The following is a 113826-nucleotide window of genomic DNA, read 5'->3' on the forward strand; positions in this document are numbered from 1 at the left end:
TGCAAACTCAGACCATACGGCTCCACCCCGATCTCCCGTTTGAAAATCCGGACGAAAGCCGTACAGTACTCGGCAAACTCCTCGTAATTCTCTTTTTTCAGCTGATTGGAACCGGCATTCGGGTTGGGGTTGTAGGCCGGGGCGGAGTTATCTTTGGTACCGTTGTCCAGCCGGTTATTCCATTTCATCCACTCGGGCGGGCTCCAGACGGAAATGATGAATTTCTCCACCCCGGCGGCTTTCATGGCCTTCAGGTGCGGAATTCGGCGGCCGAAATGCGCGTGGTGATTCGGGAGGTCGCGGGTCAGGTTATACTTCGACAGGTCGGTGACGTTGGGGTCGGTATTGTCGTTTTCCGGCTCGAAGCTGGTCGGAATTTCGTCCCGCAGGATCGTCAGCCCGAGGTCGTTCACCACCGCATCCACGAAGGCCTCGCTCGTGAGTGGCCCGTTCGACCAGTAGACATCCTGCGCTCCGAAGCCGCCGAACCCTTCGATGGTCTGGTTCTTTTTGCTCAGGTCGACGGTCACCTGCCCCACGGCGGTCTGCACGATGACGGTTTCGGAAACGGGTTCGGACTTGCCGTCCGTTACACTGACCCTGACGGTATAGGGCCGGTTGATCTCCCTGAAAACGAAAGTTTCCTTATCGGCTCCGGCCCGGACGGTCCCTTCTCCGAATTCCCACCGGTAGGTCAGCGGGTCAAAATCCGCATCGACGGCTGCGGCCTCAAACCGGTAGGTGTACGGATCGACGGAGGTCAGGACGGCCTTCAGCGTCAGCGATGCGGGAGGTCGGTTGGGGACGCCCCCGGTATCTTTACAGGCAAAAGCAAGCAGCAGCAGGGTCAGGCAGGATTTCGCTTTCATAACGAAAAAGGATCGGAGACGGGAATGCGACGGTTGGTGGAAATCCGTGGGAGCCAGGGGTTCCCACGGATTGGCTTACTAACCTATAAATGAAAGCTATGCTCTGAAACAAACATGGCACGAATGCCGAACTTTACTGTCCTGCCTTGTAGGGTATCGCCCGGTAAAATGTGTAGATTTAGCCCCCCCTAAACGTTTTTCGATGAAATCACTGTACGGCCTGCTCCTGTTCGTATTAGGTACCAGCCTGACCTCCTATTCACAAACCGTTCTTACCCAGACCCTTCGGGGCCGGGTGGTCGACAAGGATTCCAGGTACCCGCTCATCGGGGCCACCATTCAGGTCGTCGACCTCTCCGCTTCCCAACCGGCCGGCACGATCTCCGATACGCTGGGCCGTTACCGAATCCCCGGCGTGCCGGTCGGCCGCCGGACCGTCCGAATTTCACTGGTGGGGTTTAAAGAGGTCCTGCTGAACAACATTATCGTCGATGCCGGCCGGGAAACGATCCTGGATGCCGAACTGGAAGAATCCGTCACCGAACTGGCCACCATCGTCGTCAAGGCCCAGCGAACCGGCGAGGCCCGCAATGAAATGGCCGTGGTATCGGCCCGCCAGTTTTCCGTCGATGAAGCCGACCGCTACGCCGGAAGCCGGGGAGAACCCGCCCGCATGGCCTCCAACTTCGCCGGGGTCCAGGGGGCCGACGACTCCCGCAACGACATCGTCATCCGCGGCAACTCGCCCAGCGGGGTGTTGTGGCGTGTGGAGGGCGTATCGATCCCGAACCCGAACCACTTCGCCATTCCCGGCACCTCCGGCGGGCCGGTCAGCATCATCAGCAACAAGATGCTGGCCAACTCGGATTTCTTCACCGGCGCCTTCCCGGGCGAATTCGCCAATGGCATCGCCGGGGTGTTCGACCTGCGGCTGCGCAACGGAAACAACGAAAAGCACCAGCGTTCCTTCCAGTTCGGCTTTCTCGGCACCGAGGGGCAGGTGGAAGGGCCGCTGTCCCGGAAAACCGGCTCGTCCTATTTTGCCTCCTTCCGGTATGCCAACCTCTGGCTGTTCAATCAGATCGGGATCGACATCGGTACGCAGGCCGTTCCCTCCTATCAGGACGCGTCGTTCCGGTTCAGTTTTCCGCTCCGCAACAACGCCCGGCTTTCGCTCTGGGGCTTCGGCGGCACCAGCACAATCGACCTGCTCATCAGCAAACAGACCGTGGCCGATCGGAATATCTACGGCCAGAACGACCGCGATCAGTATTACACCTCCCGCATGGGCGTGGCCGGTCTGACGTACGAAAAACCGCTGACCCGGCAGACCTTTTTTAAAGCCACTCTGGCCGTTTCAGGCAACGTGCAGGACGCCAACCACGACTATCTGTTCATTCGAAAAGGAACCGACGGGAACCCATTGATTCAGAATAATCGCTACGTGATCGACTCGCTCCGGCCCATTCTGGATTACCGGTTTGCGGAAACCAAAACGGCGCTGGCGGCAACGGTCAACCATAAGTTCTCGGCCCGGAGCACGCTGAAGGCCGGCCTGAATGCCGACGTCTATTTCTTCCATTTCATCGACAGCGTCCGGGCCGTGACGAGTCTGCCCAACACTCCTATCCGGCTGGCGCCGTGGGAAACCCGCTGGGATTCGCGCCGGACGGCCGTGCAGCTTCAGCCGTATGTCCAGTGGCGGGTCAACCTGACCGACCGGCTGAGCCTGAGCGCCGGCCTGACGAGCTTTTACTTTTCGCTCAACAATCACAGCTTCTCCCCCATCGAACCCCGGGCGGGGCTGGTCTGGGACCTGCCGAACCGCCAGAAACTGTCGGCCGCGGTCGGGCTGCACAGCCAGATTCAGCCGTCCTATGTCTATTTCTACGGTCGAAACCTCAATGGGGAAGCCCGCAGCAGCGATCTGCTGAACCTCAACACCGGCCTGACGAAAAGCTGGCATTATGTGACCGGCTACGACCGCCTGCTGGGCCGGAATATGCGGCTGAAAATCGAGGCTTATTACCAGCGGCTGTTCAACGTTCCGGTCGAGGAGCAGCGCAGTTCGTTTTCCATCCTGAACACGGGGGCGTCGTTTACCCGGGTATTTCCGGGCAAGCTGGTCAACAAAGGAACCGGAAGAAACTACGGGGCCGAACTGACGCTGGAGAAGTTTTTCAGCGACGGCTATTACTTTCTGGTCACGGGCTCGGTGTTCGACGCGAAATACCGGGGGTCTGACGGTGTGCTTCGAAATACCGACTTCAACGGAAAATATGCCTTCAACGCCCTGTACGCGAAGGAGTTCGTGCTGCGCCGGTCGGCAGGGCGGTATACGAGCCTGAACCTGGGCGCCAAATTTACGGCCATCGGCGGAAGGCGCTTCGGGCCGGTAGACGTCGTGGCTTCCCAGGCCGCCCAGGAGATCGTCTTCCAGAGCGACACCCGCAACTCGCAGCAGTTTCCCGATTACCGCCGGCTGGACCTGAAAGTGGATTACAAGATCAACCGGCGCCGGCTGACCCACACGATCGCCGTCGATCTGGTGAACATCCTCGGCATTCAGAACGTACTGACGCTCAGCTACGCACCTCAGCCCGACGGCAGTTTTATCAAGCGCGAATACCAGTTGGGATTTCTGCCGGTATTCTTCTACCGGATCGACTTTTGATTGCTTAAGGGTTCTGTTGAAGAAAGGTATCGACGTCCCCCGGAGTATCGAGGTCGACGCGGCCGGGTTCGAACGGCACCTCGGCGCAGTCCTGTGGGTATTCCATGAACAGTTTTTTAGCGCCGGCGTCTCCCTCCAGACTGAGCAGGTCCTGAATGTACTTCCGGTCGAAGAGGGCCGGAACGCCCAGGCTGCCTCCGTAGCTGGAAGCCACGATGCCCTTGCCGGATTCGGCGTAGACGTGGGCCAGTTGCAGAAGCAGGCCCCGGTCGACGTGCGGCTGGTCGGTGAGCAGGAACAGCACGGCGTCGAACTCCTTCTGGGTAAGATACAAAGCCGCCAGGCCGGTTTTGATGGAAGAGGCCAGCCCCTGTTCCCAATGCCGGTTTTCCATGATCGTCACCGGCAGCCGGTCCAGTTCCGTAACGATCTGCTCCCGGTTGGCGCCCAAAACCACTACCACCGGCCGGAACGGGGTGGACAGGGCCGTATCGACCACTCGCCGGATCAGGGTTCTTCCCTCCCAGGCCACCAGTTGTTTCGGTTGGCCGCCCATGCGGGACGATGCTCCGGCCGCCAGTATCACAACGCCGATGTTCATAAGCCTTACAGATCGACCAGCGCCTGTCCGGTCTGGTGGATCGGAGCGGTTTTATACTTCAGAGGCTGGGCTGAAGCTTTGCGGAAAAACGCCTGAATCTCCGTCACGACCGACAGAGCGATTTCCTGCGGGGTTTCGGCGCCCACGTCCAGACCTACCGGCCAGAAAACCCGGTCGAGGTCGGTGCCCTTCACAAAATCGGCCACTTCGGCCAGCAGAGCGTCGCCCCGTTTTTTCGGACCCAGTAAGCCGATGTAGGGAATGTCGGATTGCAGCAATTCCTGCAGAACGGCCCGGTCGTATTTAAAGTTATGAGAAATCAGCACGGCGGCCGAATACCGGTCGATGGGTACCTGGCTCCGGACCTGGTCCCGCGGCACGGCCAGCATCTCGTCGGCCTCCCCGAAGCGCCGGGGCTGGAGGTGGGCCACGCAGTCGTCCGTCACGACCACCCGCCAGCCGACCTGTTTGGCGAGTTTCACCAGCGGAACCGCATCGTAGCCTCCGCCGAACACCAGCAGCTGAATATCGGGTTTGAGTTCTTCGGTGAACACCCCGGCCCCGTCGGGCAGAGAGGTCGTAAGCGACACCGGGCGTCGTTCCTGCATGATGCGATCGAGGGTTTCGAGCGGGTTGTCGGCTTCGGTCGGGTCGATGGGCTGGATCAGAACGTCCAGAACACCGTTGCAGCCAAGGCCGATGCCGAAGTTCTCCCCGTCGGGATTGGACGTATCGTAGGTAACCAGTCGCGCGGTGCCGGTCATCATCACCTCACGGGCTTTCCGGAGCGCGTCTCCTTCGAGACAGCCTCCGCTGATGGCCCCTATCCACATACCGTCGTCGGTGATGTACATGCGCGCTCCCGGACGGCGGTAGCCCGAACCCGTCAGGCCGACCACCGTGGCCAGGGCGGCTTTCCGCTCGTTGAAATCGGTTTTCCGATACGCTCGGATGATTTGCTGAAATTCGTGGATCATACGTTTCTGCTGAATAATCAAAAATCAGCATTCAAAAATCAAATTTCAACATTTTTATGATGAATGATCTCCGGCGGGTAGCCGACCTCCACCAAAAACAAGCCACCGGGGGGGGCGGAACGGCCGGCCTTCCGGCGGTCTTTCGCCCGCATGATCTGCTGAAACTCCTCCACCGACATCCGCCCCTGCCCGACTTCCAGCATCGTACCGACCAAAGCCCGCACCATTCCGTACAGAAACCGGTTGGCGCGGGTGTGAAAAACCAGCACCCCGTTTTCATGACGCCATTCGGCCAGATCCATCTCGCAGCGGAAATGGGCCACGGTCGTCCGCACCTTGCTGAAACTCTGAAAATCGGTCTGCTCCCGTAACAGCCTGCCCACTTCGTTCATCCGATCCACGTCCAGATGCGGCTGAAACACGTATAGCTGATCTTCCCGGAAGGGGTCCTTCTGCCGGGCGATGCGGTACTGATAATACCGGTAAACCGCCGAATACCGGGCATGGGCATCGGCATCGACGGGAAAGATGGTCCGGACGGCAATATCGGCGGGAAGGATGCAATTGAGGGCGTGGACGAACGGCCCGATGTTCCCGAGAGGTTTTTCCAGGTCGAAATGGGCAAACTGCTGCCCCGCATGAACGCCTGAATCGGTACGCCCGCTGCCGACAATCCCGACGGACTGCCGGAGCAGGGTACTCAGTTTCTTTTCAATCACTTCCTGAACGGAGATCCCGTTCGCCTGTGTCTGCCAGCCGTGGTAGTTCGTACCCCGGTAGGCCAGCTCCATAAAATAGCGCATAAGAGGCAAAAATAACGCGCTCCGGCGCAATTCCCGAATGGTCTACATGTACTTCAGGTCGTTATTCTTCTTCAGTCGGATGATGTGCAGGCCGTTCAGCAGCCGGATCAGCGGGTAGGTGGGGTCGAACTCGTGCCAGCGGAAGCCGAAATTGGCCCGGCCGCCGTATTTATGGTGGTTGTTATGATAGGATTCACCCATCATCAGAAAATCGAAGGGAAGCAGATTTTTGGCCGTATCGTCCACCTGAAAGTTGACGTAACCGTAGCGGTGGGCATACCAGTTGATGATCGCGCCGTGGACCGGCCCCATCAGGTAATGAATCGGCAGCAACAGAAACATCCACCAGGCAGTGGCGAAATACATGTAAAACAGCGTGTAGGCCACCCCCCAGGCGATCCGGACGAACCAGCGGTCGCCGAGCCATTCCATGAATTCCCAGTTGGGAACGCCCTTCTTGAACTTCGGGTCGATGGAATCCCGGTTTTTCAGAATGTCATTATAGAAGCTTTTCGTCTTCCACATCATGTCGAAGAGATTTTCGGAGTAATCGGGCGAATGGGGGTCACGACTGGTATCGGCATAGGCATGGTGCAGCCGGTGCATGATGCCGTAGGCCCTCGGGCTGAGAAAGGACGAACCCTGGCTGACGAAGGTGACGGCGTAGAAGAATTTTTCCCAGAAGGGGCTCATCGTGAACATCTGGTGAGCCGCGTAACGGTGGAGGAAGAAGGTCTGCATCAATACCGAAAGGTACCAGTGCAGCAGGAAGAACGTGATGATGATCATTGAAAGTGGTCGTATTGTATCAGACGACAAAACAAGGCCGTCCGCGACCGTCGGGGTATGATCAAAATCAGTCGTTCTTCCTGTTTCCTGACAGGGCGGATGCCCTTATTGGGCCCTTGAAGCGGGATTTTATTCGACCAGCTTCGCCAGTGAATTGTCGTACAGACCTTTAGCTTCGGCTACGTTTCCAAGCGTTTCGCCGTCGACCCGGAAATCGCCGGAGGTAACTTCGCCGAGCCGGCTGAAGGCGGCCCCGGTTGACCCGAGGAAGGCCTCGAATTCGGCCTGCCGTTCCGTCCGGACCGACACCAGCACCCGGCTCTGGCTTTCGCCGAACAGGAAGGCGTCTTTCCGGAAAGCCGGGTCGGTCTGCACCGAAAAGCCGAGTTGTCCGGCCATGGCGGATTCGGCCAGGGCCACGAAGAGCCCACCGTCCGAAAGGTCGTGACAGGAGGCAATCAGTTTCCGCGTAATGAGGTCTTTCACCACCTGCTGCACCGCAAATTCCTCCTCCAGATCGAACGCCGGAGCCGGAGATGCCTTGACGCCCCGGTACGAATACAGGTATTCGGAAGATGCAATGTCGTTATTGGACTGCCCGACGAGGTAGAGCGCGTCGCCCTCCTGCCCGAAGGCCAGAGTCATGCGGTTTTCGGGATTTTCCATCAGACCGAGCATCCCGATGGTGGGCGTCGGAAAGACCGGCCCTTCGTCCGAGCTCTGGTTGTAAAAGCTGACGTTTCCTCCCGTCACCGGGGTTGCGAATTTTTCGCAGGCCTTCTTCATGCCTTTGATGGCACCCACAAACTGCCAGTAGACTTCCGGCACGTAGGGATTCCCGAAGTTCAGGCAGTTGGTGATCGCCAGCGGCTCTCCGCCGGTGCAGACGATGTTCCGGGCGGCTTCGGCCACGGCGATGGCGCAGCCTTCTTCCGGGTCGGCGTTGACGTAGCGGCTGTTGCAGTCGACGGTAATGACGATGGATTTGTCCGTGCCTTTCACGCTGACCACGGCTGCATCGGAGGGCGCATTGGTGGAACGGTTGGCCGTCCCGACCATCGAGTCATACTGTTCGTAAACCCAACGGCGGGAGCAGATATTCGGATGAGTGAGCAGGTGGTCGGCAACGGCCTTCAGCTCTCCGGCCTGCACGTCCTGCACATCTTCGATGTTAAAACGCTTAAACTCCTGGTAGTAAGCCGGTTCCCGGCATTCCCGGTGATACTGCGGTGCACCCCCGCCCAGCACGAGGTCGTCGGCCGGCACGTCGGCCACCAGTTCGCCGTAGCGGTAGAACTTCAGCCGGCCGGTATCGGTCACGGTCCCGATCTGCTCACAGTTCAGGTCCCATTTCTCGAAAATCCCGCGGATAACGTCCTCCTTTCCTTTTTCGATCACGACCAGCATCCGCTCCTGTGATTCGGAAAGCAGAATTTCGAACGGCTCCATGTTGGGCTGGCGGGTCGGGACACGGTCGAGGTCGATGTCCATGCCGTGTTCGCCCTTGGCGCTCATTTCGGAGGTCGAGCAGATGATACCGGCCGCCCCCATGTCCTGAATGCCGATGACCTGACCGGTGGCGATGACCTCCAGCGTAGCTTCGAGCAGCAGTTTTTCCATGAACGGGTCGCCGACCTGCACGGCCGGAAGCTTCTCGGTCGATTTGTCGGATATGTCCTCCGATGCGAAGGTGGCACCGTGAATACCGTCTTTGCCCGTGGCCGAGCCGACGATGAACACCGGGTTACCGACGCCGTAGGCAATGGCTTTTGCCACCATGCCCACCTCCACGATCCCGGCCGAGAAGGCGTTGACCAGCGGGTTGACGTTGTAACAGTCGTCGAAATAGACTTCCCCGCCCACTGTCGGGATTCCGAACGCATTGCCGTAGTCGCCGATGCCTTTCACGACCCCCTTGAGGAGCCGGCGGGTTTTGGGCAGCGACAGGTTACCGAAACGCAGGGAGTTGAGCTGGGCGATGGGCCGGGCGCCCATCGTAAAAATATCGCGGTTGATACCGCCGACCCCGGTGGCCGCCCCCTGGTAGGGTTCGATGGCCGAGGGGTGGTTGTGGGATTCGATCTTGAAGCTGCACGCCAGCCCGTCGCCGATGTCCACCAGACCGGCATTTTCCTCCCCGGCTTTGGCGAGCATCCGGTCGGAGTCGCGGGGCAGGGTTTTGAGCCAGACGATGGAGTTTTTGTACGAACAGTGTTCCGACCACATTACCGAGAAGATACTCAGCTCGGTAAAGTTGGGCTTGCGGCCCAGGATGGTGCAGATGCGGTCGTATTCTTCGGGAAGCAGGCCCAGTTTGCGGGCGGTTTCAACGGTTGGTAGCGGGGAATGGTTCGCTGTTTGTTCGGTTGCTTCGGCAGACATTCGGTTCAAACGGAATGGGATTGTGGGGCAAAGGTACGGCTTTTCGGGGGAAATGGTATTTTTTGATAAATTGGTTCACCTCTAAAACCGCCCCTTTATGTTCCCGCTCTGGTCTGCCTTCGTTTTTGCCCTGCTCGCTCTGGTCGGTGCCTTTTTGCTCGTCAAAAGTATCGGCGGCATGATTTCGGTGTATCAATCCGGTCCCCGCTTCGAGCACTCGGCCCGGATGCCGGCCTTTTCGGTCGAGCTGCCCAGCGCCGGCGCCTATGAAATTGCCGTCAAACGACCCTACCTCACCGGCATCATACCGTCAAACGTCCCCTTCCGGCTGACGTCCGAACCTGATGGTGAATCCGTTGCCGTGCAGACCGGACTGAACCTGCTCTCCCAGCGCAAGGATTTTTCGGGAAACCGCATCGTTCCCGTGGCCGGATTCTCCGTCGACCGGCCGGGCCGTTACCGGCTGACGAACCCGTCCGTCGAATCGTTCCGGGAAAAGGATCAGCTGCTGATCATGCCCCGCACCGGTTCGAAAGGGTTTCTGCTGATCTTCGGCATCCTGGGCTCGGCCTTTCTGTTTATCGGCGGCACGGTGCTGTTTATTCTGACCCTCATAAAACGCTGACCATCAGCAGCCTACACTCCCGTTCGGTAGCTGTTCGAGGAGCAGGTTGCGCACCAGCCGTATCCGACGCCGGGAGGCTGCCAGCCGGGTTCCGTCGGTAAGCACCAGCACCATTTCCTTACCGGACCGGCCGTATACCCGACTGATATGGAGTGGGTTGACCAGGGCTTTTTTGTTGATCCGGATAAAATTCGGGAGCCGCTCCTGCCAGCGGGCCAGCGTGATCGCCGTCAGTTCAGGGGCGGCCCGGCACCAGTGAAACCGGGTGTAATTTTCGTCCGCTTCGACCCAGATCAGGCCCGCCGGCGAAATGGGTTTCAGAAAGCCTCCGGATCGAACGAAGCCGGGAGGCTGGAGGTCGATGGGTTGGTTCATGGCGCAGTTGCCGGAAAATCGGTTTAGGAATCTGTCCGCACGACGCGCACAAATGTTACCCTCCGACCGTCTCAACCCAATGACTTTCGTCAGCCGCCTACCTGATTTTCCGGAAAAGCGTCCGCTGCCCAATATTTTTTCAAAAATCCAGCCGTACCGTGACCTCCGTTGCCGACCGGCGTCTTAATGTCGATCAGAGAGAGAGTAATTACGGTTTGGACAGTAAGTCAGCCGGGTAGCCCAGCCGCCCGGCTGCTTCGTTTTCAGGCGGTGCGTTCAGCCGATATGGAGGAAATTGCGGTTGCAGGCATAACATCTGTAGGCTTTGTTCGGCAGCCAGAACAGCAGGGTTTTAAGGTAACCCGGTCGTTTGACGCGCTCCAGGTGGGTGTCGTGATGACAGGTGGGGCAGCTCCTTCTGAGCGCCGGGCGGAATACGACCAGGGTCACCAGCAGAAAGACGACCGCGGCCACAATGAGAGTTATCCAGAGCATACACGTAGGGGAAACGCCCCGAAAGTACTTATTTATCAGACAAAAACAAGATTCTTTTGCCGGAATTGATTGTTCGGTATTTGTGCCCGGAACAAACACAAACCGCCTTTTTTCCGACCATATCGCTTAAATAATCATCGGAAACCAGACACCTGTCTTTTCCTGAATTCCACTTCAAGCCGTCTTCTTATTTCGACCGCCGATGGTTCCCGGGCCACCACCCTTCCCTGCCGGTCCAGCAGTACATACTCGGGAGAGCGGTCGATGGCGAGGACGTCGGCGATCGGCTGCCACCGGTCCGGCCGAACCTTCAGGTACCGCCAGGGAACCGGCAGGCCACTGGCTGGCCGGGCCGGGGAGGCCGTTTCCGGCTCGACGGCGAGGGTAATGATTTCCAGCCCCTTCGGTTTAAAGACCTCATAGACTTTTTCCAGCTCCCGACGCCCGACCCGGCATGCTTCCAGCCAGGGTTGGCAGAGATCGATCAGAATATATCGGCTTTTGCTTTGGAAGATGCCAGCCGCCAACCCAGGCAGTTCGTCGAGGGCCAAACGGGGAATTTGCCTTCCCGGCTTTTTGGATTCGATCCGGTCCCGAAGGGTTTGGTAGGAAGTTAAACCGGAAAAAGTTGCCAATCGATTCAATAAATCCGCTTCCTGAGCGAAGGAAAGCCAGCCGTAAATCCGCCGGAACAAATACCAGCTGACCGGCGATTCGGGTTCACTTTCAATGGCTTGAAGCACTGCCCGATGGTAAGCCTCCCGCACCGAATCCGCCCGCAACCGCCGGATTTCCAGTTGGGAAGAATCGGTCGTGATAGAGTTCCCCCAGGGTTCCTCTTTGGATTGATACCGCTGAAAGTCGCTCCGGAGCCGCTGCCAGCGCCGGGTCGAGGGAGAATCGGGAAACCGCTTTTCAGGAGTCAGGTCGGGATGAAGCAGAACTGTAGTTCGGGCCTGATCCAGAAACAGCGGGATGTCGTCTCCGGCACCTTCGATCCAGAGATAGGCCGATGCCGGTTCTTCCAGATTGACCTGAAGCAGCACCTCCCCGTTCCGGACCGAGCCGGTATCGATCAGCGGCTGTCGGCCCTCGACCGAAACGACCAGATGCACCTCCCTCCCGTTCCAGGATTCGGGCGTTCGGCACAGAACGGTTTTCAGGCTCTGGGCTTTTCCGTCAAACAGAAACAGGGCCAGAAACACCGTAGCAAGGATGCGAATCGCTGAAAACATAAAGAGAGCGTCGGGGGTCCAACGCTCTCTCAACGAATGATGTGGTCAGGAATTGCCCGGTTAGGCCGGTGGGTTTCAGGCCGCCGACTGATTCTGGTGCTGGAACTCATTCAGGGCTTCCGGGTCGGAATACATGACCTCCCAGATGTGGCCGTCGAGGTCCTGAAATCCGTGATAATACATCCAGCCGTGGTCTTTCTTCTCAACGGGGAGTTCGGCCCCGGCGGCCTCGGCTTTCCGTACCATTTCGTCGACGGCCTCGCGGCTTTCGAGGGTCAGAGCCAGAATCACCTCCGTGGTTTGGGTCGCGTCGCTGATGGCTTTCTTCGTGAATGTCTGGAAGAACTTCTCCACGAGCAGCATGGCGAAGATGTTGTCGCCGATGATCATGCAGGTGGCGTTTTCGTCGGTGAACTGGGGGTTGAACGTAAAGCCGAGTTCGGTGAAGAAAGCGACGGAGCGGTTAAGGTCTTTTACCGGGAGGTTCACAAAAATTTGCGTGGCCATAAAGTAGTTGTTGTTAAGGTTACCTTACAAAGATACCTTCCGGAATCCAGTCCGGGCGGGTGTGATTCCGGCAGAATACGAGGGCAATTGCGGCAGGTTTTTTGATTGCAAAAAAGGGCCGTTTTTACGCATTCCAGGGGCTTTTTTTCGCAGAACCTGAGCAGGTCGGACAAAATATTTCGGTGGCCCGTTCAAAGGGGGCTGCGGGCGGGCCTCACTGATCGCAGAGCCCGTTCTGCCGGGCCGGGTCCACCAGCCGGACGGCGCTTCTCAGCCCTTCGCCGTCGTTGTAGATGGCCCGAAGCAATTGCGGGTCGACGCCCTCCCAGCGGCAGGACGTTCCGCTCTGAATGTCGGTTTCAAGCCCTAACTGCGCCTTGCCGGGCTGGTAGTGAATGGCGTGCTGCCTCATCCCCGGAGGCTGATCGAAGCGGTAAATAACCTTATACTCTCCGCCGGTCGGCAGGGCGTTGGCGGCATAGCGGTCGAGCAGGGTTTTGACGGCCTGCTGTTCGGCTTCGGTGCGGGTGCGGTAATTGCCGATGTTTTCGTAGCCGAAGGGAGCGTAATTTTCCTGAAAAATGCAGCCGTCGAGCAGGAGCAGCCCGAAAAGGGCACTCAGGGCAAATTTTTCCATAAAAGGTGTGGTTTTTTGGGATGATAGTTTCTATAGACTTGGGGTCGCTCTGCGACTGGTTTCAACTACATTTGTTCCTGATTGAAGGTCGCTTTGACCTGATAAAGCCGAAGAATTTTCGACCGGGCAAGTTCAATGTCACCATAAGCCGGATTATGGCTACGGAGAATAATTTTATCGGCATCCATACCATGCCTTTCCACATATTTTACGACGCGAAATTTCGTCGTTACTATCAGATAGACAGAACCATAGGAAAACGGGTCATCCAATGCAACTTCTCTGCACAGGATGATCGCCCCGGACTTAATATATTCGGACATTGAATTACCAAAAAACCGAATTCCGAATTGACAATCATGAATTCCCGGCAGGTAAATATATTCTTTCGCTTCTACTTTTTGCACACCGGATTGATATTGATTTAATAAAGACTCAATCGAGTCAAAAAAAGGAATTCGATTAGCTAAAAATAACCGCTCGAAACGGCTGGTGTTTGATTCTTTAAATGAAAAAGCTTCACCCTTTTCATTTCCTTTCATTTCCTCCAAAAATTGTTCAAAATTCTCCCCATCAATCAACGTGCTAAAAGGGATTTGTAAGGCCCTCGAAATCTTACCGATGCTTTTGGCTGTAAGAGAAATCGTTCCATTTAGCATTTTTGAAAGGCTTTGTTCGGAAAGATTCGCCATTTTTGCCAACTCTCTCCTTTTTAAATCCCGAATGAGCAGAATCTTTTTTATACGGTCCCGTGGCTCCATAAAGCATAGAAAAACAAAACAAACCTTTTCTTTTTTCAAGTTCAGGTGTGAGATAGTTCGTAAAAACTTGTCAGTTTTTGCGAATTTTGACACTTTTTTACGGACTTTTGAAAGCTTCACAAAAGCGTTTATTGAACGCATTAACTTTCAAGTTTATCAATTATAATTGTACACACAAAGTAGTTAAAAAATTAAATGACTTTAACTAAGGAGCAATGCAGTGATTTAAAACAGCGGCTGTATGCCCTGTCGGATTTCGGCGGTGAGAAGAAAGTGGCGGAGCTGGCCGGCGTCACGACGCGGGTGATCCAGAAGGTCAAAACCGGCGGTAACGTACGGGTCGAAACGATGGAAGCTATCCTGAATGCCCTGGTGGCCCTGGAAGCCGAACGCAGCCACCGGCTGGAAAAGCTGGGCCGGATTCTCCCTCCTCATCCCTGAAGCCGCCCCCACTTTTCTCCTTTTTTCTCTCCCGCTTGACGCCGTTGCCCTGCACTCTGCCCTACCTTTTCTACCAACTTCCGGTTGCTCAGCGGCCTGAATGAGAGACCTGTTCCCTTCCTGCCGACGGTAAAAGCCTTCGACCTTCCTGCTCGTTTGTCCTCCCGACGCCTTTTTGTCATCCCGAGGAACGAGGGATCTTTTGGCCGGGGGTTCATAGAGAAAACTCCTTGCCTCGTGAGACCACCCCCCGGCCGGGGGGTGGTCTCCGGATACTGGAGGAAGTTTGTGGCAACTCATCACGCATGACCCAATCTACCAGAGCGCCGAAGCACAGGATCCCTCTTGCGTCGGGATGACAAAACCGGCGGAGGCATCCCAACTAAAAGCCGGAAGACAAACGGCACACAGTGCTGTGCCTCGCAACGGCGACCCGGCCTACCGGGGGCTGGTGGTCAATTAAGGCCCAGCCTCCTTACCGATAATCTCCCAACCAGACAACACGCAGCCTAAGTTTTTCCGGACTTAACAAAAAAGTAATCTTTCCTGATTTGGACCAAATCAACTCACACAACTACTTATTTTTCAATCCATTGCGGCTCTACCGGAATTATTTTGATAAATTTCCCGACACTGGTTATTAACCTTTGTGTCCGATAATTTATTTTAGATCGATTAACTCTATCAACAAACCCTAAACTAGTTCTCCATGAGAAAGCTTCGACTTTTTTCGAGTGCCATTGCCCTGCTCATCGTGATGGTTACCGGATGTAAGGACGTTACGACCGAGGTGGCCGTCAGGCCCACACCCGCCAACCGGGCCGCCCGAATCTCCGCCGACCAGCTCGATAAACTCGCCAGATTGTGGGCCTCCCGCCCGGCCGGTTTCGAACAGCGGCTCCAGGAGGCCGCCGACCGGTTTGCCGCCCAGCATCCCGAATACCGGGGTGTCGTCAAACGGGCGCTTGGCGCGGCCGAAACCGCCTGCGACGCTAATACGCCCGTCAACCAGTGGCTCAGCAGCGAAATTGCCGACTGGCGGGGTACGCCCATCGCTACGTACGTCCTCGGCCTGGATATGCTGAATCTGCCTACTTACGATGCGCTGCTGTTCGAGAACAGCTCGGCCAACCAGACCTTCGGGCCGAACGGTGAGTACACCCAGCGGCTGACCAAGACCTTCAAGGATCTGAAGCGTTTCTGGAACATCGATACCGACGGGATGGTCCTGGCGGCCATGCACGGCCGAATGCTTTCCGATCCTGAGCGCCTGTACCGGACCTACCTGGACGCCTACGGTCTCTCCCCGGCCGATGCCGCCTATTACACCAATTTCGTGCTGTCGGTCGTGCAGACCTTTCCGCAGCTTCGGAACGGCGACCACCCGATCTTCACCTTCAACGCTTTCGCCCTGGAAGGGTTCTTCTTCCCGCCGGTGGGCCAGATTCCGAACAAGATCATCATGGGCGACGGCTTTCTGCAGGGGCTGGATGCCATCGGTTACGGGGACGTAGGTCCGCAGGCGGTGCTGGCGCACGAATTCGGGCATCAAATCCAGTTCCAGCTAAATCTGTTCGGCGATGAAGACACTCCGGAAGCCACTCGCCGGACGGAGCTGATGGCCGACGCCTATTCGGCCTATTACCTCTCCCACGCCCGGGGTGCGTCGATGCAGTGGAAGCGCGTGCAGCAGTTTCTCCAGGTATTCTATAACATCGGCGACTGCTCCTTCACCAGCCCTGACCACCACGGCACCCCGGCCCAGCGCATGGCGGCCGCCCGATGGGCCTACGAACTGGCCGACAACGCCCAGAAGCAGGGCCACATCCTGACTGCTCAGGAGTTTACCGCCAGATTTGAAGCCGCCCTGCCCGGAATCCTGGCGCATTAATTTTAAACTGGTAAAAAAGTGGAGGCTGAGAAACCGAAAATCCGGTTTCTCAGCCTCCACTTTTTTACGAAACAATCCCCCGGAACATAGGGTTGAGCAAATTCTTGAATGATGGAGTTGTTGAATGTAGCGCTGCAAAGCAGAAAATGGCAGCGCTACATTCAACAACTCAACAACTCAACCATTATGATCAAAAAAGGCGCGACGGTACGCTGGAAGTATGGCAAGGGCCATGCGGAAGGCAAAGTGGTGGAGGTGCACCGCGAAGAGGTGGAAAAGACCATCGAAGGCAAGAAGATCAAGCGCAACGGCACCGACGACAACCCGGCGCTGGTCATCGAGCAGGACGACAAACAGGTGGTTCTGAAACTGGAAAGTGAAGTGGAAGAAAAGTAAAACCGCAGATTCGATGAAAGACGAGGAAAAAGACGAGGTGTTCGACGAGTTCCGCGAACTGGTCAACATGACGCCGGCCGAACTGGAAAAGTGGCTGGAAACCGAAGAATCGAAATCCGTGGGCTGGGACAGCGGAGACGGCGAGTCGGTCGGCCACAAATCAGGCGAACGCATCGTAGAAATCCGCCGGAAAAAGCGCTCTGACCTGAGCGAGCCCGACTTCGAGCATATGCGCAAGGTGATCGGTTATATCAAACGCCACCGCGCCCAGCGACCGAAGGAAGTCGAAGGCAGCAACTGGGAGTATTCCCTGAAAAATTGGGGGCACAATCCCGAAAAGTGAAAATTGGGGAGAGGGGCCGGCCCTTCTCCCTTTTTTTATTTTTTACTCCGGGAAGGGCCGGTATTCAGCACTCCGGCGTCATACACGATCTTCCCTCCTACCATCGTCAGCACACTTTCCGTTTGCAACAGCCGCGGGTTCGTCACTTTAAAGATGTTCTGCGGTAATACCGCCAGGTCGGCCCACTTCCCGACCGTCAGCGTCCCTTTGTTTGATTCTTCAAATTCGGCAAAAGCCGCCGTGCGGGTATTAGCGATCACGGCCTGCTCCCGGGTGATGGCTTCGGCCGGCAGGTGCGGAAGCGTACTGACCATCAGGATGTTAAGGTACGGGTTCAGCGGCCCGTCCGATCCGATCGCCAGCGGAATACCGGCTTTCATCAGCGACCCGAAAGCCGCGTTGAAACCGGGTCGGCTGAGGAAGCCGGCGATCAGCAGAACGGCAAAATGCGTCGGATTCTGCACGACTACGATGCCCAGTTTCTTCGCCTTTTATTGATAAACCGGGAAGCGAAGACCGTCGCCGTGCTCGATCCGAACGCGCCGGGGCTTCCAGTCTGAGGTCAGGTGCATGGGCCGCCGGAAACCGGGCAGCAGCCAAAATAGAAGAAGCAGGCGTTTCATGGGAGTAAACGAATGGTTACTTCGCAAACCTAAGGTACCTGAATCACTCAGGAGGTGTACAAATCCGACAAGTCATGGTAGACCCGGATGCTGGTATAAAGCTTCATGGAAAAAAGTCCCTCCTGCCGGATCAGTCCGGAGGGAGTCGTGCCGGAAAATTCCTCGAAACGGCTTTTCGCCGGATTCCGCAGCCGGTATTGCCGAACCAGAAACTGCTCCACCACGGCTACCTTCTGCTCCGGCAGGCCGGGTTCGGCCAGGATGCTGAGGTCGATCCGCCGGGACTGCGGCCCGACGAGGATGCTGAGCGGAATCCGGTTCTCCCGGTTTTAATGACCGACATGGTTTCGCAAGGGACGGCCCGTGTAAAAGGACAGCACCTGTTCAGGAGCCGGGGGAAAAAGTTTCACCACCGGCCGGTCGCCCCCGGTCCGGTCGCGGAAGACCATGATGGCCTGCACATGCGGGCGCAGTTCGGGGACAGCAATATAAAATCGAAGAAACATGTTTTAATTTAGTAAATTTTGAAGTTGCTGAATACCTATAGGAATGATTAGCTTCGCAAGGGCGATCCTTCCGGGATTCCAGGCGACCTGTTACCCTTAATCAGTTGTGCGATGAGCCTTGAGGAAGAAATTGAATTGAATCGGTTCGGGCAGGGGCTGGTCCCGGTCGAGGACCTGCTGCGGCAATACCGTGAAGCGACGGAGGAGGAACAGAGCGGGTTGTACAGCAATGTATCTTTTCACCTCATGGACTTCGACCCTGACGAGGAATCTGTCCGGAAGGCGCTGGAAGAAGCCGGGGTAGCCGAGGACGACCATCTGGCCGAAATGGCCCGGCATGCCTATCTGAAGCGGAAAAAGTTTGTCAAAATGAGTTACCCGGTGGAACCCTCGGACCAGGCTTACCATTTCCTGCTCTGCCTGTTCCGGGCGGATTACCAGCAACGGTTTGCCGCCGAAAACGACCAGTCGAAAAATTGGTGGTTTTGGGACCTTTCCGATCCGAAGGTCATCGACGCCATCCTGACCACCCGCCGGAACCGGGTGGATGCGGTGTACAACGACCCGGGTTATCGGGGCGAGTTCGAAGCGCTTGCCAAACTCCATTACGAGGACAAACGGCGGATGGCGGCTCAGTTCAAGGAACCGGACCCAAAGGCGGTGCCGGTCGACAAGTTTCTGAATTACGACGAACTGCTGACGGAGTCCCTGAAAGTCAATAAGGAAATGGAAAAATTCAACAAGCCGATTTTTGCGTTGAATCAGGCGCTGTATAAAGCCCTCTCCAGACAGCTCGGTCTGGACGAGAAGGAAACCCGGGCTATTATGGCCGAGGTCGTGGACCGGCACATGCGGGAGAAGTACGGGGAAGGCTATTTCGATGTTCCCAAAGAGTAAATGACTGACGTTCAAGATCTTGTCGCTGCAATGCGTGTAAAATACCGTCTGTTCATCATTTTACTCGGCCTGCCGGCTCTCCCGGCGTTCGCCCAGGACCCCTGCCGGCAGGCCATTACGCGCGTAGACGACCCGCGGGAGGGAAAGGTGACCTACTACACGCCGATGATCCGGCCGGTTTATTTCTCGAAGGAGGTCAGAAAAGGCGTTGCGACCTGGTACCTGAGTCTGCGGGCCTTCGGCGACGGGGTGAACAACGGCAAGCGGGGCGCCCTCATCCGGCTCGACAACGGCCGGACCCTTCGCAAACCCGAGGCCGAGATTGGCCTCCGCGACAACGAACTCCGCGACGATTTCGACTATGAATACATCTACACGGCCCACATCCGCCTTACCCCGACTGACCTGGAGTTATTGAAAAAACACCGGATTACCGGATTCAGGCTGTATGTCTACGAACAGAAAGTGTCGGAACGTGAGCAGGCGGAGGGAGTGCGGGTGCTGGGGTGTCTGACTGAGGGGCAGTAGTTTCATTTTAGAGAATAAAGCGATAAAAACTTGTTTATACAAGTAAAAGTATTACCTTACCACCGGCATTTCAAACTACCCTTCGAACACTACGTTCCCTGCTCTACATCTGGAGGATCCAACGTACTGCCCTGTCAGGTAACCTCCTATCCAGAAGATGTTAAAGCCATTTATTTTATTCATCGACCAGAATGAAACGAATCATTTTCCGATTCGGTCCATCATCTCGCAGGTTGTTCCGGAAGTCCGGGTCGAAGCGTATTTCGACTTTCAATCCTTTCTGAACGGGCTGGATCACTTAACCACCTCTCCCAGTCTTTTTGTGCTTGAAATCTCAAGACCCACCAGGGAGTGTCAGCGGTTGATTCAATACCTGAAAGCGGATGCGCTCTGGAAAAAAATACCGATCGTCATATTCTGTGATGAAGCCGATCCCGGTCTCCTGAGAGAGTGCTATGACAGCGGAGCGGCTTCGCTGATTGTAAAAGGGAATGATTGGGGCAAATTAAGTCTTGCCCTGAGGACTACCTTACATTATTGGCTCCACCTTACCCATCTTCCTCATCTGATGTCGGAGGTGCTTCCCGGATTAAGGAAAAGAATCTGACCTCCGGAAGATCCGGAGTCCGGGTATTTATTTTAATGCCGATTCAAATCAGCCATTTCTGCCATTCGTCCTGAAACGTTCAGATCGTGGCCCATCATTTTCCTTATGACTTCCCAAGAGTTGATCAAAAAGATTCAGGCAATTCAGACCAGTGAAGACCTCATCGGAGCCGCTTTAGCCGTAGATACGTTTGCAAAGACGGCCGACGCCATGGAGTTGAAGCCCGTCCTTTACGCCCTGAGCAGAAAAATCAAGGCCTATATCAACTTGTTGGCAGCCATGCAGGTAAATCAACCGACCAGAATGAACTGAATAGTGAGGCTTCTTTTGAACCGGAATACCAACTGCGTCCCTGGGAGGCACTTTTTATTAGAAACAAAGAAAGCCGCTGTAAGACAGCGGCTTTCTTTGTTTCTCTTCGCAGAGGGAGAGGGATTTAACCAATTTCCTCTAGAAAGCTTAATAATGACCATGTTAGCTACTTGAGCTGACTGGGTGCCACCAACTATGCCGACAGACCTGCCCAAAAATAGGGGCTTGGCGCCCCTACTGTTGGTTTCAGTTCAAGGAGAAGATTACTCCTTCTCGCCATAGCGGTCCAACGGTGTCACCCATGGATTTTCCCTCCAACAAATGCTTCTGAAGCTGAATCGTATACCGTTGGGTTTCTAGCATCTCTTTCAATTCATTGATTCTAGACTGCATTTGATCGAATACAATCTGGTCAAACTCCTCTTCGTTCGTTTGCGTGCTCTTCTTTGTACTATTGAACATTTCTCCCTCCCCAGTAGCTAACCATTGAAGGTTTACCTTCGTTGTCTTAGATAAATTTACGAAGATATTTATTCCCGGGTTTTTAGTCTCCTCTTTGAGGATTGCTGACAAGGTAGGGCCGGTTATTCCCGCTACTTCTGCAAATTTTGATGCGGGCCAGCCCAAATGGTCTAGAAGCTGCTTAAGCCTCGAGCCGTAGCCCGTAGATATATCTTGAGCCATCTTTAGAAATATTTAAGATTTTATTAGGAATATCTTGTTTAAAGATAAGATATATCTTTTATTTGCTAAAGATATACACCATCAAATATAGCTATTTCTATATCTGATGCATGTCAGTCGCAAAAATATTTTACAAATTCTATGTAAATGGTATATGGCTGACCCGACAATTCCCCAAAATGCATCACCTTCCTTGTTTGTCGTGACGGTGTATGAACCCGGCCTGAAACTGGTAGAAGCTCCCAGAGACCTTCAGTTTTCAATTGAGTCCCTAATTAGGATGCGGCTGAAGGAAAGGAGGCAGGCCCCAGCTAGAGAACCTTACTCCCAGAGGAAGTTGAAGTCAGGATTGTGCCGGTACGGATGGATCCGGTCGAGGACCATTTTTTGAAAGGGTTCACAGCAGGCATTCACCTGCGGCAGGATCACATTGGCATCTGGTTGCATTTGAAGAAAGTTAGTAGTCGCCTGCTCATGGCCTTTAGGACAGCAAATTCCTAGCAAATCCATCTCGTAAACTTTTTGCGTCAATTGGGCATCCAGGTGCCGGCGAATGTCACCTCCGGTTTGGATTTCGTAACGTATGTTCATAGATCAAGCCTCTGATTTTAATTTACAATATCCAAAATTCCAACGTATATGACACCAAAAAGTGCAATTGTTCGATTAATCGGCCAGCTCCCGGCCGACATTGCCGAACAGAAACGGAAGGCCATCGAGCTGGACCTGATGGAGCTGGGCGAATGGGAACACTACCGGCAATCGGTGCGCAGGCCGGGCTACAACCTCAAGAATACGCATGTGGCCTGCGCCCAGGTACTGAAAAAGCACCTGGGATTAACCGACGAGTTTTTCACCTGCGAGGACGGAGAACGTGAGCAGATGATCGCCGAGGTACTCAAACGGTTCTATGAAAATCATCTGGTGTAAATGTCCGCTTCCATGAACCCACAAACTTCTCACCCAAATGACCTGCCGGAAATCCAGGTGACCGCCCAGGAAGTAAAGGTAAGGTTGAAAGCCGACGGCGTGGCCGTTTTCGCCCTCAAGCGCATTGAACCCGGATCTCCGATGGTCTTCTTTGACATTGCCATTGAGACCATTGAGCTGCGCGAGATGCACGGACTGGTGCACAAGCTGATGCTGGACGTGAATGCTGCCTACGTCAGCGCCGGCCTGGCGGCCCCGTTTCCCGAAGCAGAGCCGTATGCCCGTCACTTTTCCAACGGCCCTCCAGGTAACTCGTAGAAACACGCGTATATACCTTAACGTTTCCTCATTCCTCTGAGGGTTTCTATCTTTTTACAGCTAAAGCATACCTCCATGTCGATTCAACAGATTATCTACTGCTATTTCGAAGGAAAGCCCTACGCAACCTTGGTCAGCTCCCCGTCCTTTCAGCCGGATCCTTCAGAACAAATGATCGCCCTGCTTCAGGCCCGTAACCTGGTCAACGAGCTGATCCGCAAACTCTCTCACCAGGTCGATCCGCTGGTGGCCCAGATCGAGGAAAACCCCGGCCAGATTTCCAATAGCGTCCGGGTTAATCAACTGGGATTTCTGATGACTTTTTTCCAGGCCATCGCCTTGCAGCTGGCCGGCGAAATTCATCAACTGGAGGAAACGGTCCGGTCCCGGCGTCCGCGGCCCGCCATGCCCCTACCCGGATCGGAATCATGATAGCCCCGCTCACATTTTGGCAGGTGAGGCAAGCCTACCGTAGCGATGGCTTCCAAGGCTGGACGCCCCAGCAGCTGCGGGCCGCCTTGACCCTGGTCCAGCACCAGTACCAGATCGTCGCCCGCCAGCGGCCTCAGACCGACCGGGACGGCTACGAGCGGGCGGAGCTGACCGATCTCTCCGAAGTCATCACGCACCGGCTGGCCACCTCCACCGGTATTCACCCCGGATAACTCAATCACCCACCTTTCAATCCCAGGCGTATCAAAGCCCAACTTGTAGCTCCCCAGTGGGGAGAGCCAGGGCCGGGTATGCCCAAACCAACTTTATGATCACTACGAATCGCAACATTCTCGAAGTCCGCAAAGCCAACTTCGCCCAGAGCAGCGCACAACTGGCCGGGCGCCTGGCGGAACTGGCTCTGGAGCCGGCCGACACCGGCCTGATCGAGCGGGCCATCAACGACGCCATCGATCTGATCGAAACCCTGGAGGTGCAGGCGGCCACGCCCAAGCACCTGCACGGCGATACGCACCACTACCACAACCGCCGGGAAATCCAGTCGGAGGTGTACGTGGCCCAGAAAACCGAATACACCGTCAATGGCAGCCAAGTGGAAAACACGCTGTCCATCGAGGTCGGCCAAGACAAGCTCTACCGGCTGAGCATGGATCTGATCATCAGCTCTAACGGCCGGCTGGTGATCCGGCCCATCAGCAAAAAGCTCATTACCGCCGTGGGCGAGATTGCCTTAAACGACGGCGAGGTCAGCCGGCTTCTGGCCTTTTTGAAAACCGACTTCGGCGTATGAAAACCTATAATCCAGCCACCTACAGTCCCAACGGCCGCTCGGAAACCGCCCGGCCCTCCACCAGCGCCTATTCAGCCGTATTATCGGAAGACGATCTGGAAGCCGAATCGATTAAACGCAGGAAGGGCACGGTCTTTCCCCTGGAGGTCTTCCCTGAGTTCTTAAAGCCATTGATTGCCGTGTTAGTCGATAAGATGCAAGGCGAGCGGGCCTTCATCGGCATGTCGATGCTCCAGGCGGCCAGCTCGGCCATCGGCTCGTCGCTCCGGGCCCGCATGGGCGACTGGGAGGTGTGTCTTTCGATGTGGGGCTGCTCGGTGGGCATTTCCTCCTCGGGCAAATCGATGATTCAGGGCGTGCTGCTGAGGCCTCTGAACAAGATCCAGGACGAGTACAATGAAGAGTACTTCGAACAGCTGCGCCAGCGCGAACGCGAGTTTTACCGGTCGCTGGACGAAACGGAATCCGGCCGCAGTAAAGGCCGGGAGATACCGCCGGAGCCGACCCAGAAAGTGGTCATGTTTGAAGACATCACCTTTGAGGCCCTCATCAAGGACGTGCTGCAGCACAACTACAAGGGCGTCACCCGCTACGCCGACGAGCTGCTGAAGTGGATCGACGACATGGACCGCTACAAGACCGGCAAATCGGAGGCCAGCTTCTGGACGGCCAGCTGGTCGCCTTCGGCTTCGTTTACCATGCGCCGGGCGGGCGGCAAGCTAACCTACATTCGCAAGCACCACCTGGTGGCCTCGGTGATGGGTTCAACCCAACCCGATGTGATCTACCGCTTCTACGAGCAGAACCGCCTGCAGACCGGCTTCATCTTCCGCATGCTCTGGGCCTTTGCCGAGACCGACCGGGTCATTTCCCCGGATCTCTCCTACTCGATCCCGGAGGAGCTGCTGGGCGCCTACAACGGCATGATTCAGCGGCTCTACCAGGAGCTGCCCATGCGCTACGCGACCGATGAGCCGCACGTGGCCCGAGTCACCCGGACCGGCATCAACCGGTTTCAGCAGTGGCAGGATCAGCATACGCTGCAAATCAACCGGATGGACAGCCTGACGGATAAAAACGTCAAGGCGGGCATCTTCGGAAAGATCAAGGAATACGGACTACGGTTCGCCCTGATCCTGAAAGTGATGGACATCAGCCGGGACCGGCCTCATCTGAAAGTGGACACCATCGAGGACGAGTACATCTACCGGGCGCTGAAGATCTGCGACTATTTCATGCACTCGGGTTTTGAAGCCTACCAGACCGCCAAGAGCAAGGTCCTGATTCCGCCGGCCGTGCTGGAATTTGCCTCGCTGCTGAAAGGCTTCAACTTCAGCCAGAAGGCGCTGGCCGATCACCTGGGCATCACCAAGCAGTCGGTCAACGAAAAACTCAAGCGCTACCTGGACAAATATCCGGCCGCGTTTCAGGCAAAAAATTCATAGCACCCTGACTTCCTGACCGTTTTTTGTCCAATTTTAAAGCCAAAACACTGATTTTCAACAAATTAACCGGTCAGGGTCGGTCAGGATTTTGCTGTTTACCAGACACATAACTCGTTGATAATCAGTAGGGTCATGTAAGGGTGAGCGCCCTGACCGACCCTGACCGAAAGTCAGGGTCGGTCAGGGTAAAGTACCTGACAGCCCGGTATTGATTATCAGCGAGTTAACCAAAATAAAAACAGGAAAATCCTGACCGACCCTGACTGATCAAACACCTCATTATCAGCATTTTAATTAAAAATTAGGATAAAAACCGGTCAGGAAGTCAGGATACCATTAAAAACAAATTTACAATATGAAGATTCGGAAAGATCAGTATCCTCATAAGGGCAAGTCCGGCGGGCTGGAGAACGGCCTCATCTTCCAATGGTTTTTGGGCGGCCAGCAAGCACCCAAGGGTCAAGGATTTAATCTGGTTAGGTCATTCCATGCCTAGCCTACCCGGAAAAAAGCAGAGCCCTCTATGGCCCCCTGCCTGTTCAACCGATACATCGTGGTGGCTATGAGAAAGAAAGCGAAGCACAATTACCGGCTAAATACGCCCAAGGCCGTGCTCTAGCTGGCAATCCTGTTGGCTGGGGTGGCCACCGGCAAATTTTGGTACCAGATTATTTTAGCTTTCTGAATTAGGAGGTAGTTTTGAGGTCCTTATTTAGGACAGAGATGCTTGAACAGACGCGGCCGATAGAGCCGGGTTTTGTGTTTTTGTGAGTCTGATCAGCTTAAAATTGGGTTGGGACAAAACCTGGGCCCTTTGGGCCAAATTTCTCTATGTAATATGAAAGTAGTATTAATTTTACATATTAAAGTTAATCTCTGCCGCAAGAGCAGGTTTGTTTGCCTTTTAAGCCCTACGATAGATAATCTAAACCTACCCGGCTCCATAGGCTGGGTCTTGTTTTACCTATAATCACTCTTTCGCTCTGGCAGTGTATCCGACATATATTTTGTAAGAGTTATAGGCCTGGCTACTTTGCGCCGCTTCGGCGGTCCAACGGGCTTGGTTTCATCAAAATTTGTCTGGCTATTCTTCTCAATCTCCTTCAATGAGCTTTCGCCAGTCGTTCTGTAGCTGATGCATCGGCTCCAAAAAGGACTGGCCGTCGAAGATTTCTATGGGCAGGTCCATATTCAAACCTTTGTCTTGAAGCTGCACCCGGGTGGGAACAAAACCCCACTGCCTCATGTGATTGACAAATTCGCAGGCCCCTTCGATCGTCTCTGGCCAAACAACCAAATTGGGGCAGTCATACCCTCTCATAAAGCCACTCACTTGTAACAACATAGCCGGTTAAAAAAAACAGTAAAACCAAACTTTAAGGTCTATACGTCAATACGAAACTATGTAAAAAAAAAATCCTGGCAAGGAAGGATTAGCCAGTGGCCCTATTTCCCTGTCCTGGCTTGAGAAATGCGGGAGTAGGAAAGGCCACCCAGTTAAATCGGGAATTGCGACCAGCCTGGTGATGACATGGTTTCTGCTCTTAACAGACTCGAAGAATTCCATTAATTCATCATAGGTACAATAGACAGCCTGTTTACCTTGTGACCAGGCTATCTTGTTTTCCTTCTAAACTGTAGGTTTTCCCGTCTAGCTACCGTGATGCTTTCGCCAACGAATCGAAATTCTAAATGGGTATAAAGGTCTTTAGATATAGACATGACCCAAGCTTTCCCCGCTTTACCCTATTTAATTGGTAAGCCCAATTGCTCACTGGTTAATATAGTGGAATAACTAATCCGGAAGGGATACACCTTATCTGACCTCAAACTCCGGTGATCTTGTGTTTTCGGGGTATTTTTACTAGGAGTAAACTTAGAATCTAAATACCAATCCAACCGAGGTGGGGTATGAAAATCATCATAATACGCAGATCCACTCGGAGCATAAGTGGAAATTAGTCTACGCTTTCTCAAAGTGACAAGCCGTCGGGAATGGCTGTGCTGAAAAATCATCTCAGTTCCTTCCAGCTGTACTCCTTCAATTTTCACCAAAGTGGTCACCTCCAGGCGACTATTCACTAAATCTAATAAACTTTCAATGGTGGGCAATCCTATACTATCACGTGTTAATACAGGAGGATTAGCATGCCAATGAGAATACCGGTACGAAAATTCATTTAGGATAGTTTGCTGTCTATCAGCTACGGTCATATAGACCTTTTGAAAAACAACCCATTTTCCGTTCACACTCCTGAGAATAGAAGTGGATTGAACCTTGGACATAATTTGAGATAGAAATATTAAACCAGGTCTTTTCTCCCAAGATTCGCCTTCTTTTTTATATATTTTAACCATCCAGTAATCCGGGCGAAAGAAATTGTTAATCACCGTGCTAAATACACTATCCACAAACCGGCCTTTTTTAGGCGGGTACTGATCATTAATTTCATTAATCGGATTAATGCGACTACTTTCACTTAGACTTCTATTTTCTGAACTTGTGCCATTCAAAGCCACCGCTTGCTCTTCTGGATGGAGGTATTCGTAAAACTTTTCCCAATCCTTAAGCTGGTAGACCACTTCCCTTAGGTGCTGATTTGGCTGTCGATCATCTACCGTTGCAATCCTTGTTTTTAAAATTGCTTCATATTCCTGATTAGACAGAGGATAAATCAATTCAAAATAAAATTTTACCGGATAAAGAGGATAAAGCGCACTATAGGAATTTTGCAATAGTACTTTTTGCTCTTCCACCAATTTTTGCTGTTGTTCCAGGGACGTCTCCAATCTTAGATTGCTCGCATTGGCTTGACCTAAAAGTTCGCGTTGCGTTACCTCCTGTTTCTCCAGACTTTTAAGCGTCGTGGTTGAAGCTGCCAATAAATTGTTTTGTTGCTCAAGGGCCGCCTGAGAACTCGCAGCTAGAACTTGCTGGGCGGTGTCTTGCTTTTGAAGTTTTTGTAAAGTAACAGTCGAGGCTCCTAATAAGGTCTCCAATCGATCGATCTGAACTCGCTGAGCTGAATCAATCCTGGCTTGTTCGTTTTGCTTTTCAGCTGCTTCTTTCCGCTTGGATATTTCATTACGTTTATCCTCGAAAAACTGGCTCATCAGCCCAATGAGCATGGAAACGATAATTCCGGCAGCTACGATCTTCCCGGCCCCGGTTAGGCGGCCCGTTTCATTTCGGGTCTCATGGTAGGCTCCATACCAACCAAACACGGCGGCGGCTAGGATGGAAAAATACTTGACCAGACGCAGCGCCCAATCCCAGAAGGATTCTCCAAAAAAAGACTCCGGCTCATTCATAACCAATCACGATTAAAGTTTGAAACCCCGTAGTAAATTAAAAAGGCTATGCCTTCTTAATGAATGTCTTAATGGGGGATTTAGAAGGGATGTACTTGGGCAAAAGCTAAGCGTTTCTTTTTACCCTTGGATTAAATTATTCAGCTAGATCACCTATTTTATCTGGCTCAATTATTGATCTTTATAGATACCCAGTAAGGTATATTGGTCTCTTGATGTCCTGTTTTAGAGTCTGTCCATTTTGCTAATTCGCATTTAGCAATCGATCGACTTTCCAAAGCAGTATTCATTGCATCCAGGCGCCGAACTTACGTACCCACGAACTTGACTTATGAACCTCTTGACAGTTCCCGTTAAGGTGTTGCCCTTGGTTGGGAAGTTTCTGTCTACGCATTATTCAACTGACCCGTTCATCATAGCAGCGGATCTGAATCCCTACTCCTCGTTTCTTTGGGCCAGCCTAGAGCGGTATCCCACTAAAAGAGACAAAATCCTGCCGGTCGGGTATGGGGACTATACGGTGGAGCTGACGCTGGGTATATCGCCCCGGATGGCCCGCCATAGTTTCGGTAAGTATCTGGCTCCCTCTAAAATAACCGCCTTTAACCGTTTTGTCAAGCAATGCTTTATGGAACGGTTAGTCCGGGAAGTTTATCTGCTGGAGGGCCATGGCTACTACGCCAACGACGCCATCCGCAATTTTCTCGATCGCTACGACCTTCTCGAATCCGAACTGGCCCTGGACTCCGCCATTCGCTACTACCATCGCCACCGGCCCAAAGACAACTTTCCCTTCAAAGTCCGGCGCCGGCCGGCCTCAAAAGTCCTTCCTATTCTGGAGAATACTTCTTTGGACGGACCAAAACTGGTCGCCTGATGTCCTGTTTTCTGGCCGCCGGCTGCCGTAATCTTGCGGCATGAGTCTGGATCGATCTGGAAAGTGGAATCCCGGTGGGGGCAGCTGGCTCGAAGTCGTGCCGGCAGTGGCCATTCAAGAGTATGCACGATCAACTGTCGCAGCCGCCCCCACCGTGACGCTCCGCTCGGGCTGGACCTGGAAACGCATCTACTGCACCCAGGGCACGCTCCAGTACCGGGATCAAACCAAAGAGACTGAGAACGGCTATCTTCATGAGCTGGAGATCCGGGGTTTTGCTCCGGATGATTCCGCCGGCAAGGCCATGCTCATCGACGAGCTGCTGCAGTACCGCCGGTTCTTGGTGCGCTTCCGGGATAATGCCGAATTGACCCGTCTGGCCGGCACGCCCGTCGAAAGTCTTTTAATGGAGATGGAGCTGGGCACCGACTCCGAAGTACCTGGCCAACGTGGCTATCAACTCAATTTTACCGGCACCCTGACCGCACCGGCCGCTTATGAATAACCGCCATTCCATTGCAATTTCCGAACTGACCTCCGGTCCCTGGCTGATTGATGCCCACGCCGGCCATTTGGCGTTTCAGACGCTGATGGAACATGGGGCCCCGGTGGACAGTGTGGTCCGGCCGGCCGAACGGAAAATGGGATTTATACCCCTGGTGGGGCTGGACCTTCCGGATCTCACCAACCAGGTGTACCTGGCACTGGGCGAGGTCCCTACGCAGGCCGGCGTGCTGGTGATCGAATACGATGGGCTGCTTTACAACTACTCTTCCCGCTGGATCGAAGCCGAGCTCCGCTGGGCAGACCGTACGCCGGAGATCCTCGGGGTGGTTTTGAAAGTTTCCGGTCCGGGCGGGCTGGAGCACGCGGCCTACCGGGTCAGCGATGCCGTAGCCGAACTGAAAAAGCCGGTGGTCATGTACTGTGACCATGGTTTGCTGGGCAGCTCCTGGTACCTGGTAGCCTGCCACTGCGACCAGATCGTGGCCAGCCGTCCGACCGATGAGATCGGGTCGATCGGTGTGTACTGCACCTTTCAGGACTGGTCGGCCGGCTATAAAAAATCCGGGGTGGTCGTCGAGGATATCTACGCCGAGCAATCCACAGAGAAAAATTTAGAGTACCGCAGGGCCAAAGACGGCGATTTTCAGCCCATGAAGGCGCTGATGACCCAGAAGGCCGAACGGTTCATTGAAGACGTAAAAAGCCGCCGTCCGGGCGTCAAAGCGACCAAAGCCGGTGATCCTTTCAAGGGGGGTCTCTTTACCGCCGACGTCGCCCTGGAGCTGGGCCTGGTTGACCAGGTCGGCACCCTGAGCGAAGCCTACGCGACTGTATTGACCCTGATGGTCGAATCTTCCCACGCACAAACCAATCCCGATACCATGTTTGGATACATGAAACTGGCGGCACTGCTGGCCGTCAAAGGGCTGACTGCCGAGCAGATCACCCAGGAACAAATCGATGCCATCAACGCCGAGCTGACGGCCAACGGCATTCAAGGACTGGCCCTCGTCAGTCAGGCTCAGTTTGCCTCCGCCGTTGAATCCGCGAATGGATCCACCGGCCTGCAGTCGCAGCTGATGGCCCAGACGACGCAACTGGCCACGATCACCGCCGAACGGGACACGCTGAAAACGCAGGTGGCCTCTTTGGAAGCGAAAGTGACCGAGCTGGGCGGTGCCCCGGGCGCCGATCCGACCAACCCCAACAAAACCGTAACTGAAACTCCGGTAGGCGAAATGACGGCCGATAAATTGATTGCCAGCCTGCCCCACAACCAGGAGTTTGCGAACCTGCCCTACCTGAAATAACCGCAACGGCGGACCGTCGCAGCCGCGGACGGCCGCAGTGGCGACGGCCGCGTGGGCGGTCCCACCGCCGTTGCGAGACCACCGCAGCCGCGGACGGCCGCAGTGGCGAACCCCCTACCCTGAATTTTAAGCAACCCTATTTCAAAACACTAATGAACGTAGCTGACATTATCACCGAGTACGGTGCCTACTACCAGGATCGGGGCCAGAACCTGGCCAGCCTGTACCAGGTCGCCCGGCAACCGTTCGTCTCCGAAGCTGCCTTTACCCCGGTGGTCACGGACGAAACGATCTGGACAGCGGCCAAATCCACGTTCACCCGCATCGTTCAACCGTTCCAGAAGGCTTTCACACCGACGGGTACGTTAAAATTCAGCCCGGTGAGCATTCAGATGTTCCACCTGAAGGCCGATACGGAAGAGTATCCGGATGACCTGGAGGCTACCTACCTGGGCTTCCTCTCCAGCGCCGATCTGCGCCGGGCCGACTGGCCGTTTATCCGCTATTACCTGGAGAAAGAGTTCTTCCCCCAGATCCAGCAGGATATGGAGCTGAACGAAATCTTCAAAGGGGTATACGCTGCCCCGACCCCGGGAACGCCCGGCCTGGTGTCGACTTCCATGAATGGTCTGAAAAAGACCATTGGTGACCACATCACCGCTGGCCGGATCACCCCCATCACCATGGGCGCGATCCCGACCTCAGACGCTGATTTCGTCACCTACCTGGAGGACTTCGGCGATCTGATCGACAAGAAGTACTGGAACGGCGCCATGCAGATCAGTATGTCTCAGGATCTGGAGCGCAAATACCAGCGCGGTCTCCTGGAGAAATACGGCAAAAACACCGTGGGCAACGAGCAGAACCTGACGGTGAAGTTCACCAACCTGACGGTGAAAGGTCTGTCCAGCCACAACGGCTCGAGCCGGATCTGGACCACGCCGAAGGCCAACGCCGTCGTGCTGAAGAAAAAGACCCAGAACACGAAGCTGGTTGACATCCAGTCCGTCGATCGCCAGGTAAAATTCCTGACCGACTTCTGGTACGGTGTCGGCTTCATTCTGCCAGAGATCGTTTTCTGCAACGACCAGGTTTAAGGTTCCCTTCGATCAAACAACCTCTGACCCATAGCAATATAGCTCGGCAACTCCTCCAGTTGCCGGGCTGCTTAGAGCCCATGGCAAACGAAACGAAAGCCGCTGAAGTGACTGTTGAGTCCCTCCAGCAAGAACTCGCCAATAAAAGCGCCGAACTGGCCGAAGCCCAGCAAATCATCGACGGTCAGGCCCAGACCATTGCCGAGCAGCAGGAGCTGCTGGACAAACTGCAGGCCAGCCCCTCGAAGGTGCCCACCTTCACGCTCGGCAAAAAGATCTACGAAGTCCATGCCCCTTCTTTCCAGGTGGGCAAGGAGACCTACACGGTCGAAGCGCTGCTGAAGGATAGGACGCTCCAGAAGGAACTGGTGCAAAAAGGCGTCGGATTTATCAACGAAAAAGTCGAAGAATAACATGGGAGGCACCTACAGCTCCATTAAAGCACTGCCGGCGGTCAACCGCATGGGTGGTACGCAGCAGAAAATCTTCCTGGCCCCTTATGACGACTTCACGACGCTGCAGAAGCCGGATTCGGCCGCTACCAATGTCGCTGATCGGTATAAGATCGCCACGGCGCACGTATTAGGTACGGGCAAAGGCTTCATTGAAGTCTATGTGACGAAGGACACCGGCGAGCTGACGATGGAAACCATCGGCGGGCCGGACCGCAACTCGTTCCTAGCGAAGGGTAAGTTCTACCACCCAGGGGAAGCCGACGAGATCGTGGCCTTCCAGAACCAGGCCAAGAACGACCGTTTCATTCTGCTGGTCCCCCTTCCGGGAACCAATGAGCTGATCCAGGTCGGCAGCGAACAGTTCCAGGTGCAGATCAAACCGTCCTACGCCACGACCACCAACGGGGGCGACGGCCGGGGTACGATGTTCGAATACGAATGTTACTGCCCGGATCTGATCAAGTATACGGCGGCTACCATTCCGATGAAACCTGCCTCGTAATGGCCCGCAAACCCCAATCCCCCGAAAGCCAGCCGCCTGGGGCTGGCTTTCGTCTTACCGGGCTGGATCCGGAGACCGAAGTGGTCTATGTGCCGCTGACCGGCCGATCCTATGTCCTCAGCGACCTGACGGCCGATGAAGCCCAGCAGTTGATAGCGCTGAAATGGCCTCACATCGAAGTCGTGGAATCGGTCGCCTGATGTCCTGTTTTTTAGTGACGGCCCGTCCCATTTTTGCAGTCTACCGCTTGAGCGGTTCCAGCAGGGTGGGTAACGATCGTCTAACGTTTATCCTCGAATAGCGGCCGGCCACACTCGGACCGCTATTTTTTTATAACAACCTAGATAGTTAACCCCCTGATGTATGCTCGAGGAAAACGTGCGCACGTGGCTCCAGCAGCCCCAGGATTATTCGGCAGGTCTGGCGCTGGTCAGGCAGGCCGGAATTCTGTCTTTCTTCACCCTCCGCTTACTGGAGCGGGGAGCGGATGCTTATACCCGAAGCCGGCTGCAGCAGGAGCTGACCGCCTGGCTGGTCGGCCGTCCGGCCTCCACTCCAGTAGGAAAGGTTACAGTGGCCCTGCCGGCCACGGAGGACCTGCTCCGTCCCCTGGAGGCAGAGTCCTATCAGCTGATGGACGAGCGCTCCGAACTGAAGGCCCACCTGAGGGCCACCCAGGAGGATGATACAGCGCTGGAAGCCCGCCGGCTGTGGGCTTACCGAATCTTGGCCATCACCCGCCAATTGGATGAGCTTTACAGCCGGATGGATTTCGCCCGGGAACACGGCTACCTGCCTCTGGAGAACGACGAGGAAGAAGTAAGTGAGACCCAGCAGCTGCTGAATCTGAGAACCTACATCAGCCGCTACCAGGGCAAGCTCCGCCGGCCGGGCCTGTCGCCCGATCAACAGCAGAAGTACCAAGCCCTGCTGGACCAGTACCGGGCGGAAAAGCAGCGGCTCGAGCGAAAGCTCACCCATCCCCTTTTGATTTAATTTCTTATGAAATCGGAATCCGAACGTTTTCAGGAGGCTTTTGACCATATCATGCGGTGGTACCGCTCGGACGGTCAGAAGCCTCTTTCTCCTCCTCTGGAGGCCCGTCGCCTGCGCTGGGTAGCCGCCCGCGAATACATCGTACTCTACAAGCCGCTCACCGACTCGGAAATCGTCAAATACCTGGCCAAAACCTACGGCATTTCCGAGCCGCAGGCCTGGCGCGATGTTCGCGACACGAAGCGGTTTTTTGCGACCATGGAAGCCGTCGACAAGGAGTTTGACAAGATCATGCTCATCGCCCAGATCAAAGACCTCCGCACGAAAGCCATCCTGCTCGAAGATTATAAAACGGCGGCTAAATGCGACGAGAACCTGATCAAACTGGGCCATTTCGACCAGCCCGGGGAAGGTGGCCCCGCCGGCAAAACCATTGTCCTGAGCATTGACTTCAACCCGGCCCGAATCGGCGCCAAACCGATCCCCAACCTTCAGCAGATGGTGGAAAAATTCATTGGCGAGCGGGCCAGGCGGGAATTGATGATCGATGATACCGATTTCGAGGCCGTATCATGAGCAATTTGATTAAGCTACCCTCCTCCTCGCTGCTTCCACCGGCGGAAGCCTTCCAGGGGGAGGCCGAAACCGATCACCGGGAGCTGCACTTTAACTACATCCAGCTGCTGTGCCTTCTCATCGGCGCCCAGCACCTGAAAGCCGTCGCCGGCCGCGGTACCGGTAAGTCTGAGGGCATCCTGGCGCCCCGGGTGCACACCCTGGTCGAGAAAATGCCCCGCTCCTCTCTGGTGGTGGTCGGCACAACCTACATTCAGCTTCTGGACCGAACGCTACCAGCACTCTGGAACGGCCTGCACAAGCTGGGCTACGAGCGGGACGTCGACTATTGGGTCCGGCGTTTTCCGGATAAAAAACTCAAGCTGGAGCTGCCCTACAACTGCCCGCTGGATCCCCAGCATGCCATCTTCATCCGAAACGGCAATACGGTGACCGCCCTTCGCCTTGTGGGTCAGGACCGGCCCGGTACCGCCAACGGTCTTTCGGTCAATGCCATCCTGGGCGATGAGGCCAAATTCCTCAATAAAGAAAAGCTGGATTCCGAGGTCATGGCCATCAACCGGGGCGATAATGAACGCTTTGGCGAGATCGCTGAGCACCACTCGACGACGTTTACTACGGATATGCCCACCAGCCGGGATGCCCGGTGGATTCTGGAAGATGAAACCGAATGCCTGAAACCGCATCACCAGAAGGCCATCCGGCTGATCCTGGCCGTCCAGCTCCAGATCTACACCGAAAAGCAGAAGCTGCAGCGCCGGCCAGGCAATCAGTCGGCCATCGCCCGGATCCGTCAATACGAACGGATGCTCAACGAACTGAGAAAGGGCTTGGTACATTTTGCCGAGGCCTCCTCTTTTGCCAACGTGCACGCCCTGGGTCTGCAGTACTTCAGGCAGCTCTACCGGACGCTCAACCCGGCTACCTGGAACGCCAACGTCCTCAACAACCGGGTGCGGGGGGTAAAAAACGGCTTCTACCCTCACCTCCAGGGCACTAAGCACTACTACGACAGCATCGACTATGCCTATGTGGATAGCGTTGATTTTGGCGTGAAGGGCTTCAATGACTGCCGGAAGGATGGCGATATAGACCCTAATCAACCCCTGACGATCGGGATGGACTATGGCTCCTCGTTCAACTGTATGGTGGTAGGCCAGCGAGTTGGGAATGAGGTGCGGTACCAGAAGATCTTTTATGCCGATGGTAACTATAAGATCCATCACGTGGTCCGCCAGTTTACCACCTACTACCGCTACTTCTACCGGAAGGAAGTGACCTACGTTTACAACCATACGGCGATCGGTACCGATGGGAAGAGCGATATTACCTATGCCAGTGAGGTGATCGATACCCTGGAGAAGGAAGGCTGGAGCGTGCGCCAGGTGTATACCGGGCAGACCGAATCGCACATGTCCCGGTACCTGGCCTGGAACATCGCCCTGTCGGAAGAGGATGACCGCTTCCCCCGCCAGCGCTTCAACCGGGAGAACACCCGGGTGCTGGTCGACGCCATGCATGATGCCGGCACCAAGGAAGGCAGTAAGGGCTTCCGGAAGGATAAGAATGCCGAGCGGGATCCGGACGTCGACCAGAGTACGACGACCCACCTGACCGATGCTGCCGATGAGGTGTTCTACTACCTAACCATTACTGAGCTAGGCATCGAGGATCTGTTGCCTTTGGCATTCAGTCAATAAGTATTTTACATACAAATAGTTTTTTCTAGAAATTCTCTTCTCTGCATGCGGTTTATTTAAAAAGTTCTCAATTTTTTTACTAAAATACCCTTTACAGTATTTTTTAATCAATTTAGAAAAAATAAAATGTCTTGCACAACCAAATAACATGAAAATCACAGAAGCTTTAATTAAAGCAATCAAAGAAAGGCAAGAAAAATTAACAGAAACTGACCAACTTAATGAAAATATTATAGACGCAGTTAACTTAATAAATCAAGAGCTCTTAAAACAAGGAATAAGGAGTACCATCAATAAAGACGACATTGAATTTAGCCCCGAATTCTTATGGGAAAAAACCTACTTTTCATGGGATCCTAAATTAAAAAGGAATTTAATTCTAAGGAAAAGAAATTTAAGCAATATTATCTTCAATCACTATTATCCTAGTCCTTCAAATACCACATTTTATCATTTTACAAGCTTAAAAAATTTTGAAAGCATTGTTAAAAATAAAGAATTGTGGCTTTTCAACTTATTAAAACGATTTAACCAAGGAGAATTTCGGTATTTCTATAAAGATCATGGGCTAACAGGCTATAAGATAAACTCTGACATTGATGGAGTTATAATGGAGGAGTCGCTAATGAGTAAAGCTTTCTACATTTCATTCGCAAGGTCTTCATCAATTAAAATTGATGAAGAGGAAGATTTATGGACTAGCTTTGGTGAAAGTGGCCATGGAGTAAGAATAGAGTTTGATATTGTTCCAAAAATATCTGATTTCAGAAACATATTTTATAAAGATGACAAAACACCGATAAAAGATCTCTTAATCAATAAGCTATCAAAAAAGATCAAGAAAAAGTTCAAACGTAACTTTATGATTTCTGGAATATCAAAAATTGGAGGTTTCTATTTACATAGTGACTTAAAAATAGAAAATGAAACAAGGCTACTAATAAAAGAGTACTCAGACGAATACGAATTCAACTTTACAAAATTTCCTAGTATTGGAAAAGTAAAATATATTAAGCTAAGGTTTGACTCTGATTATGCTGAAATTAAAATAAATTCAGTTCAGCCTGGCATTTACTGTAATGAAGATAAAGTGAGAGAAGTTTTTGAAAAGTATCCTTTAGCATATAATCCTAGCATAGTAAATAAGCCAAACTTCTAAACTCGAAAACAAAAATGTTACAATTCCAATATTAGCTTCATTCAACTGTTGCTTCTTCACAATATGATGTTATAGTTATGAACTCTAACGAAAGAATTTATTTAGATGAGGCAGGAAATACTGGCCAAGATTTGTTAAATCGAGATCAGAAAGTGTTTGTATTAGCTTCAAATAACTTTTCTACTAATAAATGCGATGAAATTGTCTCATTATTTAAGAGCACCTCAGAACTTCATTTTTACAATTTGAAATCCAGTAAAGCAGGTCGAGAAGCACTTATAAATTTTTTAAATCATTATTTAATCAGTGAGGAAAACATCTTCAACGTAGTAACAAACAAAGAATACAGCGTTGTTGGGCAGATTGTGGACCTCCTCATTGAGCATGTTATGCATAAAAAAGGCATTGATATTTATCAACACGGATATAACATAACATTAACTAATTTCATTTATTACGCTATAAAAAATTTTTGGACATATGATATGGTCTATTATTTCTTATCAGATTTTATCAAAATGATTAGATTAAAATCAAAGGAAAGTATAAAAAAGTTTTTTATGACCGTATTGGAGCTAGACGCAGTCTCAAAAAGAAACTTCTTTCTTAAGCCGATTTTAGAAAGCCAAAGTTACATAAATGATATTTTAGAACCAGTAGATAAGTTTTCGATTGATTTAACACTGCCAAGTTTTTACGTAATTTGCGATTATTGGTATAAAAAGATGAAAAATAAATTAATTATTATTCAAGACGATTCTCACCAAATGAAGCATTATAATGAAATAATTGATTTTACAATAGGCATGGACACTGAAATTACTGAAGTTGGATACGGCGAAAAGAAAATGACGTTCCCAACACAGATTGACAAACTTCAAATGGCAGACTCCAAAAGCAATAAAGGTGTTCAGATTTCAGACATTATTGCTAGTTCTATTGCTTTTGTGTTTAATAATAAAAACCAAAAACAAGAAAAATTTGTAAACGAAATAAAAGAATCAAAGTTATTTAATTTAAGCAATAACCATATAATATGGCCTCAAGCCATATTTACCCCAGAAGAACTTAGTCTCAATTTAAATTATGGAGAGAACATATTAGACTTTCTTGCTCAGCAAAAGCAAAAGTGGGCTGGGAGAAGTAAGTAAACTACAGGACCATTTTAATATTTTTTTAATTTAAGTGGCTAGCTTCAAATTTTATTAAAATTAATAGAATACTTTATACAGTCTAATGAAGCCTCAAATTGAATTTTTAATTTCGACTATTATTTTCATATACCGTGCATTCGGAATATTTTGCAATTGCACCGGCCGGTAGTGCGTGGCGGGGTTTTCTCTGAGGAACAGATGACCATTTTGAAAAATATTCAGAAAATTTTGCTGTTTATCAGACAATTACGCCCAAAATGTTGATAATTACGGTGAAAAAACGCTCTGCCCAAACGGCCTCCCGCGCGGTGCAATTGTTCACAGACTGAGCGAGTTAGGTCCCAAAACCGAAATTCCGGAAAATCCGACATTGACCACTTTAAATTCCAGGAATTCCGGGAATTTAGACAAAGCCCCCCTCCCCAACCCCCTGGGCAACCTGGTCGCCTGATGTCCTGTTTTCCTCGCGCCTGACGCTGCAATTTGCCGCCTGAAAATCCCCCGAACCGGGCCGGCATGAATCGTTCCGATGACCATGTAACACACACCACCACGCTGCGAATGCTTTCCTGGCGGGAAGCGCTGGCCATTCTCGAAAGATGCGATGCGAAAGGGGGGGCCCGCCCCTTTTCCATCACCTTTTGCACGGCCAATCCCGAGAAGAAAACGGGTGGTGAGATCATCCACTACGACAAAGCCATCTGGCACGTGCGCGGGGGCCGGGTGAAACCCCGGGCAAAAGAAGCCGTCACGGCCGAAACCAAGGGATCCTCCACCGGCCGCTGGTCCCGAAGGATCCGGGCCGTCGACAGTGACCAGATCCGGCGGGTGCATGTGCACCTGATCCTTGAAATTAACGGCCAGCCCATCAAATGAGTCAGATCCAGTTTAACGAAAACGAAAACGTCGCCTTCCTGCCGGCCGTGCAGGCAGTGGTCAACCTTCCGGGCCTGGCGCTGGCCGCCGGATCGGGCCGGTCCACGGCGGGTGGCGTGATCGGCGCCCTGCCCTCTGAGCCGGTCCGGCAAAAGGTTCAGGTCCCCGGCGATGAGCGGATCGCTTACTGGGGCGATGGCAACGATTTCCCCCAGCAGGTCATCGCCCGGGCCTCTAAAAACACGGTCATCCCAGCCACGCTGAGCAAAAAAGCGGCCCTGTGGATTGGCGGAGGCGTGTTTGCCGCGGCTGATGAGACCTCCCAGCAGCCGGTAAAAGACCCCGATATTCAGGCGTTTATGAGCAATATCACCACCAAGCGGTATCTGCTGGAGACGGCGCTCGATATTGCCTGGTTTGTCAACGCCTTCCCTGAATTCATCCTCTCGAAAAACCGGGAGAAGATCGTCCAGCTGCACGCCAACGAAACGGCCTACTGCCGCTGGGGCCGCATGGACGAGAAAAACGGGGAGATGGACCGCGTCTACCTGAATGCCAACTGGCCCCAGGCGACGGCCACCGACCCGGAAACCATTTCGCTGCCCTGCATTAACCCCTACCGGTTCGACCGGGTGAACTGGGTGCGCGGCCGCAAGGACTTTAAATTCATCTACCCGCTCTCCTACCCTTCCCCAGGCAAATCCTATTACCAGCTGGCCAACTGGGACAGTGCCCGCTCGGGAGGCTGGCTCGACGTGCTCGAAGCCATCCCCCAGTTCAAGAAGTACGCCATGGAAAACCAGATGTCGATCAAATATCACATTGAAGTGCCCCAGGAATACTGGTCGACGGTGTACGGTGAGCGCTGGAAAACGGCCAACTACGAGGGAAAACGGGCCATCCGGGACGAGTTCCTGACGAGTCTGATGGACCGGCTGACCAACGTCAAAAATGCCCACAAAGGCATTATTACCGACAAGTGGTTTGACATTAAAACCCAGCAGTGGCAGACGATCGTCATCAATGTGCTCGACGACAAGCACATGGAGGGCAAATACAATGAGGATTACACGGAGGGGAATGCCAACCTCTTCTACGCCCTGGAGTACGACCCGACCATGTCGGGTTTCGCCGGCGGGTCCAAGATGGGCAGCCGCTCGGGCGGCTCCGACAAGCGGGAAGCCTTCTGGATCTTCCTCAGTCAGTCGAAACCCTACCGGGACCGGATTATTGAGCCATTTGATTTTGTGGCCGAATACAACGGCTGGAAACAGCGCTGGCCGGAGCTGACCTTCAAGTTCCGCGATACACTGCTGACGACGCTGGACACGGGCCATTCCACCGCAGATGTAAACACGCCGGCGTCATGAAACTGATCTTCAAAGACCTCGAGACCCTAAGGAAAGTGGTCGCCGTCAACGCCGATCTTTCCTTTGAGAACCTGGCGCCCTATCTGCACAGCGCCCAGCTGTTCGTCGCCCGTTTTGTGGGGGAAGCCCTCGTCGACGGCCTGGCCACGGCCGTCTTTTCCAATGCGAATCTGAACCAGGTGCAGCAGGCCCTCTGGGACCGGATCAGAGTGCCGGTAGCCAACCTGGCCACGGCCAAATACGCCCGCTTCAAAAACGTGATGATCACCGACGCCGGCGTGCTGCGCACTTCTTCCGAGCAGCAGAAAGACGCTTTTGAATGGCAGCTCAGTCAGGCCCTGGCGCAGCTGCAGGAGGAAGCCTGGCAGGGCCTGGAATACCTTCTGCGGTTTCTGGAAGAGAAAAAGGCGGATTATCCGGCCTATACGGACTCGGCCGAATACGCCACCCACCAGGCGTCCCTGATCCGATCGGCCCAGGTCTTCAGCCGGTATTACTTCATTGCCGACAGCCGGCTGACCTTCTGGAGCCTGCAGTCGTGCCTGAGGGCCGCCGAGGCCCGGGTGATCCGGCCGCTGCTCGGTAGCGTTTATGCTACCCTGCTGGCGGAGGCCAACCTGTCGGATGAGCAGACGCTCCAGCTGGACGGCGCCCGCCGGGCCCTGGCCTATGAGACCATCAGCCGGGCGCTGCGCGAACGGATTGTGGAGGTCACCGACGCGGGCGTGCAGGTCAACGCCATCAGCCAGTATACGCTCAGCCGGCACCAGACGCCGGCCTCCGACATCCGGCTGCAGCAGACGCTGGCATACATCGACCAGCAGGCGGCTGCCGCCCTGGCCGATCTGGCCGGTACCCTCACCGATCCCACCACACCTGGCAGCGGCCTGGGCGTGCAGGGGGATAAAATCATCGCTTTTTAACCACCCGATATTCTGCGATTTCGCAGGATTTATCCTTGCACCAAACCGCCCAACTGCCAATAAGGTAAACTGTATGCGCATCAAACCTACGAAAGCGGAAGCCCTGTGCCTGGTGATCGGCCTGGTGATCGGCACAGTGGCCTGGCTTCTGCTGCGGCCCCGCAGAACAGCGACCCCTGCCATTACAGTGGTGGTCCCTTACGACGCCCACCGCGACAGCCTGATTCTGAAAGGAGACTCCTCGAGCCGGGCCGTCACAATCATTCAACAACGTACCCATCAAACCCTGAAAACGTATGAAGCCACGCGTCATCGCTTTGATTCTCTTACCGTTCATCTGCCTTAGTCTCTCGCTTCAGGCCCAGACGGCGGACGTTCTGCTCCTGAAAAAAGGAGCCCCTTTTCCCTTTGCCAGCGGGGCCGCCCTGGATCAGCGGGTGTATGATCAGGTGAAAGCCAAGCTGGCCGCGGCCGAGCAGCTGCGCATCGATGGCGAGAAAGCCATTGCCGACCTGAAGCTACAGATTACAGCGCTGGAAACGGCCCTGAAGGACAAACAGGCGATCATCGAATATGATGCCCAGTCCTACCGGGAGCTGTATCAAAAATACGCGGTGGCCACCGAAGCCCTGAAGGCCGCCGACCACCAGGTGCAGCAGACTACCGACGTCATCGAGCGGGTCAAAGCATTGCTACCCCGCAAGCTCCGGAAACGGTCGCTGACGGCTCCGGAAATCGCCCTTTCCCTAGAAGAAATGGCCGAAAAGCTTCGAAAACGCCCGCTGAAATGGGGACTGGCCGGCGCCCTGCTCGGCGCCATCGGCGCCCTGGTCATCGCCCTTTAACCCCTTTTACCGCTATGAATATGAACGTGCTGATTTCCAGCTTCCCCTATATCACCCTAGGCCTGGGCCTGACGCTGTTTCTGACCTGGCTTTACAGCAGCTTCCAGGGGCGCATTGCCCGTTTTGTGGCCCCGGTGATCCAGTTTCTGGCCCGCCACATCTTCGTCACCCACCTGGTGGGGCTGATCATCCTGTCGATGATCTCCCTGAGTGTGGTCATCGCTCTCAAACCGTGGGTGCTGGCCACCGATCCCAGCGCCCGACCCTACGACGAGACGCTGCTGCAGAAGGTGCCGTTGACGCTGGCCTGCCTGATGATCCTCTGCCCGGTGGCGCTGCTGATCATCCGCATCACCATGCCGGGCCAGTACGACTACCTGAATTTTTCCAACAAGGACCTGGGTCCCGACCACGACTTCAAACAGCTGACCCCATGCCAACGACTGCTCATCGCCTTGGGCTTTTACTGCTTTATCTTATTCCTGGGAGTACAGCTCTTTACGGGCAGCCTGTAAACCAGGCCCTCTACCGGGAACGGACGGTGGCCGTCGCCCGCCAATACCTTTCGGTGCGTGAGCTGACGAGGCGCAACGATCACCCGGCTATCCAGACCTTCTGGACGCTCATCCACCCGGCCTACTACCGCAGCCGCCCGCCCTGGTGCGCAGCCTTCGTGTATTTCTGCCTCCGCTCGGCGGGTCTGCGCCCTCCGGTGAAAACACCGGCGCTGGCGGCAGCCTGGTACCGAAAATCGCTGACCGTCTGGACGTACAATCCCCATGGCAACCAGCGCCGGGGGGCCGAACCGCCTAAAGCGTCCCTGGTGCTCTACCAGTTTAAAACGGCCGGCGGCTACCGCATCGGCCACGTCGGCCTGCTGGCCGATCAGCGCCGAAAGGCCACCGATGATTTTATGGTGCTGGAGGGAAACACCTCGGCCGCCGGTGCCGTGGAGCTCACCGAGCGCGACCGGGAAGGCAACGGCGTCTATCTCAAACGCCGATCCCCCCGCTCCATTTACGCCATTGTCGACTGGATCCCTATCAGTATGCCATGAACACCATCGACCTGCGTCTGCCGGCCAAGGCCCCCGTACACTTTCAGGGGCCTTCCGAATGGAACGAAGTGACTCCCCGCCAATGGCTGCAATGGGTGCGCTGGCAGACGGACCTGGAAGGAGCTATGGCCGGCCGCTTCCTGCTGCTGCAGCTGTGGTTTGGTCTGAAGTTTCGCACCCTCAGGCTGCTGGATGAAGCCCAGCAGCTGCGGCTTCTGGAGCTGCTGGACTGGACCGATCGCCACCCTTCCCGCTGGATGCTGCCCGTGATCTGGATCCGCGGCCGGCGCTGGGTTGGCCCGGGGGATCAGCTGGAGCACCTGACCTTCGGGGAGTTCGTCTTTGCCGAGGCCGCCCGCACCCGCTACCAGGCTGCTCCCAGTCGGGAAGACCTCGAGGAGCTGGCGGCCATTCTCTACCGGCCGGCCCGCTGGCCCTGGCAACACCCGGGCGAAGGGGGCCGCAGCCGCTTTGACCGCCACCAGCTGGAGGGCCATAGAGGCCGGATGGCCGCTCTTCCAGCGGCCATCCTGAAGGGAACGCTGATCAACTACCTAGGGGCTCTCGAGCAGCTGCCCCGGGCCTTCCCGCACCTATACAAGGGGAGCGGTTCAAGTGATCAAACCTCTGGCAGCTGGCTGGATGTGGGCCTGCAGATGGCCCGGCAGACCACCGCCTTCGGCTCCTACCACCAGCTGGAGAACACCAACCTCTACCTGGTGCTGACCACGCTGGATGCCATGCTGAAAGAGAATGAAGATCTGGAGCGCAAACTGAAAGAGAGATGAGCAGCCTGGAAGAATTTTATGAAGCCTACGGCCAGAGCCTGGCCACGCGCCTGGCCTCGATTGGCCACACCGAGCCCAAGCCCCGGTTCATCTTCGTTGACGAAATGGGCCAACCCGATGAGCTGATCCGGGCTACCACCAGCAAGCTGAAGGAGAAAACCAACGTGCTGGTCTGGGAGGCCTTCACCGAGCGGCTGGGCGACGGCCGGCGCGATAACTACCACACCCGGGTGATGGGCAGCCTGGCGGTCCTGCGCAAGGAAGGCACCGACACGGGTAGCCAGAAAACCGCCATCCGGATGGGCCGGCAGACGGCCCTGAAGGTGATGGCCCTGATGCTGCAGGACACGCTTGATGGGGAGCTGGCCCAGGAGGGCATCCAGCTACAGTTTGACGGCCAGGACGGGGAGAAAATCCGCCTGGCCAGCGGCTGGTGCGGATGGGGCTACACCTTCGACTGGCTGGTGGGGCTGGACCTGACCTTAACCGAGTCGGATCTGGTCGCCTGATGTCCTGTTTTTCGGCCGGGGGATGCCCGAATTTCGGGGCATGGTGACCATCCTGCAACAACCCGACGATGTAGCTCTGAGCAAAGGCGGCAGGCTGGAGTATGTCTTCAGCGGCAACGGCCGCTTTGTCCATACCGGCGTCAAGGGAACCAACGCCATTCTGTTCAAAGGCCCCGTCCTGGAAGGCGACGTGATCAACCTGTTCTGGAAGGGCCGCAACCTGAAAATGGTGGCCCGCGAGAACCCGGTAGAAACGAATGAATTTCCGACCGGCGCCGGCGACAAAGCCTACACCCAGACGATCCTGCCCTATTTCCGGGACTTCTACCCCATCGAGCAGGATTTTGACGTAACGGTTCCGGAAGAAGCGGTTCTGATTGGGCTGAATTTTCTGGCCAAACGGCCCGGCCCGCCCTACAACCTTTCCCCCTACCTGTTCGGAAATATTGAAATACCGTCCCCGGTGCTTCTGGGGGTCAACGAAGAGGTGCGGCCCCGCTACAGCGTCTATGTGGAGCTGTGGGCCAAACGGGGCGACGATACCGCCTTTAAACGCCTGTCGGGAACGCCCCTGGAGACCGACGCCCAGGGCCGGGCCACCTACGATCCGGCCACCACCCTGCACAGCTACCTGACGGCCGACCTGCCGCTCTGGAACGCGCACACCGCCCAGGCGTCGGTGAAGTCCAGGGCCGAATACTACGTCCGCTACGCGGAGGCCTGGGGCGAACCGCTGGCGATCGGCCGGCTGACTAAACACACCACCAATCGGGTGCACCTGGGCGGTATGCCCTACGAGCAGCTGGGCCGCTTTGAGCTGGCCGATTTTGTCGCCGGCAGCGATGGGCTGCAGCGGGCGCTGCGCATTGGCCCTACCACCCGCTACATCCGTTTCGACGAGCCGCAGTACCTGACCTTTCTGAACCTGAAGGGTGCGCTGACAGGCGCCCGCCTGGAGGTCGTTCTCAAGCTGGACGACAACTCGTCGATTGCCTTAACAAAGCACGAGCTGGCCACCCTGGCCACCCACGATAAAATCACCTTTCCGGTGGGTCCCCAGCAGGTGGGCATCCCCGCCGTACTGGCCGACGCACCCGGACGAACGCTGAAGGAATATACCGTCCAGCTGAAGACGCAGGATGGCGAGGCCCATTCGATCCTCTACCGCTACGTGGTCGACTACCGGTACCGGTCTTTTATCCGGCATTTTGCCTACATCAACAGCCTTGGGTCACTGGATACGCTGACGACCTACGGCCAGGGCAGCCCCGAGCTGGACCTGTTCCATGAGCAGGCCGAGCGGCACCTGCTGCCTTCGGCCTACGAGCTGACCGATGGGCAGTTTGTCGAATACGATACGGCCATCCAGCAGCGGGTGGAGGTCACCTCGGGCTGGCGCACCGACGCCGAGCTCCGGCTGTGGAAGGATTTTTACCGGGCGGAAAGCCGCTGGCGGCTGTTTTCGGCCAAGGCCCTGCCCATCGCCCTGATCTCCAAGTCGATCAAAGAGAAGAAGGATGATGATACCAACTTCGCCCACCGCTTCGAGTATACCTATCGCTACAAGGACGAGTTCACCTACGATCCGGCCGATGAGGTGGAACCGCCACCCCCGCCAGGGCTGCTGCCCGCCGGCACGGTGGTCATCTCCCCGACCTCACCGACGACCAACAACCGGGATGACTCGGTTCCGGAGGTCGTCCGCACCATCGGTTCCCAGAAAATGCTGGACTGGGACCAGGCCCACGCCTGGGGCGATCATGCCTCTCAGGGCTATCTGACGCAACAATCCGGCTCCGATGTCTTTGCCGGCAAAACTCATAGCCACAGCTACTCGGAGCTGGCGGATAAACCAGGCCTGAATCAATTGGAAAATCTGAATGCGCCGGATAAGACACCGGAGATTAAGACCGTCAAGCTGGCCAGCCCGAAGGCGGCCCAGTCGGTCGTCGAAATCCTCCTGAGAAATACAGAAACGGGAGAGATCGAAAAAGCGTCAGCGGCCCAGCTGAAGGCCGCCCTGGGCATCGTGGGGGGCGGCACCGGTGGAGGCCAGGAGCCCGAGGGCATCCTGTTTACCTTCACGGATGCCCCTTTCGGCCATACGTTTACCCACAACCTGGGCACGCTGTCGGTAAGCGGCAAAGTCTTTAACGAGTTCGGATCCGAGGTAAAAACAGCCTGGATCGAGCCCATCAGCGAAACGCAGGCCGCCCTGCGGTTCTACACCGAGGCCAACGGCCAGTACGGAACGCTGACGGGCAGCGCCCGCATCTGGGAAACCCAGGAGGAGATTCCCGACGATCCGGGCGGGGAAGAGCCGCCCCCGCCCACGCCGGTCAATTTCATCAAGGCTGAATGGCTGGCCACCGGCGAAGCGGGCTACCCGTTGAACCTGCGGACCTTTCTGTCAGCGCAGCCGGCCGAAGGCTGGGAATACAAGTGGGCCACGACGTCGACCTGGGCAGCCATGGCGCTGCAGTCGGGAACCGAATGGTACTACTACATCCCTTCGCCCTCGTTCCTGCAGCCGGGCACGCAGCCCCGCCAGCTGGACATGCGCCGGGGCGGCACCAGCGAGATCATTTCGGTGATCGTGCCTCCGGGCCTGCCGGACGATGAGGACTTCTGGCACGAGCTCCTCCGGGGCACGACGACGCCCATTCCGGAAACGGCGGTGGAGACGACCATCAAGCCGGCCGCCCTGCAGAAGGTAGGGCACTCCAGGGCCGCTTCCCGCGATACCTCCTGGTGGTATGCCGCCCAGGGGCTGGTCAAAACCATGCTCGTGGCCGTCGACAATGCCGGCACCCCGCTGGCCAGCCAACCCTTCGGCAACGGCTGGAAGGGGGGACTTTTCTACGATACCGAGCCGGAGATCTACGATTCGACCGATCCCTGGGAGCGCGTCTGGCGCAACAACCCCACGGCTGCCGGCGTCAACGGACTGACCACCGGCCTGAAGGTCATCCAGAAGATCTGGCTGGCGGCCGAGCCCAATGTGATCTTCGTCACGCCGGCTTACACAATTACCGCCAGCACGGCCGGCATCGTGGAAAATTCCCTGGTGGTCCAGCAGCCCGACCCGGACCCGGATCCGGGACCGATCGACCCCAATCTGCCGGTGGAAGGACGCCTGCAGGTGGGCATCGAGCCGCTGAGCCGCGATTACCTCAACGTGGAGCTGAAGTCCTTTACCAACGGCAAGGCGGTGCTCCGGGATAAGACGGAAACCGGACCCCGGCAGGGTATTCTGTACACGGCCAACGGGCAGATCATCGCCAACCTGGAGAACCTGTCCTGGGAAACGTACATGCCCATTTTTATTCAGAAGCACTCCCTGAATATGAATTACAACACCCTGGCCGACCAGATGGCCTACGGCTATTTCCACGACCAGATGTCGGTCATAATTTACTAAGCGATGATTGTCAAACGAGTCGTCCTACCGAAACTCAAATACGGACAGAACACCGAGTATGTCCGCACCCAGCCAGGGCTGACGGGCTTTCCCGACAACCGGTTTATCGTCATCACTCCGCGGGAAGATATTCCCAACGAGACCTACATCAACAAGGGCATCGACGGGCTGATCCTCAACGGCGGGGTCAATCCGGTAGACACGCCCTTTGCCAACCGATCGGTCTGTATGGGCAACGGCTGGATCAAGGACCGCGCCCAGTCGGTGCTCGGGGGCAAGCACATTGGGGACTTTACCGAAACCGAGTGCCGGCAGGCCGTGCAGAACTACCTGAACAACGGCCGATCGGGCGGGTATAAGTACCTCACCGGCCAGATGTACGAGGCCTACGGCGGTGCCGAGGCCTGGCGGCTCATCGCCGGCAGCAACCAGGACCGCTGGATCTATTCCGAGATCCAGAACGTGATCGGCGCCCAGGGCGGCCTGTGCTTTGGGGATTACGACGGTCACATGCTGCTGATGCGGTTCGACGATTATTCGAACCCCAACATGCACCGCAGCAGCTGGGGCAACCCCGCCCAGTCGCTCATCACCGCCAAAAGCGCCACACCCTTCAACAACTGCTTTTTTACGTCGGCCAACCCGGCCTGGCAATACCGCCATGGGCTGATCAACACCTACAACCACTGGCCGCTGAATCCGAGAAACTTCGTGTTTTCGCACATCGCCGGCTTTCACTTCGATGCCCAGGCGAAGATTGCTGTGGGCACCAACCGGAAAACCTGCGCATTCGGATGGGCCTCGGAAGCCCAGTTTACCGACTACCTGCAGAAGTTTCAGTATAAGCTGCCGCTGACGGGGGGCTACTACGAAAGCTGGCACTTTGCCAACTACTCCTTCGCCCTGAAGGTGATGATCGACTTTCTGTCGTATCTGATGCTCGACGGCGGGGTGATCAACTGGCAGTCGGAAAACCGTTACGGCAACAACCCCGAGGTAATCCCCTCCAACGGCGTGCAGGACGGCCGCCAGCACCGCTATTACGGCTCGGGCAACCCGGTGCGGGGGGTCAACCAGAGCGCCTATGATCCGAGCAAGACCTACGCCTTCCCCGTGCGGCCGATCGGTTTTGAAGATGCCCAGTGGATTGCCGCCGACTGGTACGCCCAGGCGGTGGCCTGGGCCGGCCAGGCCTACACCCACCCCCGCCAGACGGTCGGCTCCTCCAGCATCGAGGTCACGCCCACCTACCTGTTGGATGCTCACCTGGACGGCAAGTGGCTCTCGTTCATGGGCGGCCAGGGCAACCGGCGGTGGGTGTTCACCCTGAACCTGGCCGACCAGGGCACCTGGTCGACGCCGACGTTCAACCTCTCCGGAGGCAGTCTGACCCGTGAGCTGAATCACGGTACCCCCTACCTGTTTTTAATCGAACTGTAAACAACCCCATGAAAAAGACGCTGCTGCTGCTGACGGCCTACCTCTGCTTCCTTACCGCTTTCGCCCAGGAGCCGGTCGATCCGGTCTTTGTGCCGGCCGATACGCTGACTCCGCCCCGGCTGCTGCCGGCCCAGCCGGGCCACCTGCAGGAGCTCCGCCGGGATACGCTGGGCAATACCTACCTGATGAACAAGGCCAAAAAGCCGGTGCAGGTCTCGGCCGTGAGCATCTCCCAGAAAAGCCAGTTCAAACGCCAGTACGCGCCGGAGGTGATCTATAAGGGCCAGCTCTTTGAGCGCAAGGCCGGCACGGTGACGGCCGCCACGCCAGGTTATGATTACGCCATTTTCCCGGCGCAGACGGGCTATTATTACGAAATCATCGTCCAGGAGGGCATCAGCGTCAAAGTCTTCGGGGCGCTGGGTATCGACGGCCCGGATTATACCACGAATCTGGCTAAAGCCCGGGCTTACGCCGAATACCGGAAACTGGCCCTGCTGATCCCCGCCGGCGTGTTTCGCTTCGCCGGCCTGACGCTGGCCGTCGACAGCCTGGTGATCCGGGGCGTGCCGCTGCGGTCCATCCTGAAGAAAACATCCACCCGGGGCAACGGTATCGACATTCACGCCAACCACTGCCGGGTGTTTGGGGTGACCGTCGACGGCAATGCCTCGCAACTGGATGGGGGTTTCTGGGTCACCGGGATTGGCAACGACGTCGACCAGTGCCGGGCACTGAACTGCGACGCCTTCAGCTTCTGCATCAACGGCACCTACAGCAACGGAGCGGCTTTTGTCAAAATGCCGACGGCCTTCAACCGGGTGCGTAACTCGGAGGCCAAAGGCCAGAAGCGCTACCACTCCATTGGCGCCAAGGCGGCTTTTCTGGCCGGGGATTCGGCCGTGCATACGCTGTTTGAAAACGACCGGGCCATCGACTGCTTCCTTCCGGAAGCCGGCGACTATTTCGACAGTGATTGGGCCCCTTACACCCGGTTCCTGAACTGTACGGCCCAGAGTACCTCGGGACTTTCCGGAGCCTCCGGCCTGCATACGGAAGGCGAGCAGCCGTCCACCAACCACTACGTCTACATCGAGAATTTTACGGCCATCAACATGCTGCGGGGCTTTTCGTTTTCGGAAAACTCCCGGGTATCGATGACGGGTAACAACCAGGCGATCGGCTGCCAGCGGGCGCTGGTCAACTACAGCGCCTATACCTCTTCGATCTCGGGGCTGAAAGCCATCGGCTGCGGCAGCGGGATTTCCGGGCTGATTTCGGCAGTCATTGAAAATGCCAGATCCGCGACGCTGAGCAACGTGGAGGTGATCGGTACCGTGGGAGGCGCCCAGGAGCTTTTGAACTACAACGGGGCCCCGGCTAACAGTACGGAGGATCCGCTGACGATCCGCAACTCGGTCTTCAACGGGCCGGTGCGCTTTTCCAACGACAACGTGGGCAGCTATTTCGTCGACGTCTCCGGAACGGCTTTCAACAACTCCTCGGTCGACTGGTACAACAACGTGGGCCTGAGGATAACCTTCACCGGCTGCGTGTTCCGCAACACAGTCGTCAGCGGTGCCCGCGCGAAGCGGATCGAATTCAACGGCTGCCGGTTCGTCACCGCCAACAATACCCAGGTCGCCCTGAATTACCCGATTACCGACAACATCAACACCCTGGTTCGAAACAGCCATTTTGATGGGTTTAACCGGATTACCGACTGGGCCACGCTGGGACTGGGCATCACCTACGCCAACCTGGTCAACCCGCCTAAGAATCTTCCGGAAGACCGCTTTGTGCAGGGGGGTGATAATACGCGCAGCACCTACGTTTCGAGCCTCGATCAGGAGCTGCAGTCGGGTTTTTACACCGCTTCGGGAAGTGGTACGGGCTCCCCCTTCTCCCAGGCGACGCCGTACAACGTCATCAACCTGCACGAGACGAACGGGGGTACGAGCTATTTCGGTCATCCCAGCGGCTATTTCACCAACCAGATCGCCATGGACATTGCCGGCGGCCCCATGTACCGGCGCTTCCATAACGGGGGCGGCAGCTGGCAGCCCTGGCACAAGGTCCACGACAACAGCTGGTTTCCCGTCGACATTACCGCCAGTCCAGTCCTCGGGCAGACGATCCGGTTTGATGGCACCCGCTTTGTGCAGGGGAAGCTGGGAGTCACCGATCTACAGATCAGCGGAACGCCGGATGGAACAAAATTCCTCCGAGACGATGGAAGCTGGGCAGCTCCGGCCGGCGGCAGCGGAACGGGTGATATGGCCAAAGCCACCTACGATGCAAACAGCAACAACAAGGTCGACGGCGCCGAATCGGCCGACGCTGTACCCTGGACGGGCGTCACCGGCAAGCCTTCCAGCTTCACGCCCAGCGCCCACACCCACCCTCTGGCCGAGATTCAGGCCACTGGAACCCGGGATGCCACCACCTTCCTTCGGGGCGATGGCACCTTTGCCGTGCCGCCCGGCGGTGGGGGCGGCTCCTATACCGACGAGCAGGCCCAGGATGCCGCGGCCTCCCTGGTTACCAGCGGGTTTCACCTGGGGGTCAAAACCACCTACGACGACGCCCTGAACCGGCTGAGCCTGACGGCCATTACGCCCTATTACCAGGATTACCTCATCAATGGGATCGCCCTGGAAACAGCACCGCTGACTAATGCCACCACCACCGATGCCAACCTGGGCGGATCGGGCGTAGCTCTGTTTCGGGAAGTGGTAGCCCCCCTATCCGTGACCATCGACAAAGTGGCTTTTCATGTGGCCGTGGTCGGCAGCGGCCTTTCCGCCACGGCGGGAGCGAACGGGGTGGGCCTGTACGATATCAGCGGCAACCGCCTGGCCTGGGCCGACTGCCAGACGGCCTTCACCACCACCGGCTTTAAAACCGTTTCGCTGAACACGAACGTGACGCTGGTGGCCGGCAGCCGGTACCGGATCGTGGCGGTGGCCACCGGGTCGACCTCCCCCCAGTTTCGGGTGCATAGCTCGGCCAGCCTCATCAACGCCAACGTGAACACCTCGCCCTACCGGCAGTCGACGAAGGGCTCCACCACGCTGGATGCGACCTTGACCTTCGGCTCAGGCTGGACGGCGGAGACCAACTCGCGGGCCTGGATTGGTTTCACCGTCTTACCCGAATGATGGTATGGCCACACGAAGAATTTACCTGAAGGGCGTGCCGGATTGGGTGGTGGCTATGTGCATCATCCTGCTGGAGCCGCTGAAATATTTCGGCTACTCGTGCCTGTACTCCGCGGTCGGCTCCGGGGTGGCCACTCAGGGCGAACCCGTTAACGCCATGGTCCTCACGGGGGTGGCAGGCCTGATCCTGATCAGCCTGAGGGACGCTCTGAAAAAATTCGTCGAATTGTGCACCGAAATTCCCGATGATCGAAATCCGCAATCTCGAGGGTGAGACCTTACAGGTGAATCCCGGCCAGCGCCTGACCATCGAGCAGGCCAGTACGCTCATGACGGACGACGAACTTCCGGGTAGCTTCAGCTACCCGATTTCGTTTCCATTGAATGATGCAAACCGGCGGTTTCTGCAGTATGCCTACCGGCCCGATGCCCTGGAAGCCCGCATGGAGCTGCCCGTGCAGGTGCGCCTGGAAGGCCATCTCTACCGGCGCTGTACTTTCCGGTACCGGATCCAGGACGGCAAAGGCGACGGCTTTCTGAAGATCGACTCGGGAGAGCTGGGCGAGAAGCTGCGCAAGCAGACGCTGCTGGAGGCCATCCCCGATGCCATCGACCTGGGTGTGGGACTGACCATCACCAACGGCATCGCCGTGCCGGGCGCCATGAAGCTCTACGCCACGCTGGATCCGGGCCGCGAGCCATTTACCTTCTTTCCGGTGCGGAACGAGGGCTTTATGGAGCCGGTCACCGAGTTCAATTCCACCAAACTGGCCTGGTACCAGCGCCAGGATGGCATCAACGCCTACAATACGTTCAGCTCCAGCTTTGTCGTCGACACGCCCCTGAAGCTGGGCTTTCATGCCGTGCCGTTTTTCTATCTGCGCTGGGTGCTGGACCGCCTGATGCGGGGCCTGGGCTACCGGCTGGAAGGGGACTGGATCGATCTGGAGGAAACCAGTCGCCTGGTCATCTTCAACCAGACGGCGATGATGTCGGCCAGCCGGTCGGGCAGCCCTTTCCGGATTCAGGCGGGGATGCACCTGCCGGATATGACCGTTTCCGATTTTTTGAGGGCCATCCGTCAGAAGTACGGGCTGACGTTTGTCTTCAACGCCCAGGCGGGCGTCTGCCGGATCCGCACCTTCGACAGCCTGCGCCGGCAGGTGGAACTCGTCGACCTGAGCCCCTACCAGCTGAAGGGCTACAGCATCGAAGACGGCGAGCAGAAGGGGTATTCCATCCTGGAGGGCATCGATGAAAAGGACAAGCTGTTTCAGAATCCGGCCGGCGAGATCCTCAAACCCCAGCCGATGGTCATCGGTGCCGGGCTGACGGAGGTGCAGCTGAAGGTAGGCTCTACGAAAATGACCACCTGGAACAGCCAGCTGGTGCCGCACGTGAATCAACCAGGCAACCTGATCGACGAGATTTATAAGGAGTCCGACCGCTACCTGGAGAACGGAAAACGCCCCTATCCGATGGCGCTGCGGCTGCTCTCCTACCGGGGCATCTTCAACAACGTGCTCAACGGTACCACCTACCCCAGCGCCAATGGGGAATACACGCAGCTGACGGGCCGCTACGGCGTCTGGCAGGGCGGCCTGCGGTCGTATTACTTCTTTCGGGACAACACCCGCAAAGCCGAGGTACGGCTGCTGCTGCCCATGGCCCAGCTGGGCAAGCTTAACCTGGATGACCGGGTGGGCCTCCGCCTTGAGGACCGAGCACTGACGCCTTTTCTGATCAACCGCTGGCAGTTCGAAGCGGCTGAATCGGATTCGGTGCTGATGCGCCTGGAGTGCCAGACGCTGCCCACGGGCGCCGAGGAGACGGCCGATTACGAGAACGACTCGTCCGGTCAGATCTATGCTACCCTGGAGATCCGGAAAGGGCCGATGCTGACGCTGCCAGGCAATGGAGGTGTATCGGTCATTGTCCAGCTGGCCGACGTGGTGGTCAAATTCTACGGCAGTGAAAACCGCAGCCCGGCCGTGGAGGTCTCGGGCCTGCCGGTGGTGCTGAGGATCTCGACGTTCTCGGGCTTTTCGGCGACCACCAACGATGTGCAGCTGACGGCCTCGGGCACCGAGTTCACACTGCTGAATGACTTTGCCATCTACCGGAAGGTGATGCGCGGGGCGGTGGTGGAATCCGAATCCTCCGCCGGATTCTTTCTGGTACCCACCGATGGTTATATCACCCTGCCATGACCTACGACGAGCTCGGTATCCACGAAAAAATCAACCTGAAGCAGGTCCTCAACACCTGGGCGTATTACGCCACCGACCATTTCCGCGATGAGCTGGATAAGAAGGTCTACCGGGTACGGGCCACGCGCAGCGGATCCCGCCGGAAGCAGAATAAAACGGCTACGGGAGCGCTGCGTCGAGCCTGGTACCATCAGGTGGGAAGTGAGCGCGTAGTGATGCAGTTTCTGCTCTACGGTCGCTTCGTCGACATGGGCGTGGGCAAAGGCACCAGCCACAACGATCGGGGTGCTTCCCGTTTGCTCCGGGAAGGATCACCCGCGGGTCCGACCCCTCGGCGGAAGCGGAAGCCCTGGTACTCCAAACGCAAAGGCTATGAGGTCAAGCGCCTGCGCGAGATCCTGGCCGAGCGCCACGTGACGGTGCCCCTCCAGGCGCTGGAAAGCATGTTAGAATTTCCCATTACCCTCACCGTATAATGGCAAACCAGAACGAAAAAGCGGTCATTGACCTGGTGATCAACGGCCGCCAGTCCGAAGCGACTCTAAAAGATATCGCGGCAGCGGCCGTGGGCGCCCGCAAGGAATTGAACCGCATGAAGGAAGCCGACGATCCGGCCGCCTATGCGGCCAAGGTCAAACAGGTGCAGGCCCTCAACGGAGCCCTGAATGATCATTCTGCCCGGATCCGCCAGGTGTCGAGTGGCTGGAAAGAGTTTATCGCCAACCCGATGGCCGTGGGTAAAACCATCCTCGGCGGGGCCGTTTTCGGGGCAGCCGCCGTGGGCCTGCAGTCGCTGGTGGGCCTGTTTCCCCAGGTGCTGGAGGGCGGTCTGAAACTGGCTGACCAGCTGGCCGATATCTCCAAAGCGACGGATATGACCGATGGCGAGGTCAAAGGGCTGAACCAGGCCCTCAAAGGGCTGGATACGCGCACGCCCACGGAGGAGCTGCGGGAAATGGCGGTGGTGGCCGGCCAGTTCGGCATTGCCAAAAACGAGGTAGCCGATTTTGTCAAGTCGGCCGACATGCTTAACGTGGCCCTGGGCGATCAGTTCGGCAGCGCCGAAGAGACGGCCGGCACGATGCTTAAGCTGCGCAACACCTTCCTGGACATCAAATTCGATAAGGTCGACCAGGACATGCTGCACATCGGAAACGCCATCAACCAGCTGGAGGCCGATGGAGCCGCCACGGCATCCGTGATGGCCGACTTTGCCAGCCGGATCGGCGGGGTCGCCATTCCCATGGGTCTCACTACGCCCCAGACGCTGGGGCTGTCGGCCGCCCTGCAGGAGATGAACGTGACGGCCGAGCGGGGATCCTCCGCCGTCGTCGACATTCTCTCCAGCATGACGAAGGCTCCGGAAAGCTTTGCCAAATACGCCCGGGGCGTCGATGGGGCCAAGATGTCGAACAAACAGTTCATCGACCTGGTCAACAAGGATCTGATGGGCGCCATGCTGGCCGTGGCCCGGGGCTTCAACACGGGCGACACCTCCGCCACCGGCATGGCTTCGAAGCTGGACGACATGAACCTGAAGGGCAACGGGGTGATGGAGATCTTCATGAAGCTGGCCAGCAACACCCAGCTGGTCACCGACAAGATTGACCTGGCGGGCAAATCCATCGACAACACCGGCTCGATCACCAATGAATTCAATAAAAAGAACAACGAGCTGGCCATCAACCTCAAGAAGATCAAGGAGTTCTTCGGGGATCTGCTGACCGGGGACGGCATTGTGGGATTTGCCGCGGGCCTGGCGGGCGCCACCGCCCGGATCCTGGGCCTGAAAGATGCCGTGGCTGAAACCAACAAAGCCTTCCAGCAGCAGCGGGAGAAAGTTCAGGCGCTGGAGAAGAACCTGGGCCCCATGCTGGACCGGCACGATGAGTTGAAGAAAAAGACGAAACTGTCAAAGGACGAGCAGGCGGAGCTGAAGAAGATCGTCGGTCAGGTGGCCGATATCGTCCCCTCGGCCGTCACCCAGTTCGATAAGTACGGCCGGGCGCTGGATATCAGCTCCAGCAAAGGGCGGGAATTTATCGAGGTGCAGAAGGAGCTGCTGAAGTTTCAGAATAAAAAGGCCATCGACGAAACGAAGGAAAGCCTGGCCGAACTCCAGCGTCAGCTGGAAGCCGGGGTGGCTCAGCGCAAAGGTGGATATATTACAGACAATAATGGGATGGGCCGATACCAGACCCGGAAGATGACCGACGAGGAGCTCCGAATTCTGGACAAAGCCAATGCGGATCTGCTGAAGAAAATTCAGGAGCGGCAGACCCTGCTAAAAGGCCTGGATGGCTCCTATCTGGATCAGCCGGTCAACCCCGGTTCGAAAAAGGTCCCCGAGGAGTCGACCGAGTTCGGAACGGCCCAGACGGCCGCTGAGAAGGAAGCTGAAAAGAAGAAGCAGAAGGCCGGCGACAAAGCCAAAAAGCAGGCGGAAAAGCAGGAAGACGAGCTCGAGCGAATGCTGACCGACGCCCGGGCCAAACACCTGGCGTCTACCGAGAATGACTTCGCTAAAGAGCAGATCCTGTTTGCCGAGAAATACACCAAAATGTTCGAGCTGGCGAGTGGTCATACCGATAAAATGACCGAGGTAACGGAGGTGATGTATGCTGAGCTGGCCGACATCGAGAAACGGGAAGCCGAGCGCCAGAAAAAGCAGAAGGAGGAGGAATACAAGCTGAAGGTGAAAGCCGCCGAGGAAGAGCTGGAGCTGTTAATGGAGGACAAACGGGCCAGGCTGGCCCTGGAGGTGGCCGAGAAAAAGATCACGCCCGAGGAGGCGCAGGTGAAAGATCTGGAGCTGGAGAAAACCTACCTGGAAGCCAAACGGCTGCTCTATGCTACGTTCTATCAGCAGCTGGCCGATCTGGGCTTTGCCGATAAGGAAAAGCAGCAGCAGATTGCTGAGGAAAAGAAAGCGGCCCTGGCCAAAATTGACCAGGATATCCAGCAGTCCGACCGGGATCACACGCTGGCCCGGGTGGATGCCAGCGAGGAAATGAAGAACCGGATGGTGCAGGCGCTGGACTATATTGCCGAGTCGGAATGGAACCTTGTCCAGACCCGGGCGGATGCAGCTGCTCAAGGGCTTTCGATTTTAGGGGGCTTTTTCAAAGAATCCTCCGGAATCCAGAAGGCCATCTTTGCTGCCGAGAAAGCGTTTGCCATTGCCTCAATCGTCGTTTCTCTGCAGAAACAGCTGGCGGCCATTCGCCTGGCGGCCGACCTGCAGGCGACCGCGGCCGCGGCAATCCCGTTTGCGGGACCGTTCCTGGCGGCCGCGGCGAAAGCCATGGGGGTTAAAAATGCGGTAGCCGCAAAGATCCAGGCTGGGATCAGCATCGCCACCATTGCTGCCCAGACGGTGCAGCAGGTGGCTATGAAAGCCGAAGGGGGGTATACGGACGTCGCGACGCTGTCGGGCGATCCAACTGGGTTTGTCAGTCGGCCGACACTGTTCAATCAGGGCCGGCGCAGTTTCATTGCCGGCGAGAAGGGCCGGGAGTTTATCATCAACGGCCGGGCGCTGCGCAATCCAGCGGTGGCCAACCTGGCCGGGGCGCTGGACATCATGCAGCGGACGGGTAACTTTTCGATGCTGCAGCAACAATCTTCGAAGCCGGCTCAGATGGTGAATCCTGTTCCGATTGAACAATTGGAAGCCATTTTAACGGAACTTCGGCTGAACCGAATGGAGCTGCAGACCAACACGGCCGCCACGAAAGACGTGGCCAACCGGCCGATTACCAACAACTACCGGATCCAGGAGGAGTACGCCAATCGGATCGGGCAAATACGGCAGGAAACGCAGATTTGATGCCTGGGGAATTTCCTATAATTGACTTACCTTTGTGGTGCTCAATTTGATGTATACGCGGGGTCAGCGCTGTCCGAAGTGGCGGTGCTGCACCCCCGTATTCATATTGTAATGATATGAATAATTCCCCCGCGTATACGGAGAATTGAGCAACGGGACCGGCAGCACCGCCGTTTTTTGTACTTGGTCTACTTTCTTATATATTAAATTTTATCCGGTGCATTCCCGTATTGCTTCCATTTCAATTTACACTCAAATTATGAGTTTTCTGCAGCCTCAATTTAAAGCTCAAACCTGAGGCCGTTAATTCATAAGTTCCGTGGTAGCCTGGAAAAAAATCTGTTTCCTTCACCAAGCCATAACCTCCTAATCTTTTTGAACAATTAATGCCAAAGCTTTCCGACGTAGCAATTTGGGCATGTTTTTGGTATCTCGGAATTAAAAAATAAAAAGCATGTAATAAACCTAGATTTTGATCGCCGAATATATTTCTAATATTATCTAAAATAATATGGTCATCTGGTTTAAGGGCTGGTAACAAATCTGCTATCGGATCATTTAATAGCATTTCATATAACTCTTCAAAAGTAAGTCCATTATATAGATTTAGAGTTGTATTATTCTTTCTAATTAATTCCCTTAATTCTGCATTTTCCTTACTTAGCCTTGTTAATTCCTCAGCCATAGGACCAGAATTCACTACATCACTTCCCTTTACCCACCCTTCAAGTTCTTTATCGTGTAAAAAGTTAGGCAATGTTTCATGAATAAAAATTTTTATATCTTTTTCGTCATCCCAAAATCTCACCATCCTTGAGCAGACTAAATCTCTAAATGCTTTTAATTCTTTTGGATTCTCTTTTTCTAAGAATTGTGTACCGCCCTTTTGCACTTTAGACTCCAAAGCTTCTTCATTTATTACAACTGAGAACAAAGGCTTATTATTTTCAACAGCGTATTCAAATTCTAACTGAGTATAGCTTTTCCCACTTTTAGGCTCAATACTTCCATACCTTCCTCCCAAAATCAAGAGGTAAACATCTGATTCATCTATCCATCTTTTTATAACCTCCATTTGGGTATCGTCTCCTGCTGTAAACAATTCCATACCTGCAGGAATATGACCTGCTGTTAGAATCGCCAACACAGCTGCCTGGCGCTCTTCTTTTAAATCTGCATAAGTTGAAGAAATAAATACTTGGAGCTTTTTTCTAGATGCCATTTTAAAATTAGGTTATTAAATAAAATCACAAATTGTGGCTAGTAATAAATTGGCTGACTGTTTGTCTGCTAACCCCAAGAATTCGGGCGATAGCAGAAAAGGAGATTTTTTTGCTTCTCAATTCTAATATGGCTGGCTCTTTTCCGGAAAGCTTAGTCTTGCTCGCTTTTCTGCCTTTTGGCCGGCCAATGTGAACACCTTCAGCCTTCTTTCGATCCAAAGCCTCTTTCGTTCGTTGGGAAATTAGTTGCCTTTCGATTTCGGCTGAAAGTCCAAAGGCAAAGGCCAGCACCTTTGAATTGATGTTGTTGCCTAATTCATACCCTTCCTTTAGAGCAATTACCCTCACGTCTAGTTCCATGCATCGGTGAAGGAGGCTCATGATCTCCATCAAGCTTCGCCCCAAACGGGACAGCTCGGTAATATAGAGTTCATCTTTAGGTTTTAATCCCAACACTAAGTTGCCCAAGGCCCGGTCGTCGACGGACCGGGTACCGGATACCGTTTCTTCTACCCACTGATCGATGTGGACCTTTCTGTTGGCCGCCGCTTTCAGGATTTCAAAGCGCTGATTGTCGGCCGTCTGTCGGTCGGTCGACACGCGGATATAGGCATAGATCATTGGATAAAGAGGAGTGTTGGTTAAAAGGTATTTGAAGATATTAATTTATACAATTTCTGCAAAAAAGTAGGGATAGTTTATGCTAACACTTTTTGATGGTAGAAAGGGGACGTTTTTTCTAGACAGTTGGCTGCATTGCTATACGGTGACAATCAGAGATATTTGGCTATGGTCACAAGGCATCTAAGGAAACGGTAATGTTTCCATGGCGATATCTTTGGAAAGGGATAATGTGGAGATCTCGAGGATTCCTTATCTTGGAACCAACAAAAATGCCTGCCCAAGTTTGGCGACATGGCAGGCATTTCTAAGAACATAAAAGGATTTGCTCTGTAAATATAATGAAGAAAAACCTACCTGTAGTGCTGCTTCAAAAAATTGAACCCCTTCTGAAAAAGTATGGTCAGTATTGTAAGCGTGTCAATGCTGATGAAATTGGGTTTTACCTTATTGATGCTGAGGCCGGCTCTCCTTTCTTTTTTCGCTGCCAGTATCAGGCAAAGGACGATACTTATTACTTAGAACGACAACCTAGAAGCGTTGATAATAATTTAAAGTCATTTGACTATGTCAAGTTGGATGCGGTAGTCCTTCAACTAGAAGAGTGGTTACAGATCCTTGATTTCTACGCAACAACACCCTCGTTCTTTGATGATCCTATTCTGAAGCGCTACGAAGAAGAATTTTATGATGAGCTGCGGTTAGATGACCCAGATGCAGACCAGGCTCCACTGGACCTAGCCAAGCAACTTTATCTAGAGAAGTATTTAGAAACAGTTATTGAAAAAGTTGAACCATACAAAACGATTGGTCCGGAAGACAAGAAACAGTTGGCCATAGAAATTGAAAAAGAGGCTCTAATATTAAAAGACAAGGTTACAGAATTAACAAAAAATCAGGTAGCTGAGCAGCTTTCTAAGATTTGGGCAAAGGCTAGGAAGCATGGCCTACCTTTTCTAAAAGAGATATTAAGGGATTTTTTTAAGGATGAAATTAAGTCTCTTTTGAATAAAGGAATAGAGGGTGGAGTGAGCATGCTTGGCCATATAGCTGATCTTCTAAATTAATAATGTCCTCCGAGTGTTCAGAAAATGGTTTGAATGTGACTTAGTTGGACACCAGATTATTGAACTAGTTCTCTGAACGCCTTTTGCCTTTCCTTGCCAGGTTTTTCTACCTCTCAGGGCAATTCAGAAAACCGGACGTTTTTTTGAACAGCTAAATTGGATATACAAATAAATTCATTACCTTACAGTTACAATTCCAAACTACCCCACAAACTCTACGCTCCCTACTCACCATCTGGAGGCTCCAACGTACCGCTCTGTCAGGTAACCTCCCCAGCACCAGATGCAAAAGCCATTTATTGTAGTCATTGATGACAATGAGACTACCCATTTTCCGGTAAGATCGGTCATCTCCCAGGTTTTTCCGGAAGCTCGTGTCGAAGCCTATCTCAGTTTCCAGTCATTTCTGAATGGTCTGGACCTCTTAACCTCCTCTCCCAGTCTTTTTATGCTGGATGTGGCCACACCGTCTTACGAATGCCAGCAGGTGATCCAGTGGTTAAAGGCAGATTCTCTTTGGAGAAAGATTCCGATTGTCATTTTTTGTGATGAAGCGGATTCCGATAATTTAATAGAGTGCTATGATTACGGAGCAGCTTCGCTGATCGAAAAAGATAAGGATTGGGGAAAATTAGGTCTTGCCCTGAGCACCACTTTAGAGTATTGGTTCCGTGCTGTCCACCTTCCCCTCCTTAGGGCAGAGGAGTTGCCCAGGTTTAAAAATTGAGAATAACCGTTCGGTTTTCTCAACTCTTTTTTGCGCCACAGTCCCGCCATCCCAATGGTGGGAGTTTGGCACATGAATTGTTACCTTCAAAATCGGCTTCTGGTTTACTCAACGCACATTTTAGGCCCCTAGCCTCCCCAATGATTCAGGGAGGCTAGGGGCTTCTTCTTTTCCCAAAATTCTTTCGGAATTCCTCGAAAATAGTAGCCAAAGTACTTGTGTGATAGTCACACAAAATATATCTTTATTACAGTAATTAAACGCAACACGACATGGTAGAAGAGAGATTAAACATTGGCAGATGACGATTGCCAGAGTGAATGCCGACTTCGAAGCCATCGACGATCTGACCCCCGAGCAGCCTAAACAAATCCGGGAGCAGTCGCTTCGGCGATCCGACGCTTCGGCGATCCGACGCTTCGGCGATCCGATGGAAATGGCCCATTGGAGCCTCGATTAGCTTACCGGAGATAAGGGAGACAAAAGAGACCTTAGCTCACCCAGGGGTTGTACCGCAGAAGCGTCAGATCGCTGAAGCGAAGCCTTTCCCCTTTTTCCATTTTCGTATGCATGCAGATGAATTGATCAAAAGAATCCTGGCCATTCAGAATGGGGAGGATGTGCAGGCGGTCTCTAAGGCCGTTGAAGAATTTATAGATATAGCAGATCTGGCCGACATTGCCCGGGTTCTGGCTCTTTTTATGGATAAGACAATTGAGACTATCAAACTAATGAATGATCGGAATGAAATTACGAAACTTAATTGAACTGCTTCGGACCGCTGATACGCCGGAGGAGATCACTGCCGTCAGCCAGGCAGTTAAAAAATTTGTCCAGGATGCCAGCCCTGAGGAGGTGGCCCTAGTGAAGCGGGCTCAGTCTGAAATGTTGGACCGGATCATTGCCGAGTCCGACATGGTCATTGAGGAAGGGAAGCGGTATCTGGCCCTGAATGGAAAACAATATAAGCTTGAAGATTGGCTGACCTCCGCTGAGTATGCTCGGAAATATGGCTTGTCCTCGGCCAATGTGGTGACCAACTGGATCATGCGGGGAGTCATTCCCCCAGAAGACATTATTGATGTGCCCGAACTGAATAACCTGAAGCTGGTTCGAAACCGGGAGTATAAGAAAACCTCTACCGAGGTCGGCGATTAATTCTGCATAATGCGTTTAATTGTTAATCAAAGCTTGGTGGTCCTACTAGCTCGCAAGTCTTGAGAGCCCAAGCAGGGAAAATGAATCCTAAACAAACCCAAAACCTCACCTTGGATTCAATAATGCTTAACAAATGGAAAAATATGATCAGTTTACAGCAGCAGAATGGCCACTGCTGATTACTTATTCTATTTTAGCGCCTAAACCAAACTATGAATTCCCTTGAGTAAGTGGACCCTTTATCTGAAAGCAATCAGCCTATTTTTTGCAGTCCAGGGATTAATGTGGGCCTTTATCGGAAGTTTTGATCCTGTTGGCATTTATGACTCTTTGATGGCCCAGGCGTTATTTCATCAGCCGGAGCTGCCGGCGCAAGCCACCAAGGTATTTCGATTTATCTTAGCCCCCTTTGGCGCCACCACTGCCGGCTATTTTGTCCTTCAATATTTTATTGCAGCCAATGCTTTTGCCAAACAGGAAAAATGGGCCTACAATGCAATTCTGTACGCTTTTTTTCTTTGGTTCATCACCGATACGACTCTGAGCTTTTACCACCAAGCCTATTTCAATATTTGGATGGCCAACATTCCAGCCCTGCTTTTAACAGCACCAGTCTTTCTGGGGACAAGAAAGTATTTTCAATAAGAGTACCCGGCAGGGTGCACCGGGCGATTTGACTAACTGGCCTTCCGGCTCAATTTCACTCCTTTGCGTTTACTGGCCCGGCTGAGCTCCTGGATTACCCGGCGCTCGTCCGGACGGCCGTAGACATCCAGACCTTTGTCGGATTTGCGGCCCAGCATGACCATTACCGCTTCCTTTGAAAGCCCCAACGAATTGAAGCACCAGTCGGTGAAGGTCTTCCGGCCGGCTTTCGTCGACAGGCCCGGCGGCAGATCCAGCTCGGCGGCAATCAGCTTCAGCCAGTCGTTCATCGTCTTATTGGCCTTCACCGGCAGCTTCTCCCAGCCGCCGTATTTTTCGACGATCTCGGCCACCTCGGCAAACTGAGGGACTCGGGCTTCCACTTCGGTTTTGATCCGTTCCTTGATCAGCCAGGGCCGCCCATCGATGCCCCGCTGGAGAGTCTGTTTGTACTGCTTGACAAAATCGATAAGATCGCCGTAGTGAAAACCGGTTCGGCAGTAAAGGATGAAGATATCCGCAACCTCCTGCATAGTCGGATTTTTGAAGCGGTGGCTTCGAAGCCTCTCAAACTGCTCAAGCGTCAGAAAGATGGGTTTCTTGTCTTTGACCCCCGGCACCTTAAAGCCATCCAGCGAATTGAAGTCTGCCAGGCCCTGGAGCTTAGCCCAGCGGGTCACCTGTTTGATGGTGATGCTGTGCTTCCGGACATAGCTATCCTCGTGGCCCAGTTTCCCACTGGGTAGGATTAGCCTCTTCATCCAGGTGCGAAAGCCATCCAGCCACTTGACATCAAAGTCCTGGACCGGCAGGTCCAGCGCCTTTTTGTGGATGAGGTAGTCGAGCAGCTTCTTCCGGCAATCGTTGTAGGCTTCAATGGTTCCGGGAGAAATGCCTGGATCTTCCCGGAGCGCCTTTAAATACATCTCGAAGGCGGTCGGCAGGGAGACCCGGGCTGGCCCGCCCAGGTACTGTCGTTTGATCTTGCCGGCGGTGATCGGCTCCCGAGATCGGTAGAGTTCATTGTAGATGGCCGCCAGCTGGTTGCGCAGGATCAGCAGCTGCTCGTTCTTAAAATAGGCCATCGGGTCTGAGGGGAGGATTTTTTCAGCCACCGGATCCCAGTCATCGAACCGGATGGTGATGCCGGTGGAGCCGATGTCCTGGCGGTCGCCAAGGACCGAAATGCGGCAATAAAGCTGGGCGTAGCCCTTACGTTTGCTTTTGTGTCGCCAAAAGCTGACTTCCATACGTTTTTGATTCATAGCACACAGGTTTGGTTTGTGTGCCAGTGGAATTAAATAGTTGATATTCAGTTGGAAAATTGGTAGTAAGCGGTAATCGGGATAAAAAGGGGGGGGTGCCATCAGGAGTGGGGCGGTGCCACCGGGAATGCCCTTGGGATGCTGAAGTGGGCGCAATTGGGAAAAAAGGCCAAAAAAAAACCCTGACGGGGTACTCGTCAGGGCATCTCGGTAAGAATATAGTCACTTAGTGCAGAGGGAGAGGGATTCGAACCCCCGGACCTGTTACAGTCAACAGTTTTCAAGACTGCCGCGATCGACCACTCCGCCATCCCTCTTTGGTGGCACAAAGGTAGAACGGATTTTCGTCCCTGTCAATATCTGAGGGTAAAATTGCCGTTTTTTTAGCGCGATTCGCGACCTTTGCCCCGCCGGTCGGGCTCCAACATCCCCCGCCCCGGCCCGTCGCCATGTGGCAGGAAACCGACAACACTCTGACCCGCACCTTTACCTTTCTCGACTTCAGCGAAGCCTTCGCCTTCATGACCCGCGTGGCCCTCATCGCCGAAAAAATGAACCACCACCCCGAGTGGACCAACGTATACAACAAAGTCACCATCCGGCTCAGCACCCACGACGCGGGCGATGTGGTGACCGGGAAGGACAGGGAACTGGCCAGTTTAATTGATGAATTGTTGAATAAATGAATGATTGAATGGTGCGCTGCCATGCTTAAAATGGCGGAGCTTATTCAATTATTCATTTATTCAACAATTCTATCACTCAACAATTCCGCATGAAGCTTTACCTCGTTCCTACGCCCATCGGCAATCTGGAGGACATTACGCTCCGGGCGGTGAATGTGCTGCGGTCGGTGGATGCGATTCTGGCGGAGGATACCCGGACGTCGGGGATTCTGCTGAAACACCTTCAGATCAGCAAACCGCTGCACAGCTACCATATTTTCAATGAACACCAGACCGTCCAGCGCGTCGTCGCCCAGCTCAAAGCAGGCAAGACGCTGGCGCTGGTGTCCGATGCCGGTACCCCCGCCATCTCCGACCCCGGTTTTCTGCTGGTGCGCGAGTGCCTCCGCAACGAAATCCCGGTCGAGTGCCTGCCCGGCCCGACTGCCTTCGTGCCGGCGCTGGTCAACTCCGGCCTGCCCGCCGACCGCTTCACGTTCGAGGGTTTTTTACCCCACAAAAAAGGCCGCCAGACGCGCCTGAGCGAGCTGGCCGAGGAGGAACGCACCATGATTTTTTATGAATCGCCCCACCGGCTGATCAAAACCCTGGAGCAGTTTGCCGCCGTCTTCGGTCCCGATCGCCCCGCCAGCGTCAGCCGCGAGCTGACCAAACTCTTTGAAGAAACCGTCCGCGGTTCGTTACAGGAAATAATTACGTACTTTGCCGATAAAACCATCAAGGGAGAAATCGTTATCTGTGTACAGGGGAAAAGCTGAACCGCCCCCACCCCCGACTCCTTTTGTCATCCCGACGCAGGAGGGACCTCGTGGCTGATTGACCGGCCACGATGAACGCTGAGCCAAAAGGTCCCTCGTTCCTCGGGATGACAAATCACCGGAGAAGACAAACAGCGTCGGATGGTTAGGGATGTCGGGATGACAAAAGCGGTGGGCAGGCAACAGGAATGATTTGACTACTGAATAAAATACGAATGAAATACCGCCTTTTAATCTTTGTAACCTTTCTCCAGCTCACCGCCCGGGCGCAGCAGCTGTCGCCCAATGTGCAGGCCAGCGTGGTGACGGTGGAGCCGGGGGAAGAACTGTACTCGTCCTTCGGGCATACCGGCCTTCGGATCTACGACCCCGCGCAGGGCATCGACCGGGTGTACAGCTATGGTACCTTCGACTTCCGGACCGATAACTTTTACGTCAAATTTCTGCAGGGCACGCTCCCCTATCTGATTTCGGTGGCCGACATGTACCGGACCGTGTATGCCTACCAGTACGAAAACCGGACGATTAAAGAACAGGTCCTGAACCTGTCGCAGGGCCAGAAACAGCGGCTTTTCGATGCGCTCGAACTGAACCTCCGGCCCGAAAACCGCGAATACCGCTACAAGTTCTTTTACGACAACTGCGCCACCCGCCCCCGCGACCGCCTGGCCCAGGCCTGCGGGGACAGCCTCCGCTGGGTGACGGCCGTCGACACGACCAAATCGTACCGCGACTGGATGAACGACTACCTCGGCCGGCACCCCTGGTCACGGATGGGCATGAACCTCGGCATCGGCTATCCCTCCGACGTCCGGACCTCGGCCTGGGAGGCCATGTACCTCCCGAACAACGTCTACGCCGAGATCGCCAAAGCCCGGATCCGGACGCCCGACGGCCGCACGATGCCGCTCACGGCGAGCAGCTCCACCGTCTTCCAGGCCCTGCCGACCGCAGGCCCCAATGCCGTTTTGGCGTTCCTGACCTCTCCGAATGTGGTCCTTGGCCTCCTGTTTGCGGTGGTCTTACTGGTCACGCAGCGACACCGCCGGAACGGGGTTCGGGGCTTCGGGCTGGACCGGGCGCTGTTTGCCTTTACCGGCGTCTGGGGCTGGCTGCTGCTGCTGCTCTGGGTCGCCACCGACCACGGCGTCACGGCCTGGAACGCGGCCATTCTGTTCATGAACCCGATGCACCTGCCGCTGATCTTCTGGGTGACGCGGCAGAAGAACCCGGCCGTCATCCGCAATTATTTTCTGATCACGGCCGTCCTGATCCTCATATTTTTCGGGTATTCGATCGTTTTCCATTACGTTTACGGTTTCACTTTCTACCTGCTGACGCTGTTGCTCCGGTCGGCTCATCACGTCCGGTTCAACCCCATCGCCGTCGGGCGGTCGGCACACGCAACTACCTGATATGGAATTACAGAGTCTGACTAAACAGCTTACCGAAATCACGAAAAAAGCCGGGGCGTTCATCCGGCAGGAAAGTCTTTCCTTCTCCCGGGAACAGATCGAGTACAAAGACTTCAACAACCTCGTGTCGTACGTCGACAAGGAAGCCGAAAAGCAACTGGTCGAGGACCTGCACAAGCTCCTGCCGGAAGCCGGTTTCATCACCGAGGAAGGTACTACGGGCCTCCAGGCGGACCGCTCCGGCCTGAACTGGATCATCGACCCCCTCGACGGTACGGCCAATTTCATCCATAAATTGCCGGTCTTTTCGGTGAGCGTCGGGCTGGCGGACGGCAAAAACCCTCTGGCCGGCGTCATCTACGATATCAATCGCGACGAATGTTACCACGCCTGGGCGGGCGGGGGCGCCTTCTGCAACCAGGACCGCATCCGGGTGTCGCCGGCCACCCGGCTCCAGGAGAGCATGGTGGCGACCGGTTTTCCGTACGCCCGCTTCGACAAGATCGACCGGTACCTTCAGATCCTGGCGTCGCTCATGCAGAAGACCCACGGCCTGCGCCGGATGGGGTCGGCGGCCATCGACCTGGCCTTCGTGGCCTGCGGGCGCTTCGAGGCTTTTTATGAATTTAACCTTAACTCCTGGGACATGGCGGCCGGGGTGCTGCTCGTGCGCGAAGCCGGCGGCATCGTGACCGATTTCCACGGAGGGGACGAATATCTGTTTCGGGGCGACGTCATCGCCGGCTGCGGCATGCAGCCCGAACTGCTGGCCCTGATCGAAGAGTACTGGAACCGGGCCGACGGCTGAACACCGCTCCGGCCCTTAACGCTGCGGTATGCTTCCCATCGTCTTCATTCACAAGAATTATCAGTCGTATCTGGAGTTCACACTGCGGCAGTGCATCCTGTCGAACCCCGGTTCGCCGGTGTTCCTGCTGGGCGACGACGCGAGCCTGAACCGGCTTTCGTTCGTCGACCACGTGCCGATCCGGTCGCTGGCCGGCGCTTCGACGGAGTTCGAAGCGGTATACCAACACCGGTCGACCAACCCGGTCTGGTACGAGCTGCTCTGCTTCCAGCGATGGTTCTACGTGCTGGAGCTGATGCGGACCCGGCAGCTGGAAGAGGTGTTCGTGTCGGATTCGGACGTGATGATCTTTCGGGAGCTGGGGCGTTACCCCGGCTGGACCGACCGCCTTCCCGACCGGACGGCGGCCTTCTGCATTACCCACCACGCCACCGCCGTGCCGTATGCCTGGGAAGCCTCGGCGCATTCCTCCTACTGGACACGGGCAGGGCTGGAGGACTTCTGCCGGTTTCTGACGGAAACCTATCGAAACCACTCGGAACCACTCGAAACCAAGTGGCGGTATCAGCAGGATAACGGCCTTCCGGGCGGCATTTCCGACATGGCCCTTCTGTTCCTGTACGCGGAACGCCATCCCGAAAAGGTCGTCAACCTGCTCGAACCCGTCACCCCGCCGGGCGGAAATCTCCCCGAGGTTTTCGACCTGAACATCAGTTTGGGGTATAATCTGGAGGACGACGAATTTGCACCGGACGGCCGGGGCCTCAAGGCAATCCGCCGGGAAGATGGGGCCATTCTCGCTGAAAATAAGGTACTGAAACGAACCTGTCGGCTCAATACCCTGCATTTTCAGGGCACGGCGAAATATTTCATTCACCAGTATTATCAGGGCAGCGACCTGAGGTTGCGGCAGTTTGGGCAGTCGGTTTACCAGTGGCTGGGTCCGGTGATCGGCGGACCGGTCCGGAACCTAAAAAGCCGGCTGAAGCGGTATCTGAACGGAACCCCGGCCTTGTTATGAGTTTAACTAAATCGTTGGAATGCTTTTATGACGGATCTCGACAACCTTCGTTACCCCATCGGCCGGTTTCAGGCCGGGCAGAGCTATACCCTGGACCAGAACCAGGAACACCTGGCTTCCATCGCCATCTTTCCGCACAACCTGACCGAACTGGTCGGGAAATGGGGCGACGACCGGCTCGACAAACCGTACCGGCCGGAAGGCTGGACGGTGCGGCAACTGGTTCATCACATCGCCGACAGCCACATCAACGCCTACGTGCGGTTCCGGCTCGCCCTGACGCAGGACAACCCCGCCATCGTGCCCTACGAGGAGGGAGAATGGGCCAAACTGCCCGACTATAAACTCTCCATTTCGCCCTCGCTGGTCATCCTGAGCAACCTGCACCAGCGTTGGGTGACCGCCCTCGACCCCCTGACGGACGCCCTCCGGCAGCGGACCTACTTCCACCCGCAGCACAACCGGAACATCTCCCTCTCCGAGGCCCTTGCCAACTATGCCTGGCACGGTGAACACCACTATCAGCACATCCACCGACTGGCGCAACGGAACAATTGGCTTTAGTTTCGAGTTTCGTATATACGTTCGGCAGAAAGAGAATCCTGCCGCCGAACGAAAGCCGTCGTTCCAATCGCCATGCTTGAACAAATCGTGATCGGCCTGTTGTTTCTGGCAGCTCTGGGGTTTCTCGGACGGCGGCTCTATCGGAGTATATTCAAAAAAGAAGCTGGTTGTTCCAAAGGGTGCGGGTGCAGTGAGGATGGGGTGGTGCGGAAAACCAGCCAATCAAATAAGGCTTCGGCGATGAGTTGAGGCTTTTATTGTTTGCACTCAACGTATGGAATCTGTCCGTAAACACAACGGCTCCCGCCACGCCCTGGCGCTGGTGGGGCTGGCCCTGACCGCTTTTCTGTCCTGTCGGAATGTAGACCCCAAACCGCCGGTTCCCGGTGGGTACGACGATTCGCTGGCCGTCGGCAACTCCTTCGTGACCGCCCCCATCATTTTTGAAATCGCAGAACTGGAAGAGAAGATCAATAAAGCCCTGCCGATGGTTCTGGTTGACAACGATAACCTGAAAACCGGTAAAAAAGGAACCATCGCCATCCGGATCGAGCGCTCGGGGCCGGTTCGCCTGGCCTTTGACGGAAAGCAGCTGAGCTTCGGGGCGCCGATTCAGGTCTACCTCGGCAATCCCATCCGCATCGGAAAGAAAAAAGAACCCCGGCGCCCCTTCTGCGCCATGCAGGTCGATTTTAAGAGCCCCCTAACGGTTCAGGATGACTGGCGGGTCCGGACGGAGGTGGAATTCCTGCGGTACCGCTGGCTGAAACGCCCGGCCGTCCGCGTGCTGGGTATCAATATCTCGGTTCGGCGTTTCGTCGAGAAAATCCTGAAAAAACGCGAAGACGGCATCGAGGTAGCCATCGACCGGGCCATTCATGATGAGCTTCGACTCGACCGGGAGGTCCTGAAAATCTGGCGCGATATGCAGAAACCCCTGCTGGTGAACCGCCGGGTCGAGAACGTCTGGCTGCATCCCGTCCCCTACCGGATTACGGTAGCCCCGATCTACGGAAACCGGGAAACCATCGTGGTGCCGACCCGGGTACACCTGAAAATCGACACTGAATTCGGTCCCCGGCCGGTGTATGCCGTCAACTCGACGCTGCCTCCCCTGAACCGGGTCGATACGCTACCGCTGGTCTGCGATCTCCACCTGCTCAGTAAGGTTTCCTACGATTATCTCGACCGTGTGCTGGCCCGGACGGTCAACAACCACGAATTCGAATACGCAACCCGGAAACTGAAAATCCGCCAGGCGACGGTGTACGGAAGCCAGCGCTCGGTCATCGTGCAGGCCGACGTGGAGGGCGCCGTCAGCGGGACGCTTTATCTGCGGGGCAAACCGCTCTATGATACCCTCAGCCATACGCTGAAGGTCCGGGGTATCGATTACGACATCAAAACGGAGGAAATCCTGTTCCGGACGGCCAACTGGCTGCTGCACGATACCCTCCAGGCCACCATGCAGAACGCCCTGACCATCCCGCTCAAACACCGGGTGGCCCGGATTCCCGGCAAAATCGAGACCGCCTTCAACCGCGGAAAGCCCGGCCGGAAGGCGCGGATTCATATCGGACGCTTCCGGTTCGTTCCTTCGGCAATCGCGGTCCGGCCGGAGGGCCTGCACGTCCTTGTTCACGCCCAGGCAACCATGGCGTTGCGGGTAACCGATTTGTAACTTGCGTCCGTTCGTCCCCGGCGGCCGGACACCAGATACCGCCTTATGAACCCAGAGAAACGAGACACCGAACAATACGTCGACTTAGGCCATACGGAAGTAGAAAACCACCTGAAGGAGCAGGCGGCTTTATATGAAAAAAGACTGAAGGAAGGCCAGGCCGCCAATAAGGTAGCCGCCTACTTCGCCACCAACCTGCTCGGGTTCGCCTATCACTATGCCAAAAGTAGGTTCGGGCCGAAAGCCCCTTACCAGTTTTACCCCCGCAACGGCGACGACGGCCTTTATCCCCTGCATACCTTTACGGATACCGTCACGCTGGCCCTCCTCTCCGACTGGGCCACCGACACGCCCGAATCCGACCTGATCGGCAACCTCGTGCGCGACCTGGACCCGGATTACTCCATCCACCTCGGCGACGTCTACTTCGTCGGAACGCCAAGTGAGGTAAAGGCCAACTTCACCGATCCGACGGCTTCCTGGCATTTCGGCAAACACGGCAGCCTGGCCCTGTCGGGCAACCATGAAATGTATTCCAACGGGTCGGCCTATTTCAAGGAACTGCTTCCGGCGATGAAAATCCGGAAAGGCGGCACCATCGCTACCCAGCAGGCCGGTTTTTTCTGCCTCGAACACGAACACTGGCGCATCATCGGCCTCGACACCGGTTACACTTCCACCAACCGCCCGTTTCTGGAGGTACTGTTCAAGCCCGACTGTCACCTGCGCGACGAACAGCTGAACTGGCTCCGGGACCAGGTTCGGCTCCACGACGTGTCCGATACGCGGGGCATCATTTTTCTGAGCCATCACCCCTACTTTTCCTCCTTCCGGGACGATCATCCGGTGGTGGGCCGGCAGCTTCGCAAACTGTTCGGTGACGCCAACCGGCCGGTGATCTGGATCTGGGGCCACGAACACCGCCTTTCCTTCTACGACAAATACGGCTTTCCCGATGGTGTTCAGGCCTGGGGCCGCTGCGTGGGGCACGGCGGAATGCCGGTCGAAACGGACGCCCCCGACCAGGGCCACCTCGGCCAGCTCCGGCTGTATGATCGCCGGGTGCGGGAGCGCATCCGCCGGAAAGATATCGGTTACAACGGCTTTGCCCTGATGTCGATCACCGGCCCCGACATCGAGATCAACTACATCGATCAGAACAAGGTGACCGTGGTCACGGAACGCTGGCATGTCGACCGGAAAACCGGCGGACTGACGCCCGAAACGGTCTTTATTCATCCGGACATTACCCGCTTCGATCCCTGACCTACAGGGCGGGTTTCCAGCGCCAGAGGTAGCGGCAGGCCAGGGTCCGGTGGGGCCGCCAGGCTTCGGCGATCTCGTGCAGCCGCCGGTATTGCGCGCGCCCGGTTTCCGTCACTCCGTAGGCCCGGATCATTTTCTGCCGGATCACCAGATCATCGACCGGGAACACGTCGGGCCGGTCCAGTACGAACATCAGGAGCATTTCGACGGTCCAGCGACCTACCCCGGCGATGGGCGTCAGGTAGCGGACGATTTCCTCGTCGGTCATCGCACCCAGATAGGCCGCATCCATGGGATTTTCCAGCGCAAAAGCCGCCACGCTCTGAAGGTATTTGATCTTTTGCCCCGACAGCCCGGCGCTCCGCAGGTCGTCGAAAGACCGTGTCAGGAGCTGGCCGGCATGCGGATACCGGTCGGGAAAGAGATTCCGGAACCGGAGAAAAATGGCGTCGGCCGCCTTCGTCGAAATCTGCTGCGAAACGATGCTTTCCAGCAGGGCCAGGTACACGTCTCCGGCATATTCATACGCGACCTTCGGGGCCGGGGTGGTTTCGATGATCTGTTTGAGGATGAGGTCTTTCGAGAGATGGTCCAGCGGCATGATGAACAAAAGGCTTGTTGTTTACTCCGCAAAGGTACCGGTATTCCCCGAAAGCCGTATCCCTATTTTGCGTCGTGAAAAATGATGCCCAGCGTGTGCCGCCGGCCCGACCGCACCGGGCTGACGCCGTGCTTCATCGCCACCCGGTAATATCCCCTCGTCCCTTTCTGCGGCCGGTATTGCGTGGTAAAGATCAGCACGTCGCCCTGGCCGGGATTCAGCACTACCGCTTTCGATTGCGCCCTCGGAATCTGTTCGGTCAAAACAAACTCGCCCCCGGTATAGTCCACCCCGGCCCGGTTCAGGAATACCACCGCCTGAAGCGGAAAATAGACGTCGCCGTAAAGATCCTGATGCAGCGTATTAAAACCACCCTCCCCATACCGCAGAATCAGCGGGGTCGCCAGGGTCTGTCCCTGCGCCCGGCAGTCTTCCAGAAAGTCGGCATGATTTTCCGGGTAGGTGATCCCCGTATTCAGCACCTGCATCCAATGGTTGGCGACCGGCACGATGCGGGGATAAAGCGCTTCCCGAAGGTTCTGGAGGAGGTCCGGCAAGGGGTAATTCAGGTATTTGTATTCGCCCAACCCGAACCGGTAACGCTCCATGGAGATCGTTTTTCGGAACCGGGCCGGTTCGTCATACATCCCCACGACGGCCTCGCATTCCGAGGGGCTTAGAATCCGGTTCAAAAGGGCAAAACCGCCTGCGTTCAGCGACGCGGTCAGGGCGTCGGTATGGATGGTTTCGAGGTTCATTTCATAAAAAAACGGGAACCGCCCGGCCTGCCGACCGGCCAGTTCCCGGGTTGTTTACGGTCCAGACGGCAGGTCAGCGGAAGGCCCGGACGGCCTCCCAGCCCAGCATGGCAGTTTTTCGGGGAGCGCCCCAGCGGTAGTTGCCGAAGATGCCGGTTTTCCGAATGACGCGGTGGCACGGGATCAGGTACCCGACCGGGTTGGAACCGATGGCCGTCCCGACCGCCCGCGAAGCCGTCGGCATCCCGATGGCCCCGGCAATCTGGTCGTAGCTGACCACCTGGCCTTCCGGGATGCGCAGCAGCGCTTCCCACACCTTAAGCTGAAAAGGCGACGCCTTCACCACCAGCCGGAGCGGTTTCGGCGCTTCGCTTCCGAAGATCGAATCCGCCAGGGGGCGAAGCGAGACCGGGTCGTGAATGAACCGGGCTTCGGGCCATTCGGCGGCAAACCGCCCGGTCAGTGAGAGACCGTCGGTCGGGTCGGCCTCGTCGAGAAATTCCAGCCTGCAGATTTTTTCGCCGACGGCGCCGAGAAGGTAAGGTCCGAACGGACTTTCGAACACCCCATACCGGAGTTCGAGGCCGTCGCCGGCCTGCCGGAACCGGCCGGGCGTCATGCCTTCCAGCACCACGAACAGATCGTGCAGGCGGCCGGTGCCGGACAGGCCGGCCTCGTCGGCGGCCTCGGCCAGCGTATGGCCCCGGCGCAGGCGCTCTTTGGCGAACTTCAGCGTGATGTACTGAAGAAACTTCTTCGGGCTGACCCCCGCCCATTCGGTGAACAGGCGCTGAAAATGGTACTCGCTCAGGCTGGCCGCTTCGGCGGTTTCGGCCAGGGTCGGCTGCTCCTGAAAATGCTCCGTCAGGTACTCGATGGCCCGGGCAATCTGTTGATAGGTCGGACTCGTTTCCACCATGATTTCCGTCTGTTTGTGTAGTACAAAGATACCCGTGCAGAGGCCGGCAGGAAACCCGAAACTTGCGAAATTGTCGAGTTGTTGAATTGTTGAGTGATTGAATAAAGCGCCGCTAACCATTGCACTGCGGAGCTTTACTCAATCATTCAATTATTCAACAATTCAACAATTCAGTAACTCCTATACTCTTTCCTAAGCCGAGATCCCACGCTTCCGGCCATCGAGCTCATCATTTTATCCAGCAGCGACCAGGTCGAGGGGGTGAAGCCGGCGGTGGTTTTCAGGCTCATGCCGTTCAGGGCGCGTTCGTCCCCGCTGAAGCTGTGCCACTCGTCGGTCCAACTTTCGGTGGCCCACAGCGCATCGTCCCAAACCACCTTGTCGGACTGGAGATCGACCGCCCGGATGCGGAGCTTCAGCCCCGACCTGACTTCACGGCGGTAGGTGGTCAGGGTTCCTTTTACCTTTTCATAGACGTCGACGGTGGTGCTGTCGTTGATTTTCTTCGTACCCACCTTATAGGCCTGGCTGCTTTCCACGGAAGTGCTGGAGGAGGAGGTACTTTCATCATACGGGTCATAATCCGTCACGGCCATCTGGATGAGGTGGTTGGCGGGCAGATCATCCTCTTCGGCCATCGTCCGGTCGAGAAACCGTACAAAGTGCGAGGGCGATTCCCGGCGCAGCACCTCCCGGAAGATCAGCCGCTGGAGGTCGATGCGGTCGTCAGGGCGGAGCACGGCCGTCAGTTCGAGCGGTTCGATCACCACCCGTAGTGTGGCATACCGGAAGGCTTCGTCCGCCTTCGGCCGGGCGTCGCGGTAACCGGGGACCCATTCTTCGGCCTTTCGGAAGTCCTGGTAGGCGTCGCGGGCGGCCAAACGGTTGCTGGTGCGGAATTCAAACGCCTGCTGCGCCAGTTGATACCGGGCCGCAGCGGCCAGCTGCCGGACTTCCTGCATCCGGTCCTGAAGGGAAAGCGGAAAATCGGCCAGGAGTTCGGCGCAGGCCGGACAGGTGCGGACCCGGTCGTTCAGGGACTGAAGCCGGCCGTACTCCTGAAAGACCAACTCCCAGCGGTACGGATCATCGGTCCGGATGAGCGACTGAATCCGGGTCTGGTGGGCACGGGAGGCTCCTTCGTAAGCGGTTTTCAACACGGTTCGGGCTTCAAGATGGGTCGGTTTCTGCCGAAGCCGCTGGACCGATTGCAGGACGGCGTCGTCGAAACGGCCGTGCCTGAGCGCGGTTTTGCCCGTGGTACATCCCTCAAGAAGGCCCCACAGTGCAAGGATTGGGAGCAGGATGCGCATGACGTGTCAGGTTGGTCGGATATAAGAGACAGAATGTACACAAAAGGTTGGATTTTTAGGAACCGGACTGAAAAATTGAAGTATTTTTGGCCGGTGCGAATCAAAAACCGTCTCCTTTGTGAATGCATTTTCCGGCCATACGTTTGAGATCGTCTGGATCACCAAACCTGCCGACCTTCATCTTCATACCGAATTAATCGACGAATTTTTCCGGCTCTACGAGGACCCTTCCAATTTCCCCGACCCCGACGAGCGGGAGGAACCGGTTTTCATCCGCGAACGCATCGAAGAAGGAACCGACGATCCCCATACCCACCTGATGGCCTACCGGCTGGTCGGCCCGTCGGGCGAGAAAAAGTTTGTGGGCGGCTGCATCGTCGAATTTTATCCCGACAGCGCCTGCGGGCTGGTCACGTACCTCTTTGTCGACAAGGCCTACCGGGGTATTCCCATCGGGGCCGGGCGGGAAAAAGTAGCGGAGTCCCTGATCCGGAGTGAGCGGGGGCTGGCCGGTCTGGTGACGTTTTTTGCCAATCAATATAACCAACCGGTTCGGGCCGTTTTATTCGAGTCGAACAACCCCTTCGATACGCCACCCGAACAGGATTCGATGCCCCCGGCCAAACGGCTCCGATTCTTCAGCCGGATGGGCGCCCGCCGGATCGATTTCGACTACATCCAGCCGCCCCTCGGCGATGACAAAGGGCTGGTAACCAACCTGTATCTGTTGTGTTTCCCTGCGTTGACCGGCCTGTCGGACTCGATTCCGGTAGAAACGGTCATCTCCTTCGTGATGGAACTGGCCAAGAGCCTCGACCGCAACAAGGAACCCGGTTCGGCCACCCGCTACGGTCTGGACAACTACCGGCAGGACCTCCGGGCCGTGGCGCGGCTGGGCGGGCTTTACCGGCTCGACCCGGTCACCCCGGAACTGATCGGTCTGGTGGCCGAAGGACGCAACATCCTTCGGGAGATGTACGATAACCTCGTGGACCGACGGGTCGACGATCGGGCAGTGGCGCTGACGCCGATACCGGGGGCTGACGTATAAACGAATAATCAATTCAAAACGAATAAGTTGCCGTATATCCGGCTATTGATTAGATTACGGGAACCTTCCAACCCCTCTGTCCGATCAATGGAGTCCCCTGTTCAGCCGGAACTTAAAAAAGCCGTCCGACCGTCGCGTCGGTCCGTCCAAGCTCCGAAACCGAAAAAAGCCCCGGAGAATGTTTTGGACCCTTACCCCTATTTTCTGATTTCAACCGACGAAGATTTTGGGCAGGGAAGCCCCGGACTACCAAATCGGGACAAGGTGCTTGCCCTGTTCAGGAGTGATTGCCTTTACAGCCCTTTCCAGGCTGAGGCCGATCCGGGAACCATCGGGAATTTGAAAAGCCGGATTCCCTTCCTGAACGAGCCGGATACCGCCGGGTTACCGGACAAAAATAACCCATCTTCGCCTGCCTCCGTTGCAACCTTTTTAATTCTGTCCGGCCGCAGAACCGGAAACCCATCTGAACCGGATCTTACCGGATGTCTGGTCCTGATTTATTTTCCGGAAAGTCACACTTTACTGATCGACCGAATCTTCGTTTCATCCTCCGAACCGGCGGAGAATCGCTGCGAAATCGTTTCCGACTTACTGGCTTATCGAAAAAAAGATCGGTCCGACTGGAGTGAAGGAAAAACCGCCGACGGGAGGGCCGAACTTGGCCGGTTAATGGAAGAACTGAACAGAAAAAATCCGAAAGCCGGCGAGCTGATCGTGTTTCACGAAGGCACCGATCCCTTATCGTTAAACACCGGGGAAGGCCAGAAAACCGCAGCGGCTATTCTGGATGCATTCCACGGACTCCAGGCGAGATATGTCCACTTTCCTTACCGGCGGCCGTCGGAAATCACCACGGCGGAAGTCCATTATCTGATCACGTTTCCAAAGCTGCTTCATATCCGCAAAGAGCCTTATATTCTCGACGACCGGCGAATTATGGCTTTCCTTACCGAATATGCGGGTTTTCTAAACCATGGCCCGGCCGGAACGCCGGAGAATTTGTCCGCAAAAAAGCTGGAAGCCCTGGAGAACGACCTTAAAAAATACCGGTATTCTCCGTATTATCCCTTCCATTATCTCTTCAATATTCCACGGCTTGAACGCCCGAAATTCGCCTATAAACGGGCCGCCGTCTGTTTCGAAATCACCGTAGACGAAGATTATTTCTTTCCCGAAGGCTTCACTCCGGAAGATGACATCCGGCCGGCGGTTTCCAAAGAAATGAACGGGTTCGGGAGAGCCATGGAGTGGGTAAAGGAAGAATGGGATCTGGTGGAGGACCCCAAAGCCCGGGTCCGGAACTGTGATATTGCCCATTCTACCGAAACGGACCTGTTTGCCTATAAATACCAATCCGATCCGCCCTATTTCACGAAGTATTATTTTCTTCCCAAAGGAAATCAGGTTATCGTACGTCTGCCTCTGAAATTCCACTTTACCTCCGAAGGGCGGCACGAAACCTATTATAGTCTTCCTCCGGTTTCAGATTTGACTCCTGAGGATCGGGTTTTAAGCCGGGAGCTTAAGATGGAGGTCCATCTAAGCTATACCTATTTTATCCCGAGCAATGTACGGATCTGGCACCTGGTTTTAACTCCCGACGAAACCGACGGTATTTCGGAACTTGACATCATCAAGTTTATGAAATATTTCAGCGGGTCGCAGGAGAATGAAAGTGAGGAGAAAAAGCGGGGGGTTCTGGAATCGATTTCCTTTCATTACGACACCGGAGAACAAAATACGGACTCCAAAGAAGTGATTCCCGGCCGGTTCGAATTGCTGGTTCGGATGATTGCCCGGCTGCTGCTTTTCCTCTGGCAATTACCGGTTCGTCTGATCCGGCTTCCCTTTAAATCCATCCGAAAAAGCCAGCGCAGCTTTTTCGACGCCATCCGGAAATTTCAGTACAGAGAATCACATGTTTCCCTCATTCCGATCCTGAAATTTCCGATCATTTCAGGGGTTATTTTTATGCCTGTTTATGCGCTTTATTCCGGAAACTATGAAACGGCTTTTTTAATTGGCTGTCTGTTGGCAGCGGTCTACCTGCTATTAAGCGTTTTTCAGCGAGGGCGGCAGATCACAAAAAAGGCGGAGAACCTCTGGGCGCAGGTCGGCCATCTTCTCCATATCCGGGAAACACCTTTTATAATACCAAAAACGGAAAGCCCCTCGGTAACCGGGACTCCATCCTCTAACGGTTTGATCCGGCTTTTCCAGAATTTGACCGGAATCCGTTACCTGTTTCAGGAACGAAGAAAACCGGAGTTCGATATAGCGAAAGAGGACAGGGTACTCAGCCTGAAAAACATCCGATCCGGGATCATCGAGATCGATACGGGTGCCCCCAATGGACAGGAGGACGATAATCTGCTGGTTTTTCAACAGGAACGGTTCTCCGAATTTCTGAACAAACACGCGGAAGGACTGAAGGATAAAAACGAGGAAAAGGTAAGGAAGGAGATTCGCGAAAAAATCGCGGAATCCTATAAGAAGCTGTATGACAAGGAGGAAGGTGATTCGGCCGGCGAGGCCCTGATCTCTACCGACGAGACGGACCGGAACCCCATCGAGGAGTACGCGGATTATGTGTTCAAGGCCTACTGCGGCATCTGCCTCGGTATCTTCGACTACGACCGGATGGGGCTGGAAGAAATCGACGACACGCTCATGCCGCTGGAGGAAAGTAAGACCGAACAATCCTTTCAGGCGTTGAACCGGGGGGTGCTGGCCATGTTCGGAGCCGAGGAGGACGTCATGAACACGTTCTGGAGAACACTCGGCCTAAGCCCTTATCTGATCATTCCCAGTGCAGTTTTAGCCAATAACGATTACGTTTCCCTCGATGCGGAAAAGCGACTCGACGCCCTGCTGAACAAGTTGAAAGAGGACGAATCCGACCTCTCCATTCCGCAGCTGATCGCCAGCCGGCATGAGATCGACGATTTGCTGAACACCAACATTTTATCCAACGTATTCCATTACAAAACCGAACAGGGTATCTACCGGAACGGGATGGAATCGCGCGGTATCAATGAACGGATCAAAGCGTCGCGGGAGAAACTGGAGCAGCTGGACCGGGAGATCAACACCAAACAGGATGAAAGAAATTCGCGGTACCAGCGTCGGATTCAGATCATCGTCGCCATTGTCGGTATCATCAACTTTTATTCGATCATTCGGGATTTTTATCTGGATGAGTTATCCACCGGAGGAGAGGATAAACAATCCAAAATGATCGACTGGGGCAAGCTGAATGACTCCTGGGCGGGCGGTATTGTCCGGCGCATTCCTGCTTTTCTGAGGGATTTGTTCAGTAGCTTCTGGGAAAACATTCAGCCCTTCCTGCCCAAAAAATCATTGGAAATGGCTCATTTCACCTTGTTTCTGATTGTCATCAGTGTGGTGTTCTGGCAGATCATTACCAATGCCATCGATCCGGCAAGGTCTTCCAGAATGATGGCCTGGCGGAACCGCAGGAAAAGAGGGCATCGGTTACCCAAAGTGAAAGCCATGAAACCGGCCGATTAACCTCCGAAACCCTCCTCCTTCCGGAACTCATAGTCGCGCTCGACGCGGGCGATGCGGACTTTGAACGCTTGGAACCACTGTTCACGGCCGAGATTCCGGGCCAGGGTGTGTTCGGCGTGGTGCCGCCAGGGGGCGATGGATTCGAGGCTGTCCCAGTAGGAAATGGTCAGGTCCAGGTCGCCGGTGCCGTATTCCATACCCAGAAAGCCGGGCTGCCCGGCGGCCAGTTCCACCATGCGGTTTCCCATCTCCTCGAAGCCCTCCAGGTCTTCGGCCAGGACGATGGTAAAGACCACGACATAGTAGGGAGGAGCGGGTGTCGAAGCAATAAGAGATTCCATAAAGGATTGGTAGTTAGATGAATAGATAGACTCCTCGTATTTAGCGGGCACCGGTCTGGGCGGGTTTCGGTACGCTTCGGCTCAATTTTCTCACAATAGCCCCGGCCGCCGACCGGCCGGTTTCGGCCGCCCCGTTCATGAAGCCCTGGTAGGTTCGGCTGCAATGTTCCCCGGCAAAATACAGGTTACCGACGGGCTGCGCTTCCGCCTGCCCGATGCCCGACACCTGCCCGACCCGGTAACAGGCGTAGGCCCCGCGGGTCATGGGATTCCGGTTCCAGTTGTAGACGTTTTTCCGGCCGTTGGCGGCCTCTTTCAGCCCCGGAAATACCCGGTTGCATTCGTCGAGATAGGCGTCATACTGCGACAATTCCAGCTTTTCCCCCTTGTCGGCTCCCAGAAACAGACTGTATGCGCCGGGCCCCCGATTCTCCCTTTGCATCTGGCTGCTGTCCCAGCCGTTGTGGATGCGGTCGCTCAGAACGTAGCCGGAAAAGCCCTGATCGCGCCAGAGCCGCCGGTCCACACCGATCAGTAGTTTCGACTGAGTGCCGTACCCCAGCTGCCGGATGCAGTTCCGCTTGCGTTTGGGCATCAGGACCCTGATTTCCACTTCCCGCAACACCGAAAACGGGACCGTCAGGATCACGAAGTCGGCCGTGATCTCCCGGCCGTTATCGAACGCCAGCCGGTAGCCCGTTCCTTCCGATTTCAGTCGCTGCAACTGAAAGCCGGTTCGGATTTCGGTTTTCAGCCGCTTCTGAAGGCCGGTCAGAATCTGCTCATTTCCGCCGACGACCTTGAACCGTTCGTCGCTTTCGCCGTAAATTTCAAATCCGTTCGTCGTATCGGTATTCAGAGAAACCAGCAGGTTCAGGCTGGACTGGTTGCCCGAGGGAAGGCCCAGTTCGCTGGTGAAGGAGGTCGTCAGCAGGTCGTAGAGCCAGCCGGACATACCGGTCTTTCGCAGGTATTCGTCGATGGAAAGCCGGTCCAGTTCGATCACTTTGGGGTGCCAGGGATGGAGAGAACCGGGCAGGGCGTCGATATCTTTTTTCATCCGGGCGGCAAATGGCCGAAACTCGGCCAGAATCTCGTTTTCGGAAATCCGGCGGCCGCCGAAAAAGTAATCGGTGCCGACCAGGCGCTTTTCCGAAGGGGCTTTCATGTCCCACAGCTTCAGTCCAAAATCGCGGCAGAAAGCCAGCATGTCGGTATGGGTGGAGTCGATGAACTCTCCGCCCAGCTCGGTCGTAATGCCGTCGGCGACCAGATTCTGCGCCGAAACGACCCGCCCTCCCACCCGGCCGGTCGATTCGTAAATCTCGGCGGAAAGGCCGGCTTTCTGAAGATACCAGGCGGCCGTCAGTCCGGCCAGACCGGCCCCGATGACGGCGATCCGGGGGCTGGTCTGCGAGGTTCCGGATGGCCGGCAGGCGTGGAAGGCTGCGAGGGAAGTGCCGGCCAGGAGCGCACCCGAAGCCTGTTTCATGAAGGCCCGTCGCGACAGAGACGGTGGTTTGGCTATAGGAAATTCGGTCCTCAGGAGATCGGCAAGGCGGGGTTTTCGGGGCATTTTCGGGATCGATTAAGGACGCGCCCGGATGTACGGCAGGCAGGGCGGGCTACTAAAGATAGGAGAAGCGAAAGGATAAAAAATACCGGAAAGGCTGGATTTTTAGGAAAACAAGAGAGTCATTTGCCGAAAACCGAATCTGTCATGAATATCGCCTTTATCGGTCTGGGCCAGATGGGCCGGGCCATGTCGGGAAACCTCCTGAAGAGCCACCACACCGTCACTTTGTTCAACCGCAGCCGGTCAAAAGCCGAAGACCTGCTCGCAGCCGGAGCCCGCTGGGCCGACACGCCCGCCGAAGCCGCATCGGAAGCCGACGTGGTGTTCACGATGGTGTCGGACGATTCGGCCCTGGAGGAAGTGACGCTGGGGGATCCGGGTCTGCTGAATGCGTTACCCGAAGGCGGTATTCACGTGTCCTGCAGCACCATTTCGCCCGACACCTCCCGCCGGCTCGCAGCCGAACACGAACTGAAGAAAACCGCCTATGTGGCCTGCCCGGTTTTCGGGAAACCCGAAGTGGCCGAAGCCGGCAGGCTGTGGCTCTGCCAGTCGGGAAACCCGGCCGCTAAGGAGCGAATCCGGCCGCTTCTGGACCTGATCGGGCAGGGCGTGTTCGATTTCGGGGAAGACGTCGGAGCGGCCAACGTCGTCAAACTGGCGGGCAACTTTCTGATCGGCTGCGCCATCGAGGCCATGGCCGAAGCCTTTACGCTGGGCGAAAAGAACGGCATTGACCGCAAGGCCATGTGGGAAATGTTCAGCTCGACCCTGTTTGCCGCTCCGGTTTACCGGAACTACGGAAAGATGATCGCCGAGGAGCATTACCAGCCCGTCGGGGCCACGCCCGCCCTGATCCGGAAAGACATGCGGCTGCTGCTGGAGGTGGCCCAGCAGTCGGTGACGCCCATGCCGTTCGGGAACATCGTCTTCCAGCAGCTGACGGCCACGGTCGCCAAAAATATCGGCCACATCGACTGGGCGGGTTTTGCCGGAGAGGTTTCGGAGAATGCCGGTCTCGGTAAAAAACGCTGAACCATGTTCGACGCCCTACGCCGGTATCTGGAACGTTCCATCACCCTTTCCGATGAGGAGTTCGACATTCTGAAAACCGCTTTCATGCCCCGCCATTACCCGAAGGGAAGTTTCCTCCAGCGGGCCGGGGACATCGCCCGCTACGGGGGCTTCGTGGCCAAAGGCTGCATGCGGAGCTACACGGTGGACGACAAGGGGAAGGAACACATCGTGCAGTTCGCTCCGGAGAACTGGTGGATCAGCGACCTGAATAACAGCCTCATCGGTGAGCCCACCGGGTATTTCATCGATGCCATCGAGGACTCGGACCTGCTGGTCTGTGATCTGCCCTCCTTCGAAAAGGCGCTGACGGCCCTTCCGACGTTTGCCGAACATTACCGGCTCGGGATGCAGAAACACATGGTCGCCAAAAACCGCCGGATTTCCGCCTTCCTGAGCGCCACGGCCGAAGAACGGTATCTCGATTTCCTGAAAACCTACCCTTCCATTGCCCGGCGGGTTCCGCAGCACATGCTTGCCTCCTACCTCGGCATCACGCCGGAAACCCTCAGCCGGGTCCGGAAACAGCTTTCCCGGAAATAACGGCATTACGCATTTCTTGATCTATGTCAATGCCCGGCCCCTCCCGGCCGGGCTACTTTTGTGCTGTTCAATCCACACAAACACCAAACACAACTGCTATGAACAGCGCAAAGAAATCCCGCCTGAGACGGACGCCCTCCGTCGTTCTCGCCCTCCTGATCGCCATCGGTGCCTGCCTGAAACTGAGCGGTATTCCGGAAATGGTCGATCACTATTCGGACTTGGGCCTCGTTCATCTACTGCCGGTATTCGCCCTTCTGGAAATCGGGTTCGTCACCCTGTATCTGATCCCGCGCACCATGAAACTTGGCTTCCTGCTGCTGACCGGCTATTTCGGCGGGGCCATCGCCACCGAACTTTCTCACGGCAACCCGTTCGCGGCTCCGCTGATCATCCTGGCGCTGGTCTGGGCCGCCACCTGGTTCCGCAACCCGGCCGTTTTCACCCCGAACCCTGAGCCGACAACGGTCTGATTCGCTCTTTTTTCCATCCACACAGAGCCATGAAACGCATCCTGAAAGGACTGGGCATCGGGCTGGCCGCGCTGGCCGGCCTGGCCCTCCTGACCACCGCCGTTCTGTACGGGCTTTCGGAATACCGGCTGAACCGCCGGCATCCCATTCCTGCCATTCCGAAACTAACGCTTTCCACGGACAGCGCGACGCTCGCCCACGGCGAACACCTCGCCAAATCGACCGGCAACTGCACCTTCTGCCACGAAGCCGACCTCGGCGGGGAAGACAGCGGCATGGGCGGACCGCTGGGAACGGTGGCCGGCCCGAACCTGACCCGGGGCCGGGGTGGCCTCGACCCTTCGTTCTCGGACGACGACTGGGTCCGGGCCATCCGTTACGGCGTCCACCCCGACGGCACCTCCCTGATCGTGATGCCCAGCGAAACCTTCGTGCACATGAATGCGGGCGACCTTTCGGCGCTGGTGTCCTACCTGAAACAACTCCCGCCCATCGACCGGGAAGTTCCTAAAACGCGGCTCGGCTTTCTGGGCCGAATGCTGCTGGCTTCCGGGAAGTTGCCGATTCTGGTGGCGGAAAAGACCAAAAAGCTGCCGCTGGTGACGGGCGTCAAAGCAGGGCCGACCGTCGAATACGGCCGCTACCTCGCCGATCTGAGCGGGTGCCGGGGCTGTCATGGTCAGAACCTGTCGGGAGGCCGGGTGGCCGGTCCTCCGGGAACGCCCCCCACCTCCAACCTCACCCCGGCCGGACCGATCGGCCGCTGGACGGAGAAGCAGTTCGTTACGGCCCTGCGCACCGGAATGCGGCCTAACGGAACAATTATCGACGGATTCATGCCCTGGCGCGTGGCCGGGCAGATGACCGATGAAGAATTACACGCCATCTGGCTGTATCTCAAAAGCGTACGGCCGATGGCGTACGGAAACCGATAAACCAACAACAAATAATGAACGCATCAACCATTTCTTCAGAAGCCCGAATCGGCCATGTTCACCTGCGGGTTGCCGATCTGGACCGGGCCGTCGCTTTTTACCGCGATCTCCTCGGATTCACCCTGACCGTTTACGGCCCTGATTTCGGTCTTCAGGCGGCTTTTCTGGCGGCCGGCGGCTACCACCATCACATCGCCCTGAACACCTGGATCAGCAAGGACGGTACTCCGCCCCCCAGGGGCCATACCGGGCTGCACCACGTCGCCATCGTTTACCCGGACCGGCAAGCCCTCGCCCGGGCCGTCCGGCGGCTGCTGGAGAACGGCTACCCGATCGACGAAGCGCAGGACCACGGCGGCACGGTTTCGGTATACCTGCGCGACCCCGACGGCAACGGCCTCGAACTGTATTACGACCTGCCCCAAACGGCCTGGTACGACGCCGGAGGGCGGCTGGTGATGAAGGCCGACCGTATCCCTGTGGAGCAGTTGCTCGAAGAACCGGCTGCATACCAGAACCGTTCCGTTTAAAACGGAGCTCGTTTTGTTGCAACCGAAGGGAATATTAGTTTTATTTTTTTGGAAAGACTTACCCCCATGCGGTTACCATTTCATCTTCCCAACGTCGAAAAATTCTCTGACCAGGAACAGGTGACCCTTTGTCTGGCCAATCCCGACCTGACCATCGAACAGGACGAAAACGGAACCTTGATAAACAAGATGCAAACGTGGGTGCAGAACGGTGTCCGGCCGGCCGGGCTGCAAACCCGGCCGTTTTAATAATTTTCCGGAATAACAATCCGGAACGTATTGTCAATCAGTTCTTTACTTCGATAAGGGCGCCGTTTTTGATCTCCTCCACGACACCCGGGTCGAGCAGTGTCGTCGTGTCGCCGAGATTGGCGGTGTCGCCTTCGGCAATCTTGCGGAGAATCCGGCGCATGATCTTGCCCGAACGGGTTTTGGGCAAGCCCGTCACGAACTGGATCCTGTCGGGTTTGGCGATGGGGCCGATGACCCGGCTGACGGTCGCCAGGATATCCCGTCGCATCAGGTCGGCATCTTCATGCGCCACTGAACTTTCGGTGATGACGTACGCGTAAATGCCCTGTCCCTTGATGTCGTGCGGGTAGCCGACCACGGCGCTTTCCACCACGCCCGTGTGCATATTGATCGCGTTTTCCACCTCGGCCGTCCCGATGCGGTGCCCCGATACGTTCAGAACGTCGTCGACCCGGCCGGTGATCCGATAATACCCGTCTTCATCCCGCAGACAGCCGTCGCCGGTGAAATACAGACCCTTATAGGCGCTGAAGTACGTCTGGCGGCAGCGATCATGGTCCCCGTAGGTGGTCCGGATGATGCTCGGCCAGGGGAATTTGATGCAGAGGTTTCCGCTGACGCCGTTCCCCTCAATCTCGACGCCGTTTTCGTCCACCAGAATCGGCTGAACGCCCGGAAGCGGCAGCGTGGCGAACGTCGGTTTGGTTTTGGTGATGCCCGCAATCGGCGAGATCATGATCCCGGCGGTTTCGGTCTGCCACCACGTATCGACGATCGGGCAGCGTTTTTTGCCGATATGGTCGTCGTACCAGTGCCAGGCTTCCTCGTTGATCGGCTCCCCGACCGACCCCAGCACCTTCAGGGAGCCGAGATCATGGTTTTCGACCTTACCCAACCCGAAGCCCATCAGCGAACGGATGGCCGTGGGCGCCGTATACAGAATATCTACTTTATACTTATCGACAATGTCCCAGAACCGGCCGTTGTCCGGAAACGTCGGGACGCCCTCGAACAGCAGGGTCGTGGCTCCACAGGCCAGCGGGCCGTAAACGACATAGCTATGGCCGGTGATCCAGCCGATGTCGGCCGTGCAGAAATGCACCTGACCCGGTTCATACTGAAACACGTTCTCGAACGTATAAGCCGTATACACCATGTAGCCACCGCAGGTGTGGACCACCCCCTTGGGCTTTCCGGTAGAACCGGAAGTATACAGGATGAAGAGCATGTCTTCGGCGTCCATTTCCTCGGCGGGGCAATCGGCCGTCACCTGCTTGAGTTCCTGCTCCATCCAGACGTCCCGCCCTTTGATCATCGATACCGGGGTGCGGGTCCGCGTCAGTACGACCACCTTCTTTACGCTCGGACACTGGACCAGCGCGTCGTCGACGGTTTCTTTCATCGCGATTTCCTTATTGCCGCGGTAGGCGCCGTCGGACGTGATGACCAGGCAGCACTGGGCGTCGTTGATCCGGTCGGCGATGGACTGCGCCGAAAAGCCGCCGAACACCACCGAATGGATGGCTCCGATCCGGGCGCAGGCCAGCACCGAGATCGCCAGCTCGGGCACCATCGGCAGATAGATGCAAACCCGATCTCCTTTGCCGACGCCGTTGCGCTTCAGGACGTTGGCCATACGGCAGACCTGATCGTGCAGCATCCGGTAAGTCATCGTCACCCCGGCTTCATGCGGGTCGTTGGGTTCCCAGATGATGGCGGGCTGATCCCCACGCTCAGGCAGATGCCGGTCCAGGCAGTTCTCGGTAATATTGAGCTTGCCCCCGACGAACCACTTCACGTTCGGCTCCTCGAAGTTCCATTGAAGCGTTTTTTTCCAGGGCTTTCTCCATTGGAACTGCTGAGCGATTTCGGCCCAGAAGCCTTCGGGATCTTCCACGCTGGCCCGGTAGGCCTCCTGGTACTCATCAAAGGTTCGGATTCGGAAATTCATTTTTTTAAGAAATTTTAAAAATGTCACGCGGAGTCGCAAAGAACGCAAAGTTTCTGCAAAATCGTAAGACTCTTTTTGACTTTAACGGGAGACTATTCGTATTCTCCCAGCCAGGCGTATCGTCCAAAAAGGATCAGTCCGGCCGTAATGGGCAGGAAAATTACGACGATGACCAGCCAGAACACAAAGTCTTCCGTGTTGGCCGTCGGAGAGGTCAGCCGGGTGGCGGCCTGGTACGGTAAACCGACCATCAGGGCCAGTCCGAGCAGCATCCAGACCAGACCCAGCGTTTTTTTAATGGCGTTCATGAGAGCAGCAGAGGGGGTTAGTCTTCCACGGTTTTATATTGTCGTTTGTCGATGTACAGAATGCCGATGATCAGGCAGAGGACGGCAATGCCGATGGGGTACCAGAGACCCTGGAGATAGGCATCCGGGGCGCCGGTCTTTTTGGCGGTTTCGACGAGACTGGTGGCGATGAAGGGCGTCAGCCCACCGAAAACGCCGTTTCCGATGTGATAGGGCAGCGACATGGAGGTGTAGCGGATGCGCGTCGGGAAGAGTTCGACCAGGAAGGCGGCAATCGGGCCGTAAACCATCGTGACATACAGCACCTGCACCAGCACCAGCATCACCATTTTCCAGAAGGGATTGGTGCCGAGTGTCACCTCCCGTTTGATGTCGGTCGGCAGTTGGCTGTCTTCGGATCTGGTTTCGCGGAATACCGTACCGTCCTCAAAATACTGTATGGTGGTCGTGGTGGCCTTGAACGGGCCGGCTTTGTCGGTTTTCACCAGCTTCCGTTCGATGGACCGCCGGTACGTTTCCTCCGTTTTGAGCGACAGGTCGGCCTGCTCGAACATGGAGCGGTAGATGGGCCGGTAGGTGACGACTCCGAGCAGCATCCCGGCCAGCATGATGTTCCGGCGGCCGATCCGGTCGGACAGTCCGCCGAAGATGACGAAGAAGGGCGTCGCCACCATCAGGGCGATGGCAATGATGTAGTTGGACTGTACGAACTCGACGTTGCAGGTTTTCTGGATGAACGACAGGGCGTAAAACTGCCCGGTGTACCAGATCACCCCCTGCCCGGCCGTAGCTCCGAACAGCGCCAGCAGAACCATCTTCAGGTTGGCCTTCCGGCCGAAGCTTTCCTTCAAGGGGTTGGTCGATATTTTACCCTCCTCCTTGATCTTCTGAAACAGGGGGGATTCCGACATTCGGAGCCGGATATAGATGGAAATGGCGACCAGCAGAGCCGACAGGAGGAAGGGAACGCGCCAGCCCCAGGCATTGAAGGTTTCGACGCCCATCAGCTGACGGGTCGCCAGGATGACGCCCAGCGAAACAAACAGGCCGAGGGTGGCCGTGGTCTGGATAAAACTGGTGTAATAGCCCCGCCGGTTATCCGGCGAGTGTTCGGCCACATACGTGGCGGCCCCGCCGTACTCCCCGCCCAGCGCCAGCCCCTGCACCAGGCGCAGGAACAGCACCAGCCCGGGGGCCAGCATTCCGATCTGTTCATAGCCGGGCACGCATCCGATCAGGAAGGTGGAGCCGCCCATCAGCACGAGCGTGAGCAGGAAGGTATATTTCCGCCCGACCAGATCGCCGAGCCGGCCGAAGACCAGCGCGCCGAAGGGCCGGACGATAAAACCGGCGGCAAAGGTGGCCAGCGTCGAGAGGAAACCGGCGGTGGGATTGTCTTTTGGAAAAAACTGGGCCGAAAGAATCGTAGCCAGACTGCCGAAAATGTAGAAGTCGTACCACTCGATGAGCGTCCCGACGGACGAGGCCGTAATGACCCGCCAGACACCCCGGCTTTCGGATGATACGGATGGCTTGGTAAGCATAAAAAAGGGTTGGGTTTGGAATTTGCCTTAAAAAAGCAACTTTACCCGCTTTTTTCCTACTCCCTGCGCCGATGGAAACCCATGAAAAAGCCGGGCCGGCCGGCCCGGCTTTTTCCGGTTGGTTATTTTTCAACGGGCTGCTGCCCGCCCAGAAGCCGTATGTCCGTCGTCAGGGCTTTTTTCAGCCCGTCTTTCGCGTCCTGATCCCGAACGAACTGCACGTCGTTTTTGTCGTCCGGCGACAGGTTGCTGATTTCCTTCAGCATACCGTTCCGCAGGTCAAAAACCCAGCCGTGAATCCAGAGGTCCTGTTTCCGCTCCCAGGCGTCCTGAACGATGGAGGTTCGGGCCAGGCTGTAGACCTGTTCCTTCGTGCTCAGTTCGACCAGCCGGTCGAACCGCTCGTGCTCGTCGGAGATGGCCGCCAGTTCGTCCCGGTATTTGACCTTGACGTTCTTGATGTTCTGAAGCCAGTGATCGATCAGCCCGAAGTGCTTGTCGAGCAGGGCGGCTTTGACCCCACCGCATTCATAGTGGCCGCAGATGATGATGTGCCGCACTTTCAGCACTTCAACGGCATATTGCAGGACGCTGAGCAGATTCAGGTCGGAACCGATCACCTGATTGGCAATGTTCCGGTGAACGAACATCTCACCCGGCATGGTGCCCGTAATTTCTTCCGCCGAAACCCGGCTGTCCGAGCAGCCGATCCACAGGAAAGCCGGGTTCTGGTCGGAGGCCAGTTCGTCGAAGTAATGCTCGTCCAGTTCCAGTTTATCCAGGGCCCAGGCTTTATTCGCCAACAACAACTTCTCGTGTGCGTGCATGATTGCGAATCCGACGTTTTTGTAAGGTTACATTCTTCAATTCGTAGTGGATGCCCTGCGACTGGGCCGTTTCCCGGAACTCCTGGAGGATGTCGTAAATATCGTGGTCGATAAACGAGGCATGCGTTCCGTCGACGAGCACCTGATCCCCGGGCTGCAATTCGCGCAGGGCTTCCTTCAGCTGCGGCTTCACAAGGAAATACAGGTCTTTCTGAAACTTGATCAGCACCTTATTGCCGTCGCGTATTACCCGGAAAGCGGCCTGAAAATTAGTGTACAGGATAAACAGGATACCGACGACCAGCCCGATCCCGATTCCCACCAGCAGGTCGGTGAAGACGATGCCGACTACCGTGACGAAGAAGGGAATAAACTGATTCCAGCCTTCCCGGTAGATTTTTTTGAATACGTCGGGATTGGCCAGCTTGTAGCCGACCATGATCAGGATGGCCGCCAGACAGGCGAGCGGAATTCGGTTCAGCATCGGTGCCGCCAGAAAAACCGCCAGCATCAGCAGCACCCCGTGAATCAGGGCCGACACCCGGCTTTTTGCGCCCCCAATCACGTTGGCCGTCGTGCGGACGACGACCGACGTGACAGGCAGCCCGCCGATCAGGCCCGACAGCATATTGCCGATGCCCTGAGCCGCCAGTTCCTGATCGGGGGAAGAAACCCGCTTCAGGGGGTCGAGCCGGTCGGAGGCTTCCAGGTTCAGCAGGGTTTCCAGACTGGCCACCACCGCAATCGTGATGGCAATTCCGTACACCTGAGGATTGGTAAGAGCACTGAAATCAGGAAGATAGAAGATGGAGAACAGGCTTTCACCGGCTTTGATCTCCGGCACCTGCACCATGTGCTGATGAGCCGTGTCGCCCAGATACCAGCCTGGGAAGGTGGCCTTGAAGAACTCATTCAGGGCGACTCCCAATATTACCACGGCCAGCCCACCCGGAAAGACCTTGAAGAATCCGCCCTTCGCTTTGGCGGCTTTGTCCCAGAAAATCAGGAGGAGAAAGGAAAGGACCGAGATCAGCACCGCACCGGTGCTGGCGGTTACGACGGCCCGGTAAATTTCGGAAATCGTATTTTCGCCGTCGGCCAGCTGCTGGAACTCGAACTCTCCTTCATAATCGTTGTCACGGCCCAGAGCGTGCGGAATCTGTTTCAGGATGATGACCAGCCCGATGGCGACGAGCATCCCTTTGATGACACTGTTCGGAAAGTAGCCGCTGAATTTTCCGGCACGAAGGATTCCCAAAACGAACTGGATGACTCCCGCCAGGACGACGGCGGCCAGGAACGATTCAAACGAACCCAGCCGTTCGATGCTGTCGGCCACGATGACGGCCAGACCGGCCGCCGGTCCGCTGACGCTGACCTCCGAGCCGGACAGAAGGCCGACGATGATCCCGCCGATCATACCGGCCACAAGTCCGGAAAACAGAGGAGCACCGGAGGCCAGGGCAATACCCAGACAAAGCGGCAACGCAACCAGAAAAACGGAAAGCCCCGAGGGCAGATCCGCCCGAAGCATCGAACCGGAATAATTGGTTAAGGTCTTTAGGGGTCTAAAGATATTCATACAGAAAGGAACTTATGGGTTCGATTTAAAGTGTTGGATAGGTCAGCCGGGAAAATCCACAGCCATATAATCTAACTAAAAAATTGGAAAGAAAATTTTAATCGGTTTTTAATCCTTGCATAGTTAACAATTTTTCTTGCCAAATGACAGTTTTGACCCCAAAAGAGAGGGAATATCTCCGGAATCACCCCGAAGAGGACCCCCACCGGCTTCTATTGAAAAAACTGGCTTCGACGGAGATTCGGTGGAAAGTAGTGGCGGCCCAGCTGGCCGCCCGGCAGAAAGCCCGGACCAAACTGCCGGGCTGGACCGCCCATCCGGAGGTCCTATTCCCCCCCGCCCTGTCGGTCGAGCAGTCGTCATCAGAGGGTACGGCCGCCTACAAAGGGAATCTGGTGGAGCGCTCGGCGGAAAAGGGGATCCTGCTGGACCTGACGGGCGGCATGGGGGTCGACAGCCTGGCCTTTTCCCGCTATGCCGGAGAAGTACACTACATTGAAATACAAGCTGAACTGGTCGAATTAGCCGCTCATAATCTGCCGCTGCTGGGCGGCACCAACATCCGGTTTCACCAAGGCAACGGCATCGAATTTCTCCGGAACTTCGGACGGCGTGTCGACTGGGTGTTTCTCGATCCGGCCCGTCGCGACGGCCAAGGCGGGAAGGTTTTCCGGCTGGAAGACTGCGAACCGGGCCTGAACGAATACCGGTCGATCCTTTCCTACACCCGCAACGTCATGCTGAAAACGTCCCCGCTGATCGATCTGGAAGCCGCCTTAAGCCGGTTGCCGGGGGTGCGGGAGGTGCATGTGGTTTCGGTGGACAACGAGTGTAAGGAAGTCCTTTTTATATTAAAAGAGTCAGAGAATCAGGCGATTCCCATTTCGACCGTCAACCTGCGGGGCCACGCGCCGACCCAGGTATTTATCTTTTCCCGAACGGAGGAAACCCGGTCGGAAATAAAATTCAGCCTTCCGGGGCGTTACTTATTCGAACCCAATGCGTCCGTAATGAAAGCGGGCGGCTTTCGGAGCGTGGCCGCCCGGTTCGGACTCGGAAAGCTGGCCACGAACAGCCACCTGTATACGAGCGACGAACTGATCCCCGACTTTCCCGGTCGGTCGTTCGAACTGCTTCAGGTCTGCCGCCCGGACCGAAAGGAAATTCAACAGGTTTTGTCGGAATTAAACCACGGACCGGTCAAGGCCAATCTGGCCGTTCGGAATTTTCCGGAACCCGTCAAAGTCCTGAAGAAAAAACTGGGAATTGCCGACGGGGGCGATCTTTATCTCTTTGCGACCACCCTGTTTGATGCCAATAAACGTATTTTAGTTACAAGAAAAGCCACCAATTGATCGTTATTCCTATGAAAATGTCGTTCTTCATTTCGTGTGCAGGTTGGATGGTTTGTTTAGTAAGTACCACCCAACCCACTTATTCTCAGTCGGTTTATTCATCCACTGAGAAAATAGAACAGCAGTCGATGCCAGGCGTCACGGTCAGCATTCCGGTTGACGGGAAGTTTGTCGATAAGGAGTGGGAGGCCCGACTGAAGTCGTTCGGGCGGGTTTCGGCCGGACGCGGTGGGGTCTACAAGGTTCCGTCGGCCAACATCCCGGCCTTGTCGTCCAATCCGATCAACCTGTCGAGCAAGGTCGATGCCTCCCGTGACAAAGCCACGGTATTTCTCGCGGCTGATCTGGGCAGCGGGGAGTTTGTCAAGGTCGGAAGCCGGGAATACAACGAACTGGAGTCGATCCTGAAAGAATTTGCCAGAAAAACGCAGTCCGGCAATGAACTGCGGATGGCCGAAGCGGAGTTCAATACCGCCCAGAAAAACCATGAAAAGATGGTTCGGCAGGGTGAAAAACTTCAGCGGGATATAGAACGCAATAAAAAGGAAAAAGAAACGCTGCTCCGCAAAATCGACGAAAATGCGAAGGAACTCGTAGACCTTGAACGGGCGCTGGAAACCAACAAAACGGACGTTGTCAACGCGGGAACGGAATTTGAAAACCGAAAGAAAGCCGTCGAGGCCGTCCGTGCCAAGGCGCCGAAATAAAGTTAGGGTGTTAAGGAGCTGGGGAGTTAATGAGTCTGATCGCTGCCGGCGAAACTCGCAAATCCCTAAACTCTGGACTTACTAACTTTCAAGAACCCTGTGATGTGTGGTTTGAGGGGACAGATGCGGCCCGTCAGTCGGCTTCCGACTGGCGGGCCTTTTTTAATGATTGAGTTGTTGAATGATTGAATGCTGCGCTGCCATTTCAAGCATTGCGGAGCCCATTCAATCATTCAACAATTCAACAATTCGATTATTCCCTATAGAACACCCGTTTCACCCGGTCGCTCACGCCCGTGAGGATTTCGTAGGGGATGGTGCCGATGCGGGTGGCGAGGTCGGTGATGGGGACTTCGCGGCCGAAGACCACCACTTCGTCGCCTTCCCGGACGGAGGCTTTCGTGACGTCGACCATCATCATATCCATACAGATATTTCCGATCGTCGGACAAAGGATGCCGTTGACGCAGACCTGACCGACACCGTTTCCGAGCCGCCGGTCGTACCCGTCGGCATACCCGATGGCGAGGGTAGCAATCCGGGAAGGGGCCGTCACGACGCCTTTCCGTCCGTAGCCGACGGTTTCGCCGGGCCGTAATTCCTTAATCTGGCTCACCACGGTTTTCAGCGTCCCGACGGGCAGCAGTTGCCGGGTTTCCATCCGGCTGGCCTCCACTCCATACAGGCCGATGCCGAGACGTACCATGTCCAGTTTATACTCGGGCAGCCGGATCATTCCGGCCGAGTTCAGAAGGTGCCGGAGCGGACGGTAGCCCAGGGCCTCCTCCAGTTGGGCCGAGCCGCTGATGAACCGTTCGTACTGAAGCTGGGAAAAAGGCGTATGGACGGCTTCGTCGGCCCCGACCAGGTGACTGAATACCGAGGCTACCCGGACGGACGGGTGTTCGGTCAGCTTCCGGCAGAGATCCGGCAGTTCGTCGGGCAGAAAGCCGAGCCGGTGCATACCGGTATCGAGTTTCAGGTGAATGGGCGGAACGGTTGTGTCTCCTTCCCGGGCAGGGCGGTTTTGGCCGATAAACAGGAGCCATTCTTCCAGAATGTGGAAGCTGTAGATTTCGGGCTCCAGCTGGTTGTCGAGCAGATACGGAAACGTCTCGGGCGACGGATTCATGACCATGATCGGCAGCCGGATGCCGTTCTGCCGCAGGGAGACTCCCTCGTCGGCATAGGCCACGGCCAGGTAATCGACGCGGTGGTATTGCAGCAGCGACGCCACCTCGGCACTCCCGCTCCCGTAGGCGAATGCCTTGACCATTACCATGATCCGGGTATCTGCACCGACCTTATTGCGGTAAAAGTTAAGGTTGTGGGTCAGGGCGTCGAGGTTGATTTCCAGGACCGTGCTGTGGGATTTCTGCACGAGTCGTCCGATCACCTTTTCGAATGAAAACCGCCGTGCGCCCTTCACGAGAATAGCCGAGTCGAACAGGGTGTAGAGGCTTTCCGATTCCAGCAGTTCCTCCGTGGTCCGGAAAAACCGGGCGGGCATGGAAAACGAATTCCGGTATCGGCCGATCTCCGGCCCGACGCCGAAAAGCCGGGAAATGCCTTTTTCAGACACCATGCGGGCAATGGCCGGATAAAGTTCATCGGCCCGGGTTCCGGTTTCCAGCAAGTCCGACAGAATAAGCACCTTGCTCCGGTCGTTGTCCTGCTGGCTCAGAAAATTGAGCGCGATGGACAGCCCGGCGAGGTCATTGTTATAGGAATCGTCGATCAGCAGATTCCGGCGAATGCCCTCTCTGAGTTCCAGCCGCATGGAAACCGGCCGAAGGCGATCGAAGCGGTCCTGCAACTCCTTCGGATCCGAAAGGCCGAGTTCGAGAGCGGCCAGCAGCACATGGGTGACGTTTTCGAGGGAAGCCTCATCCGCAAAAGGAACGCGCACGGAGCCGTCTTTCCCCTGCCCTTCCAGTCGGATCCGGGTTCCGTTTGATTCCGGCTCGTACCGGACGTTCACCTCCGCCGGGCCTTCCGTCGACCAGGCCACCAGCCGGATGCCGGGATGGACGGCTTTCAGCAGCAGGCGGGTTTCCTCGTCGATATCCGTGTAGGATTTCCGGTAGATGAGCACGTCGGTTTGGGTGAACAGCCGCAGTTTTTCGGCGACCTTCTGTTTCCGGCTTCGGAAGCCCTCGTCATGAGCGGTTCCGATGTTGGTAAAAATCCCGATGGTAGGCCGGACAATCGGCTGAAGATTCTGCATTTCTCCGGGCCGGGAAACGCCGGCTTCGAAGATACCCAGCGTATGGCGTTCGTTGAGCGGCCATACGGACAGCGGGACGCCGATCTGGGAATTGTAGCTTTTGGGACTTTTCTGAATGAGGTGATCCGGAGCCATCACCTGCGCCAGCCATTCCTTCACGATGGTTTTTCCGTTACTGCCCGTAATGCCGACCACGGGGATGCGGAACCGGCTCCGATGGCGGGCCGTCAACTCCTGCAGGGCTTTCAGGCTGCTGCCGGCTTCCAGAAAATCGGCCTCGGGGTATTGTGCCAGTTCATGGCGGAGTTCGGGGGTCAGGGCCGCGGTTTCGACCACGAACCGGCGCACGCCTTTTTCATATAATTCCCCAATGAAGCGGTGGCCGTCGTGGTGTTCCCCCCGGATGGCAAAGAACAGGCTCCGGTCGGGGAACAGAAGCTGGCGGCTGTCAGTCAGCAGGTACGTCATATTGGGCTCGATGTGGATGTCCTTCCGTATCATATTCTTATTGCTTTCACCTTACATCCAGCCTCTTCGGCGGAAATAAATAATCATCGCCACCACCAGCACCGCCATGATTCCGAGGACGACGAAGTAGCCGAACTGCGTACGCAGTTCGGGCATATTGTCGAAGTTCATGCCGTAAATTCCGACAATAAACGTCAGCGGCATGAAGATCGCCGAGAAGATGGTCAGTGTTTTCATGACCGAGTTCATCCGGTTGCTGAGGGTAGACAGGTAAAGGTCTACGAGTCCGTTGGCGAGCTCGCGGTAGGAGTCGATGGTATCCAGCACCTGAACGACATGGTCGTACAGGTCCCGCAGGAAGGGAACGGTAGTCGGCCGGATCATTTCGCTTTCTTCCAGCATGAGGGAGTTGATCAACTCCCGAACCGGCCAGACGAATTTCCGCATGAGGGTAATGTCGCGTTTCAGGGCATAGAGCCGGGTCAGGGTCTGCTGGCTCGCCACCTGCTGAATGATGCTGTTCTCCAGGGTTTCCAGACGCTCCCCGATGTTGTCCAGCACGACGAAATAATGGTCGACGACCAGATCCATCAGGGCATAGAGCAGGTAGTCCGAACCGTTCCGGCGGGTTTTTCCGGCCGAGGCCACGATCCGGTCCAGCACCGGTTGGAAGATGTCCGACTTACGTTCCTCCTGAAAGGAAACCAGGTATTTTTCGCCCAGCACAAAGCTCAGGTGTTCACTCTCGACCTCTTTGGAAGCGGAGTTCATGTAGATCATTTTCAGCGTCACGTACAGATACGCCCCGTCATACTGCTCCATCTTGGGCTTTTGCTGGGTGTTCATGACATCTTCCAGCAGCAGGGCATGCAGTTTGTACTGCTGCCCGATGCGTTCGATGACCTGCGGCTCGTGGATGCCGTCCACGTTCAGCCAGGAGATGCAGGATGCGTCTTCCGGCGGGCGCCGGCAGTCCGATAGCCGTTTGATCTCTTCGACTTTGTAGTCGGACAAACTGTATTCAATCCGCCGGATACGGGTTTTGTAGTCGGTTTCCTGACCGACATAAACCAGCGTTCCGGGCGACGAACCCAGCTTCTTCTCCGAATGTTTATACCGTCGTCTTGCCATATTCCTGTTTTACTGGGTGTAAAAGTACAAAAAGCCCCGGACACCTGTCATGTCCGGGGCATCGACCCTGCCGCTCCGAAGGCGGCCTTCAATAATTTTCCTTCGCGTGGTAAACCAGAATCGGAATGCTCGAATTCAGCACCATGCGTTTGGTCAGGCTGGGATTGAGCAGACGGCTCAGGAAGTCGCGTTCCCGGGTTGCCATGACCAGCATATCCACCTGATTTTCATTGATATACCGGGTAAGTCCTTCGGTTACGTTGTCGGCATGGACTTCTTCTTCCCTGAGCCGGTCCCGCCCGAACTCCCGTTCGATCTGGGTCAGATACTGCCGGTCGTCGCGGACGTTCGGCTGGTTGTCGGCCCTGACCTTGATCAGGCTTAGACCGGCCCCAAACGTCCTCGCCAGTTCGACCACCGGCCTCAGGATTTCGTTTTCATCGAACTCCAGCTGAGTCGCGTAGGCAATCCGGTTCAGCTGAACGGCCGTCGCTTTTCCTTCCTCCGGTGCCGGAACGACCAGCACCGGGCAGGGTGCGGCCATGGCCACATCGGTAGCCGAGCTTCCGGCCAGCCGGTCGAAAAAGGTGTCGAAATGACTTCGCCCCATCACGATCAGGTCCGGATTCAGCTCATCGGCCACGGCAATGATCTCATCGTCGACGGCTCCGAAACGGGCTTCCGCCCGAACGGAAAACCCTTCCGTTTGAAGCCGCCCGGCCAGTTCCTTCAACCTATGCTCCCCGGCTTCGTCCAGTTCCTGGGCCACCAGCACCCCGGCCCCGATTTCGCCGGTCGGCAGGGTCGTATCCGGTATCACCGGCTGGGTGACGTGGGTCAGAATCAGGGTGGACTGGTATTGTTTCGCCAGGAACCGGGCCCAAAGGAGGGCCTGATCGGAGGTTCCGGAGAAATCCGTAGGAACCAGGAGGGTTTTCATCTTTTGTGGGGTTTGTGGTTCAATACTAACAAAAAAACAGGGTTCCTTTCCCGGAAACCCTGTTAATTGTTTGTAAACGGCGTGATTTGAATTACCTGTCTACCATAAAACCGAAATTTCATATGGCACAAATGCAGGGTCTTTCCCAATTACCGAAACCTGTTGATGAAGGGCCTGCGCAATGATCAGGCGGTCAAAGGGATCAGAATGATGGAAAGGCAATTTTTCAAGCAGAAGTAGTTGTTCCGGTAGAACCGGCCAGACTTCAATTCCCAGGTTGACTACTTCCCTGAACACTCGGCTCAATGGCTGGCTCAACTTTAATTTGCCGAGGCTAACCTTGATGGTCATCTCCCAAAATGAAGCTACACTAACCGCCAGGTTGGAGTCAGGATGATTCAAAAGTAAAATGACATTTCTGGAAAGTGCCTCATCTCCTTCCAGCATCCAGATCAGGGTGTGGGTATCGAGTAAATACTTCACAGGGAATAGGCTTTGAAATCATCCAGAGGCTGGTCGAAATCCTCCGCCATATAGGTAATCAACCCTTTCATACTTCCGATTCGATCTTCTTTCGCGGGATGAAGAAGATTAATTATTTTTGGATATATCTGTTCAAAAAGCTCATCCGGCAATTCGGCGATCTCCTTAACCAGATTGATTTTCTGTTCTGAAACGCTCATAGTTCCTTCGATTTAATAGCGACAAACAAACCTTTCAGGCATTAAATTAATGCGCCACTAACCAGTTCTCCCCAAATCCGATGCCGGTTTCCATCCGAACGGCCAGCGGAATGGCGTTGGCCATGATCCCGGCGACATTTTCCCTCAGGATTTCCAGCTCGTCGCGGTGGGCATCGAACACGAGTTCGTCATGTACCGTCAGGATCATGCGCGACCGAAGCCGGTTCTGGCGAAGAAAATCGTGAATCTTGATCATCGCAATCTTGATCATATCGGCCGCCGACCCCTGGATCGGAGCGTTGATGGCGTTCCGCTCGGCAAAACTGCGGTCGGTCATGTTCCGCGAGTTGATGTCGCGCAGATACCGGCGACGGCCCAGGATGGTTTCGGCATATTGCCGCTCCCGTGCCAGTTCGATGCTGCGGTCCATAAACTCCTTCACGGCCGAAAACTCCCGGAAATATTCGTCGATGATGACGGCGGCTTCTTTCCGCGGAATCCGCAGCCGGCGGGCCAGTCCGAACGAGGAAATACCGTAAATGATCCCGAAATTGACCATTTTGGCCTTCCGGCGCATCTCCTGGGTCACCTCGTTCAGCGGGACGTGAAAAACCTTGCTGGCCGTCTGGGTGTGAATGTCGATTCCGTTGTTGAAGGCTTCGAGCATCGTCTGGTCTCCGCTGAAGGACGCCATGATCCGCAGTTCGATCTGTGAATAGTCGGCCGACATGATCAGAAACTCCTCGCTATGGGGTACGAACGCTTTCCGGATCTCCTGCCCGCGCGGGGTTCGGATCGGGATGTTCTGAAGATTCGGGTTGGCCGAACTGAGCCGTCCGGTGGCGGCCACCGCCTGGTTGAACGACGTATGAATCCGACCGTCGCGCGGACTGATCAGCAGCGGCAGCGCATCGACATACGTATTTTTCAGCTTGATCAGTTCGCGGTAATCCAGAATCTTGCGGGCGATTTCGTGTTCGGCTTCCAGTTCGGCCAGCACCTCCTCCCCGGTCGCATACTGCCCGGTTTTGGTCTTTTTGGCGTTGTTTTCGAGTTTCAGCTTATCGAACAGCACCTCCCCGAGCTGCTTCGGCGACCCGATGTTGAACGGCCCGCCCGCCAGTTCGAACACCTCCTGCTGCACCTGCCGCATATCCGCTTCCAGCGTGGCCGACAGTTCGTTCAGGGCGTTGATGTCGACCTTGACGCCTTCCAGCTCCATGTCGGCCAGCACCCGGACGAGCGGCATTTCCACCTGATCGAACAGTTTGGTCAGTTTGTCGCGTTCCAGCAGCGGCTGAAAGGTTTCCTTTAGCTGGAGGGTAATATCGGCATCTTCTCCGGCATACTCGGCCACCTGTTTGATGTCGACATCGCGCATGGTGAGCTGCTTTGGGCCTTTTTTCCCGATCAGCGACTCGATGGACACCGGCTCGTAGTTCAGGAACGTCATCGCCATCATGTCCATGTTGTGCCGCTGCTCCGGTTCGATCAGGTAATGAGCCAGCATTGTATCGAACAGCTTGCCCTGCACCTCGACGCCGTATTTCTTCAGCATCAGGATGTCGTACTTGAGGTTCTGCCCGATTTTGGTGATGCCCGGATTTTCCAGCACCGGCCGGAACTCGTCCAGAATGGCCTGGGCCTCCTCACGGTTTTCAGGCACCGGAACGTAGAAAGCTTCCCCTTTCCGATAGGCAAACGAAAGCCCTACCAGGTCGGCCTCCACCGGATCGGTGGCGGTCGTCTCCGAGTCGAAGCAGAAAGACTCCTGCTGGTTCAGGTAATGGACCAGGCTCAGACGCAGTTCGGGAGTGTCGACCACGCGGTAGTCGTGAACGACCGAAAATATATTCTTCCGACGCTCGGGCTGGTGTTCCTCCACTTCGTACTGGAGAAAAGCCGGGGCATCGGCCGCTTCCTTCTTTTCGGCGGCCGATTTGCGGGCCGAAGCGGTTTTGGCGGGCTTCTCCGTCGGTGGAGGGGAAGCGGCCGGAGCCGGTTCGTCATCCGACAGAAAAGGCAGGTCGGCCGTACCGGATGGGGCGGACGACGGACTCGCGGCCGGCGAAAGTACCTGATCCGCAAAAAGGTCCATCTGCCCTTTTCCGTTGGCCTTCGGTGCGGAAGCCGCCGGGAACGGGTTGGAATCCGGGAAATCTTCCCCAAGCAGTCGTTTCCGCAATTGCCGGAATTCCAGTTCGTCGAGCAGGGCGGACAGGCGGGGCTTGTCCGGCTCGCTCATCAGAAGCGCGTCTTCATTGAACTCCAGCGGTACGTCCACGTGGATCGTGGCCAGTTGCTTGGAGAGCAGGCCCTGCTGGGCAAACTGAACGACATTCTCCTTCAGCTTTCCCTTCAGTTGGTCGGAATTGGCGATCAGGTTCTCAACGGTGCCGAAATCGGCGATCAGCTTCTGGGCGGTTTTTTCCCCGACACCCGGTATTCCCGGAATATTGTCGACCGAATCTCCCATCAGCCCGAGCATATCCACCACCTGACTGATCTCACGGATCTGCCAGCGGTCGAGAACTTCCTTCACCCCAAGCTTTTCGGCCGGTTTGCCCATGAAGGCCGGTTTGTAAATGTAGACGTGCTCCTCGACCAGCTGACCGTAGTCCTTGTCGGGGGTCATCATGAACACCTCGAACCCGGCGCGTGAGGCCCGTTTGGCGAGGGTTCCGATGATATCGTCGGCTTCGTAGCCGTCCAGGATCAGCATGGGAATGTGCATGGCCTCCACGAGCCGCTTGACATACGGGATGGCAATGCTGATGTCTTCCGGCATGGCCTGTCGGTTGGCCTTGTATTCCTGAAAGGAGTCGTGCCGGAAGGTCTTTTTACTCGAATCGAAGGCGACGCCGATGTGGGTCGGTTTCTCCTTCTGAAGGATCTCCAGCAAAGCATTCGTAAAGCCGAACACACAGCTGGTATTCAGGCCCCGGGAGTTGATCCGGGGGGATTTGTTGAACGCGAAATGGGCGCGGTAGATCAGCGCCAGGGCATCCAGTAAAAACAGTTTCTTTTCAGGTTTGCTCATTGCGGTTTTGCCGGGAAACGACCTGCTCAGGGTCCGGATTTCGGCCTTTGCAAATAACGAAATATCGTCTCCCCATCAAAACGCTAACAGCCCCCTTCCGGTTTTGATTCGCCTTCCCAAACCGGGAAGGGTATTTCGTTCGATGGCCTGTATTTGCATATGCAATTTAAATTATTTGGTTCACTAATAGTAAACCACGCTCCAGTTTCTTATGTGTAACATCCTGGCAAGGTCTTCTCTCCTTATTTATTGCGGAATGTATCCGCCGGCCGCGAATGCACTGAAGGAGTGGTATGCCGAGTTGAAAGACAACGAATTTGCAAACTTCCATGAGCTGAAAGCCGTCTTCGGAAATGCCAGTATCATTTCGGACGACAGAGTGGTTTTCAACATCATGGGAAACCGATACCGCCTGGTTGTCCGAGATGTTTTTGAGTATAAGGTCATTCAAATCAAATGGTTCGGCACACATGCCGAATATGATAAAGTAAACGCAGCCACCATTCAATTTCAGAAGCCATGAGACTAAAAATCCTGAAATCGGAACAGGAATATCAGGAATTGCTGGCATGGATAGATCAGCAATTAGATAAAAAAGTTTCCCCGGAAAGCCCCGAAGGTGAAGCGTTTCAGGTGGCTTTGCTCCTCATTAAAGCCTACGAAGACGAACATTATCCGATTCCGGCGCCGGACCCGATTGAAGTGATCCGGCAAAAAATGGACGAAAAAGGCCTGAAAAACAAAGACCTTGTCGGAAAGGTAGGCAGTAAAAGCTACGTCTCTGCCATTCTGAACCGGAAAAAGCCACTGACGCTGGCGATCGCCCGCTACCTTCATCGGGAGTTGGGCATCCCTGCCGGCGTGCTCCTCGGCTGACGCCGATTGGTTACAACGCCGGCTTCATACACCGGAAGCCGACGGTGGCGTTTCGTTCAAAACCGGGGGAAACCCGGAGCAGAAACTGGCGGTAATGCAGCTCCCGGGGGCCTCCCTGCACATACCACCAGCTCGACGAGGGATTGAAGTAACTGCCGCCTTTCATGATCACATACCGGTAACTGCCGCTTTCGTACAGGTCGTTGGTCAGTTGCCAGACACTGCCGACCAGATCCTGCAAACCGTACGGATTCGTGCCCTTCGGATACCGCCCGACCGGGTCCGGCGTCCCGTTGCCGAGGTTGGTGTACTGCGGGTCGATGCCTTTGATGCGGTACACCGAAAGGGTTTCATTGACCGGTTCGATCTCGCGCCGGATGCCTTTTGTCTGCTTCGACCAGGGCCACTCCCGGCCGTCCGGCGTCTGGGCGGCATATTGCCACTCCACCTCCGTCGGGAGCCGCTTTCCGGCCCAGCGGGCATAAGCCTGGGCGTCTTCATAGCCGACATACACGACGGGAAAATTCTCCTGCCCCGCCGGGGGCCGCCCGTCGGCCCAGTGTTTCAGGTAGTTGGCGGTATCGGCCGGCTGGTAGCCGGTGGCCCGGACAAAGGCCAGGTAATCGGCGTTGGTGACGGGATGGCGGTCCATCCAGAAAGCCGGCAGGGTGTAGGCCCGGCCGTCGTTAAACTTCGGGTAGGAGATAAATTTGTCGCCGTTGGTGATTTTTAGGGTAAACGATCCGGCCGGAATCTTCACCATCCCGGCCGGCGCTTTGGAAGCCGGGGCGGTTTCGGGCACGCGGGACGCCAGCCGGGGGGTTCCGGCCGGGAGGTTGACGACCCGCTCGTCGGCCAGCAGGCCATTTTCGAACAATTGAATCACAAACTTGCCCTCATACCGCCCGAAGAGGTCGAGCAGGGCCAGCCGGTGGTTACCCGGTTTCCGGATGACAGGTTGTTTTTCATAGTCGGGCTCGCCCGCCCAGATGCGGATTTCGGCTTCCCCTGCCGCCGGTTGCCCCACTAAAGCGACCTGGAGCAGGTCATTGTCGAGCGAAACCGCCAGCCGTTCGGGCAGTTGAACGATACAGTCCACTTCCCCTTCGTTGTTGGTCCCCAGATCGGCCTTATCGAAGCCGTGGGTCCGGGAGGTTATCCAGAACCGGCCGTTTTGCTCGACAGGAGTCACTTCTTCGTGGTGCCAGACATCGACAAAGTGATACCCCGGCCTGTTCTCCACCTCGAACAGCGGCTCCTTAAACCCCTCAGGTAGCAAACTGAATACCGTATACACTACTTTATCCGACAGCCCCCAGCGGTTGACGTACATGCCGTCGGCCCGGGTCGGGATGAGGGGCGTCAGGGTTCCGGCCGTAAAACTAGCGGTATTTTCTCGCAGGATGCGGGTGGTTTTTCCCAGATACCGGTACTGCTCGTCGAGCCAGGCGGGCAGGCCGGCCGGGAAGAGGTTTAGTTCAGTGCCGTAGCCGTTGAAAAAGGAAACGGCAAATTCACGCCGGATGGGTTCTTTATACAACTCGGCTACCCTGAAAATTGCAAATTCAGGCTTGATGAACTTGTTCAGGTTCAGCATCGGCGGGTAATACAGCGCATTATGCACCCGGCCCGACACAATCCCCGGCATGTCTTTCGGAACGGCCATGCCCTCGCTGTACATGACCACGCCCGGCTTGACCCGGTCGGCGGTTTCCTGCAACTCCCGGCTGGATTCTCCCCGGGTATCCAGCACGACCCCGTCGGCCCCCGTTTCGCGCAGAATCCGCTCCAGCCCGACCAGATGCCCTTCGCTCCGGGTGCTTTCATCCCACGGATTGTAACAGACGAACAGCTTCGTGCCGAACTGCCGGTTCATCATCGTTTGCAGCTCCCGGATTCCGGCCGTTCCGCCGGGCAGATCCCGGAACAGGTCGAACTGATTACGCTGGTCGAGGCCCAGCGTCGGCCAGGTCGGCCAGATGCCGATCACGTCATCCCCGCCATAAAGCCGTCGGCCTTTTTCCAGAAACTTTTCCAGCCCGAATTTCCCGGTTTTGTAGTCGTAATAAATATGATTCCAGGTCATGACCAGGTGCATGACGTAGCTGTGCCGAATCCATTCCAGGTCCTTCCGCCGGAACAGGTCGTCCGGGAAGGGGTCGAGGTCATACAGGTGCCGCTCCTGAAACATCCGGCGCAGACCCTCCTGCCAGTCACCCCGGTAAAGGTCGGCGTAGAGGAAATAGGTGACCTCCCCGTTCCGGGGATATAAGACCGTCTCGAACCGCCGTCGCAGCCCGTTTTTAATGCCGGCCCGATCCCGGCGCGTCAGAGCGCAGAGATTCAGGCCGTCGGCCAGCGCAATACCGGAATACCCCAGTTCCCAGGCGTTGTCGGGAACGATGCAGTTGACGGGTTTCAGGCCCGGCCGGAATATATGGGTTCGGGATAGCGGATGGTCCCCCAGGCCGGTGATATACACCCGGTCGTCGCCCCGACCGAACGGCACCACATTGGACAACCGCAACGTGTCGGCCGACACGTTGCGGAAGGTTACGGCTACTTTGACGCCTTTGGTAAAATCCGCTTCGGGCCGGGCCGTTACCTGAAGCCGCCCGTCCACCACCTGCCGGGCGTCGGCCTGCGAGGTGGTAACGGGCTGGCGGTTGATTTCAAACGAAAGCAGCGGCAATTGTTTAGCAATCGAGCGGCCGTCTCCGGTTTCGAAGGCCGTCACCGCATAGGTGGGTTCCTGCCAGACCAGCCGCCGAAGCTGCTGGCCCTGAACCGGTTTCGCCCAGACAACCGCCAGCCAAGCCGCGATACATAGGTTTATTCTCATGGTTTGAACGGGTCAGTCCTGGGTGTCCATCATCATCCGGTTGATGATGCCTGCCCAAATATAGGTTTTGTGGTAGCCGCCCCAGGCCTCATCGGGGCTGTAGAACTCCCACAGGTTGTGGTCTTTTTTCAGGACGTCGATCATGCCCCGGGCCACCCGGTCGGTCAGTTCGCGGGCTTCCTTTTTATAACCGTAGTCGAGCAGGCCCCGCACGATCAGGTAATCCCACTCCACCCAGACCGGCCCGTTCCAGTAGCCTTTGGCGTTGTAGTACGGGTCCCTGGCCGACAGCGACGGCACCCCGAACGGCCGCCAGAACTGCTGCGGATCGGTCAGTTTTTCGACAAGTCGTTTCGCCTGCTCCGGGGGCGCTACCCCGGCCCAGAGCGGCAGGAAACCGATGATCTCATCCCGTTTGAGGTCGTCCTTTTTTTTGAAGGTAAAGGTGTGATCGGTTTTGTTCACGTTGTAGTAAAAGCCGTTTTCCTCATCCCAGAAGGTGCTGTTGATGCGGGCGGTTCGGGTTTCGTGGTCGGTTTTCCAGCGGGCGGCCTCCTCGGTCAGACCCAGTTCCGCAGCCATTTTCTCCAGCGATTTGGCCTCCATGACCAGCATGCAGTTCAGGTCGAGGCTCTCGAAGTTGGTCGGGTAACCGACCTCGTCCCAGACGGCTACGAGCGCATCCCGCACCGATTCCAGGACGGCCTTCCCGCCCCATTCGCACAGGCCGTCGTGGTCCTTGTCCCGCTGGGTAACGTAAAACTGGTAAAACCGCTTCGACGACTCGTACATCTCCTTCAGAAAATCGCGGTCTTTCGTGATCCGGTACACCTCGTAGTTCAGCCAGGCGTACCAGGGCGCCGACGAAGTCAGCTCGCCCTTTTCCTCGATGACCTCGTCCAGATAGGAGCCGGTTCGGTAGTTAATGTATCCGTTTGGATATTGCCGCCGGGCATACACCCGCTGGGAGTTCATGGCGCTGACGGGGTCGAGGTAGGCGTAGGCGAGCATGGTGATGCTTTCGTGAAAGACCTGCCCGCCATGCCCCCAGCCCCAGGTCGGTTCGCGGGAAAAGACATAATAATTATGGGCGCTTTTGGCCTCGGCCGGATAGAACACCTGCCGCATCATCGCCATCGCGCTCCAGTACAAAGCCTCTTTATCCGCAGAGCCTAAACGGGGCTTCGGTGCGTTGGCAAACAGCTTCTCGTCCGCTTTCAGCACGGCTTCCAGATCGACCGTCAGCAGCTGCCCGGCTTCCGTTTGGGATTCCATCCGGGACGGTTTCTCCTTCACCGACTGCACCGTTCGCACCACCCGCGTCCGATACGTGCCGCCGGCCGGCAGGTTTACGGGCGTCGGCAGGGCCAGAACGGCGGCAAAGGGCGTTTTAAATGAGGCCGGTAGCCCTCCCCGGACGTAGGCATCGAAATCCGAAGCGGGATAGGTAGTCACCTCCTCCGACTGCATCCCGATCCGCCCGGCCGGATCAACCGCCACCACCACGTAACCGGAAGCGCGTTCCCCGGCCGGGGACGACTCCGTAAACTCGGGCCGGGTCAAGCCCTGAGCGATGCGTCGGTAGGTCGTAGCCGGGTAATCCCGGCGGTAAACCGCATACCTGAGCCCCGGTCCTGCCGAAGTCCAGCGCAGGGCGTTCCGGCCGCCGGTGGTCCTGATCTTCAGCCCGGAAACGACCGGAATGGTCCGGTCCTCGTTCAGCCTGAGATCGACCCGCCGGATGTTTCGCTCCGCAAAGCTGCCTTCCACCCAGACCGACCGGTTCAGTACCCGGTTATACCCACCGATCCTGAAACGGCGGGCATCCGGCTTCAACTGGGCGGCTTCCATCCGGAAATACCCGTCGGCGTCGATGGGCGGCTGCGAACTTCCCCAGGCCGGGCTGTTTTCGGTAATGAGTTCGGCCGGGTTGCCGTCGACGAGCATCTGAAGCCGCGAAAAAGGAGCCGGGTCCATGAGTCGGTCGCCCGAGGGGCCGTACAGCCGGCCGTTCACCTGCAATACGGCCTTTTTGTCGCGCAGAATCCGGACCGGCGGCAACGGGGAGCGTCCGCCTTCGGCGTTGAAGGCCAGCCCCTCCGAGCGCGGGTCGGCGGTTCGGAACACATTACGGAGACTGTCGGCAAACGGCAGCTGATGACCGACCGTCCAGCTGTCGGGATGTTCTTCGTGCTGAAACCGGATGGTGTTGCCTTCCGCCCCGACATGGTGGAAATGGGAGGACGCACTTCGCAAAAAGGGAACCAGCGTCAGACGGATCGGCACCGACCCGGTATTCCGAAGCCGCACCTCCATCACCGCCCCGGTGGAACTGTACACCACGAACCGCACGGTGGCCTGGACGTCTTCGAACGGAAAAAATTCATATTCCACCAAATCCGGGTAGGATTTGGTGATCACCGGCTGCCGATGCATGTCCTGCACCCGACCCACCCACCGGCTCCCCCGCCGAAACCCCAGGCACCAGTCCCCGCCCGAATCCGTGGTAAAATCCGCGCCCTTATCGGCTTGATAAAACCGGAAGTGATAGCCCTCGTCCAGCACGAAATTCGAGCGTTCCATGGCGGCCGCATAGGTCGTATACAGCGGAAAGCGGGCGTCGGCTTTCAGGTTGGACAGGTACTGGGCGTCAGCCGCCGGCCAATGGTAAATCAGGCCGGCAAGGAGCAGGGTCAGGCGGTTCATGGCGTTCGGGAAGACCCGGATCAATAGCCCGTATTCTGGGTCAGGTTCGGGTTAGCGCGAATCTCGCTCGTCGGAACGGGGAAAACAAGTTTGTTGGCGGTCGTGATTTTCAATACCGTCCCCGCGCGGCCCGTCCGGACCAGATCGAACCAGCGGTGCGGCTCGAAGGCGAACTCCAGCCGGCGCTCGTCCTCGATGCGCTGCAGCAGGTCTTCCTTCGTGGCCGGGCTGACGGCCGCTACCTGCGCCCGCTGGCGGACGGCGTTGAGGTCGGCGGCTCCCTCCTGAATTTTGCCGAGCTGGGCGCGGGCCTCGGCCCGAATCAGATACATTTCGGCCGTCCGCAGCACCCAGATGGGGCTGTCGTTGGTGCTGCCGGCCTGCCGGTATTTATTGACGTGGTAGGTCGTGGTCCCGTTCAGATTAAACGTGCCGACGGTTACGGAACGGGTGCCGCCTTTGGCCGGGTCGCGGAGCAGATCGACGATTTCCTTCGTCGGCCCCAGCCGGTAGGAACCGCCTTTCGACTGCGGCAGGAAAGCCCCGCCCGTCGCATTCTGATCGACCGGGTTATAAGCGATTTCGAAGATGCTTTCGGGGGTATTCTTCTCCGTCAGAAACCGTTCGTAGGGCGTCACCAGCGCATAATCCTTCGACTCGATGATCATCCCGGCGAACTTCTCGGCATTGGCCCAGTCCTTCCGGTACAGAAACAGCCGGGCCTTCAGCGCCTGGGCGGTTTTCTTTCCCGCGAGGGTCCGGTCGGTGCGTTCGGGCAGCTTCTGTTCGGCTTCGTCGAGGTCTTTCTGCACCTGGGCGTACACCTCGTCGGGCGAGTTGCGTTTGACGAAAGCCGCATCGCTGAACCCGGCGGTGGGGGTCAGCACGAGCGGCACCCCGCCCCAGGTCCGGACCATGTCGAAGTAGGCCAGCGCCCGCAGAAACAGGGCCTGACCCGCCAGATCGTTCTTTTCCTCCGTCGTAAAACCGGGGTCGCCGACCGTCCCGACGGCGTCGAGGATGTTGTTGGCCTGGTTGATCACCTGATACATGGCCCGCCAGTTGATTTCCATCGTGTTGGACGACGCCAGAATGTCGTAGTTGTCAAACTGGAGGTCGGTGGTTCCGGCGCCGGCGGCAAAGACGTTGTCGTCGGAGAGCCAGACCGCGTTGGGCCACTCGAAACCGTAGTATTCATTCACCTGAAGGGCGCTGTAGGCCCCGTTCATGGCCCGCCGGATGCGGTCTTCGCTGCTCAGGGCGAGGTTCTGCCCGATGTTCGTCACCGGGTTTTCGGTCAGAAAATCCTGACAGGCCGTGGTTCCCAGCAGGGTCATTATGGTTAAAAGGCTGATCTGCTTTTTCATGATGCGTTTTCCCGATGGCGATTAGAACGACAGATTGATTCCTCCCTGAACGGTGCGGGGCTGCGGCACCGTAAACATCTCCACCCCACCGACCGTGCCCTTGCCGCCCCCGGCGTTGATTTCCGGGTCGAGGCCGCTGTACTTCGTGAAGGTCAGCAGGTTGGTTCCCATGACATACACCCGGACGGTGTTCATTTTCAGTCTGGTCAGCAGCGGTCTCGGCAGCGTGTAGCCGAGGGAGAGGTTCTTCAGCCGCAGGTAGGAACCGTCTTCCATGGCCCGGCTCGTAAACCGCCCGTAGTTGGACGACAGGTTTTTGCCGCCCATGCGCGGGGTGTCGGTGACGTCGCCGGGTTTCTGCCAGCGGTCGAGTTGCTGGGTGTAGAATCCGAAGGTAGCCTGTCCGTTGGCGTTGTTCCGGCGCGTGCCGCCCGAAACCATGAAGAAGGTGCTCCAGTTGACGATCTCCTGCCCGACCTCGAAGTTGAAAAAGCCGTTCAGATCGAAACCCTTATACTTTAGGGTCGTATTGAAACCGCCGTAGAAATCGGGCTGGTTGCTCCCCAGCAGCAGGCGGTCGTTGTCCGTGATCTGGCCGTCCTTGTCCACGTCCTCATACTGGGCGTCGCCGGTTTCGGGATTCACGCCCGTCTGCTTCCAGAGCCAGAACGAGTTGACCGGGTAGCCTTGCCGGAAGACGATGAACTTGCGGGAGAACGGTTCGAAATAGTCGGCGTCGAGTTTAACGATCCGGTTGACGTTGCGGGAGATGTTCAGGCCGGCGTCCCAGGTGAACTCCTTGCCGCGGATGATTCCGGCATTGATGCCCAGTTCGACGCCCTTGTTGCTGATGTCGCCCCCGTTGAAGGCGATGGTCGAAAAGCCGGTCGACATCGGCACGGGTTTGTTGATCAGGACCCCGGTCGTGAATTTATTGTAGACGTTCAGTTCGACGTTCAGGCGGTTTTGCAGCAGACCCGCATCCAGCCCGAGGTTCCACTGGCGGGTCTGTTCCCACTTCAGGTCGGGATTAGCCAGCTGCGACGGAACGGTGCCGGGTTCCTGGCGGTAATTGGCCCCGCCGGTCCAGAGGCCCTGGGCCGCGTATTCCGAGATGGTTTCCTGACTGCCGGTGATGCCCCAGCTGGTGCGGAGTTTCAGGTTGGAGAACAGCTTCTGCCCTTTCATGAATTCTTCGTCGATGATCCGCCAGGCCACCCCGACCGACGGGAAATATCCCCAGCGGTTGTTGGCCCCGAAGCGGGAGGACGCATCGGCCCGCATGTTGACGTCGATCAGATACCGGCCTTTGTACCCGTAATCGACCCGGCCGAAGAACGACAGCAGCGTGTTGGCCGTCTCTCCGCCGTAACCGTCCTTTACGGCCGCCGAGCTGATGTTGCGGAGGTCGTCGTTGGGATAGTTGGAGCCGCTGACCCCCGAAAACCGGAAACTGGTTCGCTGGGCGGTGTTCCCCACCAGAAAGTTGACATCGTGGT

At 56.1% G+C, this 113826-nt stretch carries 115 protein-coding genes and 1 tRNA gene (2 of these 116 running past the window's edge); 71 read left to right on the plus strand and 45 right to left on the minus strand.

Features of this window, described 5'->3' with window-relative positions; translation table 11 throughout:
• A protein-coding gene (locus tag DX909_RS05155; RefSeq protein WP_128544036.1) for a hypothetical protein crosses the window boundary here: on the minus strand, positions 1-869 show its 5' portion. It extends 799 nt beyond the left edge of the window; only the first 869 of its 1668 coding nucleotides appear in the window; the start codon lies at positions 867-869; its stop codon lies beyond the left edge, outside the window.
• Between the two features lie 202 nt (positions 870-1071).
• Between DX909_RS05155 and DX909_RS05160 the strand changes: the two genes are divergently transcribed.
• Positions 1072-3543 (plus strand): TonB-dependent receptor, encoded by a 2472-nt coding sequence (locus DX909_RS05160; protein WP_128544037.1) that lies wholly within the window; start codon positions 1072-1074, stop codon positions 3541-3543.
• A 4-nt stretch (positions 3544-3547) separates the two neighbouring features.
• On the opposite strand, the gene DX909_RS05165 is transcribed toward DX909_RS05160, so the two are convergent.
• The 5 genes from DX909_RS05165 to purL all read right to left on the minus strand — a co-directional run bounded on the left by DX909_RS05165 (position 3548) and on the right by purL (position 9095).
• Positions 3548-4144: a nucleotidyltransferase family protein gene (locus DX909_RS05165; protein ID WP_128544038.1), complete on the minus strand. Its 597-nt coding sequence runs from the start codon at positions 4142-4144 to the stop codon at positions 3548-3550.
• A 5-nt stretch (positions 4145-4149) separates the two neighbouring features.
• Positions 4150-5121 (minus strand): XdhC family protein, encoded by a 972-nt coding sequence (locus tag DX909_RS05170; RefSeq protein WP_128544039.1) that lies wholly within the window; start codon positions 5119-5121, stop codon positions 4150-4152.
• 38 nt (positions 5122-5159) lie between these two features.
• A complete protein-coding gene (gene truA, locus DX909_RS05175) occupies positions 5160-5924 on the minus strand; it encodes a tRNA pseudouridine(38-40) synthase TruA (RefSeq protein ID WP_128544040.1) in 765 nt (254 codons plus the stop codon).
• Positions 5925-5966: 42 nt separating this feature from the next.
• Positions 5967-6713 (minus strand): acyl-CoA desaturase, encoded by a 747-nt coding sequence (locus DX909_RS05180; RefSeq protein ID WP_128544041.1) that lies wholly within the window; start codon positions 6711-6713, stop codon positions 5967-5969.
• Between the two features lie 129 nt (positions 6714-6842).
• The gene (gene purL, locus DX909_RS05185) at positions 6843-9095 is read right to left on the minus strand and encodes a phosphoribosylformylglycinamidine synthase subunit PurL (protein WP_128544042.1); all 2253 of its coding nucleotides are present in this window, start codon (positions 9093-9095) and stop codon (positions 6843-6845) included.
• Positions 9096-9192: 97 nt separating this feature from the next.
• On the opposite strand from purL, the gene DX909_RS05190 reads away from it, so the two are divergent.
• The gene (locus DX909_RS05190) at positions 9193-9720 is read left to right on the plus strand and encodes a hypothetical protein (protein ID WP_128544043.1); all 528 of its coding nucleotides are present in this window, start codon (positions 9193-9195) and stop codon (positions 9718-9720) included.
• Positions 9721-9723: 3 nt separating this feature from the next.
• On the opposite strand, the gene DX909_RS05195 is transcribed toward DX909_RS05190, so the two are convergent.
• The 6 genes from DX909_RS05195 to DX909_RS05220 all read right to left on the minus strand — a co-directional run bounded on the left by DX909_RS05195 (position 9724) and on the right by DX909_RS05220 (position 13769).
• Positions 9724-10095: a LytTR family DNA-binding domain-containing protein gene (locus DX909_RS05195; RefSeq protein WP_128544044.1), complete on the minus strand. Its 372-nt coding sequence runs from the start codon at positions 10093-10095 to the stop codon at positions 9724-9726.
• Positions 10096-10371: 276 nt separating this feature from the next.
• A complete protein-coding gene (locus tag DX909_RS05200; RefSeq protein ID WP_128544045.1) occupies positions 10372-10590 on the minus strand; it encodes a hypothetical protein in 219 nt (72 codons plus the stop codon).
• 134 nt (positions 10591-10724) lie between these two features.
• The gene (locus DX909_RS05205) at positions 10725-11825 is read right to left on the minus strand and encodes a TlpA family protein disulfide reductase (RefSeq protein WP_128544046.1); all 1101 of its coding nucleotides are present in this window, start codon (positions 11823-11825) and stop codon (positions 10725-10727) included.
• A gap of 75 nt (positions 11826-11900) precedes the next feature.
• On the minus strand, positions 11901-12332 hold the full coding sequence (locus tag DX909_RS05210; RefSeq protein ID WP_128544047.1) for a VOC family protein: 432 nt from the start codon (positions 12330-12332) through the stop codon (positions 11901-11903).
• Between the two features lie 214 nt (positions 12333-12546).
• On the minus strand, positions 12547-12969 hold the full coding sequence (locus DX909_RS05215; RefSeq protein WP_128544048.1) for a hypothetical protein: 423 nt from the start codon (positions 12967-12969) through the stop codon (positions 12547-12549).
• A gap of 65 nt (positions 12970-13034) precedes the next feature.
• Entirely contained in the window at positions 13035-13769 is a 735-nt protein-coding gene (locus DX909_RS05220; RefSeq protein ID WP_164851195.1) for an XRE family transcriptional regulator, read from the minus strand.
• Positions 13770-13925: 156 nt separating this feature from the next.
• On the opposite strand from DX909_RS05220, the gene DX909_RS05225 reads away from it, so the two are divergent.
• The 4 genes from DX909_RS05225 (at position 13926) to DX909_RS05240 (ending at position 16801) form a co-directional block, all read left to right on the plus strand.
• Positions 13926-14171 carry a hypothetical protein gene (locus DX909_RS05225; RefSeq protein WP_128544050.1) on the plus strand — a complete coding sequence of 82 codons (246 nt, stop codon included), beginning with the start codon at positions 13926-13928 and terminating at the stop codon, positions 14169-14171.
• A 709-nt stretch (positions 14172-14880) separates the two neighbouring features.
• A complete protein-coding gene (locus DX909_RS05230) occupies positions 14881-16062 on the plus strand; it encodes a neutral zinc metallopeptidase (protein ID WP_128544051.1) in 1182 nt (393 codons plus the stop codon).
• Between the two features lie 186 nt (positions 16063-16248).
• A complete protein-coding gene (locus DX909_RS05235) occupies positions 16249-16458 on the plus strand; it encodes a hypervirulence associated TUDOR domain-containing protein (protein ID WP_206512963.1) in 210 nt (69 codons plus the stop codon).
• A gap of 13 nt (positions 16459-16471) precedes the next feature.
• Positions 16472-16801 carry a DUF3140 domain-containing protein gene (locus DX909_RS05240; RefSeq protein ID WP_128544052.1) on the plus strand — a complete coding sequence of 110 codons (330 nt, stop codon included), beginning with the start codon at positions 16472-16474 and terminating at the stop codon, positions 16799-16801.
• A 35-nt stretch (positions 16802-16836) separates the two neighbouring features.
• On the opposite strand, the gene DX909_RS05245 is transcribed toward DX909_RS05240, so the two are convergent.
• The 4 genes from DX909_RS05245 to DX909_RS29445 form a co-directional block, all read right to left on the minus strand.
• The gene (locus DX909_RS05245) at positions 16837-17265 is read right to left on the minus strand and encodes an amidohydrolase family protein (protein ID WP_128544053.1); all 429 of its coding nucleotides are present in this window, start codon (positions 17263-17265) and stop codon (positions 16837-16839) included.
• Between the two features lie 27 nt (positions 17266-17292).
• On the minus strand, positions 17293-17424 hold the full coding sequence (locus DX909_RS29980; RefSeq protein ID WP_262707502.1) for a hypothetical protein: 132 nt from the start codon (positions 17422-17424) through the stop codon (positions 17293-17295).
• Between the two features lie 47 nt (positions 17425-17471).
• Entirely contained in the window at positions 17472-17648 is a 177-nt protein-coding gene (locus tag DX909_RS29440) for a hypothetical protein (protein WP_164851196.1), read from the minus strand.
• 105 nt (positions 17649-17753) lie between these two features.
• Entirely contained in the window at positions 17754-17930 is a 177-nt protein-coding gene (locus tag DX909_RS29445) for a hypothetical protein (RefSeq protein ID WP_164851197.1), read from the minus strand.
• A gap of 111 nt (positions 17931-18041) precedes the next feature.
• Between DX909_RS29445 and DX909_RS05250 the strand changes: the two genes are divergently transcribed.
• The 4 genes from DX909_RS05250 (at position 18042) to DX909_RS05265 (ending at position 20274) form a co-directional block, all read left to right on the plus strand.
• Complete coding sequence (locus DX909_RS05250) at positions 18042-18827, plus strand: DUF5958 family protein (protein WP_128544054.1); 786 nt, start codon at positions 18042-18044, stop codon at positions 18825-18827.
• Positions 18828-18857: 30 nt separating this feature from the next.
• A complete protein-coding gene (locus DX909_RS05255) occupies positions 18858-19355 on the plus strand; it encodes a hypothetical protein (protein WP_128544055.1) in 498 nt (165 codons plus the stop codon).
• Between the two features lie 157 nt (positions 19356-19512).
• Positions 19513-19962, plus strand: coding sequence for a response regulator (locus tag DX909_RS05260; RefSeq protein ID WP_128544056.1), 450 nt, complete (start codon positions 19513-19515; stop codon positions 19960-19962).
• A gap of 105 nt (positions 19963-20067) precedes the next feature.
• Positions 20068-20274 carry a hypothetical protein gene (locus DX909_RS05265; RefSeq protein WP_128544057.1) on the plus strand — a complete coding sequence of 69 codons (207 nt, stop codon included), beginning with the start codon at positions 20068-20070 and terminating at the stop codon, positions 20272-20274.
• Positions 20275-20520: 246 nt separating this feature from the next.
• Here DX909_RS05265 and DX909_RS05270 read toward each other — a convergent pair whose 3' ends face one another.
• Both DX909_RS05270 and DX909_RS05275 read right to left on the minus strand, forming a co-directional pair.
• Positions 20521-20958: a helix-turn-helix domain-containing protein gene (locus tag DX909_RS05270; RefSeq protein WP_128544058.1), complete on the minus strand. Its 438-nt coding sequence runs from the start codon at positions 20956-20958 to the stop codon at positions 20521-20523.
• 321 nt (positions 20959-21279) lie between these two features.
• Positions 21280-21549 carry a hypothetical protein gene (locus DX909_RS05275; RefSeq protein ID WP_128544059.1) on the minus strand — a complete coding sequence of 90 codons (270 nt, stop codon included), beginning with the start codon at positions 21547-21549 and terminating at the stop codon, positions 21280-21282.
• 48 nt (positions 21550-21597) lie between these two features.
• On the opposite strand from DX909_RS05275, the gene DX909_RS05280 reads away from it, so the two are divergent.
• The 6 genes from DX909_RS05280 to DX909_RS05305 all read left to right on the plus strand — a co-directional run bounded on the left by DX909_RS05280 (position 21598) and on the right by DX909_RS05305 (position 24894).
• On the plus strand, positions 21598-21888 hold the full coding sequence (locus DX909_RS05280; RefSeq protein ID WP_128544060.1) for a hypothetical protein: 291 nt from the start codon (positions 21598-21600) through the stop codon (positions 21886-21888).
• Between the two features lie 12 nt (positions 21889-21900).
• Complete coding sequence (locus tag DX909_RS05285) at positions 21901-22206, plus strand: hypothetical protein (protein WP_128544061.1); 306 nt, start codon at positions 21901-21903, stop codon at positions 22204-22206.
• A gap of 75 nt (positions 22207-22281) precedes the next feature.
• Positions 22282-22638 (plus strand): hypothetical protein, encoded by a 357-nt coding sequence (locus DX909_RS05290; RefSeq protein ID WP_128544062.1) that lies wholly within the window; start codon positions 22282-22284, stop codon positions 22636-22638.
• 23 nt (positions 22639-22661) lie between these two features.
• Positions 22662-22871, plus strand: coding sequence for a hypothetical protein (locus DX909_RS05295; RefSeq protein WP_128544063.1), 210 nt, complete (start codon positions 22662-22664; stop codon positions 22869-22871).
• A gap of 95 nt (positions 22872-22966) precedes the next feature.
• Complete coding sequence (locus DX909_RS05300; RefSeq protein ID WP_128544064.1) at positions 22967-23449, plus strand: hypothetical protein; 483 nt, start codon at positions 22967-22969, stop codon at positions 23447-23449.
• Entirely contained in the window at positions 23446-24894 is a 1449-nt protein-coding gene (locus tag DX909_RS05305; RefSeq protein WP_128544065.1) for a DUF3987 domain-containing protein, read from the plus strand. Before DX909_RS05300 ends, DX909_RS05305 begins: the two co-directional genes overlap by 4 nt.
• A 1093-nt stretch (positions 24895-25987) precedes the next feature.
• Here DX909_RS05305 and DX909_RS05310 read toward each other — a convergent pair.
• Positions 25988-26239, minus strand: a complete 252-nt coding sequence (locus tag DX909_RS05310) for a hypothetical protein (RefSeq protein ID WP_128544066.1) — start codon at positions 26237-26239, stop codon at positions 25988-25990.
• A 401-nt stretch (positions 26240-26640) separates the two neighbouring features.
• The gene (locus tag DX909_RS05315; protein WP_128544067.1) at positions 26641-28206 is read right to left on the minus strand and encodes a hypothetical protein; all 1566 of its coding nucleotides are present in this window, start codon (positions 28204-28206) and stop codon (positions 26641-26643) included.
• 628 nt (positions 28207-28834) lie between these two features.
• Between DX909_RS05315 and DX909_RS05320 the strand changes: the two genes are divergently transcribed.
• The 28 genes from DX909_RS05320 to DX909_RS05455 all read left to right on the plus strand — a co-directional run bounded on the left by DX909_RS05320 (position 28835) and on the right by DX909_RS05455 (position 58968).
• Positions 28835-29083: a hypothetical protein gene (locus tag DX909_RS05320; RefSeq protein WP_128544068.1), complete on the plus strand. Its 249-nt coding sequence runs from the start codon at positions 28835-28837 to the stop codon at positions 29081-29083.
• Positions 29084-29123: 40 nt separating this feature from the next.
• Positions 29124-29588: a hypothetical protein gene (locus DX909_RS05325; RefSeq protein ID WP_128544069.1), complete on the plus strand. Its 465-nt coding sequence runs from the start codon at positions 29124-29126 to the stop codon at positions 29586-29588.
• Positions 29581-30900: a S49 family peptidase gene (locus DX909_RS05330; protein ID WP_128544070.1), complete on the plus strand. Its 1320-nt coding sequence runs from the start codon at positions 29581-29583 to the stop codon at positions 30898-30900. The genes DX909_RS05325 and DX909_RS05330 overlap by 8 nt, the downstream gene beginning before the upstream one ends.
• A gap of 152 nt (positions 30901-31052) precedes the next feature.
• The gene (locus tag DX909_RS05335) at positions 31053-31997 is read left to right on the plus strand and encodes a hypothetical protein (RefSeq protein ID WP_128544071.1); all 945 of its coding nucleotides are present in this window, start codon (positions 31053-31055) and stop codon (positions 31995-31997) included.
• An 80-nt stretch (positions 31998-32077) separates the two neighbouring features.
• Complete coding sequence (locus DX909_RS05340; protein WP_128544072.1) at positions 32078-32410, plus strand: hypothetical protein; 333 nt, start codon at positions 32078-32080, stop codon at positions 32408-32410.
• Between the two features lies 1 nt (position 32411).
• A complete protein-coding gene (locus DX909_RS05345) occupies positions 32412-32954 on the plus strand; it encodes a hypothetical protein (protein ID WP_128544073.1) in 543 nt (180 codons plus the stop codon).
• Positions 32954-33154 (plus strand): hypothetical protein, encoded by a 201-nt coding sequence (locus tag DX909_RS05350; RefSeq protein WP_128544074.1) that lies wholly within the window; start codon positions 32954-32956, stop codon positions 33152-33154. The genes DX909_RS05345 and DX909_RS05350 overlap by 1 nt, the downstream gene beginning before the upstream one ends.
• A 163-nt stretch (positions 33155-33317) precedes the next feature.
• Positions 33318-33950 carry a hypothetical protein gene (locus DX909_RS05355; RefSeq protein ID WP_128544075.1) on the plus strand — a complete coding sequence of 211 codons (633 nt, stop codon included), beginning with the start codon at positions 33318-33320 and terminating at the stop codon, positions 33948-33950.
• A gap of 6 nt (positions 33951-33956) precedes the next feature.
• Positions 33957-34526 (plus strand): hypothetical protein, encoded by a 570-nt coding sequence (locus tag DX909_RS05360; RefSeq protein ID WP_128544076.1) that lies wholly within the window; start codon positions 33957-33959, stop codon positions 34524-34526.
• Positions 34523-36226 carry a hypothetical protein gene (locus DX909_RS05365; protein ID WP_128544077.1) on the plus strand — a complete coding sequence of 568 codons (1704 nt, stop codon included), beginning with the start codon at positions 34523-34525 and terminating at the stop codon, positions 36224-36226. Before DX909_RS05360 ends, DX909_RS05365 begins: the two co-directional genes overlap by 4 nt.
• A gap of 148 nt (positions 36227-36374) precedes the next feature.
• On the plus strand, positions 36375-37385 hold the full coding sequence (locus DX909_RS05370) for a hypothetical protein (RefSeq protein WP_128544078.1): 1011 nt from the start codon (positions 36375-36377) through the stop codon (positions 37383-37385).
• A 77-nt stretch (positions 37386-37462) separates the two neighbouring features.
• Positions 37463-38536, plus strand: a complete 1074-nt coding sequence (locus tag DX909_RS05375; protein WP_128544079.1) for a DUF3800 domain-containing protein — start codon at positions 37463-37465, stop codon at positions 38534-38536.
• A gap of 519 nt (positions 38537-39055) precedes the next feature.
• The gene (locus tag DX909_RS05380; RefSeq protein WP_128544080.1) at positions 39056-39415 is read left to right on the plus strand and encodes a hypothetical protein; all 360 of its coding nucleotides are present in this window, start codon (positions 39056-39058) and stop codon (positions 39413-39415) included.
• A complete protein-coding gene (locus DX909_RS05385; RefSeq protein WP_128544081.1) occupies positions 39412-40785 on the plus strand; it encodes a hypothetical protein in 1374 nt (457 codons plus the stop codon). Before DX909_RS05380 ends, DX909_RS05385 begins: the two co-directional genes overlap by 4 nt.
• Positions 40782-41708 (plus strand): DUF6712 family protein, encoded by a 927-nt coding sequence (locus DX909_RS05390; protein WP_128544082.1) that lies wholly within the window; start codon positions 40782-40784, stop codon positions 41706-41708. The genes DX909_RS05385 and DX909_RS05390 overlap by 4 nt, the downstream gene beginning before the upstream one ends.
• 73 nt (positions 41709-41781) lie before the next feature.
• Entirely contained in the window at positions 41782-42054 is a 273-nt protein-coding gene (locus DX909_RS05395) for a hypothetical protein (RefSeq protein ID WP_128544083.1), read from the plus strand.
• Positions 42005-42553 (plus strand): hypothetical protein, encoded by a 549-nt coding sequence (locus DX909_RS05400; RefSeq protein WP_128544084.1) that lies wholly within the window; start codon positions 42005-42007, stop codon positions 42551-42553. The genes DX909_RS05395 and DX909_RS05400 overlap by 50 nt, the downstream gene beginning before the upstream one ends.
• Before the next feature lie 14 nt (positions 42554-42567).
• Positions 42568-43068: a hypothetical protein gene (locus DX909_RS05405; RefSeq protein ID WP_128544085.1), complete on the plus strand. Its 501-nt coding sequence runs from the start codon at positions 42568-42570 to the stop codon at positions 43066-43068.
• 53 nt (positions 43069-43121) lie between these two features.
• A complete protein-coding gene (locus DX909_RS05410) occupies positions 43122-43610 on the plus strand; it encodes a C40 family peptidase (RefSeq protein ID WP_164851198.1) in 489 nt (162 codons plus the stop codon).
• A complete protein-coding gene (locus DX909_RS05415; RefSeq protein ID WP_128544087.1) occupies positions 43607-44398 on the plus strand; it encodes a hypothetical protein in 792 nt (263 codons plus the stop codon). The genes DX909_RS05410 and DX909_RS05415 overlap by 4 nt, the downstream gene beginning before the upstream one ends.
• Positions 44395-44907 carry a hypothetical protein gene (locus DX909_RS05420; RefSeq protein WP_128544088.1) on the plus strand — a complete coding sequence of 171 codons (513 nt, stop codon included), beginning with the start codon at positions 44395-44397 and terminating at the stop codon, positions 44905-44907. The genes DX909_RS05415 and DX909_RS05420 overlap by 4 nt, the downstream gene beginning before the upstream one ends.
• A gap of 22 nt (positions 44908-44929) precedes the next feature.
• Positions 44930-48328 carry a hypothetical protein gene (locus DX909_RS05425; protein WP_128544089.1) on the plus strand — a complete coding sequence of 1133 codons (3399 nt, stop codon included), beginning with the start codon at positions 44930-44932 and terminating at the stop codon, positions 48326-48328.
• A gap of 3 nt (positions 48329-48331) precedes the next feature.
• Positions 48332-49768: a hypothetical protein gene (locus DX909_RS05430; protein ID WP_128544090.1), complete on the plus strand. Its 1437-nt coding sequence runs from the start codon at positions 48332-48334 to the stop codon at positions 49766-49768.
• A gap of 8 nt (positions 49769-49776) precedes the next feature.
• A complete protein-coding gene (locus DX909_RS05435; protein ID WP_128544091.1) occupies positions 49777-52929 on the plus strand; it encodes a hypothetical protein in 3153 nt (1050 codons plus the stop codon).
• A 4-nt stretch (positions 52930-52933) separates the two neighbouring features.
• Positions 52934-53203, plus strand: a complete 270-nt coding sequence (locus tag DX909_RS05440; RefSeq protein WP_128544092.1) for a hypothetical protein — start codon at positions 52934-52936, stop codon at positions 53201-53203.
• Complete coding sequence (locus DX909_RS05445; RefSeq protein WP_128544093.1) at positions 53175-55139, plus strand: hypothetical protein; 1965 nt, start codon at positions 53175-53177, stop codon at positions 55137-55139. The genes DX909_RS05440 and DX909_RS05445 overlap by 29 nt, the downstream gene beginning before the upstream one ends.
• Positions 55136-55615, plus strand: a complete 480-nt coding sequence (locus tag DX909_RS05450; protein WP_128544094.1) for a hypothetical protein — start codon at positions 55136-55138, stop codon at positions 55613-55615. Before DX909_RS05445 ends, DX909_RS05450 begins: the two co-directional genes overlap by 4 nt.
• Positions 55615-58968 (plus strand): phage tail tape measure protein, encoded by a 3354-nt coding sequence (locus DX909_RS05455; protein ID WP_128544095.1) that lies wholly within the window; start codon positions 55615-55617, stop codon positions 58966-58968. The genes DX909_RS05450 and DX909_RS05455 overlap by 1 nt, the downstream gene beginning before the upstream one ends.
• A gap of 241 nt (positions 58969-59209) precedes the next feature.
• On the opposite strand, the gene DX909_RS05460 is transcribed toward DX909_RS05455, so the two are convergent.
• Both DX909_RS05460 and DX909_RS05465 read right to left on the minus strand, forming a co-directional pair.
• Positions 59210-60190 (minus strand): DUF4062 domain-containing protein, encoded by a 981-nt coding sequence (locus tag DX909_RS05460; protein ID WP_128544096.1) that lies wholly within the window; start codon positions 60188-60190, stop codon positions 59210-59212.
• A gap of 25 nt (positions 60191-60215) precedes the next feature.
• Positions 60216-60812: a master DNA invertase Mpi family serine-type recombinase gene (locus DX909_RS05465; RefSeq protein ID WP_128544097.1), complete on the minus strand. Its 597-nt coding sequence runs from the start codon at positions 60810-60812 to the stop codon at positions 60216-60218.
• Positions 60813-61153: 341 nt separating this feature from the next.
• Here DX909_RS05465 and DX909_RS05470 point away from each other — a divergent pair, with 341 nt between their 5' ends.
• The 6 genes from DX909_RS05470 to DX909_RS05490 all read left to right on the plus strand — a co-directional run bounded on the left by DX909_RS05470 (position 61154) and on the right by DX909_RS05490 (position 64409).
• Entirely contained in the window at positions 61154-61879 is a 726-nt protein-coding gene (locus DX909_RS05470; RefSeq protein ID WP_128544098.1) for a hypothetical protein, read from the plus strand.
• Positions 61880-62162: 283 nt separating this feature from the next.
• Positions 62163-62606, plus strand: coding sequence for a PleD family two-component system response regulator (locus DX909_RS05475; protein WP_128544099.1), 444 nt, complete (start codon positions 62163-62165; stop codon positions 62604-62606).
• A gap of 301 nt (positions 62607-62907) precedes the next feature.
• On the plus strand, positions 62908-63066 hold the full coding sequence (locus DX909_RS29450) for a hypothetical protein (protein ID WP_164851199.1): 159 nt from the start codon (positions 62908-62910) through the stop codon (positions 63064-63066).
• A 106-nt stretch (positions 63067-63172) separates the two neighbouring features.
• Positions 63173-63373: a hypothetical protein gene (locus tag DX909_RS05480; protein ID WP_128544100.1), complete on the plus strand. Its 201-nt coding sequence runs from the start codon at positions 63173-63175 to the stop codon at positions 63371-63373.
• Positions 63351-63764, plus strand: coding sequence for a hypothetical protein (locus DX909_RS05485; RefSeq protein WP_128544101.1), 414 nt, complete (start codon positions 63351-63353; stop codon positions 63762-63764). Before DX909_RS05480 ends, DX909_RS05485 begins: the two co-directional genes overlap by 23 nt.
• Positions 63765-63986: 222 nt before the next feature.
• Positions 63987-64409, plus strand: coding sequence for a hypothetical protein (locus DX909_RS05490; RefSeq protein ID WP_128544102.1), 423 nt, complete (start codon positions 63987-63989; stop codon positions 64407-64409).
• A gap of 32 nt (positions 64410-64441) precedes the next feature.
• On the opposite strand, the gene DX909_RS05495 is transcribed toward DX909_RS05490, so the two are convergent.
• Together DX909_RS05495 and DX909_RS05500 are read right to left on the minus strand one after the other, a co-directional pair.
• A complete protein-coding gene (locus DX909_RS05495) occupies positions 64442-65659 on the minus strand; it encodes a phage integrase SAM-like domain-containing protein (protein WP_164851200.1) in 1218 nt (405 codons plus the stop codon).
• Between the two features lie 247 nt (positions 65660-65906).
• Positions 65907-65991, minus strand: a tRNA-Ser gene (locus DX909_RS05500).
• Positions 65992-66123: 132 nt separating this feature from the next.
• On the opposite strand from DX909_RS05500, the gene DX909_RS05505 reads away from it, so the two are divergent.
• The 9 genes from DX909_RS05505 to DX909_RS05545 all read left to right on the plus strand — a co-directional run bounded on the left by DX909_RS05505 (position 66124) and on the right by DX909_RS05545 (position 73873).
• Positions 66124-66360 carry a 4a-hydroxytetrahydrobiopterin dehydratase gene (locus DX909_RS05505; RefSeq protein WP_128544104.1) on the plus strand — a complete coding sequence of 79 codons (237 nt, stop codon included), beginning with the start codon at positions 66124-66126 and terminating at the stop codon, positions 66358-66360.
• 89 nt (positions 66361-66449) lie between these two features.
• Positions 66450-67118 (plus strand): 16S rRNA (cytidine(1402)-2'-O)-methyltransferase, encoded by a 669-nt coding sequence (gene rsmI / locus DX909_RS05510; RefSeq protein WP_128544105.1) that lies wholly within the window; start codon positions 66450-66452, stop codon positions 67116-67118.
• A 215-nt stretch (positions 67119-67333) separates the two neighbouring features.
• Positions 67334-68533, plus strand: a complete 1200-nt coding sequence (locus tag DX909_RS05515; RefSeq protein ID WP_128544106.1) for an Lnb N-terminal periplasmic domain-containing protein — start codon at positions 67334-67336, stop codon at positions 68531-68533.
• A gap of 1 nt (position 68534) precedes the next feature.
• The gene (locus DX909_RS05520) at positions 68535-69341 is read left to right on the plus strand and encodes an inositol monophosphatase family protein (RefSeq protein WP_128544107.1); all 807 of its coding nucleotides are present in this window, start codon (positions 68535-68537) and stop codon (positions 69339-69341) included.
• Between the two features lie 28 nt (positions 69342-69369).
• Positions 69370-70362 carry a hypothetical protein gene (locus DX909_RS05525; RefSeq protein WP_128544108.1) on the plus strand — a complete coding sequence of 331 codons (993 nt, stop codon included), beginning with the start codon at positions 69370-69372 and terminating at the stop codon, positions 70360-70362.
• A 27-nt stretch (positions 70363-70389) separates the two neighbouring features.
• Positions 70390-70926, plus strand: coding sequence for a YfiT family bacillithiol transferase (locus DX909_RS05530; protein WP_128544109.1), 537 nt, complete (start codon positions 70390-70392; stop codon positions 70924-70926).
• A gap of 72 nt (positions 70927-70998) precedes the next feature.
• Positions 70999-71175: a FeoB-associated Cys-rich membrane protein gene (locus tag DX909_RS05535; RefSeq protein ID WP_128544110.1), complete on the plus strand. Its 177-nt coding sequence runs from the start codon at positions 70999-71001 to the stop codon at positions 71173-71175.
• Positions 71176-71200: 25 nt separating this feature from the next.
• Positions 71201-72607, plus strand: a complete 1407-nt coding sequence (locus DX909_RS05540; RefSeq protein ID WP_128544111.1) for a DUF4403 family protein — start codon at positions 71201-71203, stop codon at positions 72605-72607.
• A gap of 45 nt (positions 72608-72652) precedes the next feature.
• A complete protein-coding gene (locus DX909_RS05545; RefSeq protein ID WP_128544112.1) occupies positions 72653-73873 on the plus strand; it encodes a metallophosphoesterase family protein in 1221 nt (406 codons plus the stop codon).
• Between the two features lies 1 nt (position 73874).
• Here the strand turns inward: DX909_RS05545 and DX909_RS05550 are convergent, their stop codons facing one another.
• The 4 genes from DX909_RS05550 to DX909_RS05565 all read right to left on the minus strand — a co-directional run bounded on the left by DX909_RS05550 (position 73875) and on the right by DX909_RS05565 (position 77464).
• Complete coding sequence (locus DX909_RS05550; RefSeq protein WP_128544113.1) at positions 73875-74474, minus strand: DNA-3-methyladenine glycosylase family protein; 600 nt, start codon at positions 74472-74474, stop codon at positions 73875-73877.
• Positions 74475-74536: 62 nt separating this feature from the next.
• Positions 74537-75232, minus strand: a complete 696-nt coding sequence (locus tag DX909_RS05555) for a 2OG-Fe(II) oxygenase (protein WP_128544114.1) — start codon at positions 75230-75232, stop codon at positions 74537-74539.
• A gap of 73 nt (positions 75233-75305) precedes the next feature.
• Positions 75306-76151 (minus strand): methylated-DNA--[protein]-cysteine S-methyltransferase, encoded by an 846-nt coding sequence (locus DX909_RS05560; RefSeq protein WP_128544115.1) that lies wholly within the window; start codon positions 76149-76151, stop codon positions 75306-75308.
• A gap of 170 nt (positions 76152-76321) precedes the next feature.
• On the minus strand, positions 76322-77464 hold the full coding sequence (locus tag DX909_RS05565) for a hypothetical protein (RefSeq protein ID WP_128544116.1): 1143 nt from the start codon (positions 77462-77464) through the stop codon (positions 76322-76324).
• Between the two features lie 118 nt (positions 77465-77582).
• On the opposite strand from DX909_RS05565, the gene DX909_RS05570 reads away from it, so the two are divergent.
• Positions 77583-78515, plus strand: coding sequence for a hypothetical protein (locus DX909_RS05570; RefSeq protein WP_128544117.1), 933 nt, complete (start codon positions 77583-77585; stop codon positions 78513-78515).
• Positions 78516-79187: 672 nt separating this feature from the next.
• The gene (locus tag DX909_RS05575; RefSeq protein ID WP_128544118.1) at positions 79188-82049 is read left to right on the plus strand and encodes a hypothetical protein; all 2862 of its coding nucleotides are present in this window, start codon (positions 79188-79190) and stop codon (positions 82047-82049) included.
• Here the strand turns inward: DX909_RS05575 and DX909_RS05580 are convergent.
• On the minus strand, positions 82046-82390 hold the full coding sequence (locus tag DX909_RS05580; protein ID WP_128544119.1) for an antibiotic biosynthesis monooxygenase family protein: 345 nt from the start codon (positions 82388-82390) through the stop codon (positions 82046-82048). The two genes, DX909_RS05575 and DX909_RS05580, sit on opposite strands and share 4 nt — an antisense overlap.
• A 40-nt stretch (positions 82391-82430) precedes the next feature.
• Positions 82431-83966, minus strand: a complete 1536-nt coding sequence (locus DX909_RS05585; RefSeq protein ID WP_128544120.1) for a flavin monoamine oxidase family protein — start codon at positions 83964-83966, stop codon at positions 82431-82433.
• A gap of 144 nt (positions 83967-84110) precedes the next feature.
• Between DX909_RS05585 and DX909_RS05590 the strand changes: the two genes are divergently transcribed.
• The 6 genes from DX909_RS05590 (at position 84111) to DX909_RS05615 (ending at position 87770) form a co-directional block, all read left to right on the plus strand.
• Positions 84111-85001 (plus strand): NAD(P)-dependent oxidoreductase, encoded by an 891-nt coding sequence (locus DX909_RS05590; RefSeq protein ID WP_128544121.1) that lies wholly within the window; start codon positions 84111-84113, stop codon positions 84999-85001.
• A 3-nt stretch (positions 85002-85004) separates the two neighbouring features.
• Positions 85005-85583 (plus strand): Crp/Fnr family transcriptional regulator, encoded by a 579-nt coding sequence (locus DX909_RS05595; RefSeq protein WP_128544122.1) that lies wholly within the window; start codon positions 85005-85007, stop codon positions 85581-85583.
• 98 nt (positions 85584-85681) lie between these two features.
• Positions 85682-86056 carry a DoxX family protein gene (locus DX909_RS05600; RefSeq protein ID WP_164851201.1) on the plus strand — a complete coding sequence of 125 codons (375 nt, stop codon included), beginning with the start codon at positions 85682-85684 and terminating at the stop codon, positions 86054-86056.
• Positions 86057-86085: 29 nt separating this feature from the next.
• Positions 86086-86991, plus strand: a complete 906-nt coding sequence (locus DX909_RS05605) for a c-type cytochrome (protein ID WP_128544124.1) — start codon at positions 86086-86088, stop codon at positions 86989-86991.
• Between the two features lie 14 nt (positions 86992-87005).
• A complete protein-coding gene (locus tag DX909_RS05610) occupies positions 87006-87521 on the plus strand; it encodes a VOC family protein (RefSeq protein WP_128544125.1) in 516 nt (171 codons plus the stop codon).
• Between the two features lie 66 nt (positions 87522-87587).
• Positions 87588-87770, plus strand: a complete 183-nt coding sequence (locus DX909_RS05615) for a hypothetical protein (RefSeq protein ID WP_128544126.1) — start codon at positions 87588-87590, stop codon at positions 87768-87770.
• Positions 87771-87807: 37 nt separating this feature from the next.
• Here the strand turns inward: DX909_RS05615 and acs are convergent, their stop codons facing one another.
• The 5 genes from acs to DX909_RS05640 all read right to left on the minus strand — a co-directional run bounded on the left by acs (position 87808) and on the right by DX909_RS05640 (position 93985).
• Complete coding sequence (acs, locus tag DX909_RS05620; protein ID WP_128544127.1) at positions 87808-89724, minus strand: acetate--CoA ligase; 1917 nt, start codon at positions 89722-89724, stop codon at positions 87808-87810.
• Positions 89725-89816: 92 nt separating this feature from the next.
• Positions 89817-90032, minus strand: a complete 216-nt coding sequence (locus DX909_RS05625) for a DUF6814 family protein (protein ID WP_128544128.1) — start codon at positions 90030-90032, stop codon at positions 89817-89819.
• A 17-nt stretch (positions 90033-90049) separates the two neighbouring features.
• Positions 90050-91576: an MFS transporter gene (locus tag DX909_RS05630; RefSeq protein WP_128544129.1), complete on the minus strand. Its 1527-nt coding sequence runs from the start codon at positions 91574-91576 to the stop codon at positions 90050-90052.
• 122 nt (positions 91577-91698) lie between these two features.
• Positions 91699-92403, minus strand: a complete 705-nt coding sequence (locus DX909_RS05635; protein ID WP_128544130.1) for a carbonic anhydrase — start codon at positions 92401-92403, stop codon at positions 91699-91701.
• Complete coding sequence (locus tag DX909_RS05640; RefSeq protein ID WP_128544131.1) at positions 92369-93985, minus strand: SulP family inorganic anion transporter; 1617 nt, start codon at positions 93983-93985, stop codon at positions 92369-92371. Before DX909_RS05640 ends, DX909_RS05635 begins: the two co-directional genes overlap by 35 nt.
• Before the next feature lie 143 nt (positions 93986-94128).
• On the opposite strand from DX909_RS05640, the gene DX909_RS05645 reads away from it, so the two are divergent.
• Complete coding sequence (locus DX909_RS05645; RefSeq protein WP_128544132.1) at positions 94129-95340, plus strand: THUMP-like domain-containing protein; 1212 nt, start codon at positions 94129-94131, stop codon at positions 95338-95340.
• Between the two features lie 128 nt (positions 95341-95468).
• Complete coding sequence (locus DX909_RS05650) at positions 95469-96047, plus strand: hypothetical protein (RefSeq protein ID WP_128544133.1); 579 nt, start codon at positions 95469-95471, stop codon at positions 96045-96047.
• 253 nt (positions 96048-96300) lie between these two features.
• On the opposite strand, the gene DX909_RS05655 is transcribed toward DX909_RS05650, so the two are convergent.
• The 6 genes from DX909_RS05655 to polA form a co-directional block, all read right to left on the minus strand.
• Entirely contained in the window at positions 96301-98775 is a 2475-nt protein-coding gene (locus tag DX909_RS05655; RefSeq protein WP_128544134.1) for a bifunctional UDP-N-acetylmuramoyl-tripeptide:D-alanyl-D-alanine ligase/alanine racemase, read from the minus strand.
• An 18-nt stretch (positions 98776-98793) separates the two neighbouring features.
• Entirely contained in the window at positions 98794-99873 is a 1080-nt protein-coding gene (gene corA, locus DX909_RS05660) for a magnesium/cobalt transporter CorA (protein ID WP_128544135.1), read from the minus strand.
• Between the two features lie 88 nt (positions 99874-99961).
• Positions 99962-100813 (minus strand): universal stress protein, encoded by an 852-nt coding sequence (locus tag DX909_RS05665; RefSeq protein WP_128544136.1) that lies wholly within the window; start codon positions 100811-100813, stop codon positions 99962-99964.
• Positions 100814-100912: 99 nt separating this feature from the next.
• Positions 100913-101296, minus strand: coding sequence for a type II toxin-antitoxin system VapC family toxin (locus tag DX909_RS05670; protein ID WP_128544137.1), 384 nt, complete (start codon positions 101294-101296; stop codon positions 100913-100915).
• Entirely contained in the window at positions 101293-101496 is a 204-nt protein-coding gene (locus tag DX909_RS05675; protein WP_128544138.1) for a DUF2281 domain-containing protein, read from the minus strand. The genes DX909_RS05670 and DX909_RS05675 overlap by 4 nt, the downstream gene beginning before the upstream one ends.
• A gap of 46 nt (positions 101497-101542) precedes the next feature.
• Positions 101543-104536 (minus strand): DNA polymerase I, encoded by a 2994-nt coding sequence (gene polA / locus DX909_RS05680; protein ID WP_128544139.1) that lies wholly within the window; start codon positions 104534-104536, stop codon positions 101543-101545.
• A 211-nt stretch (positions 104537-104747) separates the two neighbouring features.
• On the opposite strand from polA, the gene DX909_RS05685 reads away from it, so the two are divergent.
• Positions 104748-105059 (plus strand): type II toxin-antitoxin system HigB family toxin, encoded by a 312-nt coding sequence (locus DX909_RS05685; protein ID WP_128544140.1) that lies wholly within the window; start codon positions 104748-104750, stop codon positions 105057-105059.
• Positions 105056-105412 carry a helix-turn-helix domain-containing protein gene (locus tag DX909_RS05690; RefSeq protein ID WP_128544141.1) on the plus strand — a complete coding sequence of 119 codons (357 nt, stop codon included), beginning with the start codon at positions 105056-105058 and terminating at the stop codon, positions 105410-105412. Before DX909_RS05685 ends, DX909_RS05690 begins: the two co-directional genes overlap by 4 nt.
• A gap of 10 nt (positions 105413-105422) precedes the next feature.
• Here DX909_RS05690 and DX909_RS05695 read toward each other — a convergent pair whose 3' ends face one another.
• The 4 genes in view from DX909_RS05695 to DX909_RS05710 are tightly spaced (at most 21 nt apart) and all read right to left on the minus strand, a layout consistent with a single transcriptional unit that may run on beyond the window.
• The gene (locus tag DX909_RS05695; protein WP_128544142.1) at positions 105423-108254 is read right to left on the minus strand and encodes a formylglycine-generating enzyme family protein; all 2832 of its coding nucleotides are present in this window, start codon (positions 108252-108254) and stop codon (positions 105423-105425) included.
• 12 nt (positions 108255-108266) lie between these two features.
• Positions 108267-110960: an MGH1-like glycoside hydrolase domain-containing protein gene (locus DX909_RS05700; protein WP_128544143.1), complete on the minus strand. Its 2694-nt coding sequence runs from the start codon at positions 110958-110960 to the stop codon at positions 108267-108269.
• A 20-nt stretch (positions 110961-110980) separates the two neighbouring features.
• Entirely contained in the window at positions 110981-112327 is a 1347-nt protein-coding gene (locus DX909_RS05705) for a RagB/SusD family nutrient uptake outer membrane protein (RefSeq protein ID WP_128544144.1), read from the minus strand.
• Between the two features lie 21 nt (positions 112328-112348).
• On the minus strand, positions 112349-113826 hold the 3' portion of the coding sequence (locus DX909_RS05710; RefSeq protein ID WP_128544145.1) for a SusC/RagA family TonB-linked outer membrane protein. 1978 nt of this gene lie beyond the right edge of the window; the window shows 1478 of its 3456 coding nt (coding positions 1979-3456); the start codon falls outside the window, past its right edge; it ends in the stop codon at positions 112349-112351.

The organism is Larkinella soli (genome assembly GCF_003703975.1).
Classification (GTDB): Bacteria; Bacteroidota; Bacteroidia; order Cytophagales; family Spirosomataceae; genus Larkinella; species Larkinella soli.

What these genes read in the sequence shown, in the direction of transcription:
- DX909_RS05160 (WP_128544037.1), top strand. Translation starts at nt 1,072, where the DNA reads ATGAAATCACTGTACGGCCTGCTCCTGTTCGTATTAGGTACCAGCCTG.
- DX909_RS05475 (WP_128544099.1), top strand. Translation starts at nt 62,163, where the DNA reads ATGCAAAAGCCATTTATTGTAGTCATTGATGACAATGAGACTACCCAT.
- DX909_RS05340 (WP_128544072.1), top strand. Translation starts at nt 32,078, where the DNA reads ATGGCAAACGAAACGAAAGCCGCTGAAGTGACTGTTGAGTCCCTCCAG.
- DX909_RS05255 (WP_128544055.1), top strand. Translation starts at nt 18,858, where the DNA reads ATGCGTGTAAAATACCGTCTGTTCATCATTTTACTCGGCCTGCCGGCT.
- DX909_RS05560 (WP_128544115.1), bottom strand. Translation starts at nt 76,151, where the DNA reads ATGGTGGAAACGAGTCCGACCTATCAACAGATTGCCCGGGCCATCGAG.
- DX909_RS05275 (WP_128544059.1), bottom strand. Translation starts at nt 21,549, where the DNA reads ATGAACATACGTTACGAAATCCAAACCGGAGGTGACATTCGCCGGCAC.
- DX909_RS05655 (WP_128544134.1), bottom strand. Translation starts at nt 98,775, where the DNA reads ATGATACGGAAGGACATCCACATCGAGCCCAATATGACGTACCTGCTG.
- DX909_RS05370 (WP_128544078.1), top strand. Translation starts at nt 36,375, where the DNA reads ATGAAAATCACAGAAGCTTTAATTAAAGCAATCAAAGAAAGGCAAGAA.
- DX909_RS05425 (WP_128544089.1), top strand. Translation starts at nt 44,930, where the DNA reads ATGCCCGAATTTCGGGGCATGGTGACCATCCTGCAACAACCCGACGAT.
- DX909_RS05170 (WP_128544039.1), bottom strand. Translation starts at nt 5,121, where the DNA reads ATGATCCACGAATTTCAGCAAATCATCCGAGCGTATCGGAAAACCGAT.
- DX909_RS05285 (WP_128544061.1), top strand. Translation starts at nt 21,901, where the DNA reads ATGAACCCACAAACTTCTCACCCAAATGACCTGCCGGAAATCCAGGTG.
- DX909_RS29980 (WP_262707502.1), bottom strand. Translation starts at nt 17,424, where the DNA reads ATGAAACGCCTGCTTCTTCTATTTTGGCTGCTGCCCGGTTTCCGGCGG.
- DX909_RS05465 (WP_128544097.1), bottom strand. Translation starts at nt 60,812, where the DNA reads ATGATCTATGCCTATATCCGCGTGTCGACCGACCGACAGACGGCCGAC.
- DX909_RS05665 (WP_128544136.1), bottom strand. Translation starts at nt 100,813, where the DNA reads ATGAAAACCCTCCTGGTTCCTACGGATTTCTCCGGAACCTCCGATCAG.
- DX909_RS05200 (WP_128544045.1), bottom strand. Translation starts at nt 10,590, where the DNA reads ATGCTCTGGATAACTCTCATTGTGGCCGCGGTCGTCTTTCTGCTGGTG.
- DX909_RS29450 (WP_164851199.1), top strand. Translation starts at nt 62,908, where the DNA reads ATGACGATTGCCAGAGTGAATGCCGACTTCGAAGCCATCGACGATCTG.
- purL (WP_128544042.1), bottom strand. Translation starts at nt 9,095, where the DNA reads ATGTCTGCCGAAGCAACCGAACAAACAGCGAACCATTCCCCGCTACCA.
- DX909_RS05645 (WP_128544132.1), top strand. Translation starts at nt 94,129, where the DNA reads ATGACAGTTTTGACCCCAAAAGAGAGGGAATATCTCCGGAATCACCCC.
- DX909_RS05610 (WP_128544125.1), top strand. Translation starts at nt 87,006, where the DNA reads ATGAACGCATCAACCATTTCTTCAGAAGCCCGAATCGGCCATGTTCAC.
- DX909_RS05565 (WP_128544116.1), bottom strand. Translation starts at nt 77,464, where the DNA reads ATGCGCATCCTGCTCCCAATCCTTGCACTGTGGGGCCTTCTTGAGGGA.
- DX909_RS05540 (WP_128544111.1), top strand. Translation starts at nt 71,201, where the DNA reads ATGGAATCTGTCCGTAAACACAACGGCTCCCGCCACGCCCTGGCGCTG.
- DX909_RS05585 (WP_128544120.1), bottom strand. Translation starts at nt 83,966, where the DNA reads ATGCCCCGAAAACCCCGCCTTGCCGATCTCCTGAGGACCGAATTTCCT.
- DX909_RS05180 (WP_128544041.1), bottom strand. Translation starts at nt 6,713, where the DNA reads ATGATCATCATCACGTTCTTCCTGCTGCACTGGTACCTTTCGGTATTG.
- DX909_RS05325 (WP_128544069.1), top strand. Translation starts at nt 29,124, where the DNA reads ATGAGTCTGGATCGATCTGGAAAGTGGAATCCCGGTGGGGGCAGCTGG.
- DX909_RS05260 (WP_128544056.1), top strand. Translation starts at nt 19,513, where the DNA reads ATGTTAAAGCCATTTATTTTATTCATCGACCAGAATGAAACGAATCAT.
- DX909_RS05580 (WP_128544119.1), bottom strand. Translation starts at nt 82,390, where the DNA reads ATGGAATCTCTTATTGCTTCGACACCCGCTCCTCCCTACTATGTCGTG.
- DX909_RS05605 (WP_128544124.1), top strand. Translation starts at nt 86,086, where the DNA reads ATGAAACGCATCCTGAAAGGACTGGGCATCGGGCTGGCCGCGCTGGCC.
- DX909_RS05390 (WP_128544082.1), top strand. Translation starts at nt 40,782, where the DNA reads ATGAAACTGATCTTCAAAGACCTCGAGACCCTAAGGAAAGTGGTCGCC.
- DX909_RS05265 (WP_128544057.1), top strand. Translation starts at nt 20,068, where the DNA reads ATGACTTCCCAAGAGTTGATCAAAAAGATTCAGGCAATTCAGACCAGT.
- DX909_RS05400 (WP_128544084.1), top strand. Translation starts at nt 42,005, where the DNA reads ATGAAGCCACGCGTCATCGCTTTGATTCTCTTACCGTTCATCTGCCTT.
- DX909_RS05310 (WP_128544066.1), bottom strand. Translation starts at nt 26,239, where the DNA reads ATGTTGTTACAAGTGAGTGGCTTTATGAGAGGGTATGACTGCCCCAAT.
- DX909_RS05640 (WP_128544131.1), bottom strand. Translation starts at nt 93,985, where the DNA reads ATGAATATCTTTAGACCCCTAAAGACCTTAACCAATTATTCCGGTTCG.
- DX909_RS05365 (WP_128544077.1), top strand. Translation starts at nt 34,523, where the DNA reads ATGAGCAATTTGATTAAGCTACCCTCCTCCTCGCTGCTTCCACCGGCG.
- DX909_RS05555 (WP_128544114.1), bottom strand. Translation starts at nt 75,232, where the DNA reads ATGAACCTCGAAACCATCCATACCGACGCCCTGACCGCGTCGCTGAAC.
- DX909_RS05650 (WP_128544133.1), top strand. Translation starts at nt 95,469, where the DNA reads ATGCCAGGCGTCACGGTCAGCATTCCGGTTGACGGGAAGTTTGTCGAT.
- DX909_RS05210 (WP_128544047.1), bottom strand. Translation starts at nt 12,332, where the DNA reads ATGGCCACGCAAATTTTTGTGAACCTCCCGGTAAAAGACCTTAACCGC.
- DX909_RS05330 (WP_128544070.1), top strand. Translation starts at nt 29,581, where the DNA reads ATGAATAACCGCCATTCCATTGCAATTTCCGAACTGACCTCCGGTCCC.
- DX909_RS05195 (WP_128544044.1), bottom strand. Translation starts at nt 10,095, where the DNA reads ATGAACCAACCCATCGACCTCCAGCCTCCCGGCTTCGTTCGATCCGGA.
- DX909_RS05495 (WP_164851200.1), bottom strand. Translation starts at nt 65,659, where the DNA reads ATGGAAGTCAGCTTTTGGCGACACAAAAGCAAACGTAAGGGCTACGCC.
- DX909_RS05460 (WP_128544096.1), bottom strand. Translation starts at nt 60,190, where the DNA reads ATGGCATCTAGAAAAAAGCTCCAAGTATTTATTTCTTCAACTTATGCA.
- DX909_RS05385 (WP_128544081.1), top strand. Translation starts at nt 39,412, where the DNA reads ATGAGTCAGATCCAGTTTAACGAAAACGAAAACGTCGCCTTCCTGCCG.
- DX909_RS05280 (WP_128544060.1), top strand. Translation starts at nt 21,598, where the DNA reads ATGACACCAAAAAGTGCAATTGTTCGATTAATCGGCCAGCTCCCGGCC.
- DX909_RS05335 (WP_128544071.1), top strand. Translation starts at nt 31,053, where the DNA reads ATGAACGTAGCTGACATTATCACCGAGTACGGTGCCTACTACCAGGAT.
- DX909_RS05415 (WP_128544087.1), top strand. Translation starts at nt 43,607, where the DNA reads ATGAACACCATCGACCTGCGTCTGCCGGCCAAGGCCCCCGTACACTTT.
- DX909_RS05635 (WP_128544130.1), bottom strand. Translation starts at nt 92,403, where the DNA reads ATGCACGCACACGAGAAGTTGTTGTTGGCGAATAAAGCCTGGGCCCTG.
- DX909_RS05590 (WP_128544121.1), top strand. Translation starts at nt 84,111, where the DNA reads ATGAATATCGCCTTTATCGGTCTGGGCCAGATGGGCCGGGCCATGTCG.
- DX909_RS05345 (WP_128544073.1), top strand. Translation starts at nt 32,412, where the DNA reads ATGGGAGGCACCTACAGCTCCATTAAAGCACTGCCGGCGGTCAACCGC.
- DX909_RS05300 (WP_128544064.1), top strand. Translation starts at nt 22,967, where the DNA reads ATGATCACTACGAATCGCAACATTCTCGAAGTCCGCAAAGCCAACTTC.
- DX909_RS05230 (WP_128544051.1), top strand. Translation starts at nt 14,881, where the DNA reads ATGAGAAAGCTTCGACTTTTTTCGAGTGCCATTGCCCTGCTCATCGTG.
- DX909_RS05305 (WP_128544065.1), top strand. Translation starts at nt 23,446, where the DNA reads ATGAAAACCTATAATCCAGCCACCTACAGTCCCAACGGCCGCTCGGAA.
- DX909_RS29445 (WP_164851197.1), bottom strand. Translation starts at nt 17,930, where the DNA reads ATGTTTCTTCGATTTTATATTGCTGTCCCCGAACTGCGCCCGCATGTG.
- DX909_RS05630 (WP_128544129.1), bottom strand. Translation starts at nt 91,576, where the DNA reads ATGCTTACCAAGCCATCCGTATCATCCGAAAGCCGGGGTGTCTGGCGG.
- DX909_RS05505 (WP_128544104.1), top strand. Translation starts at nt 66,124, where the DNA reads ATGTGGCAGGAAACCGACAACACTCTGACCCGCACCTTTACCTTTCTC.
- DX909_RS05435 (WP_128544091.1), top strand. Translation starts at nt 49,777, where the DNA reads ATGAAAAAGACGCTGCTGCTGCTGACGGCCTACCTCTGCTTCCTTACC.
- DX909_RS05215 (WP_128544048.1), bottom strand. Translation starts at nt 12,969, where the DNA reads ATGGAAAAATTTGCCCTGAGTGCCCTTTTCGGGCTGCTCCTGCTCGAC.
- DX909_RS05530 (WP_128544109.1), top strand. Translation starts at nt 70,390, where the DNA reads ATGACGGATCTCGACAACCTTCGTTACCCCATCGGCCGGTTTCAGGCC.
- corA (WP_128544135.1), bottom strand. Translation starts at nt 99,873, where the DNA reads ATGGCAAGACGACGGTATAAACATTCGGAGAAGAAGCTGGGTTCGTCG.
- DX909_RS05445 (WP_128544093.1), top strand. Translation starts at nt 53,175, where the DNA reads ATGATCGAAATCCGCAATCTCGAGGGTGAGACCTTACAGGTGAATCCC.
- DX909_RS05595 (WP_128544122.1), top strand. Translation starts at nt 85,005, where the DNA reads ATGTTCGACGCCCTACGCCGGTATCTGGAACGTTCCATCACCCTTTCC.
- rsmI (WP_128544105.1), top strand. Translation starts at nt 66,450, where the DNA reads ATGAAGCTTTACCTCGTTCCTACGCCCATCGGCAATCTGGAGGACATT.
- DX909_RS05575 (WP_128544118.1), top strand. Translation starts at nt 79,188, where the DNA reads ATGGAAGAACTGAACAGAAAAAATCCGAAAGCCGGCGAGCTGATCGTG.
- DX909_RS05395 (WP_128544083.1), top strand. Translation starts at nt 41,782, where the DNA reads ATGCGCATCAAACCTACGAAAGCGGAAGCCCTGTGCCTGGTGATCGGC.
- DX909_RS05550 (WP_128544113.1), bottom strand. Translation starts at nt 74,474, where the DNA reads ATGCCGCTGGACCATCTCTCGAAAGACCTCATCCTCAAACAGATCATC.
- DX909_RS05190 (WP_128544043.1), top strand. Translation starts at nt 9,193, where the DNA reads ATGTTCCCGCTCTGGTCTGCCTTCGTTTTTGCCCTGCTCGCTCTGGTC.
- DX909_RS05290 (WP_128544062.1), top strand. Translation starts at nt 22,282, where the DNA reads ATGTCGATTCAACAGATTATCTACTGCTATTTCGAAGGAAAGCCCTAC.
- acs (WP_128544127.1), bottom strand. Translation starts at nt 89,724, where the DNA reads ATGAATTTCCGAATCCGAACCTTTGATGAGTACCAGGAGGCCTACCGG.
- DX909_RS05480 (WP_128544100.1), top strand. Translation starts at nt 63,173, where the DNA reads ATGCATGCAGATGAATTGATCAAAAGAATCCTGGCCATTCAGAATGGG.
- DX909_RS05360 (WP_128544076.1), top strand. Translation starts at nt 33,957, where the DNA reads ATGAAATCGGAATCCGAACGTTTTCAGGAGGCTTTTGACCATATCATG.
- DX909_RS05250 (WP_128544054.1), top strand. Translation starts at nt 18,042, where the DNA reads ATGAGCCTTGAGGAAGAAATTGAATTGAATCGGTTCGGGCAGGGGCTG.
- DX909_RS05240 (WP_128544052.1), top strand. Translation starts at nt 16,472, where the DNA reads ATGAAAGACGAGGAAAAAGACGAGGTGTTCGACGAGTTCCGCGAACTG.
- DX909_RS05690 (WP_128544141.1), top strand. Translation starts at nt 105,056, where the DNA reads ATGAGACTAAAAATCCTGAAATCGGAACAGGAATATCAGGAATTGCTG.
- DX909_RS05520 (WP_128544107.1), top strand. Translation starts at nt 68,535, where the DNA reads ATGGAATTACAGAGTCTGACTAAACAGCTTACCGAAATCACGAAAAAA.
- DX909_RS05440 (WP_128544092.1), top strand. Translation starts at nt 52,934, where the DNA reads ATGGCCACACGAAGAATTTACCTGAAGGGCGTGCCGGATTGGGTGGTG.
- DX909_RS05450 (WP_128544094.1), top strand. Translation starts at nt 55,136, where the DNA reads ATGACCTACGACGAGCTCGGTATCCACGAAAAAATCAACCTGAAGCAG.
- DX909_RS05430 (WP_128544090.1), top strand. Translation starts at nt 48,332, where the DNA reads ATGATTGTCAAACGAGTCGTCCTACCGAAACTCAAATACGGACAGAAC.
- DX909_RS05515 (WP_128544106.1), top strand. Translation starts at nt 67,334, where the DNA reads ATGAAATACCGCCTTTTAATCTTTGTAACCTTTCTCCAGCTCACCGCC.
- DX909_RS05225 (WP_128544050.1), top strand. Translation starts at nt 13,926, where the DNA reads ATGACTTTAACTAAGGAGCAATGCAGTGATTTAAAACAGCGGCTGTAT.
- DX909_RS05600 (WP_164851201.1), top strand. Translation starts at nt 85,682, where the DNA reads ATGAACAGCGCAAAGAAATCCCGCCTGAGACGGACGCCCTCCGTCGTT.
- DX909_RS05235 (WP_206512963.1), top strand. Translation starts at nt 16,249, where the DNA reads ATGATCAAAAAAGGCGCGACGGTACGCTGGAAGTATGGCAAGGGCCAT.
- DX909_RS05205 (WP_128544046.1), bottom strand. Translation starts at nt 11,825, where the DNA reads ATGTTTTCAGCGATTCGCATCCTTGCTACGGTGTTTCTGGCCCTGTTT.
- DX909_RS05405 (WP_128544085.1), top strand. Translation starts at nt 42,568, where the DNA reads ATGAATATGAACGTGCTGATTTCCAGCTTCCCCTATATCACCCTAGGC.
- DX909_RS05355 (WP_128544075.1), top strand. Translation starts at nt 33,318, where the DNA reads ATGCTCGAGGAAAACGTGCGCACGTGGCTCCAGCAGCCCCAGGATTAT.
- polA (WP_128544139.1), bottom strand. Translation starts at nt 104,536, where the DNA reads ATGAGCAAACCTGAAAAGAAACTGTTTTTACTGGATGCCCTGGCGCTG.
- DX909_RS05675 (WP_128544138.1), bottom strand. Translation starts at nt 101,496, where the DNA reads ATGAGCGTTTCAGAACAGAAAATCAATCTGGTTAAGGAGATCGCCGAA.
- DX909_RS05315 (WP_128544067.1), bottom strand. Translation starts at nt 28,206, where the DNA reads ATGAATGAGCCGGAGTCTTTTTTTGGAGAATCCTTCTGGGATTGGGCG.
- DX909_RS05705 (WP_128544144.1), bottom strand. Translation starts at nt 112,327, where the DNA reads ATGAAAAAGCAGATCAGCCTTTTAACCATAATGACCCTGCTGGGAACC.
- DX909_RS05375 (WP_128544079.1), top strand. Translation starts at nt 37,463, where the DNA reads ATGAACTCTAACGAAAGAATTTATTTAGATGAGGCAGGAAATACTGGC.
- DX909_RS05485 (WP_128544101.1), top strand. Translation starts at nt 63,351, where the DNA reads ATGAAATTACGAAACTTAATTGAACTGCTTCGGACCGCTGATACGCCG.
- DX909_RS05525 (WP_128544108.1), top strand. Translation starts at nt 69,370, where the DNA reads ATGCTTCCCATCGTCTTCATTCACAAGAATTATCAGTCGTATCTGGAG.
- DX909_RS05695 (WP_128544142.1), bottom strand. Translation starts at nt 108,254, where the DNA reads ATGAGAATAAACCTATGTATCGCGGCTTGGCTGGCGGTTGTCTGGGCG.
- DX909_RS05545 (WP_128544112.1), top strand. Translation starts at nt 72,653, where the DNA reads ATGAACCCAGAGAAACGAGACACCGAACAATACGTCGACTTAGGCCAT.
- DX909_RS05535 (WP_128544110.1), top strand. Translation starts at nt 70,999, where the DNA reads ATGCTTGAACAAATCGTGATCGGCCTGTTGTTTCTGGCAGCTCTGGGG.
- DX909_RS05380 (WP_128544080.1), top strand. Translation starts at nt 39,056, where the DNA reads ATGAATCGTTCCGATGACCATGTAACACACACCACCACGCTGCGAATG.
- DX909_RS05615 (WP_128544126.1), top strand. Translation starts at nt 87,588, where the DNA reads ATGCGGTTACCATTTCATCTTCCCAACGTCGAAAAATTCTCTGACCAG.
- DX909_RS05470 (WP_128544098.1), top strand. Translation starts at nt 61,154, where the DNA reads ATGAAGAAAAACCTACCTGTAGTGCTGCTTCAAAAAATTGAACCCCTT.
- DX909_RS05625 (WP_128544128.1), bottom strand. Translation starts at nt 90,032, where the DNA reads ATGAACGCCATTAAAAAAACGCTGGGTCTGGTCTGGATGCTGCTCGGA.
- DX909_RS05700 (WP_128544143.1), bottom strand. Translation starts at nt 110,960, where the DNA reads ATGAACCGCCTGACCCTGCTCCTTGCCGGCCTGATTTACCATTGGCCG.
- DX909_RS05320 (WP_128544068.1), top strand. Translation starts at nt 28,835, where the DNA reads ATGGAACGGTTAGTCCGGGAAGTTTATCTGCTGGAGGGCCATGGCTAC.
- truA (WP_128544040.1), bottom strand. Translation starts at nt 5,924, where the DNA reads ATGCGCTATTTTATGGAGCTGGCCTACCGGGGTACGAACTACCACGGC.
- DX909_RS05455 (WP_128544095.1), top strand. Translation starts at nt 55,615, where the DNA reads ATGGCAAACCAGAACGAAAAAGCGGTCATTGACCTGGTGATCAACGGC.
- DX909_RS05165 (WP_128544038.1), bottom strand. Translation starts at nt 4,144, where the DNA reads ATGAACATCGGCGTTGTGATACTGGCGGCCGGAGCATCGTCCCGCATG.
- DX909_RS05685 (WP_128544140.1), top strand. Translation starts at nt 104,748, where the DNA reads ATGTGTAACATCCTGGCAAGGTCTTCTCTCCTTATTTATTGCGGAATG.
- DX909_RS05420 (WP_128544088.1), top strand. Translation starts at nt 44,395, where the DNA reads ATGAGCAGCCTGGAAGAATTTTATGAAGCCTACGGCCAGAGCCTGGCC.
- DX909_RS05350 (WP_128544074.1), top strand. Translation starts at nt 32,954, where the DNA reads ATGGCCCGCAAACCCCAATCCCCCGAAAGCCAGCCGCCTGGGGCTGGC.
- DX909_RS05270 (WP_128544058.1), bottom strand. Translation starts at nt 20,958, where the DNA reads ATGGCTCAAGATATATCTACGGGCTACGGCTCGAGGCTTAAGCAGCTT.